Origin of the sequence: Alistipes senegalensis JC50, assembly GCF_025145645.1 — a bacterium.
Taxonomy (GTDB): domain Bacteria; phylum Bacteroidota; class Bacteroidia; order Bacteroidales; family Rikenellaceae; genus Alistipes; species Alistipes senegalensis.
The window spans coordinates 115,344-230,686 of the sequence record NZ_CP102252.1; the positions used below are offsets into that span (position 1 = coordinate 115,344).

Sequence of the window (115,343 nt, forward strand, 5' to 3'; positions counted from 1 at the left end):
GTCCAAGATGTAGAGCGTGCGCCCCGTGTCGCGCTTCGACAGCTCCGAGGAGAGTTTGATGCGCTGGCTCTCGCCGCCCGACAGCGTCGTGCAGGGCTGCCCGAGCGTCAGGTAGCCGAGGCCCACCTCCTGAATCGCCTTGAGTTTCTGATGGATATTGGGAATATTCTCGAAAAACTCCACGGCCATGTTGACCGTCATGTTCAGCACGTCGTCGATATTCTTGCCCTTGTATCTCACCTCGAGCGTCTCGCGGTTGTAGCGGTGGCCGCCGCACGCCTTGCAGCGCACGTAAACGTCGGGCAGGAAATTCATCTCGATCGTCTGCACGCCCGCGCCCCGGCACTCCTCGCAGCGGCCGCCCTTGACGTTGAACGAGAAACGCCCCGCCTTGAAGCCGCGGATCTGGGCGTCGGGGGTCATTTCGAACAGCTTGCGGATGTCGGCGAAGACGTTCGAATAAGTCGCGGGATTCGACCGCGGAGTGCGCCCGATGGGCGACTGGTCCACGACCACCAGTTTGTCGATGCGGTCGATGCCCTCGGCCGAATCGTACTCCAGCGGCTGATCGAAGGAGCGGTAGAGCGCCTTCGAAAGGATCGGCCGCAGGGTTTCGTTGACCAGCGTCGATTTGCCCGAACCGCTGACGCCCGTCACACAGATGAACTTGCCCAGCGGAAATTCCGCCGTGACATTCTTGAGATTGTTGCCCCGGGCCCCGCGGATCACGATGCTCCCGCCCGTGCCCTTGCGCAGCGTTTCGGGAATCCCGATCCGCCGGCGTCCCGTGAGGTAATCGGCGGTGATGGTGTCCGATTTCAGAATGTCATCGAAAGTTCCGGCGGCGACGATATTGCCGCCCTTGCGGCCCGCGCGGGGCCCCACATCGACGATGAAATCGGCGGCGCGCATCATGTCCTCGTCGTGCTCGACGACGATCACCGAGTTGCCCGCGTCGCGCAGCTCTTCGAGACTGCGGATCAGCCGCTGGTTGTCGCGCTGGTGCAGGCCGATCGAGGGCTCGTCGAGGATGTAGAGCACGTTGACGAGCTTCGACCCGATCTGCGTGGCGAGGCGGATGCGCTGGCTCTCGCCGCCCGACAGCGAGCGCGACGAACGCGCCAGCGACAGGTAACCCAGCCCCACGTCCATCAGGAAGCGCAGGCGCTCGCGGATCTCCTTGACGATCTCCTGGGCGATCTTCCACTCCTTTTCCGTCATCTGTTCGCGGATCGTGGGCACCCACTCCGAAAACTCCGCGATGGACATGGCCGAGACCTCGGCGATATTCTTGCCGGCGACGCGGAACTGCAAAGCCTCCTTTTTGAGGCGCGTGCCGTTGCAGACCGAACATTTGCGGTAGACGAGGAACTGGTCGCGCCACTTCTGGCCGCGTTTCGAATCGTCGTCCTCGGTGCGGCCGATATACTCGGCGACACCCTCCCACGAAAGGAACTGCCGTCCGCCCGGGGAGCTGAACTCCGAAAGATCGACCGTCAGCGGTTCGGAATCGCCGTACAGCACGGCGTTCAGCGCCTCCTCGGAAAAGCTCTCGACGGGGTCGTCCAGCGTGAAATCGTAGCGGCGGCCCAGCATCTCGAGGATGGCGAAGAGCATGTTGTTGCGGTACTTGCCCAGCGGCTCGACGGCCCCGTCGCGCAGCGAAAGCCGGGTGTCGGGGATGATCTTCCCGATGTCGAACACCGCCTCCTCGCCCAGTCCGTTGCAATGGGGGCAGGCGCCCTTCGGGGAGTTGAACGAAAAGGTGTGGGGCGCAGGGTCCTCGAAAGCCATGCCTGTCGAGGGGCACATCAGGTGGCGCGAATAGAAGCGCTGCTGTTCGGTGCCGTAGTCGTAGACGGCCATCGTTCCCTTGCCCTGCCGCATCGACTCCTTCAGCGAGGTCATCAGCCGCTCGCGGGATTCGTCGTTCACTAACAGACGGTCCACCACCAGGTCGATGGTGTGTATCTTGTAACGGTCGAGACGCATCCCGGAGGATATTTCGCGGATCTCGCCGTCGATGCGGGCGTAGATGTAGCCCTTCTTGGCCAGCGATTCGAACAGTTCGCGGTAGTGGCCCTTGCGGCCCTTCACCACGGGGGCCATCAGGGCGATCTTGCGCCCGGCGAAACCCGTGAGGATCAGATCGGCGATCTGGTCGTCGGAATAGTGGACCATCTCCTCGCCCGTGACGGGCGAATAGGCCCGCGACGCCCGCGCATAGAGGAGGCGCAGGAAGTCGTTGATCTCGGTGACGGTGCCTACCGTCGAACGGGGATTCTTGTTGGTGGTCTTCTGCTCGATGGCCACCACGGGGCTCAGTCCCGTGATCTTGTCCACGTCGGGACGCTCCATCGTCCCCACGAACTGCCGGGCATAGGTCGAGAGCGTCTCCATATAGCGGCGCTGTCCCTCGGCATAGATCGTGTCGAAGGCCAGCGACGATTTGCCCGAACCCGAAAGCCCGGTGATGACCACCAGTTTGCGGCGCGGGATTTCGAGGTCCACGTTCCGGAGGTTGTGGACCCGGGCGCCGAGTATTTTGATCGTATCTTCCATTGTCCTCAGAAAACGTACCGGAGGCCCCTTTTATTGAGTGCACAGGGAATCCGGCGCGAAAAGTGCGTAAAGATACGACATTTGCGCCTGAAAAACAAGCCGGGCGAATCACATTCGAATCAGGAAATCGTCGGCATCCCTCCAAGCGGGGAATTTGCAGCGGAAAGCCTCCAGCGCATCGGCGTCGAACGCCGCGAAGAGCGTCTGCTCACGGTCGCCGGCCTCGGCCATCGTGCGGCCTTTGAAATCGACGAGGAGCGAATCCCCGGCGTAATGCCCCGAGGGGTCGTCCCCCACCCGATTCACCCCCGCGACGTAGCATTGGTTCTCGACAGCCCGGGCGTGCAGCAGCGTCCGCCACGCCTCGCGCCGCGACGCGGGCCACGAAGCGCAGCACAGGATGGCGTCGTAATCCCCGCGGCAGCGGCTCCAAACCGGGAACCGTAGGTCATAGCAGACGAGCAGCAGAAACCGGAAACCCCGGTATTCGACCACCACGCGGTCGCTGCCGGGCGTGTAGTTCCGGGCTTCGCCGCCGGGCGCGAACAGATGGCGTTTGTCATAGCGGGCGCACCCGCCGTCGGGCGTCACGAAATACATCCGGTTGAAGAAGCGGCCCCCTTCGGCGACGGCGACGCTGCCCGCGACGGCCTTGCCGTACTGCACGGCCCAGCGGCGCAAGGCCGTGACGACCTCCCCGCCGGGGGCTTCGGCGACCGGGGCGGGATCGAGCGTGAAGCCCGTGGCGAACAGCTCGGGCAGCACCACCACGTCGGCATCGACACCGGCCACCAACGGCTCCAGCCGGGCGAGGTTCTGCGCAGGCTGTTCCCACGCGATGTCGGTCTGACAGAGAGCGATACGCAACTGCATCGGAATCAGAGTTTGTGGACGGAGATGAACGAAGCACGGTCGCGCTGGTGGAAGAGCGTCACCCGGCAAGGCACGAAATCCGACGCCGCACAGCTCCACAAATCCACGAATTGCTGGGGACTGCGCTCCATGAGCGGAAACCACGAACTCTGCACCTGCACCATGATGCGGTGTCCAGCACGGAACGTATGGGCGATGTCCGGCATGCGCAGCCGCACGCACTCGGGTTTGCCCGGCGAAAAGGCTTTCGGGCGTGCGAATCCGTCGCGGTAGCGTCCCCGCACGGCATCGCCCCGCACGAGCATCTGTGTCCCGGCCTCGCCGCCGCCGTCGGGGAAGCAGTCGATCAGCTTCACGACGAAATCGGCGTCCGAGGTCGATAGCGCCGCTTCGAGCGTCGCCTCGACGGGTCCCACGAGGGTCATATCCTCCGCAAGAGGTTCGGTTACGAAGGTCAGCACGTCCTTGCGGCCCGCGAGGAACCGCTGGTCGGCGACCATATACTCTTTGGGCCGCCCGAGACCCGGAGTTTCGAGGTACGGCACGGGATCGGCCGGATCGGACAGATAGCCCGTCGAAGAGTTCCTGGCCGCGGGTTTCTCCGTCGTGAGGCGGCCTCCGTCGGCCAGGTAGAAGGTCATCCGGCGGGTCCCGGCGGGCGTCCAGCGGCCGAACGCATGCCAGCGGTCGTCGCCCGAGGAGAAGACCGCCACGGGCGGCAGCCGATCGACCGTATCGCGGGCCCAAAGGTGGCAGTCGAAGAACGGCACCTCGAAATGCTCCATGTAATAGCGTCCGGAAGCCTCCTCGCCGAAGTCGAAGTCCCCGAGCCTGCGGCCGTCGCCGCGCCATGCCCCGTGAGACCACGGCCCCACGACCAGATGCACCGGAGTCTGCGCGCTCTGCCGCACCACGGCCCGGTAGAGGTTCCACGCCCCGTAGCAATCCTCGGCGTCGTAGGTGCCGCCCACGACGAGCATCGCCGGGCGGATGTTGTAGCACGCCCGGCGCGTGTCGCGGGCCCGCCACCACTCGTCGTAGTCGGGGTGTCCGGACATCTCCTCCCAAAAGGCGTTGGGAGCCAGCAGCGTCGTCAGGTCGGCCCGCGTCGGGTGTTCCAGAAAGAACGTGCGGTCATCGGGCGAAAAGGTCAGTTCGCGCCGGGGCATCCGGTCCGTCGGCGTGTGTCCCGAAGGGGTGTTCATCGAATTGAGGAACCGCACGGCGTCGCTCAGCATCAGGATGCCGTTGTGGTGCACGTCGTCACCCATGTACCAGTCGGTCACGGGCGCCTGCGGAGAGACGGCCTTCACCGCAGGGTGACCGCTCAGGGCCCCCATCAGGGCGTAGAAGCCCGGATAGGAGCTGCCCGCGAACCCGACGCGGCCGTTGTTGCCGGGGATGTGCTTCACGAGCCACTCCACCGTGTCGTAGCTGTCCGTGGCCTCGTCCACGTCGCCGAAGCCCACCGGACGGACGTGCATGAACTCGCCCTCGCTCATGTAACGCCCCCGCACGTCCTGCTGGACGATGATATAGCCGCGATCGACATAGCTCCGCAGGTAGCCTTTTTCGAGCCCGGCGGGGAATGCGTCCGCGCCGTAGGGCCCCGTGCCGTAAGGCGTGCGGAAAATGATGATCGGGGCGCGCCCCGGGGCCTTGGGGGTATAGACCGAGGTGTGGAGGCGCACGCTGTCGCGCATGGCGATACGGTATTCGGCCTTGTCGTAGAGCGTGCTGACAGGCTGGGCGCATGCGGCGGCGGCAGCCAGCAGTCCGCCCCAGAGCAGCGGCAGGAATCGGCGGAAATTCATGGCGGGATCGTTTTCTGTTTCCGGTAAAGATAGCCTTTTTCCGGTCAAAACGCAAAAAGAGAGGCCCAAGCCGCGACAAAAGCGCGATTTCTTCCGACCGGCAGGACTGCAATGTTTGGATTCGGGCGAAAATAAACGTACTTTTGCACCGTATCTCTCAACAAACGACAATGCTCAGAGCAGGACGCACACAAACCCTCACCGTAAGCCGCATATCGGAATACGGACTATACCTCGCGGACGAGGAACAGAACGAAGTTCTGCTGCCCAACCGCTACACCTCGCTGACCGACAAGGTCGGCGACCGGAAAGAGGTGTTTCTCTACCACGACTCCGAAGACCGGCTGGTGGCCACGACCGAAACGCCGCTGCTGCGCGCCGGAGAGGCGGGCTTCCTGCGCGTGGTGGACAAGACGGCCCACGGGGCTTTTCTCGACTGGGGGCTCCACGGCAAGGACCTCTTCCTCCCGAACCGCAACCAGCAGGGCGGCATCTTGGCCGGGCACAGCTATGTCGTCTACCTCTACGAAGACAGCATCACGGGCCGCTGCGTGGCCACGACCAAACTCAAGGGCTTCATCAACAACGATCTGATCTCGGTGAAACCCCGCGAGGAAGTTTCGCTGCTCGTCGCCTCGGAAAGCGAGATCGGCTACCGCGTGATCGTCAACAACCGCCATTGGGGCATGATCTACCGCAACCAGATCTTCCGTCCGGTGGCCGTCGGCGACCGCCTGACGGGCTACGTCCGCCGCATCACCGAGGACAACCGCATCGACGTAAGCCTCCAGCAGGCCGGATTCGCGCAGGTGAAGGACTCGGCGCAAACGCTGCTCCGGCTGGTCCGCGACAACGGCGGATTCCTCCCCTTGAACGACGACAGCGCCCCGGAGGAGGTGGTGCGGCTGACGCAGATGAGCAAGAAGGTCTTCAAGCGTTCGCTGGGAATGCTCCTGAAACGCGGCGAAGTCGAGGTCGATGAAAAGGGAATAAAGAGCAAGACCCATGACGAAGATTAACACCGCAGAGCGCGTGTCGGCGGAGGCTTCCGACAATTTCGTATTCCAACGCTCGCTGCTGGCCTACCACGCCGCAGCGGAACGCATCGCGGGCGACGTGCTCGAAATCGGCACGGGAAGCGGCTACGGCATCGAAGTCGTGGCGCCGCGTGCCCGGCGGTTCGTCACCGTGGACAAGCACGTCCCGGCGCCGGAACTGCTGCAACTGCCCAATGTCGAATTCCGGCAGGCCGAAGTGCCGCCGCTGGATTTTCCCGACGGGAGTTTCGACTGCGTGATTTCGTTCCAGGTGATCGAACATATCCGGCGCGACGGCGATTTCGTGCGCGAGATCGCCCGGGTGCTGCGTCCGGGCGGACGTTTCATCGTGACGACCCCCAACGCACCGATGTCGCTGACACGCAATCCGTGGCACGTGCGCGAATACACGGCCGAAGAACTCCGGAGGCTCCTCGCCGGGAGTTTTTCCACGGTCGAGACCCTCGGGGTGTTCGGAGATGAAAAAGTGATGGATTATTACGAAGAGAACCGCCGCAGCGTCCGCCGCATCACGCGGTTCGACGTTCTGGACCTCCAGCACCGCCTACCGCGCCGCCTGCTGCAACTGCCCTACGACCTGCTGAACCGCCTCAACCGCCGCAGGCTCCTCCGTCAGAACACCGATCTGACGACCTCGATCCGGATGGACGACTACCGTATCGGTCCGGTCGGGGTGAATTGTTTCGACTTGTTCTACATCGCCACGAAATAGCGGACAGCACAAGCCTGTCAATAAAAAAATGCGGAGCCCGAACTCCGCATTTTCATTAGTATTCCTCCTCGTTGAAGAAAAAGTCGTCTTTCGAAGGATAGTCGGGCCAGATGTCTTCGATGGATTCGTAGATCTCGCCTTCGTCTTCTATCTCCTGCAAGTTCTCGAGCACCTCGAGCGGCGCTCCCGAACGCACCGCGTAGTCGATCAACTCCTCTTTGGTGGCAGGCCAGGGGGCGTCTTCGAGCTTAGAAGCCAGTTCAAGTGTCCAATACATAGTCACAAAGTTTTTAAGTTCCCAAATATCAACCGGTTAAAAGCCCGGCAGGGCTCTCGACCCAGTATGACTGATTTGCAAAAGTATAAAAAAATCGAGAAAAACAAAGAAAAAACGACAAAACATCGTTACTGCACACGCATACTTTTGCAAATCAACGGATTAAGGAATCCACAAAACCTCCTTCACCTCATAATGAGCCGTCAGCGTGCGTCCGAGCAGGTAGAAATAGTCCGAAAGACGGTTCAGCCAAACCAGCACCGACGGTTCGACGCCGTATTTCGCATCGGCCCGAAGCGCCGCGCGTTCCGAACGCCGGCAGACGGTGCGACAGACATGGCACAGCGACACGGCAGTATGCCCGCCGGGGATCGTGAATTTGTCGATGGGCTGCAACGCCTCCTGCATGGCGTCGATGCGCCCTTCGAGCCACGTGACGACCGCAGGGTCCAGCGGAGCCACCTTGCCGCGCCCCGACTCGCCCGTCGCCAGCAGGGCTTCGACGGTCATCAGCCGCGAAAGAATGCGGTTCAAATCATCGACGCAAGCCGCTAATGCGTCGTCTGCGCGCAGGTTGTCGGCCAGCAGGGCCGTGAAAGCCGCCAGTTCGTCCACCGAGCCGTAAGCCTCGACCCGCTCGTCGGTCTTGAAGACCCGCTCGCCGCCGATCAGCGAAGTGGTCCCTTTGTCGCCTGTCTTGGTGTATACCTTCATATCCGAAAGTGTTGTTTTGGCAAATGGTTGTTGAAAATCAGCAGGTAACCGCGGTTATCGACCGTCGTCGAACGGTGCTGCGCAACGATCTGGGCGCATAGAGCCTGCCGCACGCGACCGTCGTAAGGCGACATCACGGCCACGGTGTGTCCCGCTTCGCCCGCCTCGCGCACCAGCGCCAGCGTCTCGGCCCGCGACCTGTCGCGCGTCACCACGCACAACTCCGCATCCGCACGATTCAGGCCAAAGGTCTTGTAACCGCAGTGGATCGCCAGGTTTTGCAGCTGTCCGGCACGACGCCGGGATACGCCCGCAGCCGTCAGGGAGTCGTAAACCGTCCGGTCGCCCGGAAGCAGCCCGTCGTGCATGAACACCTCGCGCACGATGTCGTAGACAAACGGCGAATGCACCCCGTGCCCGCGGAAATAACGGGCGCGGGAGAGCCGGTTGCGCAGCTCTGCGACCCGTCCGGAGAGCCGGAGCGAAAGAGGATAGCGGCCGAGCCTCATGGTACCTATTTCTTGAGCATACCGGCCAGACGCCCCGTCGAAAAGGCGATCTGGAGGTTGTAACCGCCCGTGTTGGCATCGAGGTCGAGCACCTCGCCGGCGAAATAGAGCCCCCTGACCTTCAGCGACTCCATCGTATAGGGATTCACCTCGTCGCACCGCACGCCGCCGGCCGTCGTGACGGCGTATTCGAACGGCGCATAGTCCGTGATCGGAAAGGTCAGCCCCTTGAGCGTCCGCACGAGGCGCGTGATCTGCTCTTCGGTGAGTTTGCCGACATAGCATTTCGAATGGATGTCCATCTCCTGCGCCAGCGGCATCACCAGCGGTTTGGGAACCAGCTTGCGCAGCAGTTCGCCGAAGAACTCCGTCGGTTCCAGCCCGGCCAGCTCGCGGGCGATGCGGTCGCGCAAAACCTCCTCCGTAAGCGCGGGTTTCAGGTCGAGCGTCAGCTTCACCCGCCGGCCGTCGATCAGGGCGTCCACCGCATCGCGGCTCATGCGCAGCGCCACGGCGCCCTCGATGCCGCGGTCGGAAAAGCCGATCTCGCCGAACTCCTCGCGCACGGGTTCATTGTCTATATATAAGGTGGCGCGCACGTTGCGCAGCAACACCTTGTCGAGGTAACGGATCTGGGCGTGCGACGAAACGAGCGGCGTCAGCGACGGGCGCAGCGGCTCGATCGTATGGCCCAGGTCGGCGGCGAAGGCATAGCCGTCGCCCGTCGATCCGGTCGCGGGATACGACACGCCGCCCGTGGCGAGGATCACCTGCGCGCACTCCTCCTTGCGTTCGAAACCCCGCTTGTTGATATATTTCACGCCGAAGACCCGGTTTCCGAGGGTCATGATCTCCGTGACGCGCGTGTCGTAGATGATCTTGACGCCGTTTTCGAAGCAGTATTCCAGCAGGGCGTTGGCGATGTCCCACGCCTTGCCGCTCTTGGGGAAAACCCGCTCGCCGCGCTCGATTTCGAGCTTCACGCCCGCGCGTTCGAAAAACCGGATCGTCGCACGGTTGTTGAACTCGGCGAACGCCTGCGCGAAAAAGTCGGCGTTAGTGCGCACCTGCTCCGCAAACTCCTCGGCGGGCCGGGCGTTGGTGACGTTGCAGCGGCCTTTGCCGGTGATGCGGACCTTGCGGCCCGACTTCTCCATCTTTTCGATCAGCAGCACACGGCGCCCGTTGCGCGCCGCGGTGCCTGCGGCCATCATGCCCGCGGCGCCCGCCCCGACGACGATAACGTCATACGGCTGTCTTTCTTCCATTTGTTCCATACGGGTGCAAAGATAGGGATTTATTTCTTTCATTCCGGAAAAAATTCCTATCTTTGCGGCCGTTGAAACCGTTCCAATCGTTCTAAAAGATATGTTGAGCAGAAGATTACTTCGTATAAAGGTCGTCAAGGCGCTGTTCGCCCACCTCAAGTCGGGCGCCGACAACATGATCGCGTCGGAAAAGACGCTCATGGCATCCGTGGACAAAGCCTACGACCTCTATTTCCAGATACTGACCCTTCCCGTGGAGATCGCACGCTATGCCGAACAGCGTCAGGAACTGGCCAAGCAGAAGAAACTGCCGACATTCGAGGACCTCAACCCCAACACCAAATTCGTAGACAACGCCGTGATCCGCACCATCGCCAACAGCGACGCGGTGAACGACCATATCGCCGCCCGCAAGCTGGGCTGGGCGAAATATCCCGAGCTGATCCGCACGCTCTACACGCAGCTCACCGAGAGCGACTATTACAAGAATTACATGCAGCGCGAAGAGCGCCCGTTCGACGAAGACAAAAAACTGCTGGAGGATTTCTTCAAGGAGCTCCAGAGCTGCGAGGCGCTGGACGACGTGCTGGAAGAGATGTCGATCCTGTGGAGCGACGACCTCCCCTATATCATCATGATGATCCTGCGCACGCTGTCGGGACTGCGCGTGTCGCACACCGAACTGCGGGTTCCCCCGAAATTCAAGAGCGACGAGGACCCGGCGTTCGTCAAGACGCTGTTCGAAAAGTCGCTGGTCAACTACTCGACCTATCAGGACTACATCGAAAAGTTCACCTCGAACTGGGATGTCGAGCGCATCGTCTTCATGGACAACCTCATCATCGGCACGGCGATGGCCGAGCTGACCTCGTTCCCGTCGATCCCCGTGAAGGTGACGCTCGACGAGTGGATCGAAATCTCGAAATACTACTCCACCCCCGGCAGCAGCACCTTCATCAACGGCGTGCTGGACAAGATCGTCGAGTCGCTCACCGCCGAGGGAAGCATCAAGAAAGCGGGCCGCGGCCTGATCGAATAACCCCTTTCAAGTATGTTCCGCGCGTTGGCCATCCTCGTCCCGGCCCTCCTGACGGCAGCCTGCGGCACACGGCCTCAGACGACCGAACGCAAAGGCCGAATCATCGCGCTTACGGATTCGATTCTCACCGCGGGAGGCACCGACACCGTGCGTTTCGGACGCCTCGGCTCGGGCGAGATCGCCCAGCTGCGAATCTGGCTGGCCAACGACGCAAGTCGTCCGGTAGCCGTCGCCTCCTACCGCCGCAGCTGCGGATGCACGTCCCTCGAATTTGATTCCCAGCCCATTGCGCCGGGAGACGCCCGGCAAGTGACGCTCACTTTCGATTCGCGCGGCGAATGGGGCTGGCAGCTCAAGACTTTGGACATCTCGCTGGCGGGCGCACAGCAGCCCCTGCGGCTGTTGGTGGAAGCGGACATAAAATAAATCCTTGTTTATTCGGCAATAATTCGTACCTTTATGCCGTTCACTGAAATAAACACTTAAAAACAGAATAACAATTATGATCAATTTTCTTCAGGGTGCGCCCATAGAACCCCAGCCGGGTTTCATGCAGCAGTACAGTTTCATCATTATGATCGGCCTCATGGTGCTGGTTCTCTGGCTCTTCATGTGGCGTCCCGAGGCCAAGCGCCGCAAGCAGATGCAGGAGTTCCGCAACGGTCTGAAAAAGGGTGACAAGATCATCACCGCCGGCGGTATCTACGGCGTCGTAAAGGAGATCAAGGAGACCACCCTGCTGATCGAGGTTGACGGCAACGTCACGCTGCGCATCGACAAGAACATGGTCGTAGCCGACAATTCGGACCTCCAGCGCCAATAGGAGTCGCCGACATATTACGAAGAGCTGCAATGCCTTGCAGCTCTTTTCGTTTCTTTCGTCACACGGATAGCTTATGATACGTAAAATAACCCACGCCTGCGAGGGAACCTGCTCGCGGCAGATCGAGATCGAAGTGGAGGACGGCATCGTCCGCAGCGTCGCATTCACGGGCGGCTGTCACGGCAATCAACAGGGCATTGCGGCGCTCGTGCGGGGAATGAAGGCCGCGGAGGCCGTGGCCCGGCTCGAAGGCATCGACTGCCGGGGCCGGGGCACCTCGTGTCCCGATCAGCTGGCAAAAGCGCTGAAAAAGGCTTTGTGAACGGTTCGGGAACGAATTTTGCAGCGGGTCGTGCGTTCTAAAACGCACGACTATGTATTTTCTATGGTATTTGCTCCTCGGCCTGGCGGCCGGATGGATCGCCAACCTGATCGTCAAGGGAGGCAGCTCGGGACTCTTCGTCAACCTGATCGTCGGACTTATCGGCGGCGTACTGGGAGGCTGGATATTCTCGCTTTTCGGATGGGTGCCCGTAGGCACGCTGGGCAGCCTGGCCACGGCCGTCATCGGCTCGGTCGTCCTGCTGTGGATCGCGGCGCTCGTCTCGCACCGCAAGGTACGCGAACAGTGATTTCATGTTGCGGCGTACGCCTTCGGAGATACGATAAAAACGGATGCGGTAACCTGCGCAAACGCATTACCGCATCCGTTTTTATTGAGCCTTGCGGCTTTTGCCGCAGCGTCTACTACCGCTGCGGTCGTTGAGCTGCCGGGATTCGAACCCAGAACGACAGAACCAAAATCTGCTGTGTTACCATTACACCACAGCTCAAACATTCGCTCGAAAGCGACGGCAAAGATATACAAAAAATCGCAAAATCCAATCCAAAAAACAAAAAATGCCCCTTCCGGCAACTCCGGCCTCCGGTATTTTATTAACTTTGCAATTATCGGAACTTCAATGATGCGCACAGAATGATAACGACAATGATTCTGCTCTTCGTGGTGGGCTATCTGTTCATCGCGCTCGAACACAAGACGAAAATCGACAAATCGGCCGTCGCGCTGCTCATGGCGGGAGCCATCTGGACCGTTTTCAGCCTTCTGGGCAACGATCCCGAAATCCAGCACGAACTGGTCGATCAGCTGGGCGACACCTGCGAGATACTGGTCTTCCTGATCGGCGCCATGACCATCGTGGACCTGATCGACAGCTACGGGGGATTCGGCGTCATCACCGACCACATCACCACACGCAACAAGCGCAAGCTGATGTGGCTGCTCGCAATCATCACCTTCTTCATGTCGGCCGCGCTGGACAACATGACCACCACGATCATCATGGTCATGCTGCTACGGCGGCTGATCGCCAACAAAAAGGAGCGGTGGATATTCGCCAGCGTGATCGTCATCGCCGCCAACAGCGGCGGCGCCTGGTCGCCCATCGGCGACGTGACGACCATCATGCTGTGGATGCGCGGCAACGTCACGGCCGGAAATCTGATCGCCGCCCTCTTCCTGCCGTGCCTGGTGTCGGTGATCATCCCCACGGCCATCGCCAGCCGCTACGTCGCCGACAGGCCGGCGGCTCCGGTCGGCGCCAGGGCCCTCGCAACGGGATGTCCCGAGTGTATCGGGCCGCGTCTGCGCAAGTTCATCCTCGTCGTGGGCGTGCTGAGCCTGCTGTTCGTGCCGGTCTTCAAGAGCCTCACCGGACTGCCGCCCTACATGGGCATGATGGTTTCGCTGGGATTCATGTGGATACTGACCGAGATCATCTACGACCGCAAACGCAGCATCCGCAACATGGAGGAGTCGATCCAGCCGCGCGTGGCAAAGGTGCTGAAACACATCGACATGCCGACGATCCTCTTCTTCCTCGGCATCCTGATGGCCGTAGGAGCCCTGCAAACCGGAGGCGTGCTGACCGACATGGCCGACTGGCTGGACAAGAGCGTACACGAGGTGTTCACCATCGCAGGGGCTATCGGCCTGCTCTCGTCGGTGGTGGACAACGTGCCGCTGGTGGCCGCCTGCATGGGCATGTACCCCGTAGCCGACGCCGCTGCGGTGGCTGCGAGCGCCGATCCGGCCTTCGCGCAGAACTTCGTGCAGGACGGACTGTTCTGGCACCTGCTGACCTACTGCGCCGGCGTGGGCGGAAGCCTGCTGATCATCGGTTCGGCGGCGGGCGTCGTGGCGATGGGGCTCGAAAAGATCTCGTTCGGATGGTATCTCAAACGCATCTCGCTGCTGGCCCTGGCCGGTTATGCGGCGGGCATCGCGGTGATCTGGCTCGAACACCTGATCGTCGGACTTTAAGCGAAAAGAGCGGGGCTGCGGCCCCGCTTCTTCGTTTCACGGCTTTCCGGTCGTTTCGGAGAGGAACGGCGAATACATCATCAATGCGTCGTTGCGGGTAATGTACTGCACATCCACACAGCGGCCCTCGGTGTCGTAAACCTCGCGGAAAAGTTCGTTGTGGCGACTGTAACCGCCCCACCATTCGCTCTTCATGCAGTGGCCGCGCTCGACGACGCGGTAGGCGAACTCCGGACGCCGGTCGGCCCGCCACTCCCCTTCGAGGCACTCCTCACCCACGGTGACGTGGAGCCGGAAAGTAGTCTGCGTGTCGTTGCGGATCATCAGGTCGCGGTAGGGATAGACACACGTGGCTCCGCTGCCGAAAGGCTGCGTGCGGCCGCTGTCGGGAAACACGTCATAGGAGTGGCGGTAGCGTTCCACGACGGTCAGGGGCGTGTGGAGCGTCATCCAGAAGATCAGGTTCGACAGCTGACACAAGCCTCCCCCGACGCCCGGGCGGAAGGTTCCGCAGAAGAGGACGATGCCGTCGAGATACCCTTTGCGGCGCGTCGGACGCCCGATCAGCCGCCAATAGCTGAACGTTTCGCCGGGACGCAGGACCACGCCGTCGAGACATGCGGCGGCCAGGCGGAGGTTGACGATCTTGTTGTACTGGTATTGCATGTCCACGTCTTTCAGCTTGCGCAGAAGCGGCGTGCGGTGGCGAAAATGCAGGTGGGGACACCCCGGAGCCGAGGCTTTCCGGGCGAAGCGCAGTCCGCCGAAGTACCACATTCCATAACGCAGGAACGTATACCAAAGGCGGCCGCACCAAAGGCGCAGCCGCGAACGTTTCAGCGGTCGGGGCGCGGACTGGTCCACGGTCAGCCGAGTTTGGCCATGAACTTCGCGCGGTCCACGACGTAACGGATGTGGATGCCCTCGCCGATCATCCCCTCGGCGTCGCGGGCCCCGACGTTGAAGGTCAGCTTGCGGCCCTCTACCTCGGTCAGCACGGCCGTGGCGGTGATCTCCGCCCCGAGCCCCGAGGGTTTGATGTGCGTGACGTTCATCTCGGCGCCGACGGTGGTCGAGCCTTCGGGCAGCTCGGAAGCCACGGCCGTCATCGCGGCGTTCTCCATCAGCGCCACCATCGCGGGCGTGGCGAATACGTCGAGGTCGCCCGAACCCATCGCGGCGGCCGTATTGCCCGGGACCACGGTCGCGGCACTGCGGGCGGAAAGTCCTTTTTCAAGCATAATAATCGTTTTACGGGTTTCGTTCTTGCGATAAATAATTACCTTTGTCGCAAAGATAGTGCAAGCCGGGAGCAGAGCCAAATCCATTTGAGCCATGCCGAGGCGACGCCTATCCAAGCGAAAGTTTATCTTTCGCAAAGGTACGATTTTTCCGCCGACAATGAAAAAATGGCTGTTTCTGCTCGCTGTCCTATGCGTCGCCGCGCTCCCCGAGGCGCAGGCGCAGGGCGGGCGCGGCTTTTGGCATCAGGAGTGGACGGTCGAGAGGGGCGATTCGATCCCGCTGGTCCACATCCTGCCGGTCTATGTCTTCAGCCGTCCGGTGGACCTGCGGCGCTACCGCCGGCTGGTGGACGCCGTGAAGAAGGTCTACCCCATTGCCAAGATCGCCCGGGCCAAGATGGCGACGATGGAGGCGGAGCTCACGCGCCTGCCGACCAAGAAGGCGCAGAAAGAGTATATCAAGCAGGTTTACCACGAGATCAAGGAGGAGTACACCCCCGTGCTGAAACGCATGACCCGCACGCAGGGCCGCGTGCTGCTGAAACTCATCGACCGCGAAACGGAATACACGGCCTACGAGGTGCTGAAGGAGTTCCGGGGCGGCTTCGTGGCGGGATTCTGGCAGGGCGTCTCGAAAATCTTCGGTCAGGACCTCAAATCGCAGTACGACAAGGACGGCGAGGACCGGATGATCGAACAGATCGTCATTTATTACGAAGCCGGGCTGCTACGGTAAAATCCCCTAAAAATTGAACGACAAACCGACGCCCAGCCCGAAATAGGAGCGCGAAGGGCGGAACTCTCCGGCCCGGAAATTATCGGTCAGATAGCAATGATAGGTGAAATCGCCGAAGAGGTTGAACCGCCAGATCGGAATAATCAGCCGTACACCTGCGTCGAACGTGCAGGAAAAACGCTGCCGGACCGTATAGGGTCTCCAGGAGGAATCGGTCGTCGAATATCCATCGGTCGTGAAAGGCCCGCACATCAGTCCCGGAGTGAAACCCGCATGGACCTCGAACGCCGAAGGGAGAATGGCCAGCAACACGGTCAGGAATGTAGAGCCTGCATCCGCGCTCCGACCGCCGGAATAACCCCCGGAGGAATCGGTATAATAACCGTTGTAATAATTGTTCTGCACGCTCCGTTCCCGGCTGTCACGCCGCCAGGCCGACGCGATGCGCCCGGTCCGCCAGGTGAATTGCAGCGGCACGGAGAAATAGTTCTCGGCGTCCTCGTCGAAGAAGACGTTCAGCCCCGTCCTGAATCCGATGTTGTAGAAATTGTAACGGGCGTAATCGATCGAAAAAGCCTGCAATTCGGGTCCCTGCCCGCTGCCCGCATAGATTTGCGCCCCGTAGCGCACGCCCAGTTCGTTGTCGAAAGTCTTCGGGACGGACGACATTTCCCGTTCGCCGGGATAAACAAGGGTTTGGGCCGCAGCCGGTCCGGCCACGACGGCGCACAGCAGCGCCGCAAAGAGTTTTTTCATTCGAAGGAGTGTTGGTTCCCGGTAAATGTATGCCTTTTATATAGAATAACAAAATTCCGGCAGCGGATTGTGCTTTGTGAAAGATTGATTATCTTTGTTCCCCGAAACAAGCCATAAACAACCATGTTTGAAAATTTAACGGACAAACTCGAACGGTCGTTCAAAATCCTCAAGGGCGAGGGCCGCATCTCCGAAATCAACATCGCGGAGACGCTCAAAGAGATTCGCCGCGCGCTGATCGACGCCGATGTCAACTATAAGGTCGCCAAGAGTTTCACCGACGAGGTGAAACAGAAGGCACTGGGCCAGAACGTGCTCAAAGCCGTCAAGCCGGGGCAGATGATGACCAAGATCGTGCGCGACGAGCTGGCTCAGCTGATGGGCGGCACGGCCACGGACATCCGGTTGGAGGGCACGCCGGCCGTGATCCTGATCGCGGGTCTGCAAGGTTCGGGTAAGACCACCTTCTCGGGCAAGCTGGCCGCGATGCTCAAAAGCAAGAAGGGCCGTCAGGTGCTGCTGGTGGCCGGCGACGTTTACCGTCCCGCGGCCATCGACCAGCTGAAAGTGCTGGGCGGACAGATCGGCGTGGAGGTCTACACCGAGGAGGGCAACATGAATCCGGTGCAGATCGCCGAAAACGGCATCCGGTACGCCCGTCAGCACAACTGCAACGTGGTGATCGTCGATACGGCGGGACGCCTGGCCGTGGACGAGGCGATGATGCAGGAGATCACGGCCATCAAGGCCGCCGTGAAACCGTCCGAAACGCTCTTCGTGGTGGACGCCATGACGGGTCAGGACGCCGTGAACACCGCCCGGGAGTTCAACGAGCGGCTGGATTTCGACGGCGTGGTCCTCACGAAACTCGACGGCGACACCCGCGGCGGTGCGGCCATCTCGATCCGTTCGGTGGTCGATAAGCCCCTCAAATTCATTTCGAGCGGCGAGAAGATGGACGCCCTGCAAGTGTTCCACCCCGAGCGTATGGCCGACCGTATTCTGGGCATGGGCGACGTTGTGTCGCTCGTGGAGCGTGCGCAGGAGCAGTTCGACGAGGAGGAGGCCCGCAAGCTGAAAAAGAAGCTGGTCAAGAACCAGTTCGACTTCAACGACTTCATCTCGCAGATTCAGCAGATCAAGAAGATGGGCAACCTCAAAGACCTGGCTTCGATGATTCCGGGCGTGGGCAAGATGCTCAAAAACGTGGACATTCCGGACGACGTGTTCAAGCAGACCGAGGCGATCATCTCGTCGATGACCCCTGCGGAGCGCGAGCATCCCGAGATCATCAACGCCCGCCGCCGCGAACGCATCGCCAAGGGTTCGGGTACGACGATGGCCGACGTGAACCGCCTGATGAAGCAGTTCGAGGACACGCGCAAGATGATGAAGACCGTCGCCGGCGGCAATCTGAAGATGCCCAAAATGCCGGGCGGCATGATGCGGCGGTAAATCCGGATTACATCGAATCCCAAAAAAGGAGTACCCGACAAGTACTCTTTTTTTATGTCTTCTCTAAACCGTTCAGTTCTCTCTATTTCCTTTATCCGGAATAACGGCCAACAGGATGGCAAACATCACTCCGACAACAGGAACAACAGACACAATGCCGTCTATGCGTCCGAATAAGGTATAAGATATTGTATTGGCAGCATTTACAATCAATGCAACAGTGGCAATGACAGTAATAACGAGAATAGCGACAATAAATGTTTCTTTCATTTTCATTTTTTTGAACCTATTCTTCATATAAGACCATAAAAAAACGCGGACAAAATCCGTTCATCCGCCTTCGAGGTCTTGGACTACCTAATAGTAAGATGAAAGAAATGCCCGCGCCGTAAAACAGCACGAGCATCAACTTTAATTCCTTACTATTGCCGAAAGTGTCCAAGTTTCGAAGACAAGAAGAAAAGCCGATGCGCTTATATATGTCGTTGCCGCCGTGGCGGCATTAAAAATCAAAAGTTTCTATCGTTCCATAGGCAGCCCGATTTTGGTATATTGTTGAGCAAATATAGGATAAATTCGATAAAAAACCTATCTTTGTTGCTCAAAACAGCATATTCCAATGCACAAATCGGGCTTCGTAAATATCATCGGCAATCCCAACGTGGGCAAATCGACGCTGATGAACGCACTGGTCGGCGAACGGCTTTCGATCATCACCTCCAAGGCGCAGACCACGCGCCACCGCATCATGGGCATCGTTTCGGGCGAGGATTTCCAGATCGTCTACTCCGACACGCCGGGCATCCTGAAACCCTCGTACAAGTTGCAGGAGTCGATGATGAAGTTCGTGACCGGGGCCGTGACCGACGCCGACGTGATCCTCTACGTGACGGACACCGTCGAACGGAGCGACCGCTCGGCCGAGATCATCGAACGCATCAGCCGGAGCGGCATCCCGACGATCGTGGTCATCAACAAGATCGACCTTTCGACGCCCGAAGCGCTGGATGCGCTGGTGGAGAGATGGCAGGCGGAGATTCCCGGAGCGCGGATCGTCCCGGTGTCGGCCAAGGAGAACTTCAATGTCGAGGGGCTTTTCAGAACCATCCTCGAACTGCTGCCCGAAGGCCCGGCGTTCTACCCCAAAGATACGCTCACGGACAAAACCCTGCGCTTCTTCGCCTCGGAGATCATCCGCGAGAAGATTCTCAAATTCTACGACAAGGAGATCCCCTACTGCTGCGAGATCGAGATCGAGAGCTACAAGGAGGAGCCGGCCATCGACCGCATCGCGGCGACGATCTACGTGGCCCGCGACTCGCAGAAAGGCATCCTGATCGGCCACAAGGGCGAGAAACTCAAGAGAGTGGGACAGACGGCCCGCGAGGATATGGAACAGTTCCTCGGCAAGAAGGTCTTCCTGCAACTCTTCGTCAAGGTCAGCGACGACTGGCGCAACGACGAACGCCAGCTGCGCCGTTTCGGATACGAACAGGAATAATAAATCGAACGGAAAGGCCGTTAAAAAAGCAAACGAAAATTCGGACATGCGGAAATTCATCTTCGGAATCATACTGGGAGCCGCCCTGCTGTGCGGCATGAAGGCGCGCGCACAGTACAACCGGGAGTATTTCTTCTGGATGGGCCGTTCGTCGATGATGAACAACGACTACCAGGAGGCCATCCGCACCCTGAACACCCTGCTGCGATTCGACGAGGACGCCTTCGAGGGCTATTTCCTGCGCGGCATCGCCAAATACAACCTCGACGACCTGCTGGGCGCCGAAGCCGATTTCTCGACCGCCATCCGGCTGAATCCCGTCTACACCCAGGCATACACCTACCGCGCCATCACCCGCTCGCGGCTGGGCAACTACGACGACGCCTTGCAGGATTTCCGCGAGGCGATCGAACTGCGCCCCGACCTGCCCGGCCCCTATTACAGCCGCGGCGTGACGCGCCTGCTGAACCAGCAGTTCAAGGAGGCCATCGAGGATTTCGACAAGTTCATCCGCCAGGAGAACAAGGTCGCCGACGCCTTCATCTGCCGGGGCCTCAGCTACCTGCATCTGAAAGACACCACGCGGGCCTACGAGAATTTCAACACCGCGATCCGCACCAACCGCGAAAATCCCAACGGCTACAACCGCCGCGGATCGCTGCACCTGCAACAGGAGCAGTACAAGGAGGCCGAAGCGGATTTCAACAAGGCCATTTCGTGCGATTCCACCTATCTGCTCTCCTATTTCAACCGCGCGCTGGTCTACAACGCCACCAACCGCCCGATGCAGGCGCTCGCGGATTTCGACAAGGTGATCCAGCTGGATTCGACCAACTCGCTGACCTATTTCAACCGCGCCATGCTGCGCACGCAGATCGGCGACTACAACCGCGCTTTGGAGGATTACGACAAGGTGGCGCTCTACTCGCCCAACAACGTGCTGGTCTACTACAACCGGGCGGGCGTCTACGCCCAGCTGGGCGAGATCGAGCAGGCCGTGGCGGACTACACGTCGGCCATCAAGCTCTATCCCGACTTCGCCAACGCCTACATCTACCGCGGACGCCTGCGCGAATACCTGAACGACCCGCAGGGCGCCAAGTCCGACCGCGCGATCGCCCAGCAAAAGATCGCCGAATACCGTTCGCGCCTGAGCGACAGCACCTATTCGATCTACGCCGACACCACGCAGCGCTTCGACCGCCTGCTGTCGTTCGACAGCAAGTTCGCGGGCGGCAGCTTCGACCGCATCACGGGCCACAACGGCGGCCGCGAGGAGATGCGCCTCCTGCCGCTGTTCAAGTTCACGCTGATGCGCGCCGACTCCCTGCCGGCAGTCAAACCCTACCACCTGCAACGCGTGGAGGATTTCCGCAAGCGCATCGACAATGAGTACCTCACCCTCTCGTGCCGCGAAAGCAACATCCCGGCCGACTCGCTCGTGCTGCTCGACAAACAGTACGTACAGGAGCTCAATGCGAGCAACCCCTCGTGGACGGTGCTCTTCGAGCGCGGCGTCACGCAGTCGCTCATCAAGCAGTACACCAATTCGGTGAACACCTATTCGTCGGCCATCGAGCTCAATCCGTCGAACCCGTTCCTCTATCTGAACCGCTCGACGACACGCGCCGAGATGATCGACTTCATCTCGTCGATCGACAATTCGTACCAGCGGATCACGATCGACTCGGACCCCGCCAACCGGCTGAACAACAATTCGAAACGCACGTACAGCTACGACGAGGCCGTAGCCGACCTGAACAAGGCCGTCAAGCTCTTCCCCGATTTCGCCCACGCCTACTACAACCGCGCCAACCTGCTGGCCCTTTCGGGCAGTCTGCCGGAGGCTTACGAGGACTATTCGAAAGCCATCGAGCTGAACCCCGCATTCGCCGAGGCGTACTACAACCGCGGTATCATCCAGATATTCATGAAGGACACCCGCAAGGGCTGTCTCGACATCTCGAAGGCCGGCGAACTGGGCATCCTCGAAGCCTACGAGATGCTGAAACGCTACGCACAGCCGGAAAACTAACTCAAACAACACAGATAAATGTCAGAAACTATCCAACGCAAACTCAACGATTCGCCCGTGGCCCGATGGACGGCGTTGTTACTCATCGCATCCACGATGTTTTTCGGCTACATGTTCGTCGATCTCATGTCGCCGCTCCAGAGCATGATCGAGGCGCAGCGCGGGTGGACGCCCGACGTGTTCGGCATGTACGGCAGTTCGGAGTTCATCCTCAACGTCTTCGGATTCCTCATTCTCGCGGGCATCATCCTCGACAAGATGGGCGTGCGGTTCACCGGCCAGCTGTCGGCGTCGCTGATGTTCATCGGAGCCTGCCTGAAATACTACGCCGTGAGCGACTCGTTCGCGGGTTCGGGGATCGAAATGTGGCTCAACTCGTGGTGGAGCTCCTTCCCCGCATCGGCCAAGCTGGCGTCGCTGGGCTTCATGATCTTCGGTTGCGGCATGGAGATGGCCGGCATCACCGTGTCGAAAGCCATCGCCAAATGGTTCGAAGGCAAGGAGATGGCTTTGGCCATGGGACTCGAAATGGCGATCGCGCGCGTCGGCGTCTTCGCAATCTTCTCGATCTCGCCCTGGCTGGCCGACATGGCTCCCGCGACGGTCGTGCGCCCCGTGGCGTTCTGCACCGTACTGCTGCTGATCGGCCTGCTGACCTTCGTGATCTTCTCGGTCATGGACCGCAAGCTGGACAAACAACTCGGCCTCAACAGCCGTGGCGGAGGCGGCAGCGAGGAGGAGTTCAAGGTCAGCGACCTGAAATTCATCCTGAGCAGCAAGGTGTTCTGGATCATCGCATTCCTCTGCGTGCTCTACTACTCGGCCATCTTCCCCTTCCAGCGCTTCGCCACGAACATGCTGGAGAGCAATCTCGGAGTCTCGGCGCAGACCGCCGCCGACATTTTCCGCTGGTTCCCGATGGGTGCGGCGGCCATCACCCCCTTCCTGGGCCGCTACCTCGACCACAAGGGCAAGGGCGCCACGATGCTCATTCTCGGCGCGGTGCTGATGATCGTCTGCCACCTGACCTTCGCGTTCGTGCTCCCGGAGTACCCGAGCAAACCCATCGCCTATGGCTCGATCGTCCTGCTCGGCATCTCGTTCTCGCTGGTTCCGGCGGCGCTCTGGCCTTCGGTCCCCAAGATCGTGGAGACGCGCTATCTGGGTTCGGCCTATTCGCTGATCTTCTGGATTCAGAACATCGGACTGTGCCTCTTCCCGATGCTCTTCGGATTCGCGCTCAAATACTTCAACGCCAACCGGGCCGCCGGAGCACCTTATGACTACACGCGCCCGATGCTGATCTTCGTCGCATGCGGCGTGCTGGCGATGCTGCTGGGAATCTGGCTCAAAGCCGAGGACCGGAAAAAGAAATACGGGCTGGAACTGCCCAATATCAAGAAGTAGCCCAAGCTACACCCGAATAAATGAAGAAGGAGACCCTGCCGCGCATCGCACGGCAGGGTCCGTTTTTTCAGGATTTCAAACGCCCGCGCAGGGCGAAGCGCACCATCAGGAAATTGACCGGAAAGGCGACCAGAAAAACGCACAGCGGCGCATAGAGTTTCGGAACGCCCGCCCACAGCCAGATTTCGAGCAGTACGAGTTCGTTCACAAGGTTGATGAGGTGGGCCGTCAGGAACCGCACGGCACGGCGGGCAGAGGGCCGTACCCGAAAGGTGAAATAGCTCGACAGCAGAAAGTTGCAGACGATGCTGACGCAGAAGGCGCAAAAATAGGCAAGGGCCGGCCAGAGGTCGTCGAAACACCGCACCAGCACGACGTAAACGGCGTAATTGACCGCCGTGGCGACGCCTCCCACCACGGCGAAGCGCACGAACGGACTCTCATAGAGCCTCCGGAGCATCATCGCTACCCTACTCATCGCATCCGAGGTATTCGCGGGTGGTCAAAAACCGACAGCCGCGGGCTTTCAGCCACTCCAGCAGCCGGATGAATTTCCGTTGCAGGTCCGTCCCCGAACAATGCGTAAGATAGCCCGGAACACCGAAAGCCGGCTCGCGCAGCCGTGCGGAAAACTCCCACGGATGGAAATAGAGGTTCAGGTGCCCGTCGCGGCGCAGGGCGCTGCGGCACAGCAGTTTGTAGAGCGGCAGCGGCATGACGTGGAGCGAAATCCAAAACAGCGGCACGCGGAAAGGCGCGGAGACCGAAACCGGATAGATCGTGAGCCCCTCCTCCCGCGACACGGAGCACGGGGCCCGGAGGTTGTTGTAGCGCGTCGGAATCCACGTCGGATTGATCGACGAATTGTACCTGTACCCCGCCGCCGCGAGCGCCGCGGACGAAGCGGCGGCCAGCCGCGGGGCACGGTAGCCGACAATGCGCTGTCCGGTCAGCTCTTCGAGCGTCCGCCGGCTGCCGGCAGGGTCCGACCCGGCGGTCAGCCCGTGGTAATAGTCATGCGAAGCCACCTCGTGGCCTCCGGCGACGATGCGGCGGACAAGGTCCGTGCGGTGGAGGGCAAAATTGGCCGTCGTGTAAAACGTGGCCCGCAGCTCCAGCCGCGCGAGCAGGTCCAGCAGGAACTCCAGCCCCTCGGAGCTGACCGCAAGCTGGGTGCCGAAATCGATTCCGCGGCCCCTTTCGAGCGGAAAATCGAACTCCTCGACGTCGAAACCGAGTGTCACAGTCATAGGCGGATGGCGATACGGAAAAAGTTTCTCAATTCACGGAACAACACCCGCGGAGACATCGCCGACATGACGATGCCGTCGCGGAGCATGGTCTCGACCTCCTCGATGCGCAGGCGTTTGTCGCGTGCGGCGAGGACGACGAATTCGGTGTCGAACAGGAAATCGGAGATGCGTGTGCGCAGCATCACCGCCCGAGCGCGGGGCGAGAGGCCCTTCAGACCGCCCTGCGTGTCGGTATGGCGGATGTTGAGGAAGATGCGGTTAAGCAGTTTCGACCCGTAGGACATCATCTTGCGCATGGGCGAAAGCCGCGAATGGTAACTCCGGTTGCGCACGGCGATCACCACGTCGGTCCCTGCGAACACCCGGTCGATCACCTCGCACATCGACTCCGCCGTATAGGGCATGTCGATGTCCGTATAGATGGTATACGGGGCCCGGGAACGGGCGATGCCGGCCCGGATGGCAGCGCCCTTGCCGCCGTGCGGAATATCGACGATCTCGACATCCGGAACGGCCTGCCGCAGCGCCCCGTGCTGTTCCTCGCCGAAACCATGCGGCGAACCGTCGTTGACGACGATCAGGTGCAGGCGCTTGTCCGGATACCGGGCGCAAAGCTCCGCATAGGAGCGGGCCAGCGCAGGGACGAACCCCGGAGCCGGATTGTAACACGGGCATACGATGTCGAGCCCGTCGCCCGGCCGCGCGGGACGGGATTCTGCCGCCTCGTTTGCCGCCTCGTCTGCCGCAGGCAGGGTTTTGTAGTCCAGAAGGACGTCCGTGACGGCGAAATCCTCGCGCCACAGCCTCCGGATGCAGTGGAGCCAGATGGCGAAGAACGGCAGCGAACGCAGCGCGTAGGCTACGAATACGCCACGGTAGAACTTAGTCGGGAGTAAGTTATAGGAGAAACTGGCGAACAGGGCCAGTAGGAGCAGCGTCCATTCGAGCCGGCCGCGTGCGGGGGGGGGAAAATTCACCCACCAGATACCCATGCCGAGCGCGGCTATCACATAGCCGCTGTGTTCGCTGCCGCTGCTGAACAGCACGATGAACAACAGGAGTGAAGCCAGCATCGTCAGGCGGTAGCTGAAGTGTTTGTACTGCCCGGTGCGCAGGTAGGAGAGCAGAAACAGCACCATGGCGGGGACGATGATCAGCAGGTCGGAATAGGCCGGCGAACCGCTGATCTTGCGCACACAGCCCACCAGCGAGATGTTCGTATAGGCACAGAACATGTTCTCACCGTTCTTCTGCACAATGTCGGCGGCCCATGCCGCATACTGCGACCAGAGGTATTCGGGACTGACGAAGAGCAGGGGCAGCAGCAGGGCCATGGCGCTCCACAAAGCCATATACCCGATGAAACGTCCTTTGCGCCGCACGAAGAAGAAAAAGGCCAGCCCGACGATGCCGTAAATCTTGACGAACGTACCGATGACGATGAACAGTGCGGCCCATCCTTCGCGGCGTTTCTCGATCATGGCCAGCGCCCCGACGACCAGCGCCGCGACGGCGATGTTGAACTGCTGTTTGAAGCAGGCTCCGTAAAAGTCGTTGAGCGTCAGCCACAGCACCAGGCTCGTCAGCACCACGGGCATCGGCAGCTGCCGGACGGTCCAGTAGAGCAGCAGCGAAAGGCTCATGCACCACAGCGACATGCCCAGCCACGGCGGCAGCACCGCGAAAGGTGCGATGATAAAGGCGAAAATCGGACCGTAATGGTTGATATCCCCGTATTCGAGCGGATAGGGCTCGTAAAGGGGAAGCGAGGAGAACAGATGGTCGAACACCCCGCGGAAGACCAGGAAATTGTTGTAGTTCTGAGGCCCGGCCAGCGACTGCGTGATGCAGATCCAAACCGTGCAGAGCATCCAGACGGCAAATACCACATACGGGTTAAGCAACCTGGATTTCAGATTGATGAATTGTGACGCCACAATATGCAAGAGTATGAGTTAGGTCCCGCAAAGATAGGTCTTTTCGCCTGAATAACAAACGAAATGCCGAAAAAACAGTTCTCCCGGAAGCTGCGGCGCCCCCTATTTTCCGGAAGCCACCAGCCCGTACAGCTCCGTGATGCGGCTGCACATCTCCTCCCACGAAAAGCGGCGGCGTTCCTCGACGCAGTTTTCCCGGAAGCGTTGAAGCGTGTCCCCTTCGTACATCCGTTCGATGGCGCCGGCAACCCCTTCGGGCGTGGGTTCGCAGACATACCCCACCCGGCCGTCGGGCACGATCTCGGCCAGTCCCCCGACTTTCGTGACGACCATCGGCACGCAGAACTGGTAGGCTATCTGCGTCACGCCGCTCTGCGTGGCGGTCTTGTAGGGCTGTACGACGAAATCGGCCGCCGAAAAGTAATATTTCACGTCGTCGTCGGGAATGAAACGGTCGTGCAGCAGCACCTCTTCCTGCAAACCGTTGTCGGCGATCTGCTTCAGATAGGGTTCCTTCGCGGTGTAGAACTCCCCCGCCACGATCAGCCGGCGTCCTTCGGTCCGCCCGGCACGTCTGAGCCGCGCCCACGCATCGAGCAGCAGATCGAGCCCCTTGTAGTCGCGGATCAGTCCGAAAAAGAGCGCATAGCGGTTCGCAGGGTCCAGTCCCAGCCGCACGCACGCCTCGGAACGCTCGACCCGTTCGCCGAAATTCTCGAACAGCGGATGCGGCGAGAACAGCGCCGGGGCATCGGTGTAGGCTTTCAGCTCGCCGCGGACCTGCTCGGACATATAGACGAACCCGTCCACCGAACGCAGGTAGTAGCGGTTGAACGGTTTGTCGGTCAGGTGGTGTTCGTGGGGTTCGACGTTGTCGATCTGGCACAGAACTTTCGTGTGGCCGTTGCCGCGGGCCAGCCGGGCGATGGTACCGAAACAAGGCGCCATGAAAGGCGTCCAGTACTTCATCAGCACGAAATCGGGACGCTCGTGCCGGATACGGCGGCCGACGCGCAGCCAGTTCAGGGGATTCATCGTATTGACGCACCGGCAGATGCGCAGGTCGGCGGGCGGCGGCGTATCGACCGTCTGGCTCTCGCCGGGGAACAGCAGCGAGGGATATTGCAGCGTAAATGTCTTGATATCGACCTCGTTGCCCCGCCGCTGGAAGGTGCGGGCCATGATCTCCATGATCGACGCCAAACCGCCCCGGTAGGGATGCGCAGGTCCTAAAATCGTTATTTTCATATATACAAAAGATAGTAAAAAGTCGGCCTATGCCAAAACCGAACCGCATCCGATCCGGCAAAACCTTTCGGCCTCCTAAAAGCGTCGTAACGACGCCAAAGATAGTAAAAAGTCGGCCTGCGCCAAAACCGAACCGCATCCGGTCCGGCAAAACCTTCCGGCCTCCTAAAAGCGTCGTAACGACGCCAAAGATATAAAAATACCGGGACGGATGCAATTCAGTTTTGCATCCGTCCCTGTAAAACGGTCCGGCTTCCTAAAAGTGCCGTTACGGCTCCGGCTATTCGCCGCCGCCCGGGTGTCCGAAGCTCTTCGACGTGCGCTTGCTGCCGGCGGCCGACTGCAAGGCCAGGTACTCTTCGCCGTAGTCCAGCAGGTTTTGCAGCTCGGTGCGGAAGGTGTCGAGATGCTGCTCCTCTTCGGCGATGATGTCCTGGAACATCTTGTGCGTCACGGCGTCCTTGTGCTCGGCGGCCAGGCGCGAAGCCTCGTTGTAGCTGTCGATCGTGCTCTGCTCCAGCTGCATGGCCATCCGCAGCATCTCCTTGACCTCGGTGACCTGCTTGGTGCGGAACGAAGCGTTCATATCCACGTCGCCCTGCAAAAACAGGATGCGGTCGGAGAACTCCTCGATATGGCGCATCTCGGCGATCGAGATCTCGCGCATGATCTTCGAAAGATACTGGTAACGGTCGTCCTCGAAATGGGTGTGGAAATACATGTACTGCAACGAAGTTGCGATCTCCTTGCCCACGGCATCGTTCAGCAGGTCGATGCTCACCTGATACTTGTTCTGTGTCTGTGTCTTAGTCGCGCTTTCCATAATGAAAAAGGTTTTGCCGCCATAGCTGCAAAACCCGTTCCACAAGCCGCCGACGCGACACGCCGCCCGGACCTATTTCCATTCGATAGAGGCACGCACGGCCGCAGCGCCCTCGGCCGAGATCTCGAACAGCGCCGAATGCTCCCGCTGCTCGCACCCCACCGTCAGCGTCTGCCCGAAACGGCACTCTTTCAGGAAATGGATGTCCAGCCGCACGGGCGCCTCCCGGGTCAGCATCCCGACGGGAAGCATGTCGAGCATCATCTCGATATAGCGCATCGTATTGACATGGCGATTGAAGTCGATGTCGCTGTACACGACGCGGTGGTCGGCGGTCTCCGTGGGATTCACCTCGCGGATCTTGCGCGGTTTGTCCGTCGGGGAAGCGGCATCGACGACGGCGTCGGCATGGGCGTCGCCCACCCACGAAAGGTCGATCGCCGAACGGCTTTGCAGGTCGATCATCGCCCACTGCGTCACGGCCCGGCCGAACTCGCGCCCCGAAGCCGTATCGGTCAGCGTGAAATTACGTGTCGAAAGCACACGCCCGTAGTCGCTGATCCACGTCGCAACCTCGTAATCGGTGTACTGCACGGGCCGGGAATCGAACTCCACGGCCATACGCGAAAGCACCCACGAGTGGTTGTCGGCATTCAGCGCATCGACGCCGAAGCCTTTGCCGTGGGCGTCGATGCCCGCCGTATTGAGGATCGCAGCCCCCAGCGAGGAGATCGTCGCCCGCAGCGTGAAATCCACATCCTGAGGCTCGACCCGGTAATCATAGCGTGATTTTTCTGCCATTCGCTTGCATTTTAGCGTTTCATGCAGGCAAAGATACGATTTTTTTGTATATTTGTTTCTGATATTAACCCTTAAACCTGTCAGTTATGGAAATGAAGCAACTCGATTTCACGGAAACCTTCAAAGACGCCATCACGATCGGCATGAAGAACGCACCTTCAGTCATTGCGGCCGTCGCCCTGTTTCTGGTCACGATCTGGATTCCCTACATCAACATCGGAACCTTCATCGCCATCACCCTGCTGCCGACGCAGCTGGCCAAGGGCGAAGTGATCAACCCGCTGGGAATCTTCGACAGCAAGTACCGCCGCTACATGGGCGAATTCCTCATCACCATGGGCCTGATGGTCATCCCGACCTACATCGCCTTCCTCTTCATGTTCGTCCCCGGCATCGTGCTTTCGCTCGCCTGGTCGCTGGCCTACTACTTCCTGATCGAGAAGGGCAAGAACCCCATCGAGGCCATCCGGGCATCGAACGACGCCACCTACGGCAGCAAATGGACGATGTTCGCCGTGGCACTCGTATTCGGCATCGCCGCCGTTATCGTCCTGCTGATATTCAACGCGATCTGCGGCATGATCAACGTCGGCTTCATCACGTTCATCGTGATGTTTGCCCTGATCGTGATCATCATGTCGGTCGGCATGGCCATCAACGCTTCGTACTGGAAACAGCTGAAAGACAACGTGGCGTAACCCGTCCCGAATCCCTGCAAAGACGGCACACAGTGCCGTCTTTTTTCGGCCCCTTCAATCATTTTTATCGAAAAACGATAAATATTATTTGTTTTTCGAAAATATATGGTATATTTGCAGAAGTAAAAACCAAAAGAAAGAGAGATGCAAAATAAAAAACCGCTCCTGCAACGTCTGCTGGTCATCTACATCACGTTCTTCATCGTACTCGTGGCAAGCGTCGCGCACGGCATCCTGCCCAATTTCACACGGGGTGCGGCCGAAGGCGTCGAGATGGGCAACGACATCGCCGAGAAGTGGAAATCGGGGATTCCCCGCATGATCTACATGCTGAGCGACATCCAGATCACGGAACAGCCCGGGAACACCCTCGCAATCACGTCCGCCCCGGGCGTGGAGATCAGCGCGAGCGTCAAACGGCTCGGACTGATCGTCGAGCAGGACGCCCCGGGCGCTTCGCCGCTGGGGCTGGCATTCCGCTCGGTGGGCGGCAGCGCATGGCTCTATGCGCTGGTTATGCTCGTACCGCTGCTCTACCTGGGGATCATCGTGCTGATGTTCGTCATCATCCACTCGCTGCGCCGTTCGATCCGCGAGGAGCGCACGCTCGACAAACGGAACGTCTGGTATCTGCGCACCATCGGCCTGCTGACCATCCTCGCCGAGCTCATCAGCGACACCGTGAACTGGGCCATGAACAGCCGCGCCGCCGAACTGCTGGCCGGAAGCGGATACACCGTGAACACGGAATTCCGCATCTCCTACGCCATGATCATCATGGGTATTCTGATCCTCTTCGCCGCCGAGGTCTTCGCCGTCGGCCAGAACCTGAGCGAAGAGCAGAAATACACCATTTAACAGAAGGAACGACATGCAAATGATACGAACACACAAAACGAGAGGGAGGAATTTATGGCGATAATCATCAACATAGACGTAATGATGGCCAAACGCAAGATGTCGCTCGGCGAACTGGCCGAACGGGTCGATATCACGCCCGCCAACCTCTCGATCCTCAAAAACGGGAAAGCCAAAGCCATCCGCTTTTCGACGCTCGAAGCGATCTGCCGCGAACTGGAGTGCCAGCCGGGAGACATCATCGAATACCGTCCGGAGGAGCCCCGGGAATAAGAAATTCAAACCAACAACGAATATCCATGAAAAGATTGATGATGCTGGCCGTTGCGGCGTTCGCCGCCGCCGGGGCCGCAGCACAGATGAACCAGCCGATCCCCACGGACCCCGAGCTCCGCACCGGAAAGCTGGAGAACGGGATGACCTACTACATCCGTCACAACGAAAAGCCGAAGGGACAGGCCGATTTCTACATCCTGCACGACGTAGGAGCCATCCAGGAGAACGACTCCCAGCAGGGACTCGCCCACTTCCTCGAACACATGGCTTTCAACGGCACCAAGAACCTCCCGGGCAAGCAGCTCACGGAGTATCTGGAAACCGTGGGCGTGAAATTCGGCGCCAACCTCAACGCCGGAACCAGCTGGGACCAGACGATCTACAACATTTCGGACGTACCGACCTCGCGCGAAGGCATCATCGACTCGGCGCTGCTGATCCTGCACGACTGGTCGCACTTCATCGCCCTGGAACCCAAAGAGATCGACTCCGAACGCGGCGTGATCATGGAGGAGCTCCGCACGCGCGACGGCGCATCGTGGCGTTCGACGATGAAGCTGCTGCAAGCGCTGGGCAAGGGCACGAAATACGAGCACCGCAACCTGATCGGCTACCTCGACGGACTGAAGAGTTTCCAGCATAAGGAGCTGGAGGATTTCTACGCCCAATGGTACCGTCCGGACTATCAGGCCGTCGTCGTCGTGGGCGACATCGACGTGGACGCCGTGGAGAACAAGATCAAGACGCTGATGGCCGACATTCCGGCACCCGCCGCCGACGCTTCGCAGAAAGAGACCATCGTGGTCCCCGACAACGAGGAACCGATCGTGAGCATCTTCACCGACCCCGAAATGCAGGGCACGAAGGTGCAGCTCTTCATCAAGCGCCCGGCGCTCCCCGAGCAGCTGGCCAATACGGTCGTCGCCGAGGCCAACAACGTGATCGAAGCCTATATGACGACCATGGAGAACGCCCGCCTGCAAGAGATCGCCATGCAGCCCGACGCACCGTTCCTCGGCGCCGGCATGGGCACGGGCGACGTGATCGGCATCATCCCGACGCTCAACGCCACGGTATTCGTTGCGATGACGCAGGACGGCAAGCTGGCCCGCGGCTTCGAGACGCTCTGCACCGAGCTGGAGAGGGTCCGCCGCCACGGCTTCACGCAGGGTGAGTTCGAACGCGCCCAGGAGAACCTGATGCGCCAGGCCGAACGCACCTACGCCAACCGCAACGACCGCCGCAACGGCGAGTTCGTGCAGACCTTCCTGAACAATTACAGCAAGAACACCCCGATGCCCGACGCCGAGACCGAATGGCAGCTCGACAGCATGCTGATCAGGATGCTCAACGTCGATGCCGTCAACGCCTTCGCCGCGCAGACCATCACCCCGAACAATCAGGTCATCATCGTCACCGCCCCCGAGAAGGAGGGGCTCGCGGCGCCGACCGCCGAGGAACTGCTCGCCATCCGCGACAAGGTGGCTGCCGGCGAAGTCGCCGCCTACGAAGACAATGTGGTCAAGGAGCCGCTGATTCCCGAAGGTACCGTTCTGAAAGGTTCGCCCGTCAAGAAGACGGCCGAGGACGCCGAACTCGGCACGACGGAATGGACGCTGGCCAACGGTGCGAAGGTCGTCGTGAAACACACGGATTTCAAGGCCGACGAGGTGCGCATGAGCGCCGTCGCCAAAGGCGGTCTGTCGGTGCTCTCCGACGGGGAGTTCTACATGGGCGAGATGATGCCCGCCGTGAACTCGATGTCGGGCGTCGGCAAATTCCCGGCCACGGAGCTCAAGAAGCAGCTTTCTGGCAAAACGGCGTCGGTGCAGCCTTCGGTGGAGAACTACGCCAGCGCCATGAAGGGCGTCTGCTCGCCCAAGGACATCGAGACGATGCTCCAACTGCTCTACCTCAACTTCACGCAGCCGCGCTTCGACCGCAACGACTACGACAACCTGATCAAGATGCTCCGCTCGCAGCTGGAGAACGCCCGCACGAACCCCGACTACCTGATGCAGGAGAAGGTGATCGACGTGACCTACGGCCACAATCCCCGCCGGCAGATGATCTCGAACGAGATCATCGACAAATTCGACTTCGAGCGGCTGCCCGCCGTCTACGCGAAACTCTACCCCGGCGCCAACGGATTCGTCTTCACGTTCGTGGGCAACATCGACCCCGAAACGCTGAAACCCCTCGCGGAGAAGTACATCGGTTCGATCCCCGCCGCCAGGAAGCCCCTGAATTACGTCGATGACAAGGTAGAACCCGTCAAAGGCGAGGTTGCGGAGGAGTTCACCGCCCCGATGCAGCAGCCGAAGGTGTCGGTGGTTTACTACTTCTCGGGCAAGATGCCCTACACGTTCAAGGACAAGGTGGCCCTGACGTTCCTCACTCAGGCGCTCGATTCGCGCTACCTGATCTCGATCCGCGAGGAGAAGGGCGGCACTTACGGCGTAAGCGTCCAGGGCTCGACGGAATACATCCCCCGCGAGGCCTACGACATGACCATCTCGTTCGACACCAACGAGGAGATGGCCGACGAGCTGTGCGAAATCGTGATGAAAGAGATCGAGGAGATCGCCGCGAACGGCCCCAGAAGCGAGGACATCGAGAAAACCCGCGAGTTCATGCTCAAAAGCTGGAAAAACAGTCTGGAGATGAATTCGGGATGGATGAACTACATCCAGGCCAAATACGGCTCGGGGCTGGACTACGTCGGCCAATACGAGCAGGCCGTCCGCAACCTCACGAATGCCGACGTGCAGGCCCTCGCCAAAAAGCTCCTCGCCGACGGCAACCTCGTGAAAGTCATCATGCGTCCGGCAAAGGAAAAGGAAAAATAGAACAATATTTCAAACCGATCAGAGAAGGCAGCCCCGAAAGGCTGCCTTCTCCGTTAGCCGGAATAGCCGAAAATGGTTAACTTTGTCAACCGAAACAACCAACACGCTTTATCATGCAAAAAAGTATCCGGCTGGTCTCCGGCCTCTACATCAAGCTCGCGCTGCTGACGGCGGCCGTCGGCTTCGTGCTGCGCATCGTACTCCTGTTCAACGCCCAGACGACATCGCTGGACTTCTCGTTCGGCGAATGGCTCGAAATATTCCTGTTCGGGGCCGTGAACGACCTCTGCGCCGCGACCGTGGGCTTCGTCTTCCTGTGGCTCTTCATGCTGAGCGTCTCGCGCACCAAGTACACGAAGCCGTGGGGCTGGATCATCCTCGCCCTGCTCGCGGCGGCATTCTGCTACGTCGCGTTCTTCAACACGATCTTCGACGAATACGGAAGCGTCGCACCCCGGATCGCCACGTGCGTCCTGGGCTACTGGGCCGGCAGCTTCGCCCTGCGGCTCTTCCTGCCCGAGGGATTCCGCAACCACTGGACTACGGTGTGGTTCGCGCTCTTCGTCGTCCTTTACGTGGGCGCCATCGTCTTCAACGGCATCAGCGAATATTTCTTCTGGAACGAATTCGGCGTCCGCTACAACTTCATCGCCGTCGATTATCTGGTCTACACCAACGAGGTGGTGGGCAACATCATGGAGTCCTATCCGGTCGTCCCGATGACGCTCGGCATCGTCGTCGTCACGCTGCTCATCACGTGGTACCTCTTCCGCCGCGACCTCGTACAGGCCGAATACCTCAAAGGATGGCGGTGGAAAGCCGTCGTCGCCCCGGCCTACATCGCGGCGCTGTTCGCGGCGATCGGCCTGCTGAACTTCAACACCCGCTTTCAGGACAGCGGAAACGTCTACGTCAACGAACTGCAAGCCAACGGGCTCTACAAGTTCTACGACGCCTTTGTCAAGAACTCCCTCGACTACGAACAATTCTACATCACGCGTCCCGAAGCCGAGGCCGAAGCCTTCGTCCACGGCGTTTACGGCAGTACGGGCGACAACCTGCACGCGGTAAGCGCCGGGGGGGGGTCGGAAATCCGCCGCAACATCGTGCTCGTCACCATCGAGAGCATGAGCGCCTCGTACATGGAGCGTTTCGGCAACACGGAGTCGATCACGCCGGTCCTCGACTCGCTCTACCGGCTGGGCATGGCCTTCGACCGCGTCTACGCCACGGGCAACCGCACGGTGCGCGGACTGGAGGCCGTGACGCTGTCGCTCCCGCCCTGCCCCGGGCAGAGCATCATCAAACGCCCGAACAATGCCGGAATGCACTCCACGGGAGCCCTGCTGCGTGAAAAAGGCTACAACGTGACCTATTTCTACGGCGGCAACAGCTATTTCGACAACATGGAGACCTTCTTCTCGGGCAACGGATACGACATCGTGGACCAGAAGAGCTATTCGCCCGAAGAGATCACCTTCGCCAACATCTGGGGCGTCTGCGACGAGGATGCCTACCGGAAAGTGATCCGCACCCTCGGCGAGCAGTCGCAGGACGGGAAGCCTTTCTTCGCCCACGTCATGACCGTCAGCAACCACCGCCCCTTCACCTACCCCGCCGGGAAGATCCGCATCCCCAACGACTCGAAGACCCGCGCGGGCGGCGTGCTCTACACCGACTACGCCCTGGGGCAGTTTCTGGCCGAAGCGTCGAAACAGCCGTGGTTCGACAATACGATCTTCCTCATCACCGCCGACCACTGCGCGTCGAGCGCGGGCCGCACCGAAATCCCGCTGCACAAATACCACATTCCGGCGCTGATCTTCGCCCCGGGATTCGTGGCCCCGCAGCAGATCGAGGGGATCGTTTCGCAGATCGACCTGATGCCCACCCTGCTGTCGCTGCTCGACATGGATTACGATTCGCATTTCTACGGCCGCAGCATCTTCGATCCCGATTACGTCAACCGGGCCTTCATCGCCACCTATCAAGACCTGGGCTATCTCGAAGGCGACACGTTCACCATCCTGTCGCCCGTGCGCCGCTACGAGCAATACCGCGTGGTGCCCACCGAGGAGAATCCCCACAACCTCGAACCCGCCGCGCAGACCGACACGACGCAGCTCGACCGGGCCGTCTACTACTACCAGACCTCCTGCAAATGGCACAAGCGCTGAGGCGCCACCCATACCTGCACGAAAAAACTGCGGTCCTCCGAAGCTGGAGGACCGCAGTTTTTTCAGAATCCACGACGGGATCATTCGCCCGTATAGTCGTCGCCGCCGTTCTTCACGGGAGGATCGTAGGACGACGCCGGCGTCATCCGCTCGATCTGCGCCTCCGTCAGCAGGTCCTCCGTCTTGAAGGCGAGGTCCTCGATACGGCTCACCGAAATCTGATACTGGGCGTAGTTCCACTGCGTGCCGTAAACACCGTAGATGCCGAGCACGTCGCCCACGGCCCCGTCCTTCGGAATGGGCTTCATGGCGAACTGCGAATAACCGCTCGTGCGAACTCCGTAGATGCCCGCTTCAGCCGTAGACGTGGCGGCGTCGTTGTAGGAGATCAGCACCGAAGCATAGAGGCGCACGTTGTCCCGGTTATAGGCCCAACGGTACCACGCACCGAAACGGGGCGTCCCCCAGTCGGTCACGATCCAGCTCGGATAGGGATTCTCGCTCGAACTGGACGAGGTGCCGCTTTTGAGAGGCGGATTGGTCACCCCGTCCTGATTCGGATAGCCCGCATAGCGGACCTTGATCCCCTTGAATCGCACCAGACGCCCCAACTGATCCTCACCCAGCGAGGTGTAGTTCGAAGCGTCCACCTCAAGGATGTCCGAGGCTTCCAGCGGCACGTACTCCCCGGCGAAGACATTCAGCTTGGCGACCCGCGGATTGTCGAGGTTCGAGTTGGCGTAGTACTTGTGCGTGCCGGCCGTGTTGATGCCGTCCGACGGAGCGCCGCCGATCGAAAGCATCATGCGGTAGTTGCCCAGATAGAGGCCGTCGAGGCGCACATAGACCCACTGGCTCTTCATGTTGTCCAGATCGAGCAGGTAATCGAGGTAAAGACCGTTGTAGAGCTTGAGCTCGATGGCGGCCGTACCGTCGTAGATGTAGAGCGACTTGTAGATGTTGCCCTGACGGTCGCTGCTGATGACCTTGCCCTTGATATACTTATCGGAAGCATCGGGACGGCCTTTGAGGCTGATGAACTGCGCCTCGTCGGGCGTGAGATCGCCGAATTTCAGCGTCTTGGTATTCTCCCAGCCGTTGTTGTTCGTACCCGTGCCGGAAATGCCGCCGAAAGCCTCCGTAAACCAGCCCTTGACCGTCTTGATCGAGACCTGTTGCAGCCCCAGCTGCGCCATGTCGTCGTCGGTGTAGAGCTTCCGCGGCCCCGGGGTATCGAAATCGTTGTAGCATCCTGCGGCCAGAACGCCGACAAGAAATGCAAATGCTATTTTAAGACTTTTCATAATATAATCTCTTCTCGGTTAGAAACGGAAATAGACGTTCAGGTAATAGGTCGTACCGAACAGGTAGAAATACTTCGAGGGGAAGCGACCGTAGATGTAATCGCCGCCCTCGCCGCGCACCTTGCTCATGCGCATCTGCTCGTAGCCGCCCGTGCGGATGTCCTGATCGTTGAGGATGTTCTTCACCTCGAGGCTGAATCCCAGCATGTAGTTGCGGTGGATATACCAGTTCTTGCCCACGTTGGCGCTGAGGGTGTAATACCCGCCGAACTTCTCCTGATTGCGGATCTTCTTCACCGAAGCGATGGCCTGCGCCAGCGTTTCGACGTTCGGTTCGGGCTTCGACACCTCGGCGATGATCTGGTTGGTGTAGTACTCCGTAGCCGTTGCCGTGCGGTAAAGCGGGTTCATCGAGAGGTAGAGATCGTCGTAGTAGTTGAAATTCACGCCGGCGAACCAGTTGCGGGGTCCGCGGTAGTCGAGACCGACGTTGATGGCCAGCTGCGGCGAGCTTTCCACATGGAAGCCGTCCCAGTTGACCTTATCCTTCAACACGATTTTGTCCATGTTGTCCACCGTCTGCACGAAGTTGGGGTTCGACGTGTAGGTGTACTCGCCCCAGCTCACGGCGCCGACGACCGAAAGCCCCTGCCATACCGGAACCGAAAGGCCCAGTTCCACGCCGTAGTGCTCCTTATCGATGCCGCTCATGGCGAAGTTGGTGAACGAACTGCGGGTATCGTCGTAGAACGAGATGACCTTCGACTGGTCGGTGATCGTCGTGTAGTATCCCGAAAGACGCGCCTTGATGTAGGGCAGATTGAGGTTGTAGGTGAGGTCTACGCCGAACACCTTCTCAGCCTTCAGGCCCGGAGTGGTCGTGTTGCGCGTGCGCGGCGACACGAATGCCGTGGCGAACTTCGGAGCCTGCTGCAAGTAAACCGCATTGGCTTCGAGCGAATGGGCGCCCGAGAACTTGTAGCCCAGCGAGAGTTTGCCCTCGTAGGTCAGGTAGTCGAGCTTCTTCGAGTCGCCTTTCGAATTGTTGGGGAACAGACCCTTGCGCCACATACCCTCGCGGTACATCTGCGAATAGCCGACCGATCCGGCGACACCCAGCGAGAAACCGCCGATGCCCCACGTATAGTTGGCCCAGGCATTGGTTTCGAGCAGGTGCGCCCGGTAGTAGTAGCCGTATTTGTCGCCGACGCGGGCAATGCGGGCGTGACCCGTAGCCCAGTAGTAATCCAGATCGTTCTGGTAAGCCTCGGTGCTGGCCATGTCGCGCTCGGCGAACTTGTCGATGTCGTACCAGTAGTCGCCGCCCAGCAGGTCCTTGACCTCCGAATAGTAATTCGTGCGGTTGACGCGCAGGTTGGCGCCGCCGACGATGCGCATGTTGTTGCGCATGTTATGCTGCATGTTGACCGCCAGGTTGTAGTCCAGCTGGTCGGTGTGACGCTCCTCGATCATGTAGTTCGAACGGTACTGGTTGCCCATCAGTTTGGACAGCACGGGGTCCGTATCTATGTATTGGTTCTTGTGGAAGAAATCGTCGTAGTCGAGCATACCGTCCCATACGCCGGCCGCCATGATGGCATCCTGCAAATAGAAATAGATCGTCTGATCGGTGGTGATGCCCGGCACGATCTGCGTGCCGTCCGATGAAGGCATGTAGCGGTAGTAATCGCCGCGGGGGTCCGCACCGCCGTTCCACGTCAGCGCCGAATAGCCGTTCTTACCGAAACGCAGCGCCGTGGCGGCGTTCAGGCGCGTGTTCTCCGACATGTCCCACGTGTAGTTCAGCATCACGATCGGTTCGTGGGTGTTGCGCACGCGCGAGTTGCGGAGCTTGCCGGCCTGATAACCCACGTTGGGATTGTAGTAGTTGTTGCCGAACAGGCGGTAAGCCTCGTCGGTCGATGCCTGCTGGGCTCCGCGCTCCGAAGGCGACGCCATCAGCGTAAGGCCCAGACGGTGGTTGTCGCCGAAGAGCTTCTCGGCCGAAGCGAAGTAGGAATAGGAGTTGTAATAAACGCCGTCCACATAGCCGTTGCCGCCCTGACGGGTACCCACCGAGAAGGCATACGACCAGCCGTTGTCCAGCTGTCCCGAACCGTAGGAGACCATCGCCCGGAAACGGTACATCTGGTTGCCGTTCGACACGCTGACCCGGAAGCCCTTGCGCATCTGCGAAGCGCGGGCGTTGACGTTGGTCATGCCGCCGATGCCGCCGATGCCGAAGTCAGCAGCTTCGAGACCCGTGTAATTCTCCTGATTGCGCGTGGCGTCGTTCAGACCGCTCCACAACGACCAGGGGCCGTAGCCGGTCATGGCGTCGTTGAAGCGGATGCCGTTCAGGTAGATGTCCGAATACTGCGAATCGTAGCCGCGGACGTTGAAGCGCATTTCGCTGAAACGATACGACGCAATGTTGTTGAACAGGTCCTTCGACGACGAGAGCGACGAGGGCAGCGCCTGCGTGTCCGACGACGAGGAGTCGTTGTCGAACTCGGCGAAGATCGCGTCGTCCAGCACACCGCCGGCAGGACCCGTCGGAACGATGATGACCTGCCGGAGATCCTTCACGTTCCGGTTGTCCACGCGGACCATCAGGTCGAGCGGCTCGAACTCGGGAGTTGCAAACGACAGCGTGTAGTCACCCTTGGGGAGGTTCTCGATAACGAAATTGCCGTCTTTGTCGGTCATGACCGTCAGTCCCAGACTTTCGATCTTCACCCGTACGTTGCTCAGTGCCACGCGGCCGTTGCGCGAGACCACCTTGCCGCGGATGCCTCCGTCCTGCGCATAGGACGTGAAGGTCACGGCGGCGAGCATCAGAATAAGTAAAATTTTGAGTTTCATACAAATATTTTAGCGTGTTTATTTGGCAATGTAGATATAGACCGGGAAGTGGTCGCTGAAACCGCCCTGAAAGTCGTTGCCGACGAACGTGCGCAGCGGATAACCCTTGTACTGGCCCTCCTTCTGGATCATGTAGGGACGACGGAAAATGCCCCCGTAGAATTTCGACTTGCCGACGGGCTGGATTTTCAGTTCGCCGGTGGAGCCCGTCGCCAGGTTCTCCGAAACGACGATGTTGTCGAACAGATTCCACGCATCGCGGTAGGCCAGCGTGCCGTAACCGGCTTTCAGCAGGGCGATGAAGGGATTGAACATGTCGCCCTCCTTCACGTCCTTGATCTTGCCCTTGGCGCTCAGCCCCTCCACGACGCTGGCGTCCGTGGCGTCGTCGTTCAGGTCGCCCATCACGACCACCTTCGTAGCCGGATTGGCCGCCATCACCGAATCGACGATGTGCTTCACTTGGCTGGCCGCAGCCAGACGCTTGGGGTCCGAAGCCTCCTTGCCGCCCAGCCGCGAGGGCCAGTGGCTCACGAGGAAGAAGAACGGCTCGTTCTCGATCGTGCCCCACATCGTGACGAAATCGCGCGTCTTGAAGTTCGGCATTTCGGGCATTTTGAACGGAATAGCCGCGCTGCCTTCGAGTTTGAAAACGTCGGGACGGTAGTAGAACCCAACGTCCACGCCGCGGGCATCGGGCGAGTCGTAATGCACGATGCGATAGTTGCCGTGCGCGAGTTTCGGCTGTGCGATCACATCCTCCATCACCGAGCGGTTCTCGATCTCCGAGACGCCGATCACGACGGGAAAATCCTTGTCCTCGGCGGCGATGTCGAACAACACCCGTTCGAGGTTTCCGATCTTCTTGGTGTACTTGGCCGTGTTCCACTTCTTGGGTCCTTCGGGCGTGAACTCCTCGTCCAGCACCCCCGGTTCGTTGATGGTGTCGAACAGGTTCTCGAAGTTGTAGAAGACCACTTTATAGGGCTTCTGCGCAAAGCATGCCGCCACGATGAGGGAGGCAAACAGTCCTGTCAAAAGGATTTTCTTCATAACGATATGCAATTAAGGTCCTTATCAATAAATTCCCGGCCAGTCGGCAATATTTTTCTGTTTTTTGACCGCATCGGCAACGTCGGGATCGAGGTTTTGGAAGAACTTGAAACCCGTCTGCTCCTCGATCTCTTCCACCGTGCAGGCCGCCGCGGCCGTGCCCGTCGCGGCTCCGGCCGCATCGTTGGTAAAGATAAAACCGATGGTCTTCACCTCGTCGGCCGCAAGCTCCCAAAGCTCCTTATGCAGGTTGCCCGTCTGCTTGAGCAGCACCTTCCAGCAATGCGACGGCACGGTGATCGGGCCGTTGGCGTTGGGAATCGTCGTCGATTTCTTGAAGCTGGCGCCCGTCACCACATAGAGCGTGTCGTAACGCACTCCGCTCGGCAGCGGTCCCCACTGACGCACCTGCCCTTCGAGCCGCGCCCAAACGCCTTGGTTGAACGCGCTGTTCTGGGGCATCATGTTAGTCGCATAATAGGTCATCCGGTTGGCCGCATAGTTGTTGTAACGTGTGGCCTGGGGCAGCATGTGCCCGCGGTCGTACCCCCGCTGTCCGTAACCCGAGCTGATGTTCTGCTGATCGGCCGTCGGAATTACCGGCAGCTGGTCGTTCGGATCGTAACCGAAAGCATTGACCCGCGACAACTGGGGCGCCTCGTAAAGGGCATAAAAGACCGGATAGGCCACCCATTGCGAAACCCGCGTCTTTTTGTCGTAGCAGACCGTGAAATTGCGGACATATCCTCCTGCGAAATATTTATTGCCGACCAGCGTCGTGTTGTAGGTCTTATAAATATAGTTGGCGTCCTCGCGGTATCCGGGCAATTCACCCCATGCCCGGTCGTACTCCGGAGTTGCGGAATAGGGCATCTGCCACAACCGCAGGGTCACGGAATAACCGCCGGAATAGGTGACGGATATTTCCGCCGCGCGGTACTCTTCGGTGCTGTTTTCCTCCAGGTAGAGAGGCAGCGCCTCTCCCACCGCACCGCCCGCAGCCGTCGCAAGCCGTGACGCCGGATCGAACGAACACCACTCCTCGCCCGCCGCCAGTACGATCTTCGCCCGGAAGGTCTGCCCCTTCGGGCCCTGGGTAAGGAGCCTGTCCGTTTTGGTTATACAATTCACGGTTTTTGCTTCGAGTTGCGCCAGGGGTTTCACACCTCCGTCGTCATCGTCGCTGCATCCCGCGAAAAGGACAAGCATTGCCGACCATGCAATGTATAGCAAGCCCGTCTGTTTCATGAATTTCACCATGCAAAAATAGCTAAAAAAGGCCACGGTCCTCGGACCTGTTTAGAAACCAAACTCTTGACGGGGTTTTATCCCCGCCAAGAGTGGTTTGTTTTCAAAGTCAGTTTCCTTGACTACTTCTTGTAGGTAACTACAATTTTCTTTATGCGAGCTTGAACATTTTCACTACTCGTAGTGCCATTCGTAAACACAACACTCGTTGCACTGCCCGTCCAAGTACCAATTTTATCAGTAGTAGCATATGTCCCAAGGTCTGCAGAAAAATCCGCACCCATATAACTGGTCGAAGAGAATGTTATTTCAATGTTAATAATCGTAGCACCGGAAATCGTCATGCTATTCGCTCTATACAATCTCCATTCGCCAGCTTTATTCACACCCGGAGAAGTAGAACCAGCTGCTTTGTCAGGTGTTAATTTGATCCCATCAACAATCATCTCGGCAGCCGTACCAGTTTCAGTTATCGTAGAGAAATCAAACGTCGCCGTATTCGTACCTTCAAGCTGTTTAACCTCCTGCTTCAACTCTACCGAAGCCAGCGTCGCACCGGCAACCTTGGCAACGAGATTTGCCGTATAGGCGGCATCCGACTCGTTGTTGCCGTTAGCCTTCACCACTACATTGGCGTCCGTCGTGCTGACAATCGTAAACTTATCGGCATTCGTACCCTCGATTGCAAACGATATCTCTGCGGCAGTCGTATTGGCGAACGTATAGGCCAGCGTCTGCTGCTGAGGATCAGTTGCTGCAAAGGTTTCAGGTTCAGTCGTAATCGTAACCGCAGGTACCGTGGTATTCTTCTGAATGTCACGAAGCATGATATTCAGTTTCGAGTTAGAGGTATCGTAACCCAACGCAAAACCGGTAGCCTCAACGACATCTCCGGAAACCAGACCCGCGTAATACGAATCCAGACCGTATGCGAATGCAACGGTTTTACCCGTAACGCCGGCAATCGTGATCGTGTAGGTTTTGTAATCCGGATTCGAGGTATCAATATCAAGAACTCCTACTACCTTGACATATTTGTAAACAGGATCAGCAACATATGCATCAATAGCAGCCGCATCGAAATTGACCGGTGCAGGCAGTTGCAGCGTCGAAGCAGCACCTACCGTAACATCGAAATCAGAGAACTGATAAAGACCGTAACGGAGAGCGCTGGTACCCTTTAACTCCGCTAATTTATCAACATTCGCAATATAAGGATTGGCAGTTTGAGTGGTCCAACCGTTATTGAAACCAAGCACATAATACACAGTCCCGGACACTTCCTGCCCGAACATAACTCCTTTCTGGTGAACTCCGACGATCGTCGCATTCTTCACGAGGTAGTTGCCTTCACCAAGATTGTTAATAGTAACCTCCTGGTATTCAGGCTCAGGAATCGGCTGATCAAGTCCGCTTAAATCGGATGCAGTACGAGGCGAAATCTGCTTGTCGCCGTTGAACTGGCCTCCGATACCGATCAAGAAACCGCTCTTGTCCGGAATAAGTTCACTTTTGAATGCAGCGCTGTTGCCGGTACGGACTACGAAAGTCTGACCTGCGGTCGTAGTAAAGTTAGCATTGCCCTTATTCGTTGAATTATTCCAGGCCGTTCCGGCAGTACCCGTCGCAGGCATACAATCCTCAATCTTAACCAGCATCGATTCATAACTCAACAGCTGATCCGGCGTTACGACTACCGGCTCGGGAGCCGTACCGGTCGAAGTCTCGATTGCGACATCGTTGCTGATGGCCAACTGAATCACGCCACCATAAGTGCTTACTTTAGCACCCGTCAACGGAATCGTAACGGTCGTACCGGCAGAGAGAGCCAATTCCTGGAATTTATTAGCATTGAGCGTAAGACCCGAATCCTCAGCCGCTTCCGAATCCTGCACTGCAATATTGTAATCGTTACCAAAATTATGGCCTTCGAACTCCGAAACTACGATACCGGTAATCGTCATCGCTGCGATCTCGGCAGTAACGTCCACTTTAGACTGCCCCGGGTTCATCGCTTTCAGCAGAGCGCGAATCTCTTTTACATTGGTGGTAACCTCCGTCGAACCGGCACCGTTCTGCTTAACGGTGATCGTGGCCGTCTTGGGAATGGGAATACCCTCGAAACTGCCGTTCGTAAGCAGTTTAGCGGTAACCTGACGCTCGTCGTTGCTTGCGGCACCTTCCCACTTGTCTACCGTAAAAGTCAGCGTCGTTTTGCCCTTGCCGCCTGTCTCCCTGCTGGGATGGCACCAGGCGGAAGCCGTCTCGTCGTCGAAAGTCAATGCCCAACTGCCGGTCGAAACGACCTCGATGGCATCGGTAGTCCCACCGTCGAGTTTCACGGCGACAGTAGCCGAAGCCTCGCCGTTCACGGTGATCGACGGAAGCCCGCCTTCATCGTCCTTGTCATCGTCCGAGCAGGCGCCGAAGGTAGTGATCGCCAACGCCGCGCAGAACAATGTTTTCCATAAGTTTACTGCTTTCATAGAGTTTAGTGTTAATTAAAAAATAATTGTATGTAGCCAATATAAATTTCAATTCATTACATAATGCCAATATTATGTCTCAAAGATAAAATTTATTTCCGGACCTGCAAAGTTTGTAACATTCTTTTAATAACCATATCGGTCCATTTTATCTCGTTTTTCTCCGCGCGCCTCGTTCGCCGGGGATAAAAAGACCCGGAACGCACCTTTCGGCACACCCCGGGTCCAGTCGGATGCGGACAGATCAACGGATTCTGTCGGCCGCGCGCACCAGCAATTCGTCGCGGAAAATAGCCCGGGCCGCCAGGTATGCGAACAACAGGCAGACCAGCGGCAATGCAATGGCGGGCTTGAATCCCTGCGTGTGGAACGCCAGGTCGGAAAAGACCCGCCAACTCAGAAAATAATAAACGCCCTCCATAGCCACGCAGCCCAGCAGCAACACGATCTCGACCACGCAGAGTCGGATTTGCAGCAGCCGGCGGCGGAACAGGAAAATCGTGACCAACGGCAGCGCGCAGGCCAGCGCCAGCACCGTTCCCATGTAGACCGCAGGCTGTACGGCCTCGCCTTCGGCCGTCTTCAACGCAAAGGCATAGAGTCCGAACTCCCCGGCGTCACCCGCGAACCATGCCAGAGGCGCAAAGAGCGTGACGGCCATCAAAGCCGTGACAATCAGCAGATAAAGCGTTTGGATTCGTTGTATCATCATTTATAAAGTTTTGTCGATCAGATATTTATTCCGCTCGGAAGAGTTTCTGTTGATAAGTTCCCCCAAAAACCCCGCCAAAAAGAGCTGGACGCCGAGAATAACGGCCAGAATCGCCAGATAAAACAGCGGCTGGTCGGTCACGGCGCGCAAAGGCAGGTCGTGGAACTGTTTCCAGAGTTTTTCGGCGATGATCCACACCGTCGTTCCGCCGCCCAGGAGGAACATCAGCGTCCCGAGGCTGCCGAAGAAATACATCGGCGAACGCCCGAAATGCGACATGAACAGCACCGAGATCAGGTCGAGATAGCCCTTCACCATCCGTTCGACGCCGAATTTGGAATGCCCGTACTTGCGGGCGTGGTGATCGACGACCTTTTCGCCGATACGGCGGAACCCGGCCTGCTTGGCCAGGATCGGAATGAAGCGGTGCATCTCGCCGTAGACCTCGATGGCCTTCACCACCTTGCGGCGGTAGGCTTTCAGCCCGCAGTTGAAATCGTGGAGCCGGATGCCCGACACGCTCCGGGCCGTCCAGTTGAAGAATTTGCTGGGCCAGCGCTTGCCCACGGGATCGTGACGCCGTTTCTTCCACCCCGAGACCAGATCGTAACCCTCTTCGAGGATCATGCGGCGCAGTTCGGGAATTTCGTCGGGCGAATCCTGCAAATCGGCGTCCATCGTGATGACCACCTCGCCCTCCGCCGCCGCGAATCCGCAGTAGAGGGCCGCAGACTTGCCGTAGTTGCGGGCGAAGCCGATGCCGCGGACGGCCGGATAGCGCTCTTTGAGCCCCTCGACGACCTCCCACGAACCGTCCGACGAACCGTCGTCGATCAGAATCATTTCGTAGGAGAAGCCGTTTTCGCGCATCACCCGATCGACCCACTCCGCCAGTTCGGGCAGGGATTCCGCTTCGTTGTAAAGCGGCACTACGACCGATATGTCCAGTCTATCCATACGATGCGACTACTCGTTGGAGTCCTTGCCGAAGGGTTTCGGAGCACGTGCGATCACCCCCGCAATGATGAGGCCGAAAACAACGCCGAAGAGCAGACAGCTCCACACGCCGCCCCAGATCGTTTTCAGCATCGAAGGCGCCGGCGAGTTCTGCAATTCGTTGACGATCTGAGAAAGCATCCCCTCCATCGACGAGGAGGCGCCGCCCATCCGCGAGAAGAGCCCCGTCATCCACGAAACGTAATGGTCGATGTAGTTCGCATAGCCCACGATCAGGTGCAGGTAAACCGCCTGCACGACGCCTACGATGATGCCCGCGAAACCCGACACGGCCAGCAGAAAGCCGTAGCCCTGCCCGAAAGAGAAACCCTCGTCGGCGGTGTAGAGCTGCGAACGCCGGCGCGTGTAGCGGTGCAGCAGGTAGTAGTGCACGGCCGCCACGGCGAAAAATTCGAGGAGCATCAGATAGAGAAACCCCGTGCCGCTCGTGAAAAACACGCTGTTCTCCAAGACGCTCGACACGGCGAGTATCAGTCCGATGACGGCGCCGCATTTCGCGGCTTCATTCCAGAAATTGTTCTTATCCATTTATATCTCAATTTGATCCGTCTATTGCAAATCCCCCTTGCCCTCGCGCAGGATTTCGGGTTCGTCGCCCGTGAGGTCCACCACGGTCGTGGGCACGTTGTCGCCGATTCCGCCGTCGATGACCAGCGCCACGTCGCTGCCGTAGCGTTCGTGGATCAGCTCGGGATCGGTCGTGTACTCCACCACCTCGTCGTCGTCCTTCACCGAGGCCGTGATCATCGGGCACCCCAGCGCCCCGACCACCGCGCGCGCCACGCCGTTGGCCGGAATGCGGACGCCGATCGTGCGATGCCGTTCGAGCGCCTTGTCCGGAATGCGTGCCGAAGCCGCCAGCACGAAGGTGAACGGTCCGGGAAGATTCCGCTTCAGAATCCGGAACACGGCGTTGTCCACCCGGCAGTACTCCGCGACCTGGGCGATATTCTCAAAGACCACGGTGAATGCCGCCGAACCTTTGCCCTTGATGCGGCGCAGTTTGTCGATAGCCTTCGCCGAACGCAGCGAACAGCCGAAGGCATAGACACTGTCGGTGGGATAGATGACGATCTCATCCCGCTCCAAAAGGTCCACGACCCGGCGCAACTCCTTCTCCGAAGGATTCTGTTCGTAAATCTTGACCAGCATGGGATGACAAAGATACGAATAAGCGAGCGCAATGTCAAATTTATTTGAACATTGCCGAGCGAGAGTATCTAAGGCGAAGCCAAAGAGTGCGAATAAGCGAGCGCAAAAGCAAGTTTACTTGCATTTTGCCGAGCGGGAGTATCTAAGACGAAGTCAAAGAGTAGGAATAAGCGGGCGCAATGTCAAATTTATTTGATCTTGCGCCGGTTCAGCTCGGCGCTGTACGCCCGGGCGTTGGCATTGTGCTCGCGCAGGGTTCGTGCGAAATTGTGGTAGCCGTCGAACGTGGGCCGCGCGCAGAAGAAGATGTAATCGTGCTGCTCGAACCCGAGCACGGCGTCGATGGCGTTCTTCCCGGGCATGCAGATCGGCGAGGGAGGCAGGCCCCTATTAATATATGTATTGTAGGGCGACGGATATTTCAGATGCTTGTAGAGGATGCGCCGCAGTCCGAAATCCTGCATGGCGTATTTCACCGTGGGATCGGCCTGCAAGGGAATGCCTTTGCGCAGGCGGTTGACATAGACGCCGGCGATGCGGGGCATCTCGTCGGTCTTGTGGGTCTCCTCGTAGACGATCGACGCCAGCGTCATCACCTCCAGCCGGCTCAATCCGCTGCGCTTGCGTTCGGCGTCGCGCTCCGGGGTCCAGAAACGGTCGTATTCGCGCTTCATGCGCTTCACGAACTCCTCGGGCGTCACCGTCCAGTAAAACTCGTAGCTGTCGGGAATGAACATCGAAAAGAGCGTCACGCTGTCGAACCCGACCTCGGCGGCCAGCTCCTTCGAGGTCAGCGCCCGCATGATCGCCGCGGAATCGGCGTCGATCTGCCGGGCGAGCTTCTGCGCCAGCTGCGCGGGGATGCGCACGTTATTGATCGTCACCCGCACGGGCGTCTGCATCCCCAGTTTGAGCATGCGCGCCACCTCGATGACGCTCATGCCGGGTTTCAGCACATAGTGCCCGGGCTTGAACGTCCGTTCCAGACCGATCCGCCGGGCATAGGCCCCGAAGGCGCGGCGATGCAGGATATGGGGCAGCAGCGAATCCAGCGCCTCTCCGTATTCGGCCCGGCCGCTCACGTAAAGGTCGTGCTCCGCGGCCACGGCATTTCCATAAAACTGCTGCCGCACGGCGACACCGGCCGCAACGACGACGACGAACACCCCCAGAGAGATCCGGAGCAATGTTTTTTTAGACATTCCGCAAATTTTTTTGCAAAGATATAAAAAATTCCTACTTTTGTGCCCGGGTGAGTCTTATACGACCAGCTCCCACAGAATCCCCCAGGCGAGGAATCGAGCAAGGGTATGTGGTCGTAGCGGTGCGATGTAAGTAGCTCACCCTTTTTTCTATAACGGTGCCTCGATCCGACGGGTCGGGGCACCGCTTTTCTTTGAATATCCCCGCTTTGGAAAAATAATTGTATCTTGCCCCGCAGAAAACCGAACAAACGATGGAAAACAGAATCACGACCCTTTTCGGCATCCGCTACCCCGTCATCGCGGGCGGGATGGTGTGGTGCAGCGGCTGGCGGCTGGCCGCCGCCGTCAGCGAAGCCGGCGGACTGGGGCTGATCGGCTCCGGCTCGATGACCCCCGAACTGCTGCGCGAACACATCCGCAAATGCCGCGCGGCCACCTCCCGCCCCTTCGGAGTCAACGTGCCGCTGGCCTATCGCTATACGCCTCAGCTGATGGAGGTCATCGTGGAAGAGCGCGTTCCGGCGGTCTTCACCTCGGCGGGCAGTCCCGCGACCTGGACCGGACGCCTGCACGACGCGGGCTGCCGCGTGGCGCACGTGGTGTCGAGTTCGAAATTCGCACTCAAAAGCCGCGATGCGGGTGTGGATGCCGTGGTGGCCGAAGGTTTCGAGGCGGGAGGCCACAACGGCCGTGAGGAGACGACGACGATGGCGCTCGTTCCGCAGGTGCGGCAAGCCGTCGATCTGCCGCTCATCGCCGCGGGAGGCATCGCCACGGGGGCCGGCATGCTGGCCGCCTTCGCCCTGGGCGCCGAAGGGTGCCAGCTGGGAACCCGCTTCGCGCTGACGCAGGAGAGCTCGGCCTGCGAGGCGTTCAAGCGGCGGTGCGTGGAGGTGCAGGAGGGCGACACGATCCTGACGCTCAAAAAAGCCATACCGACACGCCTCGTCCGCAACGGCTTCTGCCGCACGGTCGAGGAGGCCGAGAGCCGCGGCGCCACGGCGGAGGAACTGCTCGCGCTGGTAGGCCGCGGACGCCCGAAACAGGGTATTTTCGAGGGAGACCTCGACGAAGGGGAGCTGGAAATCGGACAGATCGCCGCGCTTATCGACGACCTGCCTTCGGCCGGCGACATTCTCCGCCGCCTCGTCGCCGAATATGAAACCGCGCGCGGAAACCTCCGTCCGCTCTGACCGCTATCCCAGCCGGTTGCGGACGTAAATCCGCTGCTGCTCGGTCTTCATGTCCACCGCGTCGGAGAGCGCCCGGATCAGCAGCGACAGTTTCTTATAACCGTAGTTGCGGGGGTCGAAATCGGGCATCTTTTTCGACAGCACGCTGCCCACGTCGCCCAGCGAAGCCCAGCCGCTGTCGTCGGCAGCGTCGTCGATGGTGTTCTCCAGCAGCGTGCGGAACTCGTCGTCAAACGGCCGGATGATCGTCGAAGCGTGCCCCGCATCCTGTGCCGGTCTTTTCTCCCCGGCCGACTCCGCAGCGGGTCCGGCCGGCGTCTCGGTTTCGGCGGGCTTCCTCGTCCCTACCCTCTTCTTCGCAGGGGCCGCCTTCTCCGGCGGAGGCGTCAGCCCGAGAATCTCGACGTAGATGAATTTGTCACACGATTTGATGAACGGCTTCGGCGTCTTCTTCTCGCCGAACCCCAGCACCTCCTTGCCCGATTCGCGGATGCGGCTGGCCAGACGCGTGTAGTCGCTGTCGCTCGACACGATGCAGAATCCGTTCACGCCCTCCTTGTGCAGGATGTCCATGGCGTCGATGATCAGCGCCGAATCCGTGGCGTTCTTGCCCGTCGTATAGGCGTACTGCTGGATCGGCGTGATGGAGTTCTCCAACAGCACCTCTTTCCAGGCGGCGAATTTCGGGTTGGTGAAATCTCCGTAAATCCGTTTTATGGTCGGCGTGCCGTAGTTGGCGATCTCATCCAGAATATCCTTTATCTTGCGGTGCGAGATGTTGTCGGCGTCGATCAACACGGCGAATTTTTTGTCGTTCAGTTCCATACAGGTTCAATTAATGGTGTAAGATACGAAAAAATCCCGGAAGGATCAACTTTCCGCCTCTTCCAACGGGTTCCGGTCGTCCTCCCCGACGCTGCAATCGCAGAAATGAAACTCCCGGCGGGCCTTCTCCTTAGGAAACAGAAAATAGACGCAGACCGCCTCGGTGCACAACTCGCCGCGCACGTCGCGGATTTCCACGGCGATACGGACGATATTGCGCCGCTGCTCCTCGACGCGGGCCCGCAGGACGATGCGCCCGCCGGTCGTACGGATCGGCTTGTGGTAGCGGACCTCCATCCGGGAGGTCACCCCGCTGGTCTGGAATTTCCGGAAAACGACCCAGCTGCTGATCTCGTCGGCCAGCGTCGCCTGGATGCCGCCGTGCAGCGTGTCCACCCATCCCTGGAACTCCGGGCGGGGTTTCCACACGCTCACGATGTCGTCCCCGTCCTCGTAAAACTCCATCCGCAGCCCCTGCGGGCTGTGCGGATCGCAGCCGTAGCAATGGTAGCCCTCCATGCCCTCCCACGGATTGAAAATGCGTTTCATAGTCTGTCTGCTTGCGTTTTTCGCAAAATTAACGAATTATTTCCGCCCGCGGAACATCCGCGCCGAAAAAACGGCCCGAACGGAGCATGAAGTTGCGGCCGCAGGTTTCAATATCCGAAAAAAATTCCGTATATTTGTAGACAGCCAAAATCAAAAACGAGAAAGCAATGATACGACTCAATGTATTTATCCGCACGACGGAGAGCAACCGCGAGGAACTGGTGCGCACGGCCAAGGAGCTGGCAGCCGCCTCGCTCAAAGACGAAGGATGCGTGGCTTACGACCTGTTCGAAAGCGCCACGCGCAACGACGTTCTGATGATCTGCGAGACCTGGAGCGATGCCAAGGCCCTTGCGGCCCATGAACAGGCGTCGCATTTCACGACCCTCGTGCCGCGCATGCAGCAGCTGGGCGAGATGAAGCTCGAAAAATTCGTCTTCTGATCCGCTCCTCCGGGCATGAAAAAACCTCCGCAACCGAAGTTGCGGAGGTTTTTCGTTTACTCCTCGATCGCCTCGAAATCGGACTTGTAGAGTCCGCAGATCGGGCAGGTCCAGTCGTCGGGAATCTCGTCGAACGGCGTTCCGGGAGCGATGCCGGTCTCGGGATCGCCCTTGGCGGGGTCGTAGACGTAATCGCAGGCCGTACACTTGTACCGCTTCGGAATGCAGCGGTCGGCGACCTTCTGCCAGTCGATCAGCTCCCAGAAAGCGGCCATGAACTCGGCCCGGCGGTTGCGGTAGTCGATATAGTAGGCGTGCTCCCAAACGTCGGCCGTCATCACCGGACGCAGACCGTCGGTCATCGGATTGCCGGCGTTCGACTTGGCGACGATCGACAGCTTGCCGGCCTTGTCCAGCGCCAGCCAGGCCCATCCCGAACCGAAAAGCCCCACGGCAGCCTTGGTGAACTCCTCCTTGAAAGCCTCCACCGAACCGAACGCCTCGGCGAGCTTTGCGGTCAGCTTCGCAGGCATGGGCTTCTGGGCAGGAGTCAGCATCCGGAAAAAGAAAGTATGGTTCCAGGTCTGGGCGGCGTTGTTGAATATGCCGCCGTCGGCCTTGCGGACGATCTCGTCGAGCGGCATCTCCTCGTAAGGCGTACCGGGGATCAGCTTGTTCAGGTTGTCCACATAGGTTTGCAGATGCTTGCCGTAGTGGTAGTCGAGCGTCTCTTTGCTCATCTTCGGAGCAAGCGCTTCCAATGCGTAGGGAAGCTCAGGCATCGTGTGTTTCATAGTCGTGTGCGTTAATGAATTAAACTTGTCCGAAGTTAGCAATAATTTCCGTCGGCCCGTCACGCCGAGCCGAAAATGATCATCATTAAAACGAATTCAGCTCTCAGAAGTTGGCCTTGACGCCGACCGTGAAACCGGCTCCCTGCTCGGGATACCACGGATACTCGTAAAGGTCGCGGTCGGCGAGGTTGCGCCCCTCGGCAAAGAGCGTCACGCGCCCCGAAACCTTCCAGTCGAAATTCACCCGCAGATCGACGGCGAAGGGCGCCTTGAAGGAATTCAGCACGACGGGCAGCGCGCGGATGCCGGCGGGATCATACGCATAGGCGGACCAGCGGCGGACGCCCTGCATCAGCGCCTTCACCCCGAACGAGATCTTGCGGCCCTCGTAGGCGACACCGACGTTTCCGGCGATCGAGGGCGCTCCGTTTTTCAGGTCCGTTTCGTCGTTGTAGAGACAGCCGTGCACCGCCAGGTCGAATTTCAGCACGCTCAGGGGCCGGTATTCGATCTCGCCGTTGAACGATGTCACGGTCTGGCGCGCCGTCACGGGAACGAAAGCACCGAAGAACCCGGCGTTTTCGGGATCGTCGGACCAGAGGGCCGTCCAAAAGAGCCGGTTGTCGTGAATCGAGACGCCCGCATAGAGGCGGTAACTGAAGCGGCTGCGCCACAGGCTGCCGCCCACCCCGAGGCGGAAATCGTAATCGACCGAGCTCTTATCGAGCCACGTCGAAGCCGTCACATAGGAATTTTGGAGCGTCAGCGACCGGAAATCGTTCGGTTTCACGGCGCCGTCGGCCTCGAAGAAAGGCCGCAGCCCCGGCGTCCCGAGATTGAAATCGAGCCGGGCATAGGGAATCACGTAATTTTCGGCATCCGCCCCCTCGATCTTGTCGTGGTAGTAGTCGGCCCCGACATCGAGGCGCACCACCCCGCCCGCGAAGCCGTAGCGCAGGGCGGCATGGATCAGCTGCTGGGTGTTCTCCGAGATGGATTTCTGCCCGGCCAGCCGCTCGTAGCCCGCTTCGAGCGAAAAACTGCTGCGGCCGAACCCGCGGGCGATCTTCGCCCGGGCCTCCAGCGATGTCTGGCGGGCCTTCTCGCCGTAACCGGGCCAGTCGGAGTGGTCGAAGAACATGCCGCCGCCCAGCGCGATTTCGAAGTTCGTGCGGCCGAGGTCCTGGAAATCGTCCCCTAAACGCACGGCGACATGCGCATCGCCGTAGTCGTTTCTGTCGCCTGCCCCGAATTCCTGTTCGAGCCCGGCAGGGGCATAAGCCCCGTAGCGGTGGTACATCCGGTTGTCGTAGTAAAGATCGCCTTCGAGGATATGCTTCCCGAAATATTTGCCCGCAGCTGCCCCGATGCGGTTGAACATCCGCGTCGAGGGGTTCTTCACGCCGAAATCGTTCCGGATCTTGGCATACTGCCCCTCGTGGTTGACGTAGCCTATGACATAACCCGTCGAAGGATTCTGCGACGAGGCGTAGAAATCCAGCACCGAATTGAGCGGATACCCCGCTCCGGCCTTCACGTAAAAGGGCAGCGGGCGGTTGAACTCCCAGTAGGTCACCGTCGCCGGGCGTATCGGGCGCGTCGAGAGCGTCGTGCGCAGCGACAGCGGCGTGATGGTATAGTCGATTTCGGGACGCAGGCGCGTCGTGTCGGTCATATCGGGCCGGACGGCCAGCTTCGAAGCGCTCTCCACCTTCGGGACATACGCCTTGGTCACCTCGACCTGTTTTTCGACCTGCGCCGCAGCCAGCTGCGGCAGAACCGCCGCGAACACCGCGGCTATCAAGACTCTCTTCATCGTCAATTCAATTTTGCGATTCGTGCCTTCGCCTCCTCCACAATGCCGTCGTCGGCGGGCGAATAACCGTCGGCGACACTCTGCCACGTCGCCCGGGCCTGGAACGTGTCCCCCTTGCGGACGTAAACGTCGCCCAGCAGAATGAAAGCCCGCGCCAGCCAGTAAGCCTGCGGCTCCCGCTCCGAGAAGGCGAACACGGCGGCTTCGGTCTTGTCCATGTCGCCGCTTTCGAACGTCGATTCGATCACGTAATAGGCGGCTTCGGAGCCCTCCTTCGTGCGCACCTCCTTCGCAAGCTCCTTGTAGAGCTTCACCGCCTCGGCGCTCCGGCCCTCGGCCCGCAGCTGCCCGGCCCAGGCATATTTCGCTTCGCGCAGCGCCACGGCCCCCGCGTCGTCGTGCCCGCAGACATCGGCGGCCATTTCGGCGATCTTCGCCCCGTCGCCCCCGGCCACGGTGGCGCGCACATAACCCGTCATGGCATCCTCGCGGCCCGTCTTGGTCGGCGCCACGTCGTAAAGCCGCCGGTAGGCCGATGCGGCCTCGTCCCAGCGCTTGTCCTCGAACGTCATCCCGGAGAGTTTCTCCAGCACGGCCACGGTATACTGGTTCGTACCCTGCCCGGCCAGCCGGGTCAGCGTCCCGATAGCGTTCTCGCGGTCACCCGCAAGCAGATAGCAGTCGCTCAGGTAGTAGAGCGCATCGGTCAGGTAATAGCCTTTGGGATAGCTCGCCACATAGCTGCGCAGCGACTTGGCGGCGGCATCCCGCTGCCCGCCGAGGTAGAGCTTCTGCGCCGCGGCGAACGACAGCGAATCGCGCGACAGAGCCGTCAGGTCGCTTTCCACGCCCGCCTTGGCGGCATAGTCGAAATAGGCGTCCACATCGCCCTCCGAAACGTAGATCTCGCGGATCGACTGCATCGCGCCCTTGGCCTCGGCCGACTGGGGCGACGCCCCGACCACCCGGTCGTAGCAGGCCAGCGACTTCTGCTTGTCGCCGAGATTCAGGTAAGCCAGCCCCAGATCGGAATAAGCCTGCATACAGCGCGGCGAAGCGGGATAGGCAGCGACGAACTTTTCGAGCTGCGCGGCGCCCTCGGCATATTTTTCCTGCGCGATGTAGCTGCGTCCCAGCTCGTAAGAGGCTTCGTCGGCATAGTCCCCGCCCGCAGCGGCGATCTGCCGCAGGGCCTGCTGCTTTTGGTCCGTATGGCCCAGAATGCCGAACGTGATGGCCCGTTTGTACTGAGCATATCGCTTTTCGGGCGTTCCCAGCGCGATGGCCTTGTCGTACTCCCCCACGGCCGCTTCGAACCGCCGGTCGGAATAGGCCGCGTCGCCCAATCGGTTCAGCGCGTCGGCGCGGTAGCTGTCGCGCGGCAACCATGCGGCGAGGAACTTGCCGAAAGCCTCCTGCGCCTGCTGGAGATCGTTGCGGTCGAAAGCGCAGTAACCTAAGTTGTACCACGCCAGGGCATATTCGCGCTCGGTGCGGGGCGCCCGTTTCAGGTAGGCGTTGTATTTGGCGGCGGCAACGGCGTAATCGCCCTGCGCAAAGGCGATCTCGCCCTGCCAGAAAGAGGTCAGAGCCGAGTATTTCGGACTGACGTTCACCGCCGCGGACTCCGCGAGGTAGCTTTGCGCAGCTTTCAGATCGCCGGAGGAGTAAGCCTCCAGCCCGCGGAAATAGGCTATTTTCTGCAACGCCGCGCGGATGTCGGCATCGCCCGAAGGCATCGCCTTGATGGCGCGGTAGGCGGCATCGTAGTCGCGGGAGTTGTAGTAGGCGGCGATCAGCAGCGTCCGGGCCTCCTCCGCGCGCGGCGACGAGGGATAGCGTTCGACATAGCGCGTCAGCACGTTGATCGCGCCGTTGAAGGCTCCACCGCCCAGCTCGTATTGCAGTTTGGCATAGTTGAACAGCGCATCTTCGGCGATCGCGGCATCCAGCGACTCGTCCGAAGCCATCGCAAAAGCCTGCATCGCCGACTCCTTGTCCCCGGCGCGCAGGTAGCAGTCGGCCAGGTGGTAGGAGGCGTTCTGCGTCAGGGCGTCCTCGGCGCCGCACGCCTTGCGCAGCCACTCCGCGGCCTCGGGATAGCGGGCCGTGCGGTAGAGCGAGAAGCCTTCGAGATAGGCGGCGTCGCGGTCCATCTCGCCGCCGGCGCTCCGGAAAGCCGCGAGGTGCTCCAGCGTCTTGTTGAAATCCTCCAGCCGGAACCACGATTCGGCCATCACGCGCTCCAGTTCGGCGCGGCGTTCGGGAACCGCCCGGCGGGCCAGCGCCTCGCCGTTCTCGACCACGTAGCGGTAGTTGCCCTCGCGGAACTCGATCTGCAACAGGTAGTACGGCACCACGTCGCCGTAGGCGTCGCTGCGCGCGAGCGTCTCGAAGCCCTGCTTCGCCCGGCCGTAGCGTCCCTCGGCATAGTCGATATAGGCTTTGTAATAACGGGCGTGATCGACATACTCGCTGCGGCTGCCGATGCGGTCGAAATAGCCGTATGCCTTCGCATAATTGCCGTCACCGAACTCGACGTATCCCATGCGGATGTCGTACTGCTCGCGGCGCGGCGCGCTCAGGGCCCTGTAATCGGTCTTTTCGAAGGCTTCGCGGGCCTTCTTCATGTTCCCGGCCGAACAGTAGAACGACCCGAGGGCGAAACGCACGTCGTTGGCGTAGACCGACCCGGGATAACGCTCGTCGAATTCACGCAGGGCCCCTTCGGCATCGGCGCTGCCCAGCTCCACGGCGCAGGCGGCCAGATAGAACTCAACCTCCTGGGCCAGCAGGCGGTCCGAAGGGGTCAGGGCGGCCTTCGCACGCAGGAACTCATGCCGCGCGTCGCTCCAGCGGCCGTAGTCGAACAGGTCGCGGGCGCGCTCCATGAGCGTCCCTATTTCGGGCCCGGCGGCCTGCGCACCGAGGGTGCACGCCGCCGAGGCAAGGATCAGCAACAATATCCGGAATTTTCGCATACGCATATTTTCACTAAATACGGGCAAATATACGAATTTTTACCCATCCGCACACTACCTGAGGAACGGAATTTGCCCTCGGATTATCGTTGAACGAAAAAACCGAAAACCATGATTGAGAAAGTAACTTTACAGATGTCCGAAAACGGAAAATTCCGGACCGCAGACGGCGCCGGATGCGACACGATGAACCCCAAGGCCCTGCTGCTCTACGCCGCCGCGCAATGCGCCGCACAGACGGCGCTGATGATCATGCGGAAAGAGCGCATCGCGCCCAAGCGGTTCGAAATCGGCTTCTCGGGAGAGCTGTCCACCCAGGAACTCCGATCGGAGAGCGTATTCACCTCGTTCCATGTCGTTTACAACGTCGAGTGCGGTTCCGAGGACGACCAGGCGAAAGTCAGCCGCGCCATCGTCCTCACGCACGAAAAACACTGCGGTCTGGTGCGGATGCTGCGGATGATCGCTCCCGTTTCGCACGAAGTCGCGGTAGTGAGTACCGAACCTGCGAAAGCGTGAAATACCCGGCGGTAATAAAAAACGGCGGAGAATATTCTCCGCCGTTTTTTACTGCGCCGTGATGCGCTGGTAGTCGGAGACCGCCACGGCATAGTTGTAGTGCGCCCGGATGGCGTTGGAATAGAGCTGAATCCAGCTGAGCTGGGCTTGCAGGACATCGAGGATCGTCGCAAGCCCCTCGCCGTAGGAATAGGTGCTGATCGAGAGGTTTTCGGCCGCGATGCGGAGGCTCTCCTCCGTGGCATCGACCTGCGCCCGGCTCTGCACCAGCGCCGTCCAGCCGTTCATCTCCTCGCGCACGATGTCGTCGTGGCGCAGCGCGGCGGTCCACTCCTGCTGTCGCTGCACGGCGCGCGCGATCCCCACGGCCCGGCGGCGTTCGCCCCAATGGAAGATCGGCACCGAGAGCTTCACGAAAACCGATCCGTCCACCGTCGTGGCCCCGGTCCGGTTGGGCGAGAAAGGCTGCCACGATCCCCCTACCCCGACGCTCAACTGCGGATTGAAGGGCGCCCGAGCCGAACGGACGCCCCAATCGGCCTGCTCCGCACGCAGCCGTGCGGCAGCATAGTCGGGACGGCGCGCCAGGGCCTCGGCGGACACGACCCGCCCGGGCATCGGAAGCGAATCGCGGATGCTCTGCGCCAGCCGCACGTCGAGCGCAGCATCGGTGCCGCGCAGGATGTTGAAGTTGTGCAGGGCCACTTCGTAACTCTGTTCGGCGCTCACGAGCGAATATTCGGCCTCGCTCAGCCGGGCGTCGATCATCAGCACGTCGCCCTTGGCGATATACCCCTCGGCGAAACGGCGGTCCACGACCTCTTTGAGCGAACGGATGATCGAAACGTACTGGCGCATGGACGCGGCATAGAGCTCCACGGCCGAAAGGTTCCAGTAGGCATAGTCGGCGGCATAACGCACGTCGAGGCGCGAAAACTCCTCGTCGCACAGGGCGATGTCGTAGCCCAGTTCGGCCTGCCGGGCCGAAGCCCGCACCGCACCGCCTCCGTAAACCGTCTGGACCACCTGCGGCAGTACGCCGAAGGTCCACGGCTCGATGCCTTCGTAACGGTGGAAGGTCTTGGTGAAACTCCCGTCCATCGCCAGCCGCGGAAGGTAGCCCGTACGGGCCTGCCCCAGCGTTTCGGCCGCAGCGTCGCTCTGCGAGGCGGCGATCTTCAGTTGCCAGCTGTAATCGGCGACCGCCGCCCGGTAGCCGTCGAGCGAGGTTTGTCCGAACGCCGGCAGGGAGAGGCACAAAAGGAGTATCGAAACTGCGTTTTTCATGGTTTGCGAATGTTATAGAACAAGGCGTAGACCACCGGGAGCACGCAGACCGTCAGCAGCGTAGCCACGAGCAGTCCGCCCATGATCGTGGCGGCCATAGCCCCGAACATCGAGTCGAACAACAGCGGCAGCATGCCCAGAATGGTCGTTCCCGAAGCCATCGCCACGGGGACGATGCGGCTGCGCGTGGCCGACGTCAGCGCCTCGTAGGGGTCCTTGCCGGCGGCCCGGAGCACGCCGATCTGCTCGACGAGCACCACGGCGTTCTTGATGTTCATGCCGACCAGTCCCAGCAGCCCCAGCAGCGAGAAAAAGTTGAACACCTTGCCCGTGACGGCCAGTCCGAGCACCACGCCGATGAAGATGAGCGGTATCATCAGCAGGATGACGACCGGTTCGCGGTAGTTGCGGAACAGCAGCAGCAGGACGATCAGGATCAGCACCAGCGTCAGCGGCATGTATTCGGCCAGCGCCTCGTTGGACTCCTGCTGGCTCTCCTGCTCGCCGAAGATCTTCATCGAATAGCCCTCGGGAAGCACCACGGCGCGGTCGATCGAGTCGCGCAGCGCGGCGAACAGCTGCATGGTGTTGACCCCGCGGGCGGGATCGCACTGCGCCTTCATCACCCGCTGGCGGTTGAAGCGCTTGATGACGCCCGGCCGGAAGTCGAAGCGGAAGCCGTCGGTGGCCTGCTCGATCGAAAACACCTTGCCCGAAGGGCTGAAGATCGGCAGGGCCTGCAAGTTGGTGAGGTTGTAGGAACCGATGTTCTCGTCTTTCAGCAGGATCGGCATGAACTGGTCACCCTCGCGGTATTCGCCCAGCGCGTACCCCTGCGTGGCGATGGTGATGCCCCGGGCCATCTGGCTGCGGGTGATGCCGATGCGCTGGCCCTTCATCTGCGAGTAGACCGGCTGCCACATCGGCACGCGGTTGCCCCAGCCGTTGCGGATGTTCACCGCCCCCGGCGTGCGCCACATCACCTCCTCGGCGGCGGCCGTCAGGCGGCGCAGCGTGTCGGCGTTCTCGCCGATGAAACCGAATTCGATGGCCGCGTCGGGCACGGGCGAGAGCTTGAAGAGCGACGAGCGCAGCCATACGTCGGGGAGATTCGCGGTGACCCAGGCGTTGAACCGCGCCTCGACGGATTCGGTCTGCCGCTTGTCGTGCAGTTCGACGAGGACGTTGCCGAAATTGGGACGCATCGAAACGCTGCTGCTGGCCAGATAGTAGCGCGGCGGCGTGGAGCCGAGCGTCATCGAGACGGTCTTCACCTCGGGCTGTTCGCGGAGCCACTCCTCCATCGAAAGCAGGTTGCGCTCCGTATCGCGGATGTCGTACCCCTCGGGCAGCAACACGTCGGCGCGGAAATAGGGTTTGTCGAGCGACGGGAAGAAGTTCTGAGGCATCAGCCCCATGACGACCAGCGAAAGGGCGAACAGTCCGACGACGACGGCCACGACCGCCCATCGCCGGCGCAGCAGGGCGGCCAGAAAGCGGTCGAAAGCGCGGTAGAATTTCGTGTCGTAGGGATCGCGACCGAGGGGTTTCACCCGCAGCATGAAATTCCCGAACAACGGCGTCTGCGTCAGGGCCAGCACCCAGCTCAGCAGCAGCGAGAGGGCCAGCACGACGAACAGCGGCTTCACGATCTCGGCCACCGACGAAGGGGCCAGATACAACGGCAAGAACGAGAATATGGCGATCAGCGTGGCACCCAGCAGGCTCCACCGCGGGGCGTTGGCTCCATCGACGACGGCCTTGCTTCGCCCCGCGCCCCGCAGCATGGCCTGCTGCGCATTGTCGGTGACGACGATGGCGTTATCGACGAGCATGCCCATAGCGATGATGAATCCCGCCAGCGAAGTGCGGTTCAGCCCCTCGCCCAGAAACTGCATCAGCAGCAGCGTGCCGCCGATCGAGAACAACAGCGAACTGCCGATCAGCACCCCGGCGCGGAAACCCATGACGAGCATGATGATCAGGATGACGATCGCCACCGACTCGGCCAGATTGAGGATGAACGTGGAGTTGGCCTCGCGGGCGATGCGGTTTTCGGGATAGAGCACCGTCAGCTCCATGCCCACGGGCATCTGGCGCGTGAGCGAGGCCAGCACGCCGTCGATCTTCGCTCCGGCCTTCACCACATCGACGCCCGCTTCGGTCGAGATGCCGATGCCCACGGCCCGGCGGCCATCGACGCGCATCATCGTCTGCGGCGGCTCGGCGTAACCCCGCTCGACGCGGGCGATGTCGCCCAAGCGGTACTGCTTGCCCGAGGTGGCGAACAGCAGCTGGTCCGCCAGGTCGTCGAGCGTCTTGTAGGTCCCGTCTTCGAGAATCTGTATGCGGAGCTTCCCGGCCTGCTTCTCCCCGCTATCGACGATGGAGTTCTGCTGGCCGATGGTCGAGACGATGGTTTCGGGGCGGATGGAGAAGTTGGCCAGCGCCGCAAGGCTGACGTAGACGTTGACCACGGGCGTCTGTTCGCCGTAAAGGGTCACTTTCTGCACGCCGTCGATCGTCACGAGGGCCGTTTTCAGCCGCTGGGCCCAGTCGCGCAGCTCCGACCACGAGAATCCTCCATCGACGGAGAGTCCGTAATAGATGCCGTAAACATCGCCGAAATCGTCGGCGACGGTGATCTGCGACGCCCCGGCGGGCAGTTTCGGCTGGACGTTGAGCACCTTGCGGCGCAGTTCGTCCCACAGCTGGGGAATCTCGCGGGCAGGCGTGGCGGGGTCCAGTTCGACCTGGATCTTCGAAACGCCGTAATAGGATTCGGAAGTGATCTTGTGCACGAGGCGCATCGACTGCACCTCGCGTTCGATGGGCTCGGTAATGAGCTCCTCGACCTCCGGAGGCGTAGCTCCCGGGTAGGAGCAGACGAGCGACGCCGATTTGATGACGAAGACCGAATCCTCTTTCTTGCCCAGCGTCGAGAAGCCCAGCGCCCCGCCGGCCAGCAGGACGAAGAGGAAAAACCAAATCACTTTGGCGTTTCGCAGGGAATATTCGGGCAGGTTCATCGCAGCGTCATCTTAAAATCCGGACCCGCTCCCCTTCACGCAGCTGGTAGACGCCGGCCGTGACGACCCTGTCGCCCGGAGCGACGCCGCTGTCGATGACCACGCGGTCGCGGCCGAACAACTCCCCGGGCTTCACCTCGCGGCGCGTGACGCGGTCGTCGGCGCCCACGATCCAGACATAGGTGCCGCCCTCGGCCGGAGCGTAGACGGCCGACACGGGCAGCGACACGGCGTCGGGAACCGGATCGGCGCTCTGCATGGTGATCGTGCACGACATGCCGGGCGAAATGCGGTAACGCGCCGGATCGGGATTTTCGAGAGTCAGCGACACGGGGAATCCCGAAGCGTCGGACGAGGTTTCGACATACTCCTTCAGGCGGGCCGGAATCGCCGCGCCCCGGTAATTGTCGAACTCGACGGTGAAACGCGTCGAACTGTCCCGCAGCAGCGACAGCCCGGTTTCGGGAAGGGTGAACTGGACAGTGGTGGTGACGGGGTTGACCAGCCGAAGGATCGACTGTCCGGCCTGCACCCGTTCGAAATTATCGACGTATTTGCGCTCGACGACCCCGGCGAACGGAGCCCTCAGGCGCGTGTCTTTCAGCAGATCGAGGGTGTTTTCATAGGTGGAGCGCGCCTGCGCATAGCGCGTCGAGGCGGCCTCGGCCTCCTGCCGCGACACGGCCTCGTGCTCCACGAGACGCTGCATGCGCTGCTGCTGCGAGCGGGCCTCCTCGAAGGCCGAGCGCGTCGCCGCCACCTGCAACTCGATGTCCCGGGGGTCCAGTTCGGCGAGCAGCGCCCCTTTCTTCACGCTCTGCCCCTGCGCGACAGGAACGTCGAGGACCTGCCCCGCCACCTTGAAAGCGAGGTTCACGGCATCGTCGGGGGTGGCCATACCGGCAAAATCCTTGTCGATGATGCCTGCGCCCGCGGCCGTCGTGACCTTCACGGAACGCACCGTCTCGGGAGCCGGGGTTTTGCGGCCGCACGCCCCGGCAAGCAGGGCGATCGTCAAAAGAGGTAAAATACGCATATGAAAAAAGTTGACACTCTTCTTTTTCTACGCTCGGCATAGTCCGAAACCGAGTTTCGGCTCTGCCCTCGCTAAACGAAAAAGTTGACACAGATTTCTCTGTGTCAACTTTTATACCACATCCCGCCGAACGCCCCTACGGACGAATATCGCGACAGTTCTTTTTAGCCGTGATGGTTCCGTCGTCCAGCACCACCAGTCCGTTGTCGGCCCGAAGCATGGTTTTCATCGTCGAGGCGTCGATGTTGTAGCAGCGCACCTCCCCCGAACCGAAATCGTGCCACGTGACCCCGTACAGCGGATCGGGCGTCAGGCAGACCACATGGGCGCCCTCCTCCCGGGCGTGTTCCACCAGCCGGGCCATACGCCGGGCGCAGGGACGCGGCAGGCGGTCGAACTCCGTGACGCAGAGCATGTAAACCCGTCCGGGCATGGTCAACACCTCCTCCGTGGCGTCGCCCTCGGCGTCGCGCAGGGCGAATTCGCTCACCAGCGGCCGCACCGACGGCAGCTCGCTCACGGTGCGGGTGTCCACCCATTCCCACTTCTCGGCGTCCTGCCACTCGGTGTCGTCCAATGAAAACTCCCGCTCGCGGCCTGTCTTCCGGTTGCGGTAGACCAGCACGGTTTCCGACTCGCCGGACTCGACGGCAGGCTCCTGCATCGCCTCGTGGATGTTGACCCCGACCTTATAAGGCAGGAAGTCGATCAGCGGCAGATGGATATAGCAGTAGTAACCCAGATACATCGAGAGGAAGAAGAACGTGCAGGTGAGCACGATCTCCAGGGGTTTGAACGCGAAGATCTTGTCGGGACGGTAGCGCCACCACACCACGAATGCCATCGGCAGCAGGGCGACATTCTTGGCGAAAGTCTCCCAGGGAGTGAGTTTCAGCGCCTCGCCGAAGCATCCGCAGTCCTCGACGGGGATCAGCGTGGCGCTGAGCAGCGTCAGCAGCGTGAAGAAGATCATCGAAACCAACGCGAAGATCGAAATCAGACGGATGCGGACCTTGAGCAGCAGCATGCACCCCATCATCAGCTCGGCGCCGCACAGCCAGATCGAGAAGGTCATCGACGCAGGTTGCAGGTACTCCATGCCGTAGATCGAGAGGTATTCGTTGACCTTCAACGCCGTGCCCCACGGGTCGATCACCTTCGAGAAGCCCGAAAGGATGAACGTGCAGGCGAGGATCAGCCGGCAGACGTTCGCCAGAATCTTGAAAGCCCGGGTCCTCCTCATCGTGCGTCGAGTATCGGGGCCAGCACGGCCCGTATCTTATCGAAAATCCGCCCGGGGCTCTCCATCGCCCCGTTCGCATCGCAGCAATCGACCACGCGCAACGAATCGTCCTTCGCGGCGGCGGCCAGATAGACTTCGCGGACACGCCGCTGCAAGTCGAGGGCCCCCTCGTGAATGTCCTGCCCGCCTTGCAGATAGGTGCGGTCGTCGCCCTCGCGCGCCTCCGAGAGCTTGCGCTCGGTGAAGGCGAAGGGCACGTCGAGGAAGAGCGACATATCGGGGCGCGGCAGTCCGTTGTAACCGAATTCGAGGTCGAGAATCCATTGCGCGAGTCGGTCGCGCGGCTCCCCGGCAGGAAGTTTCGCACACTGGAAGCCTACGTTCGAGTAGACATAGCGGTCGAGGATCACGGCTTTGCCCGCGGCGATCCACGCCCGGATCTGCGAAGCCGCCGCGGCGCGGTCGCCCGCGAAGAGCAGGGCCACGAGATAGGGATCGACCTCGTTCACGCCGCCGAACTCCCCCCGGAGAAAACGGGCGATCAACTCGCCGTAGACCGGAGCGTCGAAGCGCGGAAAATGCACATACTCGCTCTCCACGCCCCGTTCCGAGAGGAGTTGTCGCAACATGCGGACCTGGGTCGATTTGCCCGCCCCGTCCAAGCCTTCGAGTACGATGAACATAGGTAGTAGTCTTGTTTATAATTAAAAATCAAGAATGAAAAATTAAAAATTCCATTTTCCCGTCCGACATCCTACGACACGGATTTTCGACATGAATCCCAATTTTCAATTCTCAATTTTTCATTTTCAATTGCCAATATTCAGTTGCGCAGCATCCGCACGGCCCGTTCGACCCCGGCGGCCAGCGCATCGGCCTCCGCAAGCGTATTGTACAGCGCGAACGAGGCCCGGCACATGCCCGTCGTGGCGTAGTGGTCCATCACGGGTTCGGCGCAGTGCTGGCCCGTGCGGACCGCAATGCCCAGTTTGTCGAGGATCATCCCCATATCGTAGGGATGCACCCCCTCGACGTTGAACGACACGATGGCGCACTTGCCGGGCGCCGTGCCGTAGATCCGCAGTCCGTCGATGGCTGACAGCCGCTCCGTGGCGCGGCGCAGCAGCGACTCTTCGTGCGCCTCGATCTCCGCCGGATCGAACCGCTGCACGAACTTCACCGCCTCGCCCAATCCGATGGCACCCACGAAATTGGCCGTTCCGGCCTCGAATTTCAGCGGCACGGGGGCATAGGTGGTCTCCTCGAAAGTCACCGTATCGACCATATCGCCGCCCCCGAGGAACGGCGGCATCCGCTCCAACAGCTCCCGCTTGCCGTACAGCACGCCGATGCCCGTCGGACCGTAGAGCTTGTGGCCCGAAAAGGCGTAGAAATCGCAGTCCATCTCCCGGACGTTCACCCCGCCGTGGACCACGCCCTGACAGCCGTCCACGACGACGACGGCCCCGACGGCATGCGCCGCTTCGATAACGGGCCGCAGGTCGGGCCGCGTACCGAGCGTGTTCGACGCCTGCGTCACGGCCACCACACGGGTCCGTTCGTCCACGAGTTCCGGCAGCAGCTCCGTGCGCAGCGCTCCCGCATCGTCGAACGGCAGCACGCGGATCTCGGCCCCCTTGCGCCGGGCCAGCAGCTGCCACGGCACGATGTTCGAGTGGTGTTCCATCTCGCTGACGAGGATGTTGTCCCCGGCCCCGACGAAGGCGTCGCCCCAGGCATAGGCCACCGTGTTGAGCGACGCCGTGGCGCCCGCCGTGAAGACGATCTCCTCCTTCTCGGCCGCCCCGACGAACGCGGCGATCCGCTCCCGAGCCGCCTCGTACAACTCCGTGGCCTGCTCCGAGAGATAATGCACCCCGCGATGGATGTTCGAGTTCAGGCCCCGGTAGAGGTCGTCGATCGTATCTATCACCTGACGAGGCTTTTGCGCCGTGGCTCCGCTGTCGAGGTAAACCAACGGCCGGCCGTAGACCTCGCGGTGCAGGATCGGGAACTCCTCCCGTATTTTTTCGATGTCGAGCATATTCACAGTTTTTCCATTTTCGCCGAAGCCAGCTCCATGACGGCCCCGCACAGCGGCTCGATGCCGCAGCGGGTCACAACGTCGCCGACGAATCCCTCGATCTGCAATCGCCGGGCCTGCGCCTCGCTCAGCCCCCGCTGGCGCATGTACAGAACCGCATCGGCATCCATCTGCCCCACCGTCGCGCCGTGCGAACACTTCACGTCGTCGGCATAGATCTCCAGCTGCGGCTGGGTGGTGATGCGCGCCGTCTCGCTGAGCAGGATGTTGCGGCTCTGCTGGCGGGCGTCGGTGCGCTGGGCGCCGGGAGCGACGTAGACCAGTCCGCAGAACTCCCCGACGGCCTGCCCCCCGGCAACGCCCTTGACATAGGAGTCGCTGCGGCAGTCGGCGGCATTGTGCGCCGTGCGGAGTTTCACGACGCAATGTTCGCTGTCGGCGGCGAGGAACACCCCGCCCAACTCGTTTTCGGCATCCGTACCGTCGAGGTCGATGCGGTACGAGGCGTTGGCGCTCGACAGCTGCACCGTCGTCAGGCGGCAGCGGCTGCGGGCGGCCTGCTTCACCGCAACCTCGGCGAAAGCCTCCGCGACGAACAGTTCGGTCAGCACTAACTGCGCCTCTTCGGCCAGCTCCAGCGTCAGCGACGAGAGGTCGGGGGCGGTGTGCAGCACGACCAGATGCGCCGAAGCCCCCGCAGACACCTCGACGTGCAGGCTTCGGGGATCGACCGCCGCGAACGGTTCGCCCGCGGCCCCGTCGATCCGGAGCACCCCGCCGTCCGCCGGACGGAACCCGCGGATTATGTCGAGAATCGTCTCCATCACTTGTCGTATTCGTTGATGAGCCAGTCGTAACCCTCCTTTTCGAGCTTGAGCGCCAGCGACTTGTCCCCGGAGTAGATGATGCGCCCCTTGTAGAGCACGTGCACCACGTCGGGGACGATATAGTCCAGCAGACGCTGGTAGTGGGTGATGACCACCGTGGCGTTATCCGCCCGGTGGAGCTTGGTGACGCCCGTGGCGACGATCCGCAGGGCGTCGATGTCGAGCCCCGAATCGGTCTCGTCGAGGATCGCCAGCTTCGGGTCGAGCATCGCCATCTGGAAAATCTCGTTCTTCTTCTTCTCGCCGCCCGAGAAACCCTCGTTCACGGCCCGCGAGGTGAGTTTCGACGAAAGCTCCACCACGGCGCTCTTCTCGCGCATCAGGCGCAGGAACTCGGCGGCCGTCAGCGGCTCTTCGCCGCGGAACTTACGCTGTTCGTTGACGGCCAGCTTCATGAAATTGGCCATCGTGACGCCCGGAATCTCCACCGGATACTGGAAGCCCAGGAACAGCCCCAGTCGCGCGCGGTCCTCGATGGACATCGACAGCAGATCGCGGCCCAGAAACTCGGCCGAACCCTCCGTAACGGTGAATTTCTCGTTGCCCGCGAGCACCGACGCCAGCGTCGATTTGCCCGAGCCGTTGGGCCCCATGATGGCGTGCACCTCGCCGGCCTTCACCTCCAGGTCGATGCCCCGGAGAATCTCCTTGCCATCGACCGAGGCGTGCAGATTTTTTACCTTCAACATATCTTCTTTGCCAGTTTTTTACATTTCCCAATCTCCCGGGGCGTCAGTACCCCGTGTTTGCGGCATCCGCCCCGGCCCAAAGTCCCGGCGATCCGGAAACCGCTCCATTTCAATATCTCGCGCAATGCGCGGAACACGCCGGTCGTCTGGCGGAACCACACGCTGAACGGATAGACCGTATTGCACGTGGCGACCAGCACGGCCCGCTTGCCCTTGTGCAGCGGAATCGGCATGCCGTTCTCCCGCTCGCCCATCATCGCATAGACCATCCGGTCGAACAGCACCTTCAACGTCCCGCTCATGTTGCCCCAATAGCAGGGCGACCCGACGATCAGGGCATCGGCCCCGCGAATCGCCTCCGCCGCGCGGTGGGCGTCGTCCTCCGGCAGCACGCAACGCCCCAGCGAACGGCATTTCATACACCCGGTGCAGGGCCGGACCTGCATGTCGCGGACGAACAGCGTCTCGACTTCGCACCCTTCGGGCAGAGCGCCGGCCACATGGCCGAGCAGCTGCGAAACCAGCCCGTCGCAGCGGGGACTTCCGTTTATGACGACGACTTTCATCCTTCAGCCTATCCCACCGATCCCTCCAGCTGCAAGGCCAGCAGTTTCTGCGCCTCGACGGCGAATTCCATCGGCAGTTTCGACAACACCTCGCGGGCATAGCCGTTGACGATCAGCCCCACGGCGTCCTCCGTCGAAAGCCCCCGCTGGTTGCAGTAGAAGAGCTGGTCGTCGGAAATCTTCGAGGTCGTGGCCTCGTGCTCCACGACGCCCGTGCGGTTGCGCACGTCGATCACCGGGAAAGTGTGCGCCCCGCACTTGTCGCCGATCAGCAGCGAATCGCACTGCGAGTAGTTGCGGGCGTTCTCGGCCCCCTTCGCCACGCGGACCATTCCGCGGTAGGAGTTCTCGCTCCGGCCCGCGGAGATGCCTTTCGAGACGATGCGGCTGCGGGTGTTGCGGCCGATATGGATCATCTTCGTGCCCGTGTCGGCCTGCTGGAAATTGTTGGTCATGGCCACCGAGTAGAACTCCCCGACGGAGTTGTCGCCCGCGAGGATGCAGCTCGGGTATTTCCACGTGATCGCCGAACCGGTCTCGACCTGCGTCCACGACAGCCGGGCGTTCTCGCGGCAGATGCCGCGCTTGGTCACGAAATTATAGACGCCGCCGCGACCCTGCCGGTCGCCGGGATACCAGTTCTGAACGGTGGAGTATTTCACCTCGGCGTCCCGCTCGACGACGATCTCCACCACCGCGGCATGCAGCTGGTTCTCGTCGCGCTGGGGCGCGGTGCACCCTTCGAGGTAGCTCACGTAGGCCCCCTCGTCGGCCACGATCAGCGTGCGTTCGAACTGCCCCGTGCCGGCGGCGTTGATGCGGAAATAGGTCGAAAGCTCCATCGGGCAACGCACCCCCTTGGGGATGTAGCAGAACGAACCGTCGGAAAAGACCGCAGCGTTCAGCGCGGCGTAGAAGTTGTCGGTATAGGGCACGACGCTCCCGAGGTATTTTTTCACCAGCTCGGGGAAGTCGCGCAACGCCTCGGAGATCGAACAGAAGATGATACCCTTTTCGGCCAGCGTCTCCTTGAAGGTGGTCTTCACCGACACGGAGTCCATCACGGCATCGACCGCGACGCCCGCCAGGGCCATCTGCTCTTCGAGCGGAATGCCCAGTTTGTCGAACGTGCGTTTCAGCTCGGGATCGACTTCGTCCATCGAGCCGAGCTGTTTCTTGGGCTTGGGAGCCGCATAGTAGATGATCTCCTGAAAGTCGATCGGCGGGATCGTCAGGTGGGCCCACGTCGGAGCCTCCAGCGTCAGCCAATGGCGGTAGGCCGCCACACGGCGTTCGGTCATCCACTCCGGCTCGCCCTTTTTGGCGGAGATCAGCCGCACGACCTCCTCCGAAAGCCCTTTGCCGATGGTTTCGGTCTCGATGTCCGAAGTGAAGCCGTACTTGTATTCCTGCTCTCCGATATTTTCCAGTATGTCTTTCTCTTTTTCTGCCATCACAAGCGAAATATCCTGCGAAGATACAAATAAGCGGGCGCAATTTCAAATTTATTTGAACATTGCCGGGCGGGAGCATCTTCGGCGAAGCCAAAGATACGAAAATCCGTTTACATTTTTACCATCTCCCCAGCAAATCCGGTTCCGAAGCGGTCAAACGGCAAAAAAGGGCGCTCAATTTCTGAGCGCCCTCCCCATTGGATCACCGTGCCACTTATTTCGACGGCGTCCAAGTGATCGAGAAAACATTGATACCGCTGTTCTTACTGTAAATCGTGATCTTCGATCCGGCAGAAGCAGACAAGCAATTATAAGTCAACTTTGCCGCATTCTGCGTCTTATCGGGAGTATCCTGCGTAAGCAATTCCGTACCGTCAACGGCCACAGCCAACGGACGGGCTGCATCTCCGCCGGAAACAGCCTCCACGACCAGTGTACCCGGAGCATCCACCGTAAAGGAGACACATTGCTTGGAAGTGCTGCCCGTACCTCCGTATTGGAAGCGAGTAGCTTTCACACCGTCTGCATTGTTGTTCTGTCCGAACTTGAACTTACCACCGCCGAAGAGAAACGAAAGTCCTTTGTAAGTGAAACCATCCGCATCCTTTTTCAGGTCAGCCGTTTCAGTCATCGTCGCCAAAGCCGCAGCGTTGATGTCCCCCGTGCTGTTGGCGAATCCGGCCCATACAGCCGTAAAATCATCCGCTCCCCATGCCAAAGCAGTTCCCGAACCCGTCGAAGCCTCGGCGACGGTCAGTTTGGCCGTACCGGGATCGGAAGCCTGCGCCGAAGCGTCGGCGGGGGTGGCGACCACCGAAATCATGTATTCACCCACGGCAAGCGCGGCAACCTCAGCGGCGGCAATCGTGTGAGAGGTCGTGTTCACGGTCTCGGAAGTTCCGTTGTTGAAAGTAACGGCATACGATGCAGCTCCCTCGACGGCATCCCACGATGCCACAACCTCCGTCTGTTCGCCTTCGGTGACTTTCGCAGGATCGAGTTTCACGACGGGAGTCGCCAGCTTGGTGTCGTTGACCGTCAGCACGGCGCTGCCGGCGGGCGACGGCTTGTAGAGGAAGTCGGAGGCGGCCGCAGCGGTCACCGAAATCGTATAGGTTCCCGGTTTGAGTTCGGCGACGGTCTCGGCCGGAACGGTCATTTCGGTCGCGGAAACGGTCTCCGAGAGGCGGACGACCTCTTCGGTCTCGCCGACGAGCTTCGTCAGGGCAAGACGGTAGGTATAGGTCGCGGCATTGGGAACGGCGGCCCATGAGAAGGTCACGGGAGTGTTGTCGCCCTTGGTCACCTCGGCGGGTGAGGCCGTAACCGCGGGAGCGGCGAGCGGCGTGGCGTTCTGCCCCGGAGCCTCGGTGCCCTCGTACCAGCCGATGCTGTAAATGTGGTTGATGGTAGCGTCGGTCCAGATCGAAACCACCGCCGAAGCCGGGATGCCCGGGCAGGGAATGTAGACCTTGCCGCGGTTGGCCGCTGTCGGAGCCTCGAAAGGCCCGAAAGCCTTGCCCAGCGCATCAACATAGGCGTAGAAGTTCCGGCCGGTCCCGTTGGCATAGCAGTCAATGGCGATCACGCCCTCGCCCACCACCGAGAACTGCACGGCACGCTGCGTGGGGGCTTCGCCCTCCTTGACGGTCGATTTACCGCGCAGGTCGAGGTAGTTGCAGCCGTAGTCGGCATCGGCCTGAACCTGAACGTTTTTGCCCGAGGCGGCCAGGATCGTGAGGCCGTCGATGGTCTGGTTCGAATCCCAGTTGGCGATCGGCCATTTCGACGCATCGGTGAAATCCCAGAAAGTGGATTGTCCCAGCGTCGTGACGACCAGATTGCCCGACTCGACACCGTCGATGTAAACCGAAATCGAATATTCGGTACGCTCTTTCAGCCTCTCGAAGGTGTAGGTGTGCGCGGCGATCTGCTCCCGGGTCAGCGTGATGTTGCGTTCATCGTCGCCGCCTTTCAGCACGAGGCCCGTGACCTGTCGGTCGGCGCCCCACGAAAGGGTGATCGTCGAAGCGCTCTTGTCGATCACATCGACGTCGATCTTGTCCGATGCGACGAACGTGACGATTCCGCGCACGGCATCGTCGCGCAGCAGCTCGACGGTGTAGGCCGTACCGGTCGTGAGGCCGGTGAGCTCGCATTCGCCGGCGGCGATCTGCTCGGCCGACAACGAGACAGTGCCCACGCCCGGCGTCACGTTCAGAGCGGTGACGTTCGATCCGGCGACCCAGCGCAGGAGAGCGGTAGTGGCCGTAATATCGTCGTCGGAGACCTTGCCGTCGTTCAGGAAAAGATTCTCGACGCCCGTGGCGAAGGTGCACACCGCGGGTTTCGAATCGGCGACGCCCGCGCGCTGCGAAACGGCGACCAGTTCGGCCTTCCACGCACGGTTGCCGGGAAGCTCCCTGAAAGCGTAATCCATCGTCCGGACCGTCGCGCCGTCGCCGTCGAGCGGGGCGATGAGGTCCACCTCGTCGTAAACGCCGCCGTCGCCGTCGGTGTAGGAGAGCGTCAGCGTGTAGTCGGAGACTCCGGTCATGACCGTCCACGAAAAGGCGACGTTCACGTTGTTGGTCAGCGTATAGGTGAAATTCAGCGGGGAGAATTCGCGGTCGTAGGCGATATCCTCGATGATCCCGTCGGGGTCCGAACAGCCGTGAAGCGACGCCGCGCCGGCGAAAAGCATCACGAACAGCAGGATTTTATTGATAGTCGTTTTCATACGTTGCTTGTTTTTCCTTTTTTCAGATCGCTATCGCACCGGATAACCGTAGTCGTTGGCCAGCAGGCTGTTGGTGGTGATCGACTGCTTGAAGATCGGCCAGAACATGTGCACGTCGGGATCGTACTGGTAGATCATGTCGATACGCCCCGTGGAGGTCGTGCCGCTCTTGATATACTCCTCTTCGAGCGTGCCGTCGGTCTTCTTCGACGTGTAGAGCGTCCAGCCCTCGCCGTCGGGTTCGCCCGCCTCGCCGAAGTCGAGGCCGTGGAGCTGGATCGTCTCGCCGTCGGCGTCGTATTTGTAGTAGACCTTCGTGCCGACAAGGCTGAAATCGTAGGTCTTGTCCGTCAGCTCCGACGTGTAGGTCGTGTGGTCGAGCATGGCCTTCATCTTGCCCTTCACGTCGTCGAGCGACTCTTTCAGCAGTCCCCAGCGGATCAGGTCCTGCTTGCGGATCTGCTCGCAGCTGAATTCGAGCATGCGCTCCCTGTATATAGCCTTGAACATGGCGTCCTTCGACCCGATGTCCTTAAGGTATTCATCTACCGCATCGTTGGACTTGAAGGCGCGGAAGCGGACCTTGCGCAGCTGCTCTTTGGCATAGGGCAGGTCGTTGAGCTCGTTGGCGGCCTCGGCGGCCATCAGCAGCACGTCGGCATAACGCATCAGAATCGGCTTGATGCCGCAGTCGTTGCCCGAAATCACGTCGTTCATCCACTCGTAGCGGTACTTGCCGCAATACCATTTCTGCACGTTCTCCAACTCCTGCTTGCCGCCGTTCCAGCGATAGGGAATGCAGGTGACATCGCGGCGGCGGTCGGCCTTGTCATACTCGTAGAAGAGCGTGGGAACCGGCCCGATGGTGCCGCCGGCGCCGGCCTTGCCGCAGTACTTGTCGGCCGTGGCGTGCCGGATGGCGTAGTTGTTCATCCACTGGCCGCGGTTGTCGGCGAAGGGAATCACGAAGAGGGTTTCGCCCCCGGCCGATACCTGGCGCTTCATCATGTCGCGCCAGATCTCCTCGAACGAGCCTTCCAGCTTCACGCAGACGTTCTCCTTGGCGATCACCGCCTTGCAGGCATCGAGAGCCTTGGTGTAGAGGATGTTGTCGCCCCACTCCTGCCCTGCTTCGACCAGCTTGCTGCGACGGTTCGAGCCGATGTCGCCCGTCCCGATCCGCCCCTCGTCGGGACGCTGCGCATAGCCGGCGGCCGAAAGGCACACACGGGCCAGCAGACCGTAGGCGAAGGCTTTGTTGACGCGGGTCACGGTGCCCGTGCGGACACCCTCGCCGGGCCAGTCAACATAATCGACGGCCTCTTCGAGATCGGCGATGATCTGCTTGTAGATTTCGTCGCGGTCGCTCCGGGGCTTGTTCACGTCGCCCGTCTCGCCGATGGGCTGGAAGCGCATGGGAACGTCGCCCCAAGCCTTGATCAGGTCGAAATAGAAGAATGCGCGCAGCACGAGCGACTCGCCCAGCAGGTAGCGCATCCCGGCGTCGGTCTCGACGCTGCCGTACTTGCGGAGCCCCGCAATGGCGAGGTTGGCGTTCTCGATGGCCGTGTACATCAGCGCGAACTGGCCGCTGCTCTCGTTGAGCTGGCTGCCCGCGTCGTCGTAGGTGGGGTTATAGGTGTAGATCAGCGTCTTGGTGTCGGTGGGTTTGTCGGGCGACGCCGAAACGTACCACTCCGAATCCGTATTGGCGCCGTAGTAGACCAGCCAGCGGTTGCGGTAGGACTTGTCCACACCGAACTGGCGGTAGATGTTCATGACGGCCGCCTCGGCATAGGTCTCGTTCGAGAACATGGTCTCCGAATCGGACGACGACGAGGAACGGGTCTCCAGCAGCTCTTCGCCGCACGAAACGGCCATGAGGCCGGCGCAGGCAAGGATATAGATTGACTTTTTCATCGTTGAGTTGTTTTCTGTCGGTTAGAGGTTAGAAGCTGATGTTCGCACCGAACACCCACGAACGGCTCTTCGGATAGGCCGAGTAATCGACGTTGGGGGTCATGGGCGTCGCGCGGCGCGTATCGACCTCGGGGTCGAAACCGCTGTAAGGCGTCCAGCAGAAGAGGTTGGTGCCGGTGGCGTAGAAACGCACCTTGCTGAGACGGACCTTGCGCGTCCAGCTCGAAGGCAGCGTATAGCCGATCGTCAGCGACGAGAGGCGCAGGAACGAAGCGTCCTCCAACAGCCAGCTGTGCACGACCGTCTGGGGCATGTAGGGCGACCACATGGTCGTCGTGCGGTTGGCGGCGGCCAGCGCCTCGGGATCGGTGATCACGTCGCCCGTCGTCCAGTCGATATTGGTCCAGCGCTTGCCCAGGGCCATCACCTCCGAGAGGTTGCGGATCACGCCCTTGCCGGTGTATTTCTGCGAGGAGGTGAACTCCACGTTGTTGGCGTTGAAGACCTTGTTGCCGTAGGAATAGGTGAAGTTGGCGGCGATGTCGAACCCGTAGACATAGCCCGAGAGCGAGAAACCGCCCGTAAATTTGGGCTGCACGTTGCCGATCCTGCCCTGAATCGGATTGCCGTCGGCGTCGCAGAGCAGCTTGAGCGATCCCGGACGCATGTCGCCGACCACGCCGGCGCAGTTCGAGCCGTCGAGCGTCTTCCATTTGCCCGTCTCGGCGTAGTAGTCCAGATCGAAATCCCCGACCTCGTAGCGTCCCAGCGTCGTGTAGCCGTGGACATCGCCGATGGCGCCGCCCAGCACGGCGTAGTAGTCCGTGACGTTGTTGTTCCAGCCCGACGACTGCGAATAGGTGTCCAGCCCGGCCAGATCCATGATGCGGCTGCGGTTGAAGGCGATGTTGGCATTGAAGTTCAGCCCGTATTTGGCCTTCTCGAGGAGCACGGCCGAAACCGAAACCTCCAGACCGCGGTTGCGGATCGTACCGGCATTGCGGTACTGGAAGCTGTAACCCGAACCGGAGACGGGATAGCGCATGAGAATATCCTCGGTGGTGTTCTGGTAGACCTCAACCGATCCCGAGAGGCGGTTGCGCCAGAAGCCGAAATCGAGGCCCAGGTTATGCGAATAGGTGGTCTCCCACGTCAGGTTGGCATTGGCCATGAAACTCTCGCTGGCACCGTTGCCGTTGGGCGTCCAGTAGGTCGGATCGCCGTAGATGAAGCTGCTGCCCGTGCCGACCTCGTAGAGCTGCGTCAGGCCGCCCATGCCGGTCGGGATGTTGTTGTTGCCCGCGGTACCGAAGCTGTAACGCAGCTTGAGGTTGTCGAGCCACCGGAGGTCTTTCATCCCCCACTCGTCCGAAAGGCGCCACGAAGCGGCCACCGAGGGGAAGTAACCCCATTTCTGACCCTTGGAGAACTTCGACGAACCGTCGCCGCGCATCGTGGCCGAAAGCATGTACTTGCCCTTGAAATCGTAGTTGATGCGTCCGAAATAGGAGAGCAGGATGTCGTCGGCCGCATAGTTCATGTTCGAAGAGCTGGCGTTGGAGCCCGCACCCATGAAGGCCCACGCCTGCTCGGCGGTGTAGAAGTCGGGCAGACCATCGACCCACGTGTTGAACGTCCGCTGCTCGGTGATGATGTACTCCTGGCCCAGCAGCACGTTGAGATGGTGGTTGTCGTTCGAGATCAGCTTCCGGAAGTCGTAGCTCAGCGTATTGGTGTTGCGCACGCGGCGGCGCGTCACGTCGTTGTAGTTCGTGGACGGGGTTCCCGGAACGGTCGAACCCGAACCGCCGACCTTCGAATAGTAGGTGGTGACGCCGTAGAAGGAGTTGGTCTCCTGACGGTACTCCTCCATGCCGGCCTCGACTTTCAGGCTGAGGTCATCGACGATCTCCCACGTGAAACCGCCGTTGGCGGTCCAGTTGGTGCGCTCGCGCTTGCGATCCGAGTCCGAAACGGCGACCGTCGGCATCACGGCGTCCGAGGAGTTCTCCTCCAAATCGTCGCCGCCCTCGATCTGGGCCTTCAGCGGAATGGGCGTGTAGAGCATGGCGTTTTTCAGACGGCCCGTGCTCTGGGTGCCCGAGTCGTTGAGCGAGTTGGCGCCCGCACCGCGCACTTTCATACGCGAATAGCGGATGTTGAAATCGAGCGTGACGCGCTTGTTGGGCTTGAACTGCGTCTTCAGGCCGAGGTTGTCGCGGCTGTAATTCGAACCGACCATGATCGCCTTGTCATAGAGACGCGCATAGGTGGCGTTCCACTTGAACTTGTCGCCGCCGCCCGAAACCGTGAGGTTGTGGTTGAACTGCTCGCCCGTGCGGCCGAAGAGCTGGTCCATCCAGTCGTTGCCCTTCACGTTGTCGTAGAGGTCGATGTCGGAAAACGCCCCGAAATAGGGCTCGTAGTTGTCCGCCACCTTGTTCTGGATGGCGGCCAGTTCGTACTGCCATTTGGCGAACTCCGAGGGATTGAGCGCCTGCACCTGGTTCTTGCGGGCGATGTCCTTGAAACCCCAGTATACATTGTAATTGACGTTGACCTTGCCTTTCTCGCCGCTCTTGGTGGTAATGAGCACGACGCCGTTGGCACCGCGCGAACCGTAGATGGCCGTCGAGAAGGCGTCTTTCAGAATGTCGATCGACTGGATCTCCGACGAGGAAATGTCGCTGATGCTCTCCACCGGGAAGCCATCGACGATGTAGAGCGGCGCTCCGTCGGACGAGAACGTGCCCGCACCGCGGACGCGGATGCGGATCTCAGCGTCGGGATCGCCCTCCGTGGCGGTGATCTGCACGCCGGCCATGCGTCCCGTCATCGCCTCGGCCACCGAGGCCACGGGCATCTGCTGGAGCGTCTCGGCGTTGACCGAAGCGACCGATCCGACCACGTCGCGGCGCTTCACGGTGGCATAGCCCACGACCACCACGTCGTCCAAGGCCGTCGATTCGTCTTCGAGCGTCACGTCGATCTGCGTCTTGCTGCCGATGGCGATGCGCTGCGTCTTCATGCCGATATAGGAGATCACCAGCGTCTTCTTCGAGGCGTCGGGCACATTGAGCGACCACTGGCCATCGACACCCGAGCTCGCTCCCAGAGTCGAACCCTCGACGATCACCGAAGCTCCGACAACCGGTTTGCCCGCCGAATCCTTGACGGTTCCTCCGATTTTCTGGGCCACGGCCGCGGAAGCCAGACCCACTCCCAGCAGGAACGTCAGGGCGAACTTTAGAGTAAAGCTTTTCATATAAAAGGTTTTGGTTAATAATTAGGTTTCGTCTTCCGTAAAAAGGGACATTTCCCTATACAAAAGTAAATTGCCCCGAAGGATTCGATTGGTAATTTTTATCACTTCTCATGGATAATTTGTCAACCCCTGCCGAACGGCCCTCCGAAGTCGCGGAAAAGGGAAAACGGGGCAAAAAATCCTCCCGACAAGGAGGATTTTTTCCGGAAGAAATTTTCAGAACGGCCCTGAATCCCGGCTTTCAGCCGGGCGCAGAACCGGATCGGAAACACATCAACAAACGGTCGCCTCTAAATCCCGGCTCTTAGCCGGGCGCAGAACCGGACCGGAAACGCATCAACGAACGGTCGCCCCTGAATCCCGGCTCTTAGCCGGGCGCAGAACCGGATCGGAAGCACATCAACGAACGGCCGCCTCTAAAACCCGGCTCTTAGCCGGGCGGCGCAGAACCGGATCGGAAACACATCAACGAACGGCCGCCCCTGAATCCCGGCTCTTAGCCGGGAGGGAGTATTCCAGAGATGCCCAGATGAAGGGCCCCACACCCTTGCAGTCGTTGTCAATCACCGGTTCGGAGATGTAATATTCGAACGTCCCGCTGCGCATCCCTTTGCCGCCCAGCCCGGCCACCGAGCAGCAATCGGTCAGCGAGATCGTACCGTCGGGATTCTCCTTCACGAAACGGTCCACGAATTTTTCATACAGCCGTCGCGCCTCGGCGCCCATCTCCGCAGGCAGGTAACCCAGCCGCACGCCTTTGAGCATGGCATAGACGAACATCGCCGAGGCGGTCGATTCGAGGTAGTTGCCTTCGCGGCCCGGCTGGTCGAGCACCTGATACCACATCCCGGTCGCGGGATCGGCATACTCGGGCAGCACCTCGCAGATATGGTTCAGTATGTCGATCATCGGGAGCGTCGTGTCGTTCACCCCGAGGTATTGCAGCGTCTCGACGATGGCCATGACGTACCACCCCATCGCCCGGCCCCAGGCGTGCGCGGACTGGCCCGTGGTCTTGTCGCACCAGAACATCTCGCGCGATACGTCGCAGGCGTGGCGGTAGAGCTTCGTCGCCGGATCAAAGGTATGCGCGGCCGCCGCGACGAACTGGTTCACGATGTCATCGACGGCCTTTTCGTATTCGGCTCCGGAGAGGTTCCTCGCGGCATATTCGGCATAGAACGGCTCGGCCATGTAAAGCCCGTCGAGCCACATCTGATGCGGATAGACCTCCTTGTGCCAGAATCCGCCGTCGTCGTTGCGGGGCTGCTCCCGCAGCTGCGCGAAGAGCGTGTCGAGCGCTGTTTTATAGCGCACGTCGCCCGTGCGGTCGTACAGCGCGAACAGCGCACGCCCCGGACAAACGTGGTCGAGATTGTATTTCGACTTCTTGTAGGTCAGCACGCTCCCGTCGGGCTGCACGATGGAGTCGTAATAGCGCAGCGCATAGTCGAAGAAATCGGGACGGTCGTACGCCTCGCCTGCGTCCATCATGGCCAGCAGTTCGAGTCCCGTGGTGTAGTTCCACTTGATTTTGCCGGCGGGGATACCGTCGAGCGTCATGGGCGAGGGGTTGCGGGCGATCTCGCTCTCGACCATGCGGACGGCGAGCGGCGTGGCGGAATCGTAGAGGTGTCCGCGCGAGGTGCAGGCGGCGGCCAGCACGCACAGGGCAGGTATCAGCAATCGTTTCATGCGGTTTTGGTCTCTTGGTTTTCTTTCAGGTTATGGGTTTTGAGGTATTCGGCGGGCGACATGTGGTACTGCTCGCGGAAACAGCGGCTGAAATAGCCCGGATCGGAGAAACCCACCTTGTAGGCCACCTCCGACACGGAGAACTGCCCCGTGCGCAGCAAAAGTTTCGACTTGGTGATGCGGTACTCCTTGATGAGCTCGACGGGCGATTTTCCGGTGAGGCTCTTGAGCTTGTTGTACATCGTCGTGCGGCCCAGCCCGAGGTGCGAGGCCAGCTGGTCGATCGTGAGCTCCGAATTCTCGACGTTCTCGCCCAGCCATGCCATCACGTTCTTCATAAACTCCTCGTCGCGGTCCGTGACGACGACATCTTCGACGACCAGCTCCGCGATCTTGTTGCGCGCCGACTGCGACGAGAACTTCTCGAAGAGCTTGCGCCGCTGGGTCAGCAGATTGTCGATGCGGGCCAGCAGCAGTTCGATGCTGAACGGCTTGGTGATGTAGCCGTCGGCGCCGAACTCCATAGCCTTCACCCGGTCGTCGGGCGAATGGCGGGCCGTGAGCATCACGATCGGGATGTGGCTCATCGTGAAGTCGTGGCGCACCTTGTCGATCAGTTCGATGCCGTCCATGCGGGGCATCATCAGGTCGGTGACGACGATGTCGGGCATCTCGCTGCGGATCTTTTCGAGCGCCTCGACCCCGTCGTCGGCCTCGACGACATGGTAGGTGTCAATCAGACTGTTGTACATGAAGATGCGCAGTTCGCGGTTGTCCTCCACGAGCAGAATCTTCTGGGCATCCTTCGGCGGCTGCACGTCGTTGCGGCGCTGGCTGTCGGCGGGCGTGAAGTCGCTGACCATATAGTCGTTGCGGCGGTCGCCCGTCCCGGCTCCCGAGAAGTCGATCTGCTCCATGCCGAAATGGGCGTTGCCGAGGCAGAGCTTCACGGTGAAGGCGGAGCCCTCGCCCGGACGGCTCTCGACCGAGATTTCACCGTGGTGCAGGGCCACGATGTCGCGGCACAGCGAAAGCCCGATGCCCGACCCCTTCATGTTGCTGTCCACGGCGCGCGAAGCCTGCGCGAAGCGTTCGAAGATCATCCCCTGCTTGTCTTTCGGGATACCGATGCCCGTGTCGCGGACCGTGAGCAGCACACACTCCTCCTCTTCGCGCAGCGAAAGTATCGCTTCGATCCGTCCGCCGTTGGGCGTGAATTTCAGAGCGTTGGACAACAGATTATAGACCACGCTCTCCATGCGCTCGATATCGACCCACACCAGCACGGAACGGCGCGAGACGGTGAACAGCAGTTCGATCCGGCGCTCGGCGGCCAGTTCGCGGAAATCGTCGATGGCATCCTCGACCAGCGGCACGAGGTCCACGCGCGAGATTTTCAGCTCCATCTTGTCCTTGACGATCTTGCGGAAATCGAGCAGTTGGTTGATGAGCGTCAGCATGCGCTTGGCGTTGCGGTGGGCCAGCGTGAGGCTGCTCTCGCCGCGGGGCGAAAGCTCGTCGTGTTTCCGTGCATCCTCGATGCCGCCCAGAATGAGCGTCAGCGGCGTGCGCAGTTCATGGGAGATGTTGGTGAAGAAGCGCAGCTTCAAGTCGGTCATGTTCTGCTCGACGCTCGCCTCGCGGCGGATGCGGATGACCGAACCGGCGATGCGGAATGCCACGGCGGCGACGGCCAACGCCAGCAGCACGTAGAGCGTCTTGGCCCACCAGGTGAGCCAAGGGGGGGGGAGCACCTCGACCCCGATCGTGATCCCCTCGCCGGCCGCATCGGCATTGCCGACGAAAGCCTTGACGTGGAGCGTGTAACGGCCGATCGGGACGTTGGAATAGGTCGCCCGGTTTGTGTTTCCCGAGATATTCCAGTCCTGGTCGTAGCCCTCCAGCTTGTACATATAGCCCACGATGTGCTGAATGGCGAAATTCAGCGAGGCGAACTCCATGCGGAAATTCGAGAAATTGTAGGGCAGAACGATGCGGTCGGCCTCGGTCACCGACTCCGCAAGCGGCGAGCGGCGTCCCGCGGCGACGGGTTTGTTGCGCACGTCGAGCCCCGTGAAACGCAGCTCGTAGTCGATTTTCGCGGCGCGAACCTCGTCGGGATCGAAGCGGTAGAGGTGGCGGCCGCTGCCGAAGAGCACGTCGCCCTGCGGTGCGGTGAGCGCCGTGGCCTCGCTGAAAACCGCGTTGCGCATGTTGTCGTAGAGGTAGTAGTTCGAGAAAATCCCGCGCCGCGGATCGAAGCGCGACACGGCGTTGTGGGTCGAGACCCACAGGTCGCCCTGCCGGTCCTCGGTCAGGGCCATGCAGATGTTGCCGGCCAGGCCGGCCGTCTTGTCGTAACAGCGGAAGCGGGGCATCCCCTCGCCGTCATAGCCCGAAATCAGGTTCAGCCCGCCGCCGAAGGTCGCCAGCCAAATGCGCCCCTCCGAATCGCGGAGCATCTGGATGATGTCGTTGTTGCCCAGCGACTCCACATCGCCCGGAATCTTCTGCACCAGCCGGAAGCGCATCAGCTTGGCGCTGGCTCCCGGATCGAAGACCAGCAGTCCATCGACCGTGGCGGCGAACATCCGGTCGGGACGGTCGTAAAGCAGCCACCGCACGCGCCCCGCCTCGTCCAGCGGATAGTGCGTCATCAGGTTGCCGGCGTGGACGAAGCAATGCCCGGCAGGGTCTTCCAACAGGTTGATGCCTCCGCCGTAGGTCGCCACCCAGATACGGCCCGCGCCGTCCTCCTCGACGCAGTAGACCTGATCGTCGCTGAGCGACCAGACATCCGTGTCGGAGTGGGTGAAATGCGTCACCTCGAAGCCGCCGTCCCCGGGCGTCATGCGGTAGAGCCCCTCGCCCTTGGTGCCGACCCAGATGTTGCCCGAGGAGTCCTCCTTCAGGGCGTAGATCATGCCCGTACCCCGGCGGCCCTGCGCAGGCAGCGTGTAGACGGGTTTGTTCGCGGCGTCGAAAGCGATCAGCTCGCCGTCGCGCGTGCCGACCCACATCCGGCCCCGGCTGTCGGTCATCAGCGCGCGGATCTCGCCCGAAAGCGGATTCGGGGATTTCGAGTCGAGGGTGAAGACCTCGGCGGGCTGGCGCAGGATCACCGCCTTGCGCAGCCCGCGTTCGTGGTAAGTCGAGAGCCACAGCACGTCGTCGTGCACGTCGAAGCGTACGACGGCGTTGGTCATCTGGCAGTTGGGCTGCCGGGGATCGTTGTAGAAGGGTTCGACCTCGTCGCGCTCGCGGTCGTAGTAGCCGAATCCCCAGTTGTTCATCTTGATCCACAGCAGTCCGCCGCCCTCGGCGATCTTGGTCAGGGTGTCGATGTTGTAGGAAACGGTGTAGGGCTGCTGTTCGAAATGCTTGTAGTCGTCCGTCGCGGGGTTGTAGCGCGTGATTCCCGTCTCGGCGGAGGTCACCCACACGATGCCGTGCGAGTCGGCGGCGAGATCGCGGATGCGGCGCGGACGGGCGCCTTTGGGATTCAGCCGCGCCAGCCGGTCGCCCGACACGCGGTAGAGCTCCCCCGAACGGCTGCCGGCATAGACCGTCCGGCGCACCGAATCGGCGACGATGGCCGTGAGCGGAGCGCCGCCGCCCGGCAGACGGGTGAGCGTGCCGTCCCTGCGCCCGGTGCGGACCACCTCGTCCGCCGTGGCGCAGTAGACGTATTCGGCATCGGCCGTGAAAGAGAAGGCCGGAGAGGCCGTTTCGCAAAGCGTGCGGGCCGTCCGCTCCCCCGCATCGACGCGGTTCAGCCGGCCGTCGGCAGCGGCGATCCACGCATCGCCCCCGTCATCGACATACATCGCCGTCACGTCGCCGCCCAGCGCCGGGGCGTCGAAAAAGGCGTCGATACGCACGGGCGAGGCGTCGTCGGCGTCGCTGAAACGCGCCACGCCCAACCCGGCGATGGCCACCCACGTATTGCCGCGGCCGTCGTGCAGGCAGTGCGTCATGCGGTAGTGCTGCGAATCGACGCCCCCGACGAGCGACACCACGTCCTCGAACTGCTCGGTATAACGGTTCAGGCGGTAGACGTGGAAATTATAGGTCGTGAACCAGAGATGTCCGTTCGAATCCTCGCTCACGGAGATGAAGCGGTGGTGCGACAGAGGCGAGAAATCGCCCGGCGTGGTGCTGAAATTCTTGAATGTGTATCCGTCGAAGCGGCTGACGCCGTACCACGTGCAGACCCACACGAAGCCGCGCGAATCGGTGTAGATGTCGGCGATACGGTCGTGCGTCATTCCGTCCAGCGTGGAATAGGTCTGGAAAAGGCATTGCGGAGGCGTCGCCCGGGCGAACGGGACGGCGGCGGTCAGCAAAAGGGTCAGCAATAGTCGTTTCATGGTCATTCAGCGAATCCGGTCTTTCACAATATACGAAAAAAATCGGATTCCAAACTATTTTTCAAAGGCTGCAAGCACCTGCCGGGCCTCTTTTTCGGTGAGCTGCCGCGACCATCCGACGCGGCTGCGGGGTGCGGCGCCGGGACCCTCGGAAGCATATTCGGCATAAAAGACCGTTTTCCGCGCATGCGGTTTCGACCAGTCGTGCCACCCTTCGGGCAGGATATGCGCACCCATTTCGCAGCCGATGAAGACCGTCTGCGCATGATCGCGCCACGGACGCCCCAGCCAGCAGCGCGTGACGCCCCCGGCGGCGGTCAGGCGGCACCCCTCGAAGATCAGCCCGCAAGCCTGTCCCCGGCAGGTCGAGGCCGCCGTGATGTAGGAATCGGCTTTCGAACGGATTTCGCAGCGGCGGAACAACGCCGCAGCCGAGCCGAAGATGAAATCGGTCGTCCCCTCGACGTAGCAGTCGTCGAAACGGATGCGGGCATTCTCCGCAACGCTCTCCCCGTCGCGGTTACCGACGCCGTAGAGGTAGAGCGTGTCCTGATTGCCCAGGAAACGGCAGCCGATGAAGTGCAGACCGGTGCCGAGGCACTGCACGGCGACCGCCTGCCCCACTCTTCCGGCAGTGTTTTCGAACGCAATGTTCCGCACCGTCCAGCCGTCGCCGCCGAAATAGACGGTCGAGGAGCCCGAAGTGCCCAGCGGCCGCCCGGTGGGTCCGGTCTTCGCGGCGTAATCGTCCCATGTGAGTTTCACCTCGCCTCGGCCCTCCAGCATGACATTGCGCTTGGTGGCGGGGACGACGATCTTCTCGCGGTAAGTGCCTTCGCAGACCAGAATGCGGGTCGTGTCGCGGCAAAAGTCGGGAACGGCGGCCACGGCCTCCGCCAGCGAGAGAAAATCCCCCGAGCCGTCCTGCGCCACCACGAAATCGGAGGGTTTCAGCCGACGGCCCAGTTCGGGAATCAGTTCCGGAAGCTGTGCGGCGATCATCCGCGCCACGGCGCGGGCGCCGCGGGCGTTGAAATGGGTGTCGTCCTGCCGCCCGTCGGGCCAGCGGGGATTGGTTCCCGGCGCAACCCACATATAGCAGGCTTTCGACGCTTCGTCCCCGAGCTGCGACACCCATTCGCGGGTCAGCCGCTCGGCGTCGATCAGAACTGCATCGGCTTCGGCGGCCACACGCCGCACGACGGCGGCATAGGGCGCATGGGTGTCGTCCGGCACGCCGTCGGTGAAGCGGCGGCGCACGACGGGCGCCAGCAGAACCGGCACGGCTCCCCTCGCGCGCGTCTCGTCCGCATAGCGGCGCAGGTTCGCGGCATACTGTTCCGGAGAGGCGTAGCGAGTCGAATCGGCCTGTTTCTGGTCGTTGTGCCCGAACTGGATGAAAACGTAGTCGCCCGGCCGCAATTCGTCGCAAACGCGCTGCCACCGCCCCTCATCGCGGAACGACTTGGTGGAACGGCCGTTGACCGCATGGTTGCGGATCGTGACCGAGCCGTCGAACAAGGGCTGGAACAACTGTCCCCACCCCCGCTCGGGATTCTGTTTCGAGAGCTCCTTCGTGGCGCAGGTCGAATCGCCGATCAGGTGGATGCGCAGGTTCCCTCCGCAGGCGGCAAACGCAAGCAACAGACAGATCGTCAGCAGAAAAGCACGTTTCATCTCAGGTTGCGATTCAGGCGGTTTCTATTCCAAGGCGGTATAGCTGCCGCCGACGGTCTGCGCGGCGGAAATCTCCCGGACGAGGAAATGGAAATAGACCTCGATATTGGGATAGATGCCCTGCGGATCGAGCGTCTTGGCGTCGGCGTCGGAGGCGTCGTTCGGGTCGAGCCCCAGCAGCGTTTCGTAATAGTCGGGGATGCCGTCGCCATCGCTGTCGGTCGCAGCGCGCCGCTTCTCCTCGTCGGTGGCCGTGAGTTCGGGCCAGCCGCTGACCGCCGACTGCGAGTCGATAATGCCGCCCGTCGAACCGTTGCCGCCGTCGGGGAAGGTGGCCGTGCCGCTGCGGGCATCGGTCTCGGCGCGCTTGTCCACGGCATCGCGGCTGAGCGAAGCTCCGGCATATTTCAGCACGACATCGAAAGCATCGGCGGCGCTGTGGGTCGTGGTGTGGCAGACCTGCGTATCGTCGAACCTGACCGGAAGCAGATTCGCCTGCCGCATGGTCGAAGCATTGCCCACGCCGCTTCCGTCATGCAGATAGATTCCGTCCCAATTGTCGGCATTGATGGCCGAAGCATACGCCCCCGCGTGATAGTTGCCCAGAACGTAGAGCCGGGGATAATCGTACTGCGTATCCGTGGTGGCATAAAGCGAGTTGGCATCGAGGAAATAGTTGCGCTGCTTCGAAGCCGGGCCGGGCTTGTAATAGTTGTTCACGATATTGAACCAACCGCCCTCGCCGCCATAGGTCGAATTATCGTTCCAGTTGTAAATCACGTTGTTGCGGTAATCCACATTTCCGCGGTGAGTCGAAAGATAGCTGTCGTAAATCTCGGGATGGTCGATGCGGGCGTTGCGGCTCTTGTTGTGAGCCAGCAGGTTATGATGGAACGAGGCATTTTTGCCGCCCCAGATGCCGCCATAGCCGTGGCTGCCCTTGGGATGCCCCGAATTGTTGAGACTCTCGGAAAGCAGGCACCACTGCATCGTGAAATTACGGTTGGCGTAGAACGACGCGCATTCGTCCATCGACCACGACATCGAACAATGGTCGAGGATGATATTCTCGTGGTAACGCCCCCAGATACAGTCCTCCTGCGGTTTGGCGGCATCCTTGGTCGTATCGCCCAAACGGAAACGGACATAGCGGATAATCACGTTGTCGGCATCGACGCGCACGGTGTAGTCGCGCAGGCAGACGCCGTCGCCCGGGGCGGTCTGGCCGGCGATGGTCAGGTCTCCGTTTTGAATGCGCAGATCGCTCAGCAATTCGATCGTTCCCGCCACGTCGAAGACGACGATGCGTTTGCCCGAAGCCTCGACGGCCTCGCGCAGCGACCCGGCGCCCGAATCATTGAGATTGGTGACGTGCCAGACCTTGCCGCCGCGGCCGCCCGTCGTGTACATGCCGCCGCCCTCGGCGCCCGGGAAGGCGCGGAGTACCCCGTCGTTCTCGTTGGCCAGGGGAAGCCCCAGCTCCGTATCCGGATCGACGGGCGAACCGCCGTCCGAAAAGACGACCTCGTCGCAGAAGGCGGAATCCTGCCATTCGGCCGAACCGAGCGGCGCCACGGCGCGCACCCGGAAACGGTAGGTCACCCCCTGCTCCAGTTCGAAGCGCTGGGAGGTGAGGCTCGTCGTGGCCGATTTGACAGGCGCGGCGGCATCGCCGGCATAGAGTTCGAAAGCGAAGCGCACGGCTTCGACCTGTGCGGAGATCGACCAGCGCACGATGGCCGTCCGGCCGGAGACCGAATACGTAACATCGGGAACGGGCAGGGTTTTCCGTTCGGGGTCCGCCTCGGCGGAATCGCCGCCGCATCCGGCAGCAAACGCCAGAAAAGCGGGCAGCATATATAAAAACAGATTGCGTATCATGGGATCAGCTATTTGATAACGACATAACGGGCCGCGCTTCCGGAAAGGTCCGCATTTTCCCCGGTGATCTGTGCCGAGGCGACGGCGATGCCGCGGTTGCGGCTGCCCGTCACGACCAGGGCACGCTCCATACCCTCGGAGGTCACGAAACCTTCGGCACGGAGGTTCTTGACGTTGTTGAGCATCAGCGCAGGCCCCCGCTCGGGGATGATCTGCACGTTGCGCAGCACAACGTCCGAAGATTCGTTGATCCGGGCCCCGGTTTCGGCATAAATAAAGGTATTCTCGACGGTCACGTGCTCGACGTTCATCTCCGGCAGGCCGTTGAAATACATCGCGCGGCGGGCTCCGCGGCACCGGACATCGCGGATACGGATGTTGCGGAACGCAGGCGTGGTCTCGTCAACAGCCTTGGGCGCCAGGTCGGTGGGCTCGGCCTCCGGCCCCTCGGCAAGCGCCTCGGAGGCCGATTTGCCGCCGTAGAAAAGGTCGAACAGCAGCGGTTCCTGCAAGATGTCGTTCATGGAAATATCCTCGATCCAGATGCGCTCCACCACCCCGCCGCGGCCGCGCGTGGACTTGAAGCGCAGCCCCACGTCGGTACCCGAAAAGACGCAGTTCGAAACCCGGACGTTGCGCACGCCGCCCGACATCTCGCTGCCGACGACGAAGCCGCCGTGGCCGTGAAAGACGATGCAGTTATCGACGAGGATGTTCTCGCACGGAATGCCCCGGTCGCGGCCCGCCTTGTCCTTGCCGCTCTTGATGCAGATGCCGTCGTCGCCCACGTCGAAGCGCGAACCGGTCAGCACGACGTTGCGGCACGACTCGATGTCGATGCCGTCGCTGTTCTGCGCGTAGTCGGGACAGCGGACCGTAATATCGTTGACGATCAGATTGGTGCACATCGCCGGATGGATGTTCCAGCAGGGGGAGTTCTGGAAAGTGACGCCCTCCAGCAGGACGTTTTCGCAGTTGTGGATGGCAACCAGGACCGGACGCAGGAAATCGCGCATGCGTTCGAAATCGGCGCGCGTCGCGGCCCACGTCGAGACGTTCTGGTCGGCTCCCGAGGTGGCCCCGAAGCGGTAACTTTCCGAGGGATACCACGTCTTTCCGTCGTCGGAAAGCACGCCGCCGCTCTGCACCAGCTCCTTCCACTGACGGGGATTGAGTTTGTCCCTCTTCACGGCACGCCACGCATCGCCGTTCCCGTCGATCACGCCGCAGCCCGTGACGGCTACGTTCCGGACGCCGCGGGCCGACAGCGGCGACTGGCAGCGCAGGGTGTTGAGCCCCTCGAAAGTGGTCTCGACCAGCGGATAGAGCGACTTGTCGTCGCTGAAAACGATCACGGCATTCTGCCCGACATGGAGTTCGATATTGTCTTTCAACACGATGGGCCCCGTGAGCCAGACGCCCTCGGGGACATCCACACGACCGCCTCCGAGGGCCGCAAGGGCGTCGATGGCATCAGCGAAGGCCGCCGTATTGAGCGCATGGCCGTCGCCCACGCCGCCGAAGTCGGCGATGCTGACCGTACGGTCGGGAATCGCAGGCCGCGGAACATGCGGCATTTCGAACGGCCGGTCGCCGAAGGAGGAATCCGGCTGCGGGGTGCGGGCCCGGCAATCCGCAGCCGTAGCCAGGATCGCCGCCGCACAGATCGTCACAAATTTCAGGTTCATAAAAAAGGCAGTTTTATCGTATACTTAAAATTTCCGGAATTTCAGGTATACAAAAGTAAACTGCCTCAGTCTATCGGACCGGGATTTTTTGACGCAAACGATGTACTTTTCTTCAAAACTACCGAATCCGCGAAACCACGGCCGCCGTGCGGGCCGCACGGACCGACTCCGCAAGCTCCTCGGCGCACTCCGCGTCGCTGCGGCCTTCGAGCCATTCGCTCTTGCGCCAGCGCGTGTCGAACACGTAGTCGATGTGTCCGCGGGCGTCGGGCACGAGCTGGAAAAGATAGCTGGTCTTGTCGTCGATCTGCGAAACCGCCTGCTCCTGCGGCACGGCGACAGCCAGCCCGACACGCTCTTTCTCCCATTTCAGGGTGTCGTTCTCGGGGTAATCCTGCCCGAAAGCGACGATGATGCCGTCCTGCCTGCAAACCCGGTTTTCGGCCATCTTCATCACGCCCGTCGTGAAAACGAGCCCCTCGGAATCGCCCTCGATGAGGTTCTCGACCTGCACGTCGCTGTGTCCGGCGTAGAGGATGTAGCGCGAAGTCATGTCGATCTCGCGGCCTCCGTATCTCCACCCTTCGACCCGCATCTCGACGATCGTGCGGACGGGGCCTTTGGCCAGTATCCGGGCCTCGCGGCGTCTGAAATCGGCGATGTGGACCATCTTCCTCTTCCCGGCGTCCCAGCCTTTGAGCGTCCCCACGCCCACCGAGCCGAAGACCCGCAGGTTGTCGTGCCCGTAACCGGCGGCCAGCTGCTCGTCCGAAGGATACCACATCGTCTCGGCCAGCTCCAGCCGGGGCCGTTTCTTGCCGTAGGTGTCGATGGTCTGCTTGTTGTCGAAGTAGATGCGGTAGGCGGCATACTCCGATTCGAAAGCCGGACCGTGGTGGTGGAGCTTGTGATACATATCGTTCTGCGTCGAGGAGAGCGTATCCGCCGCCCGCAGGCTCTTATCCGGATTTTTCAACCACATTTGGGCATGCACGCGGCTTTTGAACACCCGCTTGTCGGGCGCCGAGGAATAAACGACCCGGAAATCCCGCGCTCCGGAGATGTCGGCGACGAAGACCAGCTCGCCCAGCCGTTCGTCCAGCTGGGAGGGGATTTGCCGCGAGCCTTCGGACGACACGACGGCACTTCGGGCCCACCCGGGCACATCCCGGATCACGACCGGACATTCGGGCCGCGAACCCGCGACCGTCACGCGGTAACTGCATTTCAAAGTTCTGGCACTCAGGGTGCAGAGGGCGCCGAGAGCCAGTAAAAGGACGAAAATCCGTTTCATGCCATTTCTGTTTTTCAATGATTCGTTCGGGTCCGGCACAGCGGCACACCATAATTATATATACGCGGCGACAAGGGTTCGAAACGCACCCGAAGATTCATGCAAATATATAAATTTTGGCCGCAATTCTTTGTATTTCCCCAAAAAGATTCTATATTTGCACACCCTTTCGGAGTTAACAGCCGCAAGGCGTGACCGGAGAGGTGGGTGAGTGGCTGAAACCACCGGTTTGCTAAACCGACGTACGGGGTAACCCGTACCACGAGTTCGAATCTCGTCCTCTCCGCCAAGGAATCCTGCAAATAGATGTTTGCGGGATTTTCATTTTCAGACCGTCTTCATGGGCAACCGACTGTCGAATATCCTGCGTCTCTCCGCAATGGCGCTCCTGCTGGTGGCAGGAGTTTACGGTTATATCTGCTACGAGAAAACCCGGATCGTCTGGTGGCTGCCCGTCGCCGCAGCCGCCGGCGGAGCCGTGGTCACGATGCCCCTCCTCTCCCGGCTGTGGAGCCGGCTGACGGGCCTCGACGACCCGGGGATGAACCGGCTGTGCCACCTGCTCGGAATCGGAGCCGTCCTCTATTTCCTTTTCATGGGCGGCAACTGCCTGCTGGCGGACCCGGCGTCGGAATACGGCGAACAGATCACCGTCACGGAGAAAATCCGCAAAGTGCGTCATCAGCGCCACCGGATCGGCCACCGTTCGGTGCCGGGCCGGACTTACGAGGTCTTCTACCTGCGGATCGAGTTCGCCGACGGCATGCGCCGGAAGATACAGGTGCCGTCCTCGGTCTACAACTCCTGCCGGGAGAATCACTCCAAAACTGTCACCATGCGGCGCGGATTCTTCGGATTCCCCGTGATCGGGCGTTTCAGTCCCCCGGACAAGCCGCAGAATTAACCTCCCTGCCGGCATTCACTCCATTTCGGTCAGGTGTTTCCAGTAACGGCGCGGCATCATGCGGCGCTGCAAGCGTTCGTTCGTCCGCTGGGGAATGGCCAGCGCCCGGAAATAACTCTTCCACAAGAGCTGGAACCGCCGCTCGTCCTCGGCAAGCCACTCGTCGGCGAGTTTGTCGGCGATCATCCCCCGGTCGTCCTCCAGCGTGACGCGGCGCGCCGAGGCGCCGTCGTAATAATATCCGTAATCGCGTTTGCGGTCGTAGATAAGCCACCGCTGGTCGGCGAAGCGGTCGGTGAAATAGTCGAGGGCGAGCGGCAGGGCGTCGTGCTCAGGGGTGACGGCGGCGAAATAGGTGCCGTCGGCGGCCTTTTGCAGCCGCACGAACTGCTTCATGCGTTCGCGTTCGTGGGAAACCCGAAGCGCCAGCCGGTGCAGGGCCTTCATGTCGGGATCGGCCTGATCGGCGACGACTCCCTCGCCCTCGTCGAAAACACGCCGCAGGCAGCGCAGCATCAGCAGGTCGCCCCCGGCCTGCTCCCCGTGCCAGGCATAGACGAACATCGAACGGGCGCGGGCGATGAGCCGCCGTTCGAGCCCCCGCCACACGCGGGCGGCGTGGGCTTCGTCGGTCACGACATCGTGGACGCGCTCCGTGAAGAGCGGCTCGGGCTCCCCGGGGCCGATCAGCGCCTCGGGAAACACGTGCAGCGAATAGGCGTCGAACAGGGCCGACAGCAGCCCGTCGAAAGTTTTATCGTAACGAAAGACCAGCATGGCGTCAGAACAGGGTCAGCTGCCCTTCGTTTTTATCGGACCTCCGCCGCTGCGGGGCGGTGAGCAGGCGGCGCACCTGCTCCGGGCGGAGTTCGTTGACACCCTGCCCCGAGGTGAGTTCGCGGCAGAGGATGAAATACTGCGCCTTCTTCATCACCACGCCGATCTGTCGCAGCGACTGCTGCGTCAACGTCCGGTAGCGGCGCGAAGTGACGATCAGCCGGGCCGACTTGACCCCGATGCCCGGCACGCGCAACAACATCTCGTAGTCGGCGCGGTTGACATCGACCGGGAAAAATTCGGGATGCCGCAGGGCCCAGGCCAGCTTGGGGTCGATCTCCAGATCGAGGCGCGGAGTGCGCTCGTCGGCGATCTCGTCGGCCCGGAATCCGTAGAAGCGCATCAGCCAGTCGGCCTGATAGAGCCGGTTTTCGCGCACGAGGGGCGCCTTGTCCAGCGCGGGCAGCCGTTTGTCGTAGGGATTCACCGGGATGAAGCCCGAATAGTAGACGCGCTTCATCGTGGGCCGGGCGTAGAGCGACGACGACAGCAGCAGGATGTCGCGGTCGCTTTCGTCGGTGGCCCCGACGATCATCTGCGTGCTCTGCCCCGCGGGCGCGAAGCGCGGCGCATGACGGAAGCGGGTGCGCTCCTCGGCGCTCTGCAACACCCCCTGCTGGATGTAGCTCATCGGGCGGTAGATGCTCTCGTAGCTCTTGTCGGGAGCCAGCAGCCGCAGGTTGCGTTCGGTGGGGATCTCGATATTGACGCTCATGCGGTCGGCATAGCGCCCGGCCTCGGCGACGAGTTCGGGACTGGCCCCGGGAATGCTTTTCAGGTGGATATAGCCGTTGAAGCGGTGCACCGTGCGCAGGTCGCGGGCCACGCGGACCATGCGCTCCATCGTGTAGTCGGGATTGCGGACGACGCCCGACGAGAGGAACAGCCCCTCGATGTAGTTGCGGCGGAAAAACTCGATCGTCAGCTCGGTCAGCTCGCCGGGAGTGAAGGCGGCGCGCGGAATGTCGTTGCTGCGGCGGTTGATGCAGTAGGCGCAGTCGTAGATGCAGACGTTGGTGAGCATGATCTTCAGCAGCGAGACGCAGCGTCCGTCGGCCGTGAAGGAGTGGCAGATGCCCCACCCCGCCGTGCTGCCCACATCGCCCGGACGGCTGCGGCGCGTGACGCCGCTCGACGCGCACGAAACGTCGTATTTGGCCGATTCGGCCAGCACCTTAAGTTTTTCCAGCACGGTCGCTTTCATGGCGGCAAGATATCGCTTTTTTTCGAAAAACACCGAAGCCCCGGTCCGCAATTTTCCGCCGTCGATCCGATGTCGCTGTGTGCGTGGCGAATAAAAAAACGAGGCGGTATGCACCGTCTCGTTCGTATGGGTCGAGGGGAAAATTCCCCGAAGATCGTTCTCTGTCGGACTCGTTTAGAATCTCCGTCCGCGGCTGCCGCCGCCGTAACCGCCGCCGCGGCTGCCGCCGAAACCGCCCGAAGGACGCTCCTCGCGGGGACGAGCCTCGTTCACGGTGATCGTCTGCCCCTCGAAGCTGGCGCCGTTGAGCTGTTCCATCGCTTTCCGAGCCTGGTCGTCGTCGGGCATTTCGACAAAGCCGAAACCGCGCGAACGACCCGTTTCCCGGTCAGTGATGACGTTGGCCGAAGCGACTTCGCCAAACTGTGCGAATAAATTCCCTAAGCCTTCACTGCTCGTGCCCCAGCTCAGATGCGAAACATAAATGTTCATTCTGCTAAAAATTAAAATAAAAGTTAAAAAAGTGCCTATTTGTCGATTATGGCTATTCGTACTGCGTTCATGCCGCGTGTGCCGCGCTCAAGCTCGAAGGCCACCCGGTCGCCCTCGGCGATCCCCGCCGGAGCGTTGGTGACGTGGAAAAAGTATTTTTCGCTGTCCGAGGCGTCCTTGATGAAACCGTATCCTTTCGAAGAGGTGAAATACTCCACCCGTCCGCTCAGGGGCTCTTCGGCCCCGGTCTCCATCCGCCGGGGCACCGAAACCTCGATTTCGGAGAGGTCGATCTCCGCCCTCGGCCCCACGTCCTGCGGCGAGGCATGAAGCACGCCGTTTTCATCGACGTAAGCCAGCATATCCTCGAAACTGCGGCTGCCGGCGCTCATGCGCTCCTCCTTTTTCTTCTGCTTGTCCTGACGCTTTGTCTGTTTAAGTTTTTCTCGTTCTCGCTTTCCCGATGTAATTCGTTTGGCCATTCAATCTGTTTGTTTATTTGCGGATTCGGAAAACAACCGCGACTCGCCGCAAACGCGCCGCCAACAACAAAAGAGCAGGAAATGAGGTCGATTTTGAGAATTGAGGAAACTGCGATACGCGCAGTTGTCAGACACTTACCAAAGAAGATTCAAAACGAAACTCGATTGTTTTCGGTACAAACATACACATTTTATTCCACAAATCCTATTTTTTACGTTTTTTCTCGCATATCCGGAATTGCGGAAGCCGCAATTTCAAGTTTATTTCAGATTTCAGCCCCAATTTTGCAGCGGAAACCCGGGCGCGTGCACATTTTTTGTATTTTTGTCCGGCGTGTCCCCGAAAAGAGAACGAACAGAAAATCCGATGATGAAAAAATTACCGATCCTGCTCCTCCTGCTCGCCGCCTGCTGGTCGCCGGCCGCAGCCCGGGAGCCGCAATCCCGAACCGTCCAGCCGCAAACCGAAATCATTACGGCCGACTCGACCTACGAACTGATCGAGCAGCTGCGCAACATGCCCAACATCGAGGTGGGCAAGGGCATCACCTTCCGGCCCAAAAACAAATGGTTCGAACTGACGATGCGTTTCCGGATGCAGAACCTGCTGTCGCTGTCGTTCGACGACGACTTCACCCTCACCAAGACCGACGCCCGCGTGAAACGGCTCCGCCTGCGGTTCGACGGCTACATCTATTCGCCCAAGCTGGTCTACTCGGTCCAGCTGGGATTCACCGGCTACGACACCGAGGTGCTGCCCAACGGAAACATGAACATCGTGCGCGACGCCATCGTCTACTACGTCCCGAGCGCCAAATGGAACATCGGGTTCGGACAGACCAAGATCAAGGCCAACCGCGCGCGGATCAACTCGTCGAGCGCCCTGCAATTCGTCGATCGCAGCATCGTCAACAGCGAATTCAACCTCGACCGCGACTTCGGGTTCTTCGGCGAGTACAACCTCGACCGCAAGAGCGGCTTCGACCTCTCGGCCAAAGGCTCCGTGACGCTCGGCGAAGGCCGCAACTGGGGCAGCTCGTCGAACGGAGGGATGGCCTACACGGGGCGTCTGGAACTCTACCCGCTGGGGCGCTTCTCGGCCAAGGGCGACCTGCTGGAAGGGGATTTCGACTTCGAGGAACGCCCCCGCATCCTGATCGCCGGGGCCTACTCCTACAACCACAAGGCTTCGCGCCTAAAAGGCCAGCGCGGCGGAATCATGCCCAGCGACGCCACACGCGACATAGGCTCCTACTTCGCCGACTTCATCCTCAAATACCGCGGATTCGCGTTCTACACCGATTATATGGGGCGCACCTGCGGCGAACCGCTGTTCGACAGCGACCGGAATGCCTTCGTGTACAGCGGACAGGGCCTCAACATCCAGGCCAGCTACCTGTTCCGGAACAAATGGGAGGTGGCCCTGCGCAACTCGACGCTCTTCCCCGAGGAGAAGGTGCAGCCGCTGGCCGGATACCGGAACTGGAACCAGACCACGCTGGGCGTCACGCGCTACATCATCGGCCACAGTCTGAAAGTGCAGGCCGACATGTCGTACAACACCCGCAGCCGGTCCGCAGACCCGAATTACAACCGTTGGGAAATCCGGTTCCAGCTGGAGCTGGGACTCTGACAGAGAAACGCCCGGGGCCCTCGCTCCGGGTGTTTCATTCAAAGGAGTTTGAGTGCGATCCGCGCGCAGGCTTCGGCGTCGGCCAGCGCATGGTGGTGGTTTTCCAACTCGTAGCCGCAGGCCGCGGAAACGGTGTGCAGCTGGTGGTTGGGCAGGCGGCGGCCGAAAATGCGCCGCGAGGCCCGGCAGGTACAATAGAAGGTATAACCGGGATAAGGCATGCCGTAGAGGTCGAAGACCGCCTTCAGGCACCCTTCGTCGAAGGGCGAGTTGTGCGCCACGAGCGGCAGGCCCTCGATGCGGGGCCCGATCTCCTGCCACACGGCGGCGAAATCGGGAGCCTCGGCCGTATCCTCGTAGGTCAGGCCGTGGATGGCCGTGGTGAAACGGCTGTAATAGTTGGGACGGGGGCGGATCAGCCGGTAGAACGTATCGGTCACCTCGCCGCCGCGCACGACGACGACGCCCACCGAGCAGACGCTCGTGCGCTTTCCGTTGGCCGTCTCGAAATCTATGGCTGCAAAATCTTTCATTCGTCCGGGGAGTGTTCGACCTGCAAATATACGCAATTCGGCGGATCGGCGAACGCTCCGAACGTAAAAAAAGCCCCGCTCGGTACAAGCGGGGCCGGAGAAGTTTCAAGGGTATGGTTATCAGGTGTGCGAGGTTTCATCCGATCACGCCGCAAAATTACCCGCCCGACGTTTCACCGCCGTGACAGGCCGGTGACAATTCTGCGACGAGAGAGCCGCATCCGAACGGACGCGGCTCTCTTCATCATATGCGGCCCTATTCCCACTCGATCGTTGCGGGCGGTTTTGAGGAGATGTCGTAGACTACGCGGTTGACCCCCTTGACCTTGTTGATGATGTCGTTCGAAACGTTGGCCAGGAACTCGTAGGGAAGGTGCACCCAGTCGGCCGTCATGCCGTCCGTGGAGGTCACGGCGCGCAGGGCCACGCAACTCTCGTAGGTGCGTTCGTCGCCCATCACGCCGACGCTCTTCACCGGGAGCAGGATCGCTCCGGCCTGCCATACCTTGTCGTACAGCCCGGCGGCGCGCAGCGAGTCGATGTAAATCTTGTCCACGTTTTGCAGAATCTCGACCTTCTCGGGAGTGATGTCGCCCAGAATGCGGATCGCAAGGCCCGGTCCCGGGAAGGGATGGCGGCCGATCAACTGCTCGGAGATGCCCAGCGAACGCCCCACGCGGCGCACCTCGTCCTTGAACAGCAGGCGCAGCGGCTCGACGATCTTCAGGTTCATCTTCTCGGGAAGGCCGCCGACGTTGTGGTGCGACTTGATCGTGGCCGAAGGGCCGTTGACCGAGCACGACTCGATCACGTCCGGGTAGATCGTACCCTGCGCCAGCCAGCGAACGTCCTTGATCTGGATCGCCTCCTCGTTGAACACCTCCACGAAGTCGCGGCCGATGATCTTGCGCTTGCGCTCGGGGTCGGAGACGCCGGCCAGGTCGCCCAGGAACTTGGCGCCGGCCTTCACGCCCTTGACGTTCAGCCCCATGTTCTTGTACGACTCCAGCACGTCTTCGAACTCGTTCTTGCGCAGCAGTCCCGAATCGACGAAGATGCAGTAGAGGTTCTTGCCGATGGCCTTGTGCAGCAGCACGGCGGCCACCGACGAATCGACGCCGCCCGAAAGCCCTAACACGACCTTGTCGTCGCCCACCTTCTCGCGCAGCTCACGCACGGTGGACTCCACGAAACTCTCCGAGGTCCACGACTGCGAGCAGCCGCAGATGCCCACGACGAAGTTCTTCAGCAGCTGCGTGCCGTCGGTCGAGTGGTAGACCTCCGGGTGGAACTGGATACCCCAGGTCTGCTCGCCCGCGATGCGGAACGCGGCGACGCGCACATCCTCGGTGCTGGCGATCAGTTTATAGTTATCGGGCACGCGCGTGATGGTGTCGCCGTGCGACATCCACACCTGCGTTCTGGCCGGCAGGTCGCGCATCAGCGCATCCGACGGATCGCCGACGGAGAGCATCGCACGGCCGTATTCGCGGCTGGGCGCGGGCTGCACCTCGCCGCCGAAGGCCGAAGCGAGGAACTGGGCTCCGTAGCAGACGCCCAACAGCGGCAGTTTGCCCTTGAAGGCCGAAAGGTCGGGGTTCGGGGCCTGGGCGTCCCGCACGGAATAGGGGCTGCCCGAAAGAATCACACCCCGCACCGACGCATCGAGCGCCGGAATCTTGTTGAACGGGTGGATTTCGCAATAGACGTTCAGTTCGCGGACACGGCGTGCGATCAGCTGCGTGTACTGCGACCCGAAGTCGAGAATGAGGATTTTTTCCATCTATATCGTGTTTATTGTTTTCTTACCGGACGGTTGAAACTCCCTGCCAGCCGCATTTCGGCGGCAAAAGCCTCACAGCCGACTTCGCGGATGCGTTCGACGCATCCCCTGCGGTCGGAACGGAAGACGAACCCGAAAATTCGTGCGATGAAATTATTGAACTTCCCGCAACTTTCCAGCGGCATCAGCGTACATTCGGCGCAACTCTGCCAGCCGTGTCCGATACAGCAGGCCCGCACCTTGCACCAGGAAGCCCGCTCATTGGGATGGCACCCCGGGCAGGAGCCCTTCGCAAATTTGCGGCAGGTTCCGCAGAAAAGTCCGCAGGCGGCGATTTCGGGATTCATCATCAGCGTTCGCTCGAGTAGTTGGGCGCCTCGCTCGTGATGGCCACGTCGTGCGGATGGCTCTCGTGCATGCCCGAAGCCGTGATGCGGACGAACCGCGCCTGCTGCAACGTCGGGATGTCCTTCGCCCCGCAGTAGAACATGCCGGCGCGGACGCCGCCGATCAGCTGGTAGACCGTCTCGGAGAGGGAACCCTTGAACGGCACGCGGGCGGCAATGCCCTCGGGAACGAGCTTGCTGAAATTGTTTTCGCAGCCCTTCTGGAAATAGCGGTCGGCCGAACCGGCCTTCATGGCGTCGATCGAGCCCATGCCGCGGTAGCTCTTGAACTTACGGCCGTTGTAGATGATCGTTTCGCCCGGAGCCTCCTCCGTCCCTGCGAACATCGAACCGATCATCACGCAGTCGCCGCCCGCAGCCATCGCCTTCACCAGATCGCCCGAATAGCGCAAACCGCCGTCGGCGATGACGGGCACGCCCGTGCCGGCAGCGGCCGACGCAGCGTCGAAGATGGCCGAAAGCTGGGGAACACCCACTCCGGCGATGATGCGCGTCGTGCAGATCGACCCCGGGCCGATGCCGACCTTCACGCCGTCGGCGCCGTTCTCGATCAGGAACTTCGCAGCCTCGGCCGTAGCCACGTTGCCGGCGACGACATCCAGCGACGGGAACTCGGCCTTGATCTCGCGCAGCTTGCGGACCATAGCGACCGAATGGCCGTGCGCGGAGTCGAGCACCACGGCATCGACATCCTCGGCGACCAGCGCACGCACGCGGTCCAGCGCATCGGGCGTGATACCCACGCCGGCGGCCACGCGCAGACGCCCCTTGGCGTCCTTGCAGGCGTTGGGATGGTCCTGGACCTTGGTGATGTCCTTATAAGTGATAAGCCCCACCAGACGGCCTGCGTCGTCCACCACGGGGAGTTTCTCGATTTTGCTGTTCAACAGAATCTCCGAGGCATGTTCGAGTTCGGGATTCCGGGTCGTGATCAGGCGGTCGCCGGGAGTCATCACCTCCCCGATGCGGCGCGACATGTCGCGCTGGAAACGCAGGTCGCGGTTGGTGACGATGCCGATGAGCTTCCGGTCGGAATCCACGACCGGAATGCCTCCGATCTTGTTTTCCTTCATCAGATTCAGGGCGTCGCCGACGGTGTTCTCCTTGGAGATGGTCACCGGGTCGTAGATCATGCCGTTCTCGGCACGCTTCACCTTGCGGACCTGCGCGGCCTGCTCGGCGATGGACATGTTCTTATGGATCACGCCGATACCTCCTTCGCGGGCCAAAGCGATGGCCAGCGGCGCCTCGGTGACAGTGTCCATAGCGGCGGACACGATGGGGATGTTGAGCTTGATATTACGCGAAAAATGGGTCTGGACATTGACCTCTCGCGGCAACACTTCCGAATAGGCGGGTATCAGCAGCACGTCGTCGAAGGTAAGTCCTTCGGGCTGAACCCTTTCATTGATAAAAGACATAATGAACGTGGATTTTTGTTGCTCGCAAAAGTAATCATTTTTTTCGAAACGGCCTAATTTCCGGACCGATCCGCCGATTTTTTTATCAACAAAATGTAAACGCCCCGCCGCAACCGGCCGACAATGCTCCGGAAGGGCCCCGAGAGCCGTTCGGAGGCTCCGGAAGCGCAAAAAAATACCTGTTTATGGGGATTGCAGGATATGTTCGGCGGGCTTAAATTTGCAAAATCATTAAAATCTGCATAGATTTGCCGACAAACAAAGCTATCCAAACGATGATACGCGCTTTCCGCCTCCTGAGCACACTGCTCCTCTTTGCCGTATACGATGCCCATGCCCAGAAAAGCAATACGCCCCTCTACTCCATTTCGGGACAGGTGGTGAATGCCGAAACGGGAGAACCCGTGGCGCTGGCCTCGTTCGTAGTCAACAATACGATCGGCGTAGTGACCGACCAGAAGGGCGCATTCAAACTCGACAAGCTCAAAGGCGGCCCCATCACCTATAATGTCTCGTTCCTCGGATACAGCCCCGTCGAACGGAAACTGGTCCTCTCGGCAGACATCAAGGACCTCCGAATCGCCCTCACGCCGCTGAGCCTCGGACTGGAAGAGGTCGTGGTGACGGCACAGCCCACCGGCGCGGGCTCCACGTCGAAGATCGGCGAAGAGGCCATCCGCCACATCCAGCCCATGAGCATCGGCGACATGTTCCAGCTCCTCCCGGGCAATCTGTCGGTCAACCCCAATCTGAACGGCGTGGGCCAGGCCGCCATCCGCGAAATCGGCTCCAATGCCAACAACGCCCTGGGCGCCGCGGTGATCGTTGACGGAGCTCCGCTCTCGAACGACGGCAACTTGCAGGCCCTCTCCCCGTCGCTCGCGGGAAGCGCCTCGAACCAGTCGCAAAACGGCATGAGCGACCAGACGACGGCCGGAAAAGGCGTCGATCTGCGCTCGGTATCGCCCGACAACGTGGAGTCGATGGAGGTGATCCGCGGCATTCCGTCGGTCGAATACGGCAACCTGACCTCGGGAGTCGTCATCGTGAAGACCAAAACGGGCTCGACGCCCTGGGAGGCCAAATTCAAGGCCGACCCCTATTCGAAAATGGTGTACGCCGGCAAGGGATTCACGCTCAAAAACGGCAGCGCGATCAATGCGGGCATCGACTGGACGCAGTCGTTCGGCGACACGCGCAAGCGCTACTTAGGCTACGACCGCATCTCCGCGACGCTGGGTTATTCGAAGAGTTTCGACGTGGCGGGACGCCCCATGCTCCTGCGCCTCAACGGCTCGTTCTACTCGAACGTCAACAACAGCAAGACCGACCCGCAGATGCAGGTCACGAGCAGCACCTTCGAAAACAAGAACATCGGCGCACGTCTGAACGCCGAGGGCAGCTGGAAGATCAACGGAGCCGCCCTCACGGCCCTCGAATACGGCTTCATGGTATCGCAAGCCTACCAAAGTGACCGGCTGCACGAATATGTGGCTTCTGCCAGCGGAGTGATCTCCAACACACTGAAACCGGGCGTCTATGAAGGTATCTTTCTTCCGTCGTCGTACTATTCCGACTATGAAATAGAAGGTAAGCCGTTCAGCGTTTACCTGCAAGTAAAGGCCAACAAGATCATCCAACTCGGAGGGGGGGGGAATTTTACCAATCTCCGGGCTGGAATCGACTGGCGGTATGACGCCAATTACGGCGGAGGGCTTCTTTATGACATAAACAAGCCGCCACAAAATATTTCGAGCCAAACCTTGCGCCCCCGGTCGTTTCGGGATATTCCGGCGCTGAACAATCTTGCTTTCTTTTTCGAAGACAGGCTCAATCTCAAGATCGGGGAAACGTCGCTCGCCCTGCAAGCCGGTGTGCGCCTGACGAACATGTTCCTCGATCCGCAGGCCAAGCAGAACGACATCTTCGTGGCCGAGCCGCGTGTCAACCTCAACTATTCGCTGTACGAAGGTCCCAAGGCGGCCGTCGCCGTCACGGGCGGCTGGGGACTCTCCTACAAGATGCCCACGCTGCTCTACCTCTATCCGGACAACGCCTATTTCGACCGCGTCAGTCTGGCGAAGATCTCCAATGCCGATCCGACGAGTTCATTGGCCGTTCTGACGACCGATGTCCTGACCAACCTGGCCAATCCTGATCTCAAACCCGCCCGCAGTCGCAAGTACGAAGCCGGACTCTCGTTCCGGCTGGGGCGCGTGCGCGGCATGGTGACCTATTTCCGCGAAAAGCACACCGATGAATTCGGGTTCTCGACGACGCCCCACTACATGCACTACGAGACCTACGACGTACCGTCGGAGGCCACCGATCTCCGGTTCGCCGACGGCAAGGTGACCTACACCGACGCATCGGGCAACACCGTCGAAGCCGCAACGAAAAAGGAGGACTACATCGCCACCTACTACCGCCCCACCAACAAATCGCACACCGAGAAACAAGGTATCGAATACAGTTTCGACCTCGGAAGCTGGCGCGCCCTGCGCACTTCGCTGATCATCGACGGAGCGTGGTTCCACATCAGGCGGACCGACGAACAGGAGTACTATTCGAAAATCAACGAGACCTACGACTACATCCGCCTCATGCCGGCCGGAAGCGGCACGCTGCAAAACCGCGTGAACACCAATTTCCGCTTCATCACCCACATCCCGCAGCTGAAGCTGGTATTCTCGACGACCATGCAGGTCGTCTGGTACGAAAGCCAGCAGAACATCTGGCAGGACGGCAGCGGCAACGACCTCTTCAGCCTCTCCGAAGACGGGAAGTTCATGCAGGTCATGCCCGTCGGATTTTACGACAAGCAGGGCAACTACACGGTCTGGCAAAAGGGATTCGAGGAGCGTCCGGAGTACTCCCAGATGGTCAGCAAGTCCCTTGCAACTGCCTACGACCGGGAGACGTTCCGCCCGTGGGTGATGTTCAACTTCCGCCTGACGAAGGAGATCGGGCGCGTCGCCGAACTCTCGTTCACGGCCAACAACTTCACGCGCACCTCCCGCTGGCACTACTACGACACCCGCACGGGCTACAAGCAGATTTACCCCGACATGTATTTCGGCGCCGAACTGAAACTGCGTATCGGCAACAGATAATTCGAAAAATCACCATTTGTATCATAAAAATCAGGAAACGATGAAAAGGATGAATTTATTGGCAAAGGCCGGGCTGCTCTTCGCAGCAGGCGCCACCTTCCTGTTCGCAGGCTGCGACAACGGCAATGACGACGATGGAGGCGACAACGGATCGAAAAAACTCCAGCTGACGGTCAACCTGACCGCTCCCGCAGGATACGAAGCGTCGGAACTCCCGTCCATGACCGTAACGGCCGTGAACTCCGACAAGGAACTGACCTATACCGAAACCACCGCCGCCGGGACGACCTCCGTCACTTTCGAGGTGTCGTCGGGCCAGTACCAGATTATGGCTACCGGCAAATACTCTCCCACGGTCACATTCACGGGTTCGGTCGCTGCCGACGTTTTCGGAGACAAAACCGCTGCGGTGGCACTGTCCGAAGTCTACGAATCCCCGTTGGTATTCAAGGAAATATACTCGACATCCAACTCGAACTACACGCTCACCGACACCTATTTCGAGATCGTCAACAACTCGGACGAGGTGCAGTATCTCGACGGACTGATCGTTGCGACGATAAACCCGCCCTATCCGGCGAACGTCAACCCGTGGGAATCGGTATACCCCCTCTATCCGGTCTACGGCGTTGCGGCGGCATTCCCCGGCACGGGCAAGGAACACCCTTTGCAGCCCGGTGAAAGCGTGGTCATAGCCAATGACGCCAAAGACTGGACAAGCAACGGGGGTACCGACCTCTCCAATGCCGATTGGGAAGTCTATGTCCAGAACGTTACGATCCCCTCTGCGGATGTAAATTACGACGCTCCGGATCTCACGATACTTTTCAATGAAAATACCCAGCGAAACCTCAATCCGGGATACTCGAAAGGCTGTTTCCTGCTTGCCAAACTGCCCGACGGAACGACTCCCGAAGAATACGCCAGCGACTCGGGCAACTTCATGACAGAGCCCAATTCCACGAAGACCCAGCGAAACCTGATGATCCCCAGCGACTATCTGCTGGACGCCGTAGAAATCTGGGATGCCACGGAATCGCAACAGCTCCACCTGCTGCTGTCCAAGGATGATTCGGGACAGGCCGCCGTAACCGGATTCGCAGGCAAGAGCATCCGCCGCAAGGTGACCAAAATCGAGAACGGCCGCGCCTACTATCAGGACACCAACAACTCGACGGACGATTTCCTGACGGGCCAGCCGCTCACCCCCGGCGTACACCCCACGCAGGCGGACTAAGACCGGAACCCGATTCCGAGATCACGACCGAAACGGTGCCGTCGAAAAGCGCCGTTTCGGTCTTACGACACCACACCTAACGCATTTCTTACGATGAAAAGATACCCGGGTACCGCATTGTGCGCATTGCTGCTCTTCGGCGGCGGAACGCTTCGTGCCCAGCAGAAAGCGCAGCTTCCCGTCTACCGGGAGGTAGAGCGCTCCGGAAACCTCTATTCCCGGAGCCACAACCCCTCGGCGCTGTGGTTCTCGCCCGTCGGGAACCTGCTCGACTTCCATGCGGACTACGACATCCGCCGGGGCGACCTGCACGATGTGGACGAATCCTCGAAAATCAACGCCTTCGGAGTCGGAATCTCCGGACAGCAGCGGTTCGACAAGGTGATCTGCTCCGGCAGCATCGCCTACAACGACGGCAAGGAGTATGCCCGGCGCTGGAACTCGACGCTTCAGGTCGCCGACGACAATCCTTTCATCCTCGGCGATTCGATCCCGTCGGATTTCAACACCCAGCGCTTCAACCTGAGCGGAACGGTGGCCTACAAGCCGCTGGAGCGGCTGATTCTCGCCCTGAGACTCGACTACGACACCGGCAGTTCGGCCAACCAGACCGACCCGAGGCCCAAGACCGACGGCATGCACTTCGTCATCACGCCCGGCGTCCAGTACCTGATGGGCGGCGGATTCTCGCTGGGACTCTCGGGCGGATTCGACCTGATGAGCGAGTCGATCTCGCACGAGGTCATCGACCCGCGCGAATCCTACGTCTATTTCCGTTTCAACGGGCTGGGCGATTACAGCACGATTTCGACCGGCACGTCGCTCTCCTACCCGCGCAACTACACCGGCACGGAATACACCGGAGCCCTGCAATTCGCCTGGGACGGCGGCCGGGGCATCGCCAACCTGCTCGAAGCGACCTATGCGTCGAGCACGCAGGAGGCCCGCGACGGCGGTGCCGTATTCACGTTCCTCGGCGGCGACTATTCGCGCACGGGTTTCGGCGTCAGCGACCGCCTGCGTTTCGGCAACTCCCGGCGCACGCACAACGTCATCGTCGGATGGGACCACAAGCGCGTGGAGGGCATCTGGTATGAACAGACGGCCTACATCGACCCCGACAAGAACAACCAGATCTCGTACAAGGTGCAGGCTTCGGGGCTGAAAAACAAGGAGACCGTCTCGGTCTTCCGGGCCGAATACCGTTTCGACAAGCTCCGCGACGGGCTTCCGACCTTCGCGCTGCACGCCGCAGGGCGGTATGAGGATTCGGAAACGATCCACTACGAGGGCGACGGATACAACCGCAGCTACACCCGCATCCTCGGGTCGGTCGAGGCGTCGAAATTCTTCTCGTTCGGCCGCAACCGGATCACGGCGACGCTCGGCGTGCGGGGAGCCGCTCCGATCACCTCCTCGCAGCACGTGCAGGAGCGCATCAAACAAGCCTACACCGCCCCGGCATTCGAATACATCACCGCGACCTGGATCGGCGGCAACGCAGCAGTACGCTACCGCCGCCTCTTCGGGAAACTGTGGGCCGGACTCTACGCCGAGGCTTCGCTGAAACGCTACATCGGCGAGGGGAACTACACCGACCTGCTCGAAGGCACCGACAGACGCAGGTTCACGTTCGGCGCCGAAATTCTTTTCTGACACACAAAACAGCCTTCCCACACATGCAAACATTCAAGAAAATACTCCTCGCGGCAGCAGTGGCGACAATCGCTTCCGCGCAACTTTTCGCAGCCTCGCCCCGCCGCGGCTTCGCCGTGGTGATCGACGCCCGGAGCTATGAAGAAGCCCGCCGGCAGGTCGACGATTACGCCGCCGAAATCGGGAAAAGCGGCCTGGAAGTGCATTTCGTCATCGACCGCACGGGACAGCCCGACTCGCTCCGGCAGGTGCTCCGGCAGCTCTGGGAGCAGCCGAAAGCCCCGATCGAGGGAGCCGTGCTCATCGGCGACATTCCGGTAGTGATGGTACGTGACGCCCAGCACCTCACGAGCGCTTTCAAAATGGACCAGGTGGCGTTCGACCGCTGGCAGTCGTCGGTTCCCACCGACCGTTTCTACGACGATTTCAGCCTCGAATTCGCCCCGCTGGGACGCGACAGCATCCACCCCGGATGTTTTTACTATTCGCTGACCGCCGAATCGGCCCAGCAGACCCGTCCCGACATCTATTCGGGCCGCATCCGCCCCACCGATTGCAGCGGGACCTCGCGTTATGAGAAACTGCGCAGCTATCTGGAGAAGGTCGTGGAGGCCAAACGCAATCCCGAACCGGTCGACCAGATTCTCTTTTTCAGCGGCAACGGCTTCATCTCGGAGTCGATGGTGGCCCGCATCGACGAAAAGGCAACGCTGTTCGAACACTTCCCGTGGCTCGAACGGCAGCGCAACGGCATCAGCTACATCGACCACAAGCGCGACGCGCACATCAAACCGCGGCTGATGAACGAGATGCAGCGCCGCGACCTCGACTTCGCCGTCCTGCACCACCACGGCGACTGGGACACGGAGTATCTGAACAACCTGCCGATGACCAACGACACCAAGCAGCAGATCGCGCAGATCAAAATGTACCTGCGGGAGTCGATGCGTCACGCCATCTCGCACGACATCCCGGCCGACAGCGCCCGGGCGCGCATCACTCGCCGCTACGGAGAGTTTCCCGACGCATGGTTCGAGGGCGCCGACGATCCGGAGACCCGGGCGGCGGACTCCCTCTACCTGTGGGATCTGGATCTCTACCTCTCGGATTTCGGCCGTTACACGCCCGAATGCCGCGTCGTGTCGCTCGACGCCTGCTTCAACGGCTCGTTCCACCGCGACAGCAGCATCGCCAACGCCTACATTTTCAGTCCGGGGCGCACCGTCGCCGTGCTGGCCAACTCGGTGAACGTATTGCAGGACAAATGGGTGGATCGTTATGTGGGCCTCACGGGACTGGGCATGAGCGTCGGCAACCTGGCCAAATACGCCCCCTATCTGGAACAGCACCTGATCGGCGACCCGACTTTCCGCTTCGCGTCGGCAGACAAGCGGATCGACGTGGACGAGCTGCTCCGGCAGGACAGCCCCGCGACGTGGAAACGGCTCCTTTCGGACAACCGCTACCCCGCCCTGCAAGCACTGGCCGTCGAAAAGCTCTTCCGCCGCGGCGACCTCTCGTCGGCGGACCTGCTGCGCATCTTCCGCGAAAGCGACAGCCACCAGCTGCGCATGCAGGCGTTCGTCAACCTCACGGAATGCCGCGACGACAACTTCATCGAGGCCATCGCACTCGGCATGTCCGACAACTATGAAATGGTCGAGCGTTTCGCCGCCAACATGCTGGCCAAGAGCGGCGACGAACGGCTCATTCCGGCGATGATCGCCTCCGCGATCCGCAACAACACCTCCGAACGCGTGGAGTTCTCGCTCAAACAGGCGATGCCGATGTTCGACGGCGAGAAACTGATCGCCGAATTCGAACGGCAGTTCCCCGAGACCAACTACATCGACTCCGAAACGGTGCACAGGCTGATCCGCCACTCCATCGAAGTCAATGCAAAGCGCTGGACCGCCACGATGAAGTCGGTCATGGACCCCGAACGGACGAAAAAAGGCCGCATGCAGGACATCCGTGCGATGCGCAACTACCACGTGCATTTCATGGTCCCCGAACTGCTGGATTACATGCGCCGAAGCGACGATCCGGAGGTTCAGCAGGCCATGCTGGAGGCTTTCGGCTGGTTCACGCTCTCGGTGCGCCGCGACGAGATCGCCCGAACGGCCCTCGACATGAGCCGCGACGAATCGCTCGCCCCCGCGGTGCGCAGCGAAGCGCTGAAAACCTATAACCGACTGAAATAATGAAACGTATCCTATCCCTGCTCCTGTTCGCAGCGGCGGGACATCTGGCGACGGCACAGCCCACCCGGACCTACGAGGTTCCGAAGCTGACCGACGAGGTGCGGGCCATCCGCGCGGCGGCCGTCTCGTGGACGCCGTCGAAACCCCTCGAAGGCTCCCTGCCCGCGAGCGTGGACAACTCGAAGCTCAAATACTTCCCGAAGGTATTCGATCAGAAAGGCGGCTCCTGCGCCCAGTCGTCGGGCATTCGCTACCTGTTCACCTACGAGATGAACCGGCTGCTGGACCGCGACGCCCAAGCCTCGGATGCCAATACATTCAGCTATTTCTACACCTGGAATTTCCTGAACGACGGCATCGATCAGGGCGGATTCGCCGAACAGGGGCTCAACATCGCCCGGCAGCAGGGGGCCATGTCGCTGGCCGACTTCCCCGACCCTTCGAGCTATTTCTCGTTCAAATGGGCGAGCGGCTACGACAAATACACCCGGGCGATGCAGAACCGCGTGAAGGAGATCATCTCGTTCGAGGTGACCTCGCAGGAGGGCATCGACCTCGCCCGCCGCTACCTCTACGACGCCGGCGACAGCAGCGCCCACGGCGGCATCCTCTCCTATTCGGCGCTGGCCACCGGATGGACCTTCGACACGAATTATTCGGGGCCGTCGGAAACGGGCTACACCTACATGCTGACGAAACTCGCCACGGACGGGGCACACGCCATGACCATCGTCGGCTACGACGACACGGTGGAGTTCTCCAAGGACGGCCAGACCCACAAGGGAGCCTTCATCGTCGTGAACTCCTACGGAACGTGGTGGGGCGACAACGGCCGCTACTACCTGCCCTACTATTTCTTTTTGCAGGACCGCCCGTCGCAAACCCTGAGCCACGATGTCACGGGATGCAGCTGCACGGTACATTCCCCGCAGGTGGTATTCCGTGTAAAAGTGACCTACGACTCGCGCAACGACCTCGCTTTCACAATGGGCGTGGCCGACAAACCCTACGCCACGACGCCGACCGTCACGCTCAAATCGGCCATCGCGGCCAATCAAGGCGGCGACCACCCCATGCAGGGAGAGTACAGCGACGACAACAGCATCGAACTCGCGTTCGATTTCACGGAAGCGGTGCCCAAATACGCCTCCTACACCGAACCGAAATACTTCCTGACGATCACCCGCTCGGAGATCGGCAAAGTCGGCAGCGGTGTGGTCAACGCCTTTTCGGTGATCGACTACCGGGATGCCGCCGGCCCGAAGGAGTATGTCTGCGACCTTCCGCAACCTATCGTGCTGGAAAAGGGCGCGAATCTCTTTGCGGCCGCCACGACCGCCCTCAAAACCACCTCGGCCTCAGCCATACAGTGGCTCGACAACCTCTGGGCCCCCTACACGGCGCCTTACGTGATACGCACGGCAAGCGGCAAGTACGCCAAGTTTGAAGTCACGAACTACGACCGGGGAGCGGGCCGGGTGACGATCAAGTATCTCTATCAGGGCGACGGCACCCGCAATCTTAACAGTTTAACGGATTGACGACGATGAAAACGATGAAACATAGACTGCTGCTGCTCGCCCTGGCGGGATGCGCAATACTGGCGGGATGTGCCTCGGACGGCTCCGACGACAAAGGTCCGGCTCCGGAACCGGCGCAGGTGAAAACGCTCTCGGTGGAGGGGCTCAGCGACGACCAGTGGGTTTACATCTCGCTCGAAACCGGCAGGAAGATCGGAACGAGCCCGCTCGGCGACGCCGCACAAGACGCCGCCTGGAAAGCCCGCACGGACTGGGACATCGCCCTTTGCGGCGAGTTGATCCGGACCAACGGCGGCACGTCGGGCAACGGCCAGGGAGCCGTTCAACGGGTCCAGAACAAGAGTTTCAATGCGCTCGACCAGGCGCCTGCCGACGGTTACACGACCGATACGGACGACATAGTCATCCGGCGGTAAAACGCCCGTATACCATGAAAAAAGCTGCATTCCCAAACGGAGAATGCAGCTTTTTGTTTTCGGGACGAAGGATCAGTACTGCTCCTTCTCGTTGGGGAAATCGCACTCCTTCACGTCGCGGACATACCGTTCCACGGCGTCGGTCATCACGCTGTGCAGATCGGCGTAACGGCGCAGGAACCGGGGCGAAAAACCCTTGTTGATGCCCAGCATGTCGTGGATCACGAGCACCTGCCCGTCGCACCCTCCGCCGGCGCCGATGCCGATCGTCGGAGCCGAAATCTCCTTCGTCACCCGGTCGGCCAATGCCGCGGGAATCTTTTCCAGCACGATGCCGAAGCACCCCGCGTCGCTCAGCAGACGGGCGTCGCGCACCAGTTTCTCGGCCTCGGCCTCCTCCTTGGCGCGGACCGCATAGGTGCCGAACTTGTGGATCGACTGGGGTGTCAGACCGAGGTGTCCCATGACGGGAATACCGGCCGAAAGGATGCGCTGAACCGATTCGAGAATCTCCTCGCCGCCCTCGATCTTGATGGCGTCGGCCTCGGTCTCCTTCATAATGCGGATGGCCGAATCGAGCGCCACCTTCGAATTGCCCTGATAAGAGCCGAACGGCAGATCGACGACGACCAGCGCACGACTGACGGCGCGCACGACCGAACGTGCGTGGTAGATCATCATATCGAGAGTGATGGGGAGCGTGGTTTCGTAACCGGCCATGACGTTGGCCGCCGAGTCGCCCACGAGAATCACATCAACGCCCGCGGCATCGACGATCTTCGCCATCGAATAGTCGTAAGAGGTAAGCATGGCGATCTTCTCGCCCCGCTGTTTCATTTCCGTCAGGCGGTAAGTCGTTACCGCGCGGACGGTGCTTTCTACTGACATTTTTTCAGATTTTAGGTTTTACAACGCGGCAAAGATAGCGCAAGGCGAGCGCAATGGCAAATTTATTTGGGCATTGCCGAGCCGCAGCCTATCTAAACCGGGGTTCATCCCCGGTAAAGTGCGCAAGGCGAGCGCAATGGCAAATTTATTTGGGCATTGCCGAGCCGCAGCCTATCTAAACCGGGATTCATCCCCGGTAAAGTGCGCAAGGCGAGCGCAATGGCAAATTTATTCGGGCATTGCCGGGGACAGATGTGCAAAATCCGAGGCGGCAGCGCCACAATCTGTCATCACCTCCGAAACCGGCATCTCTCGCCAAAACTTCTAAAACCCAGCTCTCAGCTGGGAAAAAATGGCCCATAAAACGACGCCTCCGGCGACCGAGACGTTGATCGAATGTTTGGTCCCGGCCTGCGGGATCTCGACAGCCCCGTCGCACATATCGACGGCCTCCTGGCCCACGCCATCGACCTCGTTGCCGAAGACCAGCGCATATTTCACCCCCTGCCGGGCACGGAAGGCGTCGAGCATCACGGCCCCTTCGACCTGCTCCACGGCGTATATCTCATACCCCTCGGCGCGCAGCTGCGCGAGGCACTCCGGGGTCGTCGCATAATGGCACCAGGGCACGGTCTGTTCGGCTCCCAGGGCCGTTTTGTGAATGTCGCGGGAGGGCGGCACGGCGGTAATGCCGCACAAGGCGATCCGCTCCACGGCGAAAGCGTCGCCCGTGCGGAAAAAAGCCCCGACATTCTGGGCCGAACGTACGTTGTCCAGCACTACCGTGACGGGCATTTTCTCCATCGCGGCGAACTCTTCGGCCGAGGGCCTGCCGAGCTCTTCGTTGGTGATTTTGCGCATAATGGCTTCGGAATGGTTGATTTCGGGGTCAAAAGTAAATAAAATTAAAATCTTTTCCCTACTTTTGTGACTCTATCAATCAGGAAACCGATGAAAAAACTGCTGCTTCTGCTCGCACTCGGCGGATTCGCCGTCGCAGGACACGCTCAGGAAATCCTCGTGGGCGCCGACTTCAAGATGTATTTCGACAACAAGGAGTTCGGCAGCAACGAGTTCGCGGTCCCCGGACTGGACATCGAGTCGGGCACGGATTTCGCCGCCCGCCTGCTGCCCCGCGTCGGCATCCGGTGGGACGAGAAGAACACCCTCGTCATCGCCGCGGACATGATCAAGAACTTCGGGTCGGCGGAATCGGCCTATCTGTCGGAGGTGAAACCCGTCTTCTACTACCAGTTCCGGACGCCCCGCGTCACAGCCGTGGCCGGTATCTTCACGCGCGACATGATGCACGACGACGATTACTCGACGGCGTTCTTCTCCGAATCGTACCGTTTCTACCACAACCGCATGAACGGTGTGCTGGCACAGTATAACGGCCAGGGGGGGGGCTCCTACGTGGAGTTCGTCTGCGACTGGGAGGGCATGTATTCGACCCTCTCGCGCGAAAAGTTCCGCATCCTGCTCGCCGGACGCCACTATCTCGACCGCTTTTACTACGGATTCAACTACTCGATGTTCCACTTCGCGGGACAGCAGGACGCGCCGATCGAAAACGTCGTGGACCTGCAACTGCTGAACCCCTGCGTAGGCGTCCGGTTCAACGCCTTCTTCGATTTCGACATCAAGCTGGGGGCGCTGCTCACGGCCCAGCGCGACCGCAGTTTCGGCCATTCGTGGGAAACACCCTGCATGGGCGAATTCGCGTTCCGCATCAGCCGCTGGGGACTTTCGCTCGACGAACGCCTCTACGTCGGCGACAACATCCATCCGTTCTTTATGGGACACGAACTCGAAGACGGCACGCCGCTGCCCTACGGCCGCGAACTCTACCCCGCCGAGAGTTTCTTCCGCACCGACCAGAAGGTGTACAGCCGCACGGCGCTCTCCTACCGCCGGTCGTTCTTCGACGACACGGTGTCGGTGCGCGCCGAGTTCGCCACCCATCACGACGGTACGGCCCTGGGCACGCAGCAGATGCTGGTCGTGGGCGTGAAACTGCTCAAAACGGTCTACAACAGCAAGAATCACAAAAAATAACCGAATCATATGGCAAGCGAAACAAGCGAACCCCGTGAGAAGTCGCTGAACTTCCTCGAAGAGATCATCGAAGAGTCGATCGCCAAAGGCGAAAAGCACATACAGACCCGTTTCCCGCCCGAGCCGAACGGCTATCTCCACATCGGCCACGCCAAGAGCATCTGCATCAATTTCGGACTGGCCAAGAAATACGGCGGCAAATGCAACCTGCGGTTCGACGACACGAACCCCGTGAAGGAGGACGTGGAGTACGTCGATTCGATCAAGCGCGACATTCAGTGGCTCGGCTTCCAGTGGGAGTTGGAGCGTTATGCGTCGGACTATTTCGACCAGCTCTACGAGTGGGCCATCGTGCTCATCAAGAAGGGGCTGGCCTATGTCGATGACCAGACGCAGGAGCAGATCCGCGAGAACCGCGGCACGGTGTCCGTGCCGGGAACCCCGTCCCCGTGGCGCGACCGGACGGTCGAGGAGAACCTCGACCTGTTCGAGCGGATGAAGAACGGCGAATTCCCCGACGGCGCCAAGGTGCTGCGCGCCAAGATCGACATGGCCCATCCGAACATGCTATTCCGCGACCCGCTGATGTACCGCATCATCCACACCGAACACCACCGCACGGGCAACAAATGGTGCATCTACCCGATGTACGACTACGCCCACGGCCAAAGCGACTCGATCGAGAAGGTCACCCACTCGATCTGCACGCTGGAATTCGACGTGCACCGCCCGTTGTACGACTGGTTCATTCAGGCGCTCGACATTTTCCCCTCGCACCAGTACGAGTTCGCGCGTCTGAACCTCACCTACACGATGATGTCGAAGCGCAAGCTGCTGAAACTCGTGCAGGAAGGCGCCGTGATGGGCTGGGACGATCCCCGCATGCCGACCATCTGCGCCCTGCGCCGCAAGGGCTACACCCCGGCTTCGGTGCGCAACTTCGCCGAGATGGTGGGCGTCGCCAAACGCGACAACGTGATCGACCTCGGCAAACTGGAATACTGCGTGCGCGAGGATCTGAACAAAGTGGCCCAGCGCCGCATGGCCGTGCTGAATCCGCTGAAAGTGGTCATCACCAACTACGACGACGATAAGACCGAACTCTTCACGGCCATCAACAACCCCGAGGACGAGAGCGCCGGAACGCGTCAGGTTCCGTTCTCGAAAGTGATCTACATCGAGCGCGACGATTTCATGGAGGAGCCTCCCAAGAAGTTCTACCGCCTCTCGCCGGGCGGCGAAGTGCGCCTGCGCTACTCCTACCTCATCAAGTGCGAGGAGGTCGTGAAGGACGCCGAGGGCAACGTCACGGAACTGCGCTGCACCTACGACCCAATGTCGGGCGGGGGTTCGTCGAGCGACGGCCGCCGCGTGAAAGGCGTCATCCACTGGGTGTCGGCGAAAGACGCCGTGGAGGCCGAAGTCCGGCTGTTCAATCCGCTCTTCACCAAAGAGGACCCCGACGACGTGGAGGAGGGACAGACGTGGGAGGACAACCTCAACCCCGAGTCGATGGTCAAGGTCACGGGCTATCTGGAACCCTCGCTGCGCGATGTTCCCGTCGGTCAGGCCGTGCAGTTC

The 115,343-nt window shown here is 60.6% G+C and carries 92 protein-coding genes, 2 tRNA genes and 1 other RNA gene (2 of these 95 cut by a window edge); 33 read left to right on the forward strand and 62 right to left on the reverse strand.

Going from position 1 to position 115,343, the window contains the following annotated elements; all coding sequences use genetic code 11:
- The 3 genes from uvrA to NQ519_RS00405 form a co-directional block, all read right to left on the reverse strand.
- Window positions 1–2,562, reverse strand: the 5' portion of a protein-coding gene (gene uvrA, locus NQ519_RS00395) for an excinuclease ABC subunit UvrA (protein ID WP_019150047.1). The gene continues 255 nt to the left of window position 1, outside the view; only the first 2,562 of its 2,817 coding nucleotides appear in the window; its start codon is at window positions 2,560–2,562; its stop codon lies beyond the left edge, outside the window.
- Between the two features lie 108 nt (window positions 2,563–2,670).
- Window positions 2,671–3,435, reverse strand: a complete 765-nt coding sequence (locus tag NQ519_RS00400) for a nitrilase-related carbon-nitrogen hydrolase (protein WP_019150046.1) — start codon at window positions 3,433–3,435, stop codon at window positions 2,671–2,673.
- 5 nt (window positions 3,436–3,440) lie between these two features.
- A complete protein-coding gene (locus NQ519_RS00405; protein ID WP_019150045.1) occupies window positions 3,441–5,249 on the reverse strand; it encodes a CocE/NonD family hydrolase in 1,809 nt (602 codons plus the stop codon).
- 170 nt (window positions 5,250–5,419) lie between these two features.
- On the opposite strand from NQ519_RS00405, the gene NQ519_RS00410 reads away from it, so the two are divergent.
- A complete protein-coding gene (locus NQ519_RS00410) occupies window positions 5,420–6,268 on the forward strand; it encodes a CvfB family protein (RefSeq protein ID WP_019150044.1) in 849 nt (282 codons plus the stop codon).
- Window positions 6,255–7,019 (forward strand): class I SAM-dependent methyltransferase, encoded by a 765-nt coding sequence (locus NQ519_RS00415; protein WP_019150043.1) that lies wholly within the window; start codon window positions 6,255–6,257, stop codon window positions 7,017–7,019. Before NQ519_RS00410 ends, NQ519_RS00415 begins: the two co-directional genes overlap by 14 nt.
- A 55-nt stretch (window positions 7,020–7,074) precedes the next feature.
- Here the strand turns inward: NQ519_RS00415 and NQ519_RS00420 are convergent, their stop codons facing one another.
- The 4 genes from NQ519_RS00420 to NQ519_RS00435 all read right to left on the reverse strand — a co-directional run bounded on the left by NQ519_RS00420 (window position 7,075) and on the right by NQ519_RS00435 (window position 9,796).
- Window positions 7,075–7,296: a DUF2795 domain-containing protein gene (locus tag NQ519_RS00420; RefSeq protein WP_019150042.1), complete on the reverse strand. Its 222-nt coding sequence runs from the start codon at window positions 7,294–7,296 to the stop codon at window positions 7,075–7,077.
- 162 nt (window positions 7,297–7,458) lie between these two features.
- Window positions 7,459–8,010 carry a cob(I)yrinic acid a,c-diamide adenosyltransferase gene (locus NQ519_RS00425; RefSeq protein ID WP_019150041.1) on the reverse strand — a complete coding sequence of 184 codons (552 nt, stop codon included), beginning with the start codon at window positions 8,008–8,010 and terminating at the stop codon, window positions 7,459–7,461.
- Window positions 8,007–8,519 carry a hypothetical protein gene (locus tag NQ519_RS00430; RefSeq protein ID WP_019150040.1) on the reverse strand — a complete coding sequence of 171 codons (513 nt, stop codon included), beginning with the start codon at window positions 8,517–8,519 and terminating at the stop codon, window positions 8,007–8,009. Before NQ519_RS00430 ends, NQ519_RS00425 begins: the two co-directional genes overlap by 4 nt.
- 5 nt (window positions 8,520–8,524) lie before the next feature.
- Complete coding sequence (locus NQ519_RS00435) at window positions 8,525–9,796, reverse strand: BaiN/RdsA family NAD(P)/FAD-dependent oxidoreductase (protein ID WP_026076376.1); 1,272 nt, start codon at window positions 9,794–9,796, stop codon at window positions 8,525–8,527.
- Window positions 9,797–9,887: 91 nt separating this feature from the next.
- Here NQ519_RS00435 and NQ519_RS00440 point away from each other — a divergent pair, with 91 nt between their 5' ends.
- The 5 genes from NQ519_RS00440 to NQ519_RS00460 all read left to right on the forward strand — a co-directional run bounded on the left by NQ519_RS00440 (window position 9,888) and on the right by NQ519_RS00460 (window position 12,281).
- The gene (locus NQ519_RS00440; protein WP_019150038.1) at window positions 9,888–10,826 is read left to right on the forward strand and encodes a transcription antitermination protein NusB; all 939 of its coding nucleotides are present in this window, start codon (window positions 9,888–9,890) and stop codon (window positions 10,824–10,826) included.
- Between the two features lie 12 nt (window positions 10,827–10,838).
- On the forward strand, window positions 10,839–11,252 hold the full coding sequence (locus tag NQ519_RS00445; protein ID WP_019150037.1) for a DUF1573 domain-containing protein: 414 nt from the start codon (window positions 10,839–10,841) through the stop codon (window positions 11,250–11,252).
- Window positions 11,253–11,328: 76 nt separating this feature from the next.
- Window positions 11,329–11,649 carry a preprotein translocase subunit YajC gene (gene yajC / locus NQ519_RS00450; protein WP_044118595.1) on the forward strand — a complete coding sequence of 107 codons (321 nt, stop codon included), beginning with the start codon at window positions 11,329–11,331 and terminating at the stop codon, window positions 11,647–11,649.
- Window positions 11,650–11,722: 73 nt separating this feature from the next.
- Complete coding sequence (locus tag NQ519_RS00455) at window positions 11,723–11,971, forward strand: TIGR03905 family TSCPD domain-containing protein (RefSeq protein WP_019150035.1); 249 nt, start codon at window positions 11,723–11,725, stop codon at window positions 11,969–11,971.
- Between the two features lie 52 nt (window positions 11,972–12,023).
- Window positions 12,024–12,281 carry a GlsB/YeaQ/YmgE family stress response membrane protein gene (locus NQ519_RS00460; RefSeq protein ID WP_019150034.1) on the forward strand — a complete coding sequence of 86 codons (258 nt, stop codon included), beginning with the start codon at window positions 12,024–12,026 and terminating at the stop codon, window positions 12,279–12,281.
- Between the two features lie 130 nt (window positions 12,282–12,411).
- Here the strand turns inward: NQ519_RS00460 and NQ519_RS00465 are convergent.
- Window positions 12,412–12,482 (reverse strand) — tRNA-Gln (locus NQ519_RS00465).
- 143 nt (window positions 12,483–12,625) lie between these two features.
- Between NQ519_RS00465 and nhaD the strand changes: the two genes are divergently transcribed.
- Complete coding sequence (gene nhaD, locus NQ519_RS00470; protein WP_019150033.1) at window positions 12,626–13,972, forward strand: sodium:proton antiporter NhaD; 1,347 nt, start codon at window positions 12,626–12,628, stop codon at window positions 13,970–13,972.
- A 36-nt stretch (window positions 13,973–14,008) separates the two neighbouring features.
- On the opposite strand, the gene NQ519_RS00475 is transcribed toward nhaD, so the two are convergent.
- Both NQ519_RS00475 and NQ519_RS00480 read right to left on the reverse strand, forming a co-directional pair.
- A complete protein-coding gene (locus NQ519_RS00475; RefSeq protein ID WP_026076374.1) occupies window positions 14,009–14,836 on the reverse strand; it encodes a VanW family protein in 828 nt (275 codons plus the stop codon).
- A 2-nt stretch (window positions 14,837–14,838) separates the two neighbouring features.
- Complete coding sequence (locus NQ519_RS00480; protein ID WP_019150031.1) at window positions 14,839–15,213, reverse strand: thioesterase family protein; 375 nt, start codon at window positions 15,211–15,213, stop codon at window positions 14,839–14,841.
- 160 nt (window positions 15,214–15,373) lie between these two features.
- Between NQ519_RS00480 and NQ519_RS00485 the strand changes: the two genes are divergently transcribed.
- Window positions 15,374–15,952 carry a DUF4294 domain-containing protein gene (locus NQ519_RS00485; RefSeq protein ID WP_019150030.1) on the forward strand — a complete coding sequence of 193 codons (579 nt, stop codon included), beginning with the start codon at window positions 15,374–15,376 and terminating at the stop codon, window positions 15,950–15,952.
- Between the two features lie 6 nt (window positions 15,953–15,958).
- Here NQ519_RS00485 and NQ519_RS00490 read toward each other — a convergent pair whose 3' ends face one another.
- Window positions 15,959–16,708 (reverse strand): hypothetical protein, encoded by a 750-nt coding sequence (locus tag NQ519_RS00490; protein ID WP_019150029.1) that lies wholly within the window; start codon window positions 16,706–16,708, stop codon window positions 15,959–15,961.
- A 123-nt stretch (window positions 16,709–16,831) separates the two neighbouring features.
- Between NQ519_RS00490 and ffh the strand changes: the two genes are divergently transcribed.
- Window positions 16,832–18,163, forward strand: a complete 1,332-nt coding sequence (ffh, locus tag NQ519_RS00495; RefSeq protein WP_019150028.1) for a signal recognition particle protein — start codon at window positions 16,832–16,834, stop codon at window positions 18,161–18,163.
- A gap of 72 nt (window positions 18,164–18,235) precedes the next feature.
- On the opposite strand, the gene NQ519_RS00500 is transcribed toward ffh, so the two are convergent.
- Complete coding sequence (locus NQ519_RS00500) at window positions 18,236–18,433, reverse strand: hypothetical protein (protein WP_147513200.1); 198 nt, start codon at window positions 18,431–18,433, stop codon at window positions 18,236–18,238.
- 349 nt (window positions 18,434–18,782) lie between these two features.
- Here NQ519_RS00500 and era point away from each other — a divergent pair, with 349 nt between their 5' ends.
- The 3 genes from era to NQ519_RS00515 are packed head-to-tail and all read left to right on the forward strand — an operon-like array spanning window position 18,783 to window position 23,106.
- Window positions 18,783–19,664, forward strand: a complete 882-nt coding sequence (era, locus tag NQ519_RS00505; protein ID WP_019150026.1) for a GTPase Era — start codon at window positions 18,783–18,785, stop codon at window positions 19,662–19,664.
- 46 nt (window positions 19,665–19,710) lie between these two features.
- A complete protein-coding gene (locus NQ519_RS00510) occupies window positions 19,711–21,699 on the forward strand; it encodes a tetratricopeptide repeat protein (RefSeq protein WP_019150025.1) in 1,989 nt (662 codons plus the stop codon).
- An 18-nt stretch (window positions 21,700–21,717) separates the two neighbouring features.
- Entirely contained in the window at window positions 21,718–23,106 is a 1,389-nt protein-coding gene (locus NQ519_RS00515; RefSeq protein ID WP_026076373.1) for an MFS transporter, read from the forward strand.
- Between the two features lie 67 nt (window positions 23,107–23,173).
- On the opposite strand, the gene NQ519_RS00520 is transcribed toward NQ519_RS00515, so the two are convergent.
- The 6 genes from NQ519_RS00520 to NQ519_RS00545 form a co-directional block, all read right to left on the reverse strand.
- Window positions 23,174–23,584, reverse strand: coding sequence for a GtrA family protein (locus NQ519_RS00520; protein WP_118406461.1), 411 nt, complete (start codon window positions 23,582–23,584; stop codon window positions 23,174–23,176).
- Window positions 23,577–24,356, reverse strand: coding sequence for a polysaccharide deacetylase family protein (locus NQ519_RS00525; RefSeq protein ID WP_015547796.1), 780 nt, complete (start codon window positions 24,354–24,356; stop codon window positions 23,577–23,579). The genes NQ519_RS00520 and NQ519_RS00525 overlap by 8 nt, the downstream gene beginning before the upstream one ends.
- A complete protein-coding gene (locus tag NQ519_RS00530) occupies window positions 24,353–26,248 on the reverse strand; it encodes a glycosyltransferase 87 family protein (RefSeq protein WP_231839932.1) in 1,896 nt (631 codons plus the stop codon). The genes NQ519_RS00525 and NQ519_RS00530 overlap by 4 nt, the downstream gene beginning before the upstream one ends.
- A 150-nt stretch (window positions 26,249–26,398) precedes the next feature.
- Window positions 26,399–27,544, reverse strand: coding sequence for a glycosyltransferase (locus NQ519_RS00535; protein WP_019150022.1), 1,146 nt, complete (start codon window positions 27,542–27,544; stop codon window positions 26,399–26,401).
- Window positions 27,545–27,824: 280 nt separating this feature from the next.
- On the reverse strand, window positions 27,825–28,367 hold the full coding sequence (locus NQ519_RS00540) for a ferritin-like domain-containing protein (RefSeq protein ID WP_019150021.1): 543 nt from the start codon (window positions 28,365–28,367) through the stop codon (window positions 27,825–27,827).
- Between the two features lie 72 nt (window positions 28,368–28,439).
- Complete coding sequence (locus NQ519_RS00545) at window positions 28,440–29,168, reverse strand: acyl-[acyl-carrier-protein] thioesterase (RefSeq protein WP_019150020.1); 729 nt, start codon at window positions 29,166–29,168, stop codon at window positions 28,440–28,442.
- An 86-nt stretch (window positions 29,169–29,254) separates the two neighbouring features.
- On the opposite strand from NQ519_RS00545, the gene NQ519_RS00550 reads away from it, so the two are divergent.
- The 5 genes from NQ519_RS00550 (at window position 29,255) to NQ519_RS00570 (ending at window position 36,026) form a co-directional block, all read left to right on the forward strand.
- The gene (locus NQ519_RS00550) at window positions 29,255–29,866 is read left to right on the forward strand and encodes a hypothetical protein (protein ID WP_019150019.1); all 612 of its coding nucleotides are present in this window, start codon (window positions 29,255–29,257) and stop codon (window positions 29,864–29,866) included.
- Between the two features lie 144 nt (window positions 29,867–30,010).
- A complete protein-coding gene (locus tag NQ519_RS00555; protein ID WP_019150018.1) occupies window positions 30,011–30,724 on the forward strand; it encodes a DUF2975 domain-containing protein in 714 nt (237 codons plus the stop codon).
- A 54-nt stretch (window positions 30,725–30,778) separates the two neighbouring features.
- Window positions 30,779–30,997, forward strand: coding sequence for a helix-turn-helix domain-containing protein (locus NQ519_RS00560; protein ID WP_026076372.1), 219 nt, complete (start codon window positions 30,779–30,781; stop codon window positions 30,995–30,997).
- A 41-nt stretch (window positions 30,998–31,038) separates the two neighbouring features.
- Window positions 31,039–33,849 (forward strand): M16 family metallopeptidase, encoded by a 2,811-nt coding sequence (locus NQ519_RS00565; RefSeq protein ID WP_026076371.1) that lies wholly within the window; start codon window positions 31,039–31,041, stop codon window positions 33,847–33,849.
- 113 nt (window positions 33,850–33,962) lie between these two features.
- Window positions 33,963–36,026 (forward strand): LTA synthase family protein, encoded by a 2,064-nt coding sequence (locus tag NQ519_RS00570; protein ID WP_019150015.1) that lies wholly within the window; start codon window positions 33,963–33,965, stop codon window positions 36,024–36,026.
- A gap of 80 nt (window positions 36,027–36,106) precedes the next feature.
- Here NQ519_RS00570 and NQ519_RS00575 read toward each other — a convergent pair whose 3' ends face one another.
- From NQ519_RS00575 to mltG, 10 genes are all read right to left on the reverse strand, one after another.
- Window positions 36,107–37,330 carry a DUF5689 domain-containing protein gene (locus NQ519_RS00575; protein ID WP_019150014.1) on the reverse strand — a complete coding sequence of 408 codons (1,224 nt, stop codon included), beginning with the start codon at window positions 37,328–37,330 and terminating at the stop codon, window positions 36,107–36,109.
- Between the two features lie 18 nt (window positions 37,331–37,348).
- A complete protein-coding gene (locus NQ519_RS00580; protein ID WP_026076370.1) occupies window positions 37,349–40,195 on the reverse strand; it encodes a carboxypeptidase-like regulatory domain-containing protein in 2,847 nt (948 codons plus the stop codon).
- An 18-nt stretch (window positions 40,196–40,213) separates the two neighbouring features.
- Window positions 40,214–41,248, reverse strand: a complete 1,035-nt coding sequence (locus NQ519_RS00585) for an endonuclease/exonuclease/phosphatase family protein (RefSeq protein ID WP_019150012.1) — start codon at window positions 41,246–41,248, stop codon at window positions 40,214–40,216.
- A gap of 24 nt (window positions 41,249–41,272) precedes the next feature.
- Window positions 41,273–42,496 (reverse strand): DNA/RNA non-specific endonuclease, encoded by a 1,224-nt coding sequence (locus tag NQ519_RS00590; protein WP_259810573.1) that lies wholly within the window; start codon window positions 42,494–42,496, stop codon window positions 41,273–41,275.
- 122 nt (window positions 42,497–42,618) lie between these two features.
- Window positions 42,619–44,982 carry a DUF5689 domain-containing protein gene (locus NQ519_RS00595; protein ID WP_019150010.1) on the reverse strand — a complete coding sequence of 788 codons (2,364 nt, stop codon included), beginning with the start codon at window positions 44,980–44,982 and terminating at the stop codon, window positions 42,619–42,621.
- A gap of 244 nt (window positions 44,983–45,226) precedes the next feature.
- Entirely contained in the window at window positions 45,227–45,694 is a 468-nt protein-coding gene (locus NQ519_RS00600; RefSeq protein ID WP_019150009.1) for a DUF4293 domain-containing protein, read from the reverse strand.
- A complete protein-coding gene (locus NQ519_RS00605) occupies window positions 45,695–46,651 on the reverse strand; it encodes a glycosyltransferase family 2 protein (RefSeq protein ID WP_044118594.1) in 957 nt (318 codons plus the stop codon).
- Between the two features lie 9 nt (window positions 46,652–46,660).
- A complete protein-coding gene (locus tag NQ519_RS00610; protein ID WP_019150007.1) occupies window positions 46,661–47,239 on the reverse strand; it encodes a DUF4199 domain-containing protein in 579 nt (192 codons plus the stop codon).
- Between the two features lie 21 nt (window positions 47,240–47,260).
- The gene (locus NQ519_RS00615) at window positions 47,261–47,863 is read right to left on the reverse strand and encodes an L-threonylcarbamoyladenylate synthase (protein ID WP_019150006.1); all 603 of its coding nucleotides are present in this window, start codon (window positions 47,861–47,863) and stop codon (window positions 47,261–47,263) included.
- Window positions 47,864–48,051: 188 nt separating this feature from the next.
- Window positions 48,052–49,065, reverse strand: a complete 1,014-nt coding sequence (mltG, locus tag NQ519_RS00620) for an endolytic transglycosylase MltG (RefSeq protein ID WP_026076367.1) — start codon at window positions 49,063–49,065, stop codon at window positions 48,052–48,054.
- Between the two features lie 48 nt (window positions 49,066–49,113).
- On the opposite strand from mltG, the gene ffs reads away from it, so the two are divergent.
- Both ffs and NQ519_RS00630 read left to right on the forward strand, forming a co-directional pair.
- Window positions 49,114–49,211, forward strand: an RNA gene (gene ffs / locus NQ519_RS00625) — signal recognition particle sRNA small type.
- Between the two features lie 108 nt (window positions 49,212–49,319).
- On the forward strand, window positions 49,320–50,261 hold the full coding sequence (locus NQ519_RS00630) for an NAD(P)H-dependent flavin oxidoreductase (RefSeq protein ID WP_026076366.1): 942 nt from the start codon (window positions 49,320–49,322) through the stop codon (window positions 50,259–50,261).
- A gap of 3 nt (window positions 50,262–50,264) precedes the next feature.
- Here NQ519_RS00630 and NQ519_RS00635 read toward each other — a convergent pair whose 3' ends face one another.
- Both NQ519_RS00635 and NQ519_RS00640 read right to left on the reverse strand, forming a co-directional pair.
- Window positions 50,265–51,086: an NYN domain-containing protein gene (locus tag NQ519_RS00635; protein WP_019150003.1), complete on the reverse strand. Its 822-nt coding sequence runs from the start codon at window positions 51,084–51,086 to the stop codon at window positions 50,265–50,267.
- A 45-nt stretch (window positions 51,087–51,131) separates the two neighbouring features.
- Complete coding sequence (locus NQ519_RS00640; protein WP_019150002.1) at window positions 51,132–51,635, reverse strand: PaaI family thioesterase; 504 nt, start codon at window positions 51,633–51,635, stop codon at window positions 51,132–51,134.
- Between the two features lie 167 nt (window positions 51,636–51,802).
- On the opposite strand from NQ519_RS00640, the gene NQ519_RS00645 reads away from it, so the two are divergent.
- A complete protein-coding gene (locus NQ519_RS00645) occupies window positions 51,803–52,078 on the forward strand; it encodes a putative quinol monooxygenase (RefSeq protein ID WP_019150000.1) in 276 nt (91 codons plus the stop codon).
- A gap of 56 nt (window positions 52,079–52,134) precedes the next feature.
- Here the strand turns inward: NQ519_RS00645 and rd are convergent, their stop codons facing one another.
- The 3 genes from rd to NQ519_RS00665 form a co-directional block, all read right to left on the reverse strand.
- A complete protein-coding gene (gene rd / locus NQ519_RS00655; protein WP_019149999.1) occupies window positions 52,135–52,872 on the reverse strand; it encodes a rubredoxin in 738 nt (245 codons plus the stop codon).
- A gap of 103 nt (window positions 52,873–52,975) precedes the next feature.
- Window positions 52,976–54,688, reverse strand: a complete 1,713-nt coding sequence (locus NQ519_RS00660; protein WP_026076365.1) for a TonB-dependent receptor — start codon at window positions 54,686–54,688, stop codon at window positions 52,976–52,978.
- A gap of 2 nt (window positions 54,689–54,690) precedes the next feature.
- The gene (locus NQ519_RS00665; RefSeq protein ID WP_019149997.1) at window positions 54,691–57,669 is read right to left on the reverse strand and encodes a tetratricopeptide repeat protein; all 2,979 of its coding nucleotides are present in this window, start codon (window positions 57,667–57,669) and stop codon (window positions 54,691–54,693) included.
- A 111-nt stretch (window positions 57,670–57,780) separates the two neighbouring features.
- Here NQ519_RS00665 and NQ519_RS00670 point away from each other — a divergent pair, with 111 nt between their 5' ends.
- Window positions 57,781–58,188 carry an OsmC family protein gene (locus NQ519_RS00670; RefSeq protein WP_026076364.1) on the forward strand — a complete coding sequence of 136 codons (408 nt, stop codon included), beginning with the start codon at window positions 57,781–57,783 and terminating at the stop codon, window positions 58,186–58,188.
- Between the two features lie 48 nt (window positions 58,189–58,236).
- Here the strand turns inward: NQ519_RS00670 and NQ519_RS00675 are convergent, their stop codons facing one another.
- From NQ519_RS00675 to NQ519_RS00765, 19 genes are all read right to left on the reverse strand, one after another.
- Complete coding sequence (locus tag NQ519_RS00675) at window positions 58,237–59,475, reverse strand: TolC family protein (protein WP_019149995.1); 1,239 nt, start codon at window positions 59,473–59,475, stop codon at window positions 58,237–58,239.
- Window positions 59,472–62,504, reverse strand: coding sequence for an efflux RND transporter permease subunit (locus tag NQ519_RS00680; protein ID WP_019149994.1), 3,033 nt, complete (start codon window positions 62,502–62,504; stop codon window positions 59,472–59,474). The genes NQ519_RS00675 and NQ519_RS00680 overlap by 4 nt, the downstream gene beginning before the upstream one ends.
- Window positions 62,505–62,511: 7 nt before the next feature.
- The gene (locus tag NQ519_RS00685) at window positions 62,512–63,540 is read right to left on the reverse strand and encodes an efflux RND transporter periplasmic adaptor subunit (RefSeq protein WP_044118593.1); all 1,029 of its coding nucleotides are present in this window, start codon (window positions 63,538–63,540) and stop codon (window positions 62,512–62,514) included.
- 136 nt (window positions 63,541–63,676) lie between these two features.
- Window positions 63,677–64,783 (reverse strand): BT_3928 family protein, encoded by a 1,107-nt coding sequence (locus NQ519_RS00690; RefSeq protein ID WP_019149992.1) that lies wholly within the window; start codon window positions 64,781–64,783, stop codon window positions 63,677–63,679.
- Entirely contained in the window at window positions 64,780–65,466 is a 687-nt protein-coding gene (locus NQ519_RS00695) for a dTMP kinase (protein WP_019149991.1), read from the reverse strand. The genes NQ519_RS00690 and NQ519_RS00695 overlap by 4 nt, the downstream gene beginning before the upstream one ends.
- Window positions 65,467–65,606: 140 nt before the next feature.
- Window positions 65,607–66,827, reverse strand: coding sequence for a SufS family cysteine desulfurase (locus NQ519_RS00700; RefSeq protein ID WP_019149990.1), 1,221 nt, complete (start codon window positions 66,825–66,827; stop codon window positions 65,607–65,609).
- A gap of 2 nt (window positions 66,828–66,829) precedes the next feature.
- Complete coding sequence (locus tag NQ519_RS00705; RefSeq protein ID WP_019149989.1) at window positions 66,830–67,651, reverse strand: SufD family Fe-S cluster assembly protein; 822 nt, start codon at window positions 67,649–67,651, stop codon at window positions 66,830–66,832.
- Window positions 67,651–68,403, reverse strand: a complete 753-nt coding sequence (gene sufC / locus NQ519_RS00710) for a Fe-S cluster assembly ATPase SufC (RefSeq protein ID WP_019149988.1) — start codon at window positions 68,401–68,403, stop codon at window positions 67,651–67,653. Before sufC ends, NQ519_RS00705 begins: the two co-directional genes overlap by 1 nt.
- Entirely contained in the window at window positions 68,397–68,969 is a 573-nt protein-coding gene (locus NQ519_RS00715) for a flavodoxin family protein (RefSeq protein ID WP_019149987.1), read from the reverse strand. The genes sufC and NQ519_RS00715 overlap by 7 nt, the downstream gene beginning before the upstream one ends.
- Before the next feature lie 8 nt (window positions 68,970–68,977).
- Window positions 68,978–70,423 (reverse strand): Fe-S cluster assembly protein SufB, encoded by a 1,446-nt coding sequence (gene sufB, locus NQ519_RS00720; RefSeq protein ID WP_019149986.1) that lies wholly within the window; start codon window positions 70,421–70,423, stop codon window positions 68,978–68,980.
- 214 nt (window positions 70,424–70,637) lie between these two features.
- Entirely contained in the window at window positions 70,638–73,163 is a 2,526-nt protein-coding gene (locus tag NQ519_RS00725) for a hypothetical protein (protein WP_019149984.1), read from the reverse strand.
- Window positions 73,164–73,193: 30 nt separating this feature from the next.
- Complete coding sequence (locus NQ519_RS00730) at window positions 73,194–75,083, reverse strand: RagB/SusD family nutrient uptake outer membrane protein (RefSeq protein ID WP_019149983.1); 1,890 nt, start codon at window positions 75,081–75,083, stop codon at window positions 73,194–73,196.
- Between the two features lie 28 nt (window positions 75,084–75,111).
- On the reverse strand, window positions 75,112–78,348 hold the full coding sequence (locus NQ519_RS00735) for a SusC/RagA family TonB-linked outer membrane protein (protein ID WP_019149982.1): 3,237 nt from the start codon (window positions 78,346–78,348) through the stop codon (window positions 75,112–75,114).
- A gap of 465 nt (window positions 78,349–78,813) precedes the next feature.
- Window positions 78,814–80,043 (reverse strand): glycoside hydrolase family 88/105 protein, encoded by a 1,230-nt coding sequence (locus NQ519_RS00740; RefSeq protein ID WP_026076362.1) that lies wholly within the window; start codon window positions 80,041–80,043, stop codon window positions 78,814–78,816.
- The gene (locus tag NQ519_RS00745) at window positions 80,040–84,413 is read right to left on the reverse strand and encodes a two-component regulator propeller domain-containing protein (RefSeq protein ID WP_147513150.1); all 4,374 of its coding nucleotides are present in this window, start codon (window positions 84,411–84,413) and stop codon (window positions 80,040–80,042) included. The genes NQ519_RS00740 and NQ519_RS00745 overlap by 4 nt, the downstream gene beginning before the upstream one ends.
- A gap of 54 nt (window positions 84,414–84,467) precedes the next feature.
- Window positions 84,468–86,090: a pectinesterase family protein gene (locus NQ519_RS00750; protein ID WP_019149979.1), complete on the reverse strand. Its 1,623-nt coding sequence runs from the start codon at window positions 86,088–86,090 to the stop codon at window positions 84,468–84,470.
- A gap of 24 nt (window positions 86,091–86,114) precedes the next feature.
- A complete protein-coding gene (locus tag NQ519_RS00755) occupies window positions 86,115–87,971 on the reverse strand; it encodes a hypothetical protein (protein WP_019149978.1) in 1,857 nt (618 codons plus the stop codon).
- Window positions 87,972–87,979: 8 nt separating this feature from the next.
- Window positions 87,980–89,659, reverse strand: a complete 1,680-nt coding sequence (locus NQ519_RS00760) for a glycoside hydrolase family 28 protein (protein WP_019149977.1) — start codon at window positions 89,657–89,659, stop codon at window positions 87,980–87,982.
- A gap of 118 nt (window positions 89,660–89,777) precedes the next feature.
- Window positions 89,778–90,953, reverse strand: a complete 1,176-nt coding sequence (locus NQ519_RS00765) for a DUF4861 family protein (protein ID WP_026076361.1) — start codon at window positions 90,951–90,953, stop codon at window positions 89,778–89,780.
- Between the two features lie 197 nt (window positions 90,954–91,150).
- On the opposite strand from NQ519_RS00765, the gene NQ519_RS00770 reads away from it, so the two are divergent.
- Together NQ519_RS00770 and NQ519_RS00775 are read left to right on the forward strand one after the other, a co-directional pair.
- Window positions 91,151–91,242 (forward strand) — tRNA-Ser (locus NQ519_RS00770).
- Between the two features lie 51 nt (window positions 91,243–91,293).
- Window positions 91,294–91,857, forward strand: a complete 564-nt coding sequence (locus tag NQ519_RS00775; RefSeq protein ID WP_019149975.1) for a hypothetical protein — start codon at window positions 91,294–91,296, stop codon at window positions 91,855–91,857.
- 15 nt (window positions 91,858–91,872) lie between these two features.
- On the opposite strand, the gene NQ519_RS00780 is transcribed toward NQ519_RS00775, so the two are convergent.
- From NQ519_RS00780 to NQ519_RS00795, 4 genes are all read right to left on the reverse strand, one after another.
- Complete coding sequence (locus tag NQ519_RS00780) at window positions 91,873–92,634, reverse strand: TIGR03915 family putative DNA repair protein (RefSeq protein ID WP_019149974.1); 762 nt, start codon at window positions 92,632–92,634, stop codon at window positions 91,873–91,875.
- Window positions 92,635–92,638: 4 nt separating this feature from the next.
- Window positions 92,639–93,898, reverse strand: coding sequence for a putative DNA modification/repair radical SAM protein (locus NQ519_RS00785; RefSeq protein ID WP_019149973.1), 1,260 nt, complete (start codon window positions 93,896–93,898; stop codon window positions 92,639–92,641).
- A gap of 174 nt (window positions 93,899–94,072) precedes the next feature.
- Entirely contained in the window at window positions 94,073–94,390 is a 318-nt protein-coding gene (locus NQ519_RS00790; RefSeq protein WP_019149972.1) for an RNA recognition motif domain-containing protein, read from the reverse strand.
- 35 nt (window positions 94,391–94,425) lie between these two features.
- On the reverse strand, window positions 94,426–94,872 hold the full coding sequence (locus NQ519_RS00795; protein ID WP_019149971.1) for a cold-shock protein: 447 nt from the start codon (window positions 94,870–94,872) through the stop codon (window positions 94,426–94,428).
- A 370-nt stretch (window positions 94,873–95,242) separates the two neighbouring features.
- On the opposite strand from NQ519_RS00795, the gene NQ519_RS00800 reads away from it, so the two are divergent.
- On the forward strand, window positions 95,243–96,505 hold the full coding sequence (locus NQ519_RS00800) for a porin (RefSeq protein ID WP_019149970.1): 1,263 nt from the start codon (window positions 95,243–95,245) through the stop codon (window positions 96,503–96,505).
- Between the two features lie 38 nt (window positions 96,506–96,543).
- On the opposite strand, the gene NQ519_RS00805 is transcribed toward NQ519_RS00800, so the two are convergent.
- The 4 genes from NQ519_RS00805 to guaB all read right to left on the reverse strand — a co-directional run bounded on the left by NQ519_RS00805 (window position 96,544) and on the right by guaB (window position 100,649).
- The gene (locus NQ519_RS00805; protein WP_019149969.1) at window positions 96,544–97,038 is read right to left on the reverse strand and encodes a 3'-5' exonuclease; all 495 of its coding nucleotides are present in this window, start codon (window positions 97,036–97,038) and stop codon (window positions 96,544–96,546) included.
- Between the two features lie 256 nt (window positions 97,039–97,294).
- Complete coding sequence (gene guaA / locus NQ519_RS00810; RefSeq protein WP_019149968.1) at window positions 97,295–98,821, reverse strand: glutamine-hydrolyzing GMP synthase; 1,527 nt, start codon at window positions 98,819–98,821, stop codon at window positions 97,295–97,297.
- 11 nt (window positions 98,822–98,832) lie between these two features.
- Window positions 98,833–99,168, reverse strand: a complete 336-nt coding sequence (locus tag NQ519_RS00815; RefSeq protein WP_026076360.1) for a DUF3795 domain-containing protein — start codon at window positions 99,166–99,168, stop codon at window positions 98,833–98,835.
- 2 nt (window positions 99,169–99,170) lie between these two features.
- Entirely contained in the window at window positions 99,171–100,649 is a 1,479-nt protein-coding gene (gene guaB / locus NQ519_RS00820) for an IMP dehydrogenase (protein ID WP_019149966.1), read from the reverse strand.
- 275 nt (window positions 100,650–100,924) lie between these two features.
- Between guaB and NQ519_RS00825 the strand changes: the two genes are divergently transcribed.
- The 6 genes from NQ519_RS00825 (at window position 100,925) to NQ519_RS00850 (ending at window position 110,816) form a co-directional block, all read left to right on the forward strand.
- A complete protein-coding gene (locus NQ519_RS00825; protein ID WP_019149965.1) occupies window positions 100,925–103,762 on the forward strand; it encodes a TonB-dependent receptor in 2,838 nt (945 codons plus the stop codon).
- A gap of 49 nt (window positions 103,763–103,811) precedes the next feature.
- Window positions 103,812–104,999 carry a DUF4876 domain-containing protein gene (locus NQ519_RS00830; protein WP_019149964.1) on the forward strand — a complete coding sequence of 396 codons (1,188 nt, stop codon included), beginning with the start codon at window positions 103,812–103,814 and terminating at the stop codon, window positions 104,997–104,999.
- Between the two features lie 93 nt (window positions 105,000–105,092).
- Complete coding sequence (locus NQ519_RS00835; protein WP_227901056.1) at window positions 105,093–106,655, forward strand: DUF6850 family outer membrane beta-barrel protein; 1,563 nt, start codon at window positions 105,093–105,095, stop codon at window positions 106,653–106,655.
- A 23-nt stretch (window positions 106,656–106,678) separates the two neighbouring features.
- Window positions 106,679–108,859, forward strand: coding sequence for a HEAT repeat domain-containing protein (locus tag NQ519_RS00840; protein ID WP_019149962.1), 2,181 nt, complete (start codon window positions 106,679–106,681; stop codon window positions 108,857–108,859).
- Window positions 108,859–110,400: a hypothetical protein gene (locus NQ519_RS00845; RefSeq protein WP_019149961.1), complete on the forward strand. Its 1,542-nt coding sequence runs from the start codon at window positions 108,859–108,861 to the stop codon at window positions 110,398–110,400. Before NQ519_RS00840 ends, NQ519_RS00845 begins: the two co-directional genes overlap by 1 nt.
- A 14-nt stretch (window positions 110,401–110,414) precedes the next feature.
- The gene (locus NQ519_RS00850) at window positions 110,415–110,816 is read left to right on the forward strand and encodes an HmuY family protein (protein WP_227901055.1); all 402 of its coding nucleotides are present in this window, start codon (window positions 110,415–110,417) and stop codon (window positions 110,814–110,816) included.
- 72 nt (window positions 110,817–110,888) lie between these two features.
- On the opposite strand, the gene panB is transcribed toward NQ519_RS00850, so the two are convergent.
- Together panB and NQ519_RS00860 are read right to left on the reverse strand one after the other, a co-directional pair.
- Entirely contained in the window at window positions 110,889–111,704 is an 816-nt protein-coding gene (panB, locus tag NQ519_RS00855; RefSeq protein ID WP_019149960.1) for a 3-methyl-2-oxobutanoate hydroxymethyltransferase, read from the reverse strand.
- A 324-nt stretch (window positions 111,705–112,028) separates the two neighbouring features.
- Window positions 112,029–112,565, reverse strand: a complete 537-nt coding sequence (locus tag NQ519_RS00860; RefSeq protein WP_019149959.1) for an RNA methyltransferase — start codon at window positions 112,563–112,565, stop codon at window positions 112,029–112,031.
- Window positions 112,566–112,655: 90 nt separating this feature from the next.
- Here NQ519_RS00860 and NQ519_RS00865 point away from each other — a divergent pair, with 90 nt between their 5' ends.
- Together NQ519_RS00865 and NQ519_RS00870 are read left to right on the forward strand one after the other, a co-directional pair.
- Window positions 112,656–113,762: a hypothetical protein gene (locus tag NQ519_RS00865; protein ID WP_019149958.1), complete on the forward strand. Its 1,107-nt coding sequence runs from the start codon at window positions 112,656–112,658 to the stop codon at window positions 113,760–113,762.
- Window positions 113,763–113,771: 9 nt separating this feature from the next.
- Window positions 113,772–115,343, forward strand: the 5' portion of a protein-coding gene (locus tag NQ519_RS00870; RefSeq protein WP_019149957.1) for a glutamine--tRNA ligase/YqeY domain fusion protein. The gene runs 105 nt beyond the window's last position; the window shows 1,572 of its 1,677 coding nt (coding positions 1–1,572); its start codon is at window positions 113,772–113,774; its stop codon lies off the right edge, out of view.

What these genes read in the sequence shown, in the direction of transcription:
- NQ519_RS00780 (WP_019149974.1), bottom strand. Translation starts at nt 92,634, where the DNA reads ATGCTGGTCTTTCGTTACGATAAAACTTTCGACGGGCTGCTGTCGGCC.
- NQ519_RS00735 (WP_019149982.1), bottom strand. Translation starts at nt 78,348, where the DNA reads ATGAAAAGCTTTACTCTAAAGTTCGCCCTGACGTTCCTGCTGGGAGTG.
- NQ519_RS00555 (WP_019150018.1), top strand. Translation starts at nt 30,011, where the DNA reads ATGCAAAATAAAAAACCGCTCCTGCAACGTCTGCTGGTCATCTACATC.
- NQ519_RS00400 (WP_019150046.1), bottom strand. Translation starts at nt 3,435, where the DNA reads ATGCAGTTGCGTATCGCTCTCTGTCAGACCGACATCGCGTGGGAACAG.
- NQ519_RS00665 (WP_019149997.1), bottom strand. Translation starts at nt 57,669, where the DNA reads ATGCGAAAATTCCGGATATTGTTGCTGATCCTTGCCTCGGCGGCGTGC.
- sufC (WP_019149988.1), bottom strand. Translation starts at nt 68,403, where the DNA reads ATGTTGAAGGTAAAAAATCTGCACGCCTCGGTCGATGGCAAGGAGATT.
- NQ519_RS00765 (WP_026076361.1), bottom strand. Translation starts at nt 90,953, where the DNA reads ATGAAACGGATTTTCGTCCTTTTACTGGCTCTCGGCGCCCTCTGCACC.
- NQ519_RS00595 (WP_019150010.1), bottom strand. Translation starts at nt 44,982, where the DNA reads ATGAAAGCAGTAAACTTATGGAAAACATTGTTCTGCGCGGCGTTGGCG.
- NQ519_RS00745 (WP_147513150.1), bottom strand. Translation starts at nt 84,413, where the DNA reads ATGAAACGACTATTGCTGACCCTTTTGCTGACCGCCGCCGTCCCGTTC.
- NQ519_RS00640 (WP_019150002.1), bottom strand. Translation starts at nt 51,635, where the DNA reads ATGAAACGCATTTTCAATCCGTGGGAGGGCATGGAGGGCTACCATTGC.
- sufB (WP_019149986.1), bottom strand. Translation starts at nt 70,423, where the DNA reads ATGGCAGAAAAAGAGAAAGACATACTGGAAAATATCGGAGAGCAGGAA.
- NQ519_RS00700 (WP_019149990.1), bottom strand. Translation starts at nt 66,827, where the DNA reads ATGCTCGACATCGAAAAAATACGGGAGGAGTTCCCGATCCTGCACCGC.
- NQ519_RS00485 (WP_019150030.1), top strand. Translation starts at nt 15,374, where the DNA reads ATGAAAAAATGGCTGTTTCTGCTCGCTGTCCTATGCGTCGCCGCGCTC.
- NQ519_RS00615 (WP_019150006.1), bottom strand. Translation starts at nt 47,863, where the DNA reads ATGCTGGTCAAGATTTACGAACAGAATCCTTCGGAGAAGGAGTTGCGC.
- NQ519_RS00545 (WP_019150020.1), bottom strand. Translation starts at nt 29,168, where the DNA reads ATGGCAGAAAAATCACGCTATGATTACCGGGTCGAGCCTCAGGATGTG.
- NQ519_RS00430 (WP_019150040.1), bottom strand. Translation starts at nt 8,519, where the DNA reads ATGAGGCTCGGCCGCTATCCTCTTTCGCTCCGGCTCTCCGGACGGGTC.
- NQ519_RS00420 (WP_019150042.1), bottom strand. Translation starts at nt 7,296, where the DNA reads ATGTATTGGACACTTGAACTGGCTTCTAAGCTCGAAGACGCCCCCTGG.
- panB (WP_019149960.1), bottom strand. Translation starts at nt 111,704, where the DNA reads ATGTCAGTAGAAAGCACCGTCCGCGCGGTAACGACTTACCGCCTGACG.
- NQ519_RS00580 (WP_026076370.1), bottom strand. Translation starts at nt 40,195, where the DNA reads ATGAAACTCAAAATTTTACTTATTCTGATGCTCGCCGCCGTGACCTTC.
- NQ519_RS00635 (WP_019150003.1), bottom strand. Translation starts at nt 51,086, where the DNA reads ATGGAACTGAACGACAAAAAATTCGCCGTGTTGATCGACGCCGACAAC.
- NQ519_RS00570 (WP_019150015.1), top strand. Translation starts at nt 33,963, where the DNA reads ATGCAAAAAAGTATCCGGCTGGTCTCCGGCCTCTACATCAAGCTCGCG.
- NQ519_RS00760 (WP_019149977.1), bottom strand. Translation starts at nt 89,659, where the DNA reads ATGAACCTGAAATTTGTGACGATCTGTGCGGCGGCGATCCTGGCTACG.
- era (WP_019150026.1), top strand. Translation starts at nt 18,783, where the DNA reads ATGCACAAATCGGGCTTCGTAAATATCATCGGCAATCCCAACGTGGGC.
- NQ519_RS00560 (WP_026076372.1), top strand. Translation starts at nt 30,779, where the DNA reads ATGGCGATAATCATCAACATAGACGTAATGATGGCCAAACGCAAGATG.
- NQ519_RS00725 (WP_019149984.1), bottom strand. Translation starts at nt 73,163, where the DNA reads ATGAAAACGACTATCAATAAAATCCTGCTGTTCGTGATGCTTTTCGCC.
- guaB (WP_019149966.1), bottom strand. Translation starts at nt 100,649, where the DNA reads ATGTCTTTTATCAATGAAAGGGTTCAGCCCGAAGGACTTACCTTCGAC.
- NQ519_RS00685 (WP_044118593.1), bottom strand. Translation starts at nt 63,540, where the DNA reads ATGCGTATTTTACCTCTTTTGACGATCGCCCTGCTTGCCGGGGCGTGC.
- NQ519_RS00675 (WP_019149995.1), bottom strand. Translation starts at nt 59,475, where the DNA reads ATGAAAAACGCAGTTTCGATACTCCTTTTGTGCCTCTCCCTGCCGGCG.
- NQ519_RS00740 (WP_026076362.1), bottom strand. Translation starts at nt 80,043, where the DNA reads ATGAAACGATTGCTGATACCTGCCCTGTGCGTGCTGGCCGCCGCCTGC.
- NQ519_RS00795 (WP_019149971.1), bottom strand. Translation starts at nt 94,872, where the DNA reads ATGGCCAAACGAATTACATCGGGAAAGCGAGAACGAGAAAAACTTAAA.
- NQ519_RS00535 (WP_019150022.1), bottom strand. Translation starts at nt 27,544, where the DNA reads ATGAAAATAACGATTTTAGGACCTGCGCATCCCTACCGGGGCGGTTTG.
- NQ519_RS00865 (WP_019149958.1), top strand. Translation starts at nt 112,656, where the DNA reads ATGAAAAAACTGCTGCTTCTGCTCGCACTCGGCGGATTCGCCGTCGCA.
- NQ519_RS00790 (WP_019149972.1), bottom strand. Translation starts at nt 94,390, where the DNA reads ATGAACATTTATGTTTCGCATCTGAGCTGGGGCACGAGCAGTGAAGGC.
- NQ519_RS00515 (WP_026076373.1), top strand. Translation starts at nt 21,718, where the DNA reads ATGTCAGAAACTATCCAACGCAAACTCAACGATTCGCCCGTGGCCCGA.
- NQ519_RS00445 (WP_019150037.1), top strand. Translation starts at nt 10,839, where the DNA reads ATGTTCCGCGCGTTGGCCATCCTCGTCCCGGCCCTCCTGACGGCAGCC.
- NQ519_RS00585 (WP_019150012.1), bottom strand. Translation starts at nt 41,248, where the DNA reads ATGAAGAAAATCCTTTTGACAGGACTGTTTGCCTCCCTCATCGTGGCG.
- NQ519_RS00425 (WP_019150041.1), bottom strand. Translation starts at nt 8,010, where the DNA reads ATGAAGGTATACACCAAGACAGGCGACAAAGGGACCACTTCGCTGATC.
- NQ519_RS00480 (WP_019150031.1), bottom strand. Translation starts at nt 15,213, where the DNA reads ATGCTTGAAAAAGGACTTTCCGCCCGCAGTGCCGCGACCGTGGTCCCG.
- NQ519_RS00850 (WP_227901055.1), top strand. Translation starts at nt 110,415, where the DNA reads ATGAAACATAGACTGCTGCTGCTCGCCCTGGCGGGATGCGCAATACTG.
- NQ519_RS00600 (WP_019150009.1), bottom strand. Translation starts at nt 45,694, where the DNA reads ATGATGATACAACGAATCCAAACGCTTTATCTGCTGATTGTCACGGCT.
- NQ519_RS00660 (WP_026076365.1), bottom strand. Translation starts at nt 54,688, where the DNA reads ATGAAGAGAGTCTTGATAGCCGCGGTGTTCGCGGCGGTTCTGCCGCAG.
- NQ519_RS00500 (WP_147513200.1), bottom strand. Translation starts at nt 18,433, where the DNA reads ATGAAAGAAACATTTATTGTCGCTATTCTCGTTATTACTGTCATTGCC.
- NQ519_RS00590 (WP_259810573.1), bottom strand. Translation starts at nt 42,496, where the DNA reads ATGAAACAGACGGGCTTGCTATACATTGCATGGTCGGCAATGCTTGTC.
- NQ519_RS00525 (WP_015547796.1), bottom strand. Translation starts at nt 24,356, where the DNA reads ATGACTGTGACACTCGGTTTCGACGTCGAGGAGTTCGATTTTCCGCTC.
- NQ519_RS00755 (WP_019149978.1), bottom strand. Translation starts at nt 87,971, where the DNA reads ATGATACGCAATCTGTTTTTATATATGCTGCCCGCTTTTCTGGCGTTT.
- NQ519_RS00670 (WP_026076364.1), top strand. Translation starts at nt 57,781, where the DNA reads ATGATTGAGAAAGTAACTTTACAGATGTCCGAAAACGGAAAATTCCGG.
- NQ519_RS00840 (WP_019149962.1), top strand. Translation starts at nt 106,679, where the DNA reads ATGCAAACATTCAAGAAAATACTCCTCGCGGCAGCAGTGGCGACAATC.
- NQ519_RS00730 (WP_019149983.1), bottom strand. Translation starts at nt 75,083, where the DNA reads ATGAAAAAGTCAATCTATATCCTTGCCTGCGCCGGCCTCATGGCCGTT.
- NQ519_RS00415 (WP_019150043.1), top strand. Translation starts at nt 6,255, where the DNA reads ATGACGAAGATTAACACCGCAGAGCGCGTGTCGGCGGAGGCTTCCGAC.
- NQ519_RS00835 (WP_227901056.1), top strand. Translation starts at nt 105,093, where the DNA reads ATGAAAAGATACCCGGGTACCGCATTGTGCGCATTGCTGCTCTTCGGC.
- NQ519_RS00440 (WP_019150038.1), top strand. Translation starts at nt 9,888, where the DNA reads ATGTTGAGCAGAAGATTACTTCGTATAAAGGTCGTCAAGGCGCTGTTC.
- NQ519_RS00705 (WP_019149989.1), bottom strand. Translation starts at nt 67,651, where the DNA reads ATGGAGACGATTCTCGACATAATCCGCGGGTTCCGTCCGGCGGACGGC.
- NQ519_RS00405 (WP_019150045.1), bottom strand. Translation starts at nt 5,249, where the DNA reads ATGAATTTCCGCCGATTCCTGCCGCTGCTCTGGGGCGGACTGCTGGCT.
- NQ519_RS00825 (WP_019149965.1), top strand. Translation starts at nt 100,925, where the DNA reads ATGATACGCGCTTTCCGCCTCCTGAGCACACTGCTCCTCTTTGCCGTA.
- mltG (WP_026076367.1), bottom strand. Translation starts at nt 49,065, where the DNA reads ATGTCTAAAAAAACATTGCTCCGGATCTCTCTGGGGGTGTTCGTCGTC.
- NQ519_RS00410 (WP_019150044.1), top strand. Translation starts at nt 5,420, where the DNA reads ATGCTCAGAGCAGGACGCACACAAACCCTCACCGTAAGCCGCATATCG.
- NQ519_RS00775 (WP_019149975.1), top strand. Translation starts at nt 91,294, where the DNA reads ATGGGCAACCGACTGTCGAATATCCTGCGTCTCTCCGCAATGGCGCTC.
- NQ519_RS00680 (WP_019149994.1), bottom strand. Translation starts at nt 62,504, where the DNA reads ATGAACCTGCCCGAATATTCCCTGCGAAACGCCAAAGTGATTTGGTTT.
- NQ519_RS00645 (WP_019150000.1), top strand. Translation starts at nt 51,803, where the DNA reads ATGATACGACTCAATGTATTTATCCGCACGACGGAGAGCAACCGCGAG.
- NQ519_RS00815 (WP_026076360.1), bottom strand. Translation starts at nt 99,168, where the DNA reads ATGAATCCCGAAATCGCCGCCTGCGGACTTTTCTGCGGAACCTGCCGC.
- NQ519_RS00860 (WP_019149959.1), bottom strand. Translation starts at nt 112,565, where the DNA reads ATGCGCAAAATCACCAACGAAGAGCTCGGCAGGCCCTCGGCCGAAGAG.
- NQ519_RS00550 (WP_019150019.1), top strand. Translation starts at nt 29,255, where the DNA reads ATGGAAATGAAGCAACTCGATTTCACGGAAACCTTCAAAGACGCCATC.
- NQ519_RS00435 (WP_026076376.1), bottom strand. Translation starts at nt 9,796, where the DNA reads ATGGAACAAATGGAAGAAAGACAGCCGTATGACGTTATCGTCGTCGGG.
- NQ519_RS00695 (WP_019149991.1), bottom strand. Translation starts at nt 65,466, where the DNA reads ATGTTCATCGTACTCGAAGGCTTGGACGGGGCGGGCAAATCGACCCAG.
- NQ519_RS00565 (WP_026076371.1), top strand. Translation starts at nt 31,039, where the DNA reads ATGCTGGCCGTTGCGGCGTTCGCCGCCGCCGGGGCCGCAGCACAGATG.
- rd (WP_019149999.1), bottom strand. Translation starts at nt 52,872, where the DNA reads ATGAAACACACGATGCCTGAGCTTCCCTACGCATTGGAAGCGCTTGCT.
- NQ519_RS00605 (WP_044118594.1), bottom strand. Translation starts at nt 46,651, where the DNA reads ATGGATAGACTGGACATATCGGTCGTAGTGCCGCTTTACAACGAAGCG.
- NQ519_RS00715 (WP_019149987.1), bottom strand. Translation starts at nt 68,969, where the DNA reads ATGAAAGTCGTCGTCATAAACGGAAGTCCCCGCTGCGACGGGCTGGTT.
- NQ519_RS00800 (WP_019149970.1), top strand. Translation starts at nt 95,243, where the DNA reads ATGAAAAAATTACCGATCCTGCTCCTCCTGCTCGCCGCCTGCTGGTCG.
- NQ519_RS00520 (WP_118406461.1), bottom strand. Translation starts at nt 23,584, where the DNA reads ATGAGTAGGGTAGCGATGATGCTCCGGAGGCTCTATGAGAGTCCGTTC.
- nhaD (WP_019150033.1), top strand. Translation starts at nt 12,626, where the DNA reads ATGATAACGACAATGATTCTGCTCTTCGTGGTGGGCTATCTGTTCATC.
- NQ519_RS00845 (WP_019149961.1), top strand. Translation starts at nt 108,859, where the DNA reads ATGAAACGTATCCTATCCCTGCTCCTGTTCGCAGCGGCGGGACATCTG.
- NQ519_RS00750 (WP_019149979.1), bottom strand. Translation starts at nt 86,090, where the DNA reads ATGAAACGTGCTTTTCTGCTGACGATCTGTCTGTTGCTTGCGTTTGCC.
- NQ519_RS00785 (WP_019149973.1), bottom strand. Translation starts at nt 93,898, where the DNA reads ATGAAAGCGACCGTGCTGGAAAAACTTAAGGTGCTGGCCGAATCGGCC.
- NQ519_RS00830 (WP_019149964.1), top strand. Translation starts at nt 103,812, where the DNA reads ATGAATTTATTGGCAAAGGCCGGGCTGCTCTTCGCAGCAGGCGCCACC.
- ffh (WP_019150028.1), top strand. Translation starts at nt 16,832, where the DNA reads ATGTTTGAAAATTTAACGGACAAACTCGAACGGTCGTTCAAAATCCTC.
- NQ519_RS00805 (WP_019149969.1), bottom strand. Translation starts at nt 97,038, where the DNA reads ATGAAAGATTTTGCAGCCATAGATTTCGAGACGGCCAACGGAAAGCGC.
- NQ519_RS00690 (WP_019149992.1), bottom strand. Translation starts at nt 64,783, where the DNA reads ATGAGGAGGACCCGGGCTTTCAAGATTCTGGCGAACGTCTGCCGGCTG.
- yajC (WP_044118595.1), top strand. Translation starts at nt 11,329, where the DNA reads ATGATCAATTTTCTTCAGGGTGCGCCCATAGAACCCCAGCCGGGTTTC.
- NQ519_RS00610 (WP_019150007.1), bottom strand. Translation starts at nt 47,239, where the DNA reads ATGGATAAGAACAATTTCTGGAATGAAGCCGCGAAATGCGGCGCCGTC.
- guaA (WP_019149968.1), bottom strand. Translation starts at nt 98,821, where the DNA reads ATGGAAAAAATCCTCATTCTCGACTTCGGGTCGCAGTACACGCAGCTG.
- NQ519_RS00455 (WP_019150035.1), top strand. Translation starts at nt 11,723, where the DNA reads ATGATACGTAAAATAACCCACGCCTGCGAGGGAACCTGCTCGCGGCAG.
- NQ519_RS00510 (WP_019150025.1), top strand. Translation starts at nt 19,711, where the DNA reads ATGCGGAAATTCATCTTCGGAATCATACTGGGAGCCGCCCTGCTGTGC.
- NQ519_RS00630 (WP_026076366.1), top strand. Translation starts at nt 49,320, where the DNA reads ATGGAAAACAGAATCACGACCCTTTTCGGCATCCGCTACCCCGTCATC.
- NQ519_RS00490 (WP_019150029.1), bottom strand. Translation starts at nt 16,708, where the DNA reads ATGAAAAAACTCTTTGCGGCGCTGCTGTGCGCCGTCGTGGCCGGACCG.
- NQ519_RS00575 (WP_019150014.1), bottom strand. Translation starts at nt 37,330, where the DNA reads ATGAAAAGTCTTAAAATAGCATTTGCATTTCTTGTCGGCGTTCTGGCC.
- NQ519_RS00460 (WP_019150034.1), top strand. Translation starts at nt 12,024, where the DNA reads ATGTATTTTCTATGGTATTTGCTCCTCGGCCTGGCGGCCGGATGGATC.
- NQ519_RS00540 (WP_019150021.1), bottom strand. Translation starts at nt 28,367, where the DNA reads ATGGAAAGCGCGACTAAGACACAGACACAGAACAAGTATCAGGTGAGC.